The following is a 114,033-nucleotide window of genomic DNA, read 5'->3' as shown; positions in this document are numbered from 1 at the left end:
GCGTGGACGGCAAAGCCGATCCGACTGGCGGCATCATGATCAACGGTGTGGAAATCGTGCCGCTGGTGATCCGCGACAATCCCGACACCGAAGGGCTGGACAGTAACTATCTGCAGTACACAGGTGAAGACCATGTCGTCCTGGGCGGCACTGCCGGCAATGACATCATCATCTCCGGCGAAGGCGATGACACCCTTTACGGCGACGGCGGCAACGATCGACTCGAAGGCGGTGCCGGCAACGACGCGGTACTCGGCGGCGCGGGCGATGACATCATCACCGATTCGTTCGGCGACAACCGCCTGGAAGGCAACGCCGGTAACGACGTGATCATCGCCGGTAGCATGCTGGCTGGAGGCAACCTGATCCTGGGGGGCGATGGCCAGGACTTCATCGTCACCACCGAAGACATCACCACCACCTTCGGTGGCCAGGGTGACGATTTCATCCTCGGTGCCAAGACCAACCTGCCACCTACCGGCAACGAAGGTGACGACTGGATCGAGATGGGCACCCAGGATGGTGCGCCTGGCGATAATTTCTCGCCGCTGCTCAATGACGATGTGATCGGCAACGACATCTTTGTCGGCGGTGGTGGCTTCGACGAAATGATCGGCGAGGGTGGCGATGACATCTTTGTCGGCAGCGATGCCCAGGACAATATGGACGGCATGTCCGGTTTCGACTGGGTGACCTACAAGGATGACAAGGTGGGCGTGACCGTTGACCTGACCATGGCCGAGCTGGCACAGCCACACGGCAATGCGCCAAACCAGAACAATGGCGTGTTCAATCCGGTCGGCGCCTCGCCGGCCTCGATTCTCGACCGTTTTGCCGAGGTCGAGGGCTTGTCCGGTTCGAAGTTCGCCGATGTGCTCAAGGGCGATGATGTGGATGCGGACACCATCATCAACCACGGTGGAACCACGGGCAGTGCGCTGACCAATGTGGCGTTGATCCGCGGACTGGAGCAGTTTCTGGCCGATGCCGGTTTGCCAACCACCGGTTTTGCCACGGGCAACATCATCCTCGGTGGCAATGGCAGTGACCTGATCGAGGGCCGCGGGGGCGACGACCTGATCGATGGCGACAAATGGATAAACGTCAGGATTGCCGTCTACAGCGCTGACGACGTCAATCATACCGGGCCCGAGATCGCCAGCTTCGACAGCATGGTCGATATGATCCCGTTCATGCTCGACCGCACCTATAACCCGGGGCAGCTCAAGGCCGTGCGGGAAATCCTGCCCGGTACCTCGACGGGCGGGTCGGCCTTCGACACCGCCATATTTTCCGGGGTCCAGTCTGAATATGTGGTCACCCAGGACACCCGCGGCACGGCCAGTCTGGCGGACGATGTCTGGACGGTGGCAGATACCGTAGCCGGACGTGACGGCACCGATACGCTGCTGCATATCGAGCGCCTGCAGTTTGCCGATACCCAGCGAGTGCTGGTGCAAGGGCTCAATGCTCAACCGGTTGGCAGACCGACGCTCAGCGATGGCAACGGCGGCGCGATAACGGTGGGTGACACGCTGAGTGTCAGCATGGCCGGGGTGCGCGATGCCAACAACGTCTCGGTGGGCAATCTCCAGGGGTTTATCAACAACGCCTCGGTGTCCTACTTCTGGCAGTTCGAGGCGGATCCGGGGAGCGGTGTGTTCGAGGACATCATCCTGTTGCCGGCCGGCGACGTGGCGTTCCAGAGTGCCGATGGCACCGCCTTCAAGGTTTCGCCTGACCTCGCCGGGTTGTCGTTGCGTGTCAAGGCGATCTACCAGGATGGTCATGGCACGACTGAAGTGGTGTTCTCGCAGCCGACTGCCGCGGTGGTTGCCGGGGCGCCGGTTGTGCCGACTGCGCAGGCACCTGTTGTCGATGCCACGGCCGGTGGCGAAGGCCTTCACATGGTCCGCTCCGACCTCAATTTCATCCTTGATCAGATCAAGATTGCCGAGGCTGACGCGTCCGGGCAGGACATCCTCTCGCTGATCCCGAACATCCGCGCGCCGTTGGGCCTGCGTGCGGTCGACGGGTCGAACAACAACCTGATGAACCTCAACGGCATCAACAACACCGAGTTTGGTGCCGCCGATAACACCTTCCCGCGCGTGAGCGATCCGGTCTTCAATCCGGCGCAATCGGGAACGTCTTATGCGCAGAACAGCGGCTTGGTGATTGACTCGCAGCCGCGCACCATCAGCAACCTGATCGTCGACCAGACGTCGAACAACCCGGCGGCCTATGCCACGGCTTACGACCCGGGTGCCGATGGCGTGCTCAACTTCGGCGCGGATGGCAACGACGACGTACTCAAGGATGGCGTACGGATTGTCGCCAGCCCCGGCATGGACGGCCAGTTCGGTACTGGCGACGACCACGATGTGTACCTGTTCGAGAACACCGCGCCGGATGCGGGGTTGTCCGCACCGTTCAATGCCTGGATGACCTTCTTCGGGCAATTCTTCGATCATGGGCTGGACCTGGTCACCAAGGGGGGCTCGGGCACCGTCTTCATCCCGCTGCAACCGGATGATCCGCTGTACGTGCCAGGCGGCAACACCAATTTCATGGTGATGACCCGCGCGACCAACCAGCCAGGGGCGGATGGCGTTCTCGGTACGGCCGACGACATCCATGAGCACACCAACACCACCACGCCGTTCGTGGACCAGAACCAGACCTACAGCTCGCATCCATCGCACCAGGTGTTCCTGCGCGGGTATGTGCTGACCGAGGACGGCCCCATCGCGACCGGCCGGCTGATCACCAACCGTGACCTGGGGGCGGATGGCAAGTACGGTACCGCTGACGACACCGAAATCGGTGGCATGGCGACCTGGAAAGTGGTCAAGGCGCAGGCCAACGATGTCCTGGGTATCCGCCTGACCGATGCCGACGTCGAGAACGGCCCGCTGTTGGCGACCGACGCCTATGGCAATTTCATCAAGGGGCCGAACGGCTTCCCGATGGTCGTGATGAAAGGGGCAGACGGGCTTGGTGGCACCGCTGATGACGTCCTCGTCGAAGGCAATCCGCTAGCCCCTATCAGCCTGGTCAATGCAGTGCGCACCGGTCACCAGTTCCTCGCCGACATTGCCCACAATGCAGCGCCGGTGTTCAGTGCTGGTGTGCTCGTTCCCGATGCCGATGACGACATTGGCAACGCGGTGCCGTCGAATCCGCAGACCGGGGCCAACCTGGCTTACGACAACGAGTTGCTGGATGCGCACTACATCGCCGGCGACGGCCGGGTCAACGAGAACATCGGCCTGACCGCGGTGCATGCGATCTTCCACGCCGAGCACAATCGGCTGGTGGCGCAGACCAAGGACACCGTACTCGATTCGGCTGACGTGGCCTTCCTCAACGAGTGGTTGCTCACTCCGGTGGATGCGTTGCCAGCCAGCCAGGCCGAGATCGATGCACTGGTGTGGAATGGCGAGCGGCTGTTCCAGGCTGCCAAGTTCGGCACCGAGATGCAGTATCAGCACCTGGTGTTCGAGGAGTTTGCGCGGACCATCCAACCCAGGGTCGACCTGTTCTTCGCGCCGACCCAGGTCTATGACGTCGACCTCGATGCCTCGATCGTCGCCGAGTTCGCCCACACCGTTTACCGGTTCGGCCACTCGATGCTGACCGAGACGGTCGATCGATACGACGTCGACTTCAATGTAATTGGCGATCCGAACAGCGCTGATCCCGATCAGCAACTGGGCTTGATCGCGGCGTTCCTCAACCCATTGGCGTATGCCGCCAGCGGGGTGACGCCAGAGGATGCGACCAGTGCGATCGTGCGTGGGGTGACGCGCCAGGCCGGTAACGAAATCGATGAGTTCGTCACCGAGGCGCTGCGCAATAACTTGCTCGGCCTGCCGCTCGACCTGCCGGCGATCAACATCGCCCGTGGCCGCGACGTGGGGATTCCCTCGCTCAACGCGATTCGCCGCGACATCTACAGCCAGACCGGTGATACCCAGCTCAAGCCGTACAGCAGTTGGGTCGACCTGGTGCAGCACCTCAAGCATCCGGAGTCGCTGATCAACTTCATCGCGGCCTATGGCACCCATGGCACCGTCCTGGCGGCGACCACGCTGGAAGGCAAACGCGCTGCAGCCTTGGCGCTGGTATTGGGGGGTGATGATGCGCCGTCCGACCGCCTGGACTTCCTCAACAGCAGCGGTACCTGGGCCAACGTGACGCGCGCCGGCAAGGATGGGGTGCTGGGTACCGCTGACGATCTGAAGGGGGTGACGATCACGGGCGTCGATGCGATCGACCTGTGGATCGGCGGCCTGGCCGAAGCGAGGACCCCGTTCGGCGGCATGCTCGGCTCGACCTTCAACTTCGTGTTCGAGAACCAGATGGAAAAACTCCAGGACGGCGACCGCTTCTACTACCTGGAACGTACCTCTGGCCTGTCGATGAACGCGGAACTGGAAAGCAACTCGTTCGCCAAGTTGATCATGGCCAACACCTCGGCAACGCACTTGCCGGGCCTGGTGTTCTCGGACCCCGGGTTCTATCTGGAAGTGGACAAGACCAAGCAGTACAACGATGGCCTGGGCAATGCCGATCCGCTTGGCGAAAACGGCGAGCAGGTGGTGTTCCGCGACAACCCGCTGACCGACGGGCCGGACACTCACTACATCAAGTACACCGGTGCAGAGCACATCGTGCTGGGCGGCACCAACAGCGCAGACATCCTCGTCTCGAGTGAAGGGGACGACACGGTCTGGGGTGACGGCGGCAACGACCGCATCGAAGGTGGTGACGGCAACGACCAACTGCGCGGTGGCGCCGGCGACGACATCATCACTGACGCCGGTGGCGACGATAACATCCAGGGTGGTGACGGCAACGACGTGTTGCACGGCGGCAACGGCGTCAACCTGATCATTGGCGGGTTCGGCAATGACTTCATCGTGACCGGCGAGGACGCTTCCGAAGCCATTGGTGGCCAAGGCAACGACTTCATCCTGGGCAGCAAAGCCAACGAACAGGACATGGGTAACGAAGGCGACGACTGGATCGAAAAGGGCACGTCGGACGGTGCACCTGGCGACAACTTCGACCCGGCTGGCAATGATCCGGTGATCGGTCACGATGTGTTCATCGGCGGTAACGAGAACGATAAGTTCAACGGTGAAGGCGGTGACGACATCATGGTCGGCAGTCTCGGCATGGGTGACCGCTATATCGGCGGCTCCGGCTATGACTGGGCGACCTTCAAGGGGCTCGCCCAAGGCGTGACCATCGACTACACCGAACGCTTCTTCGATGTTCCATCGATGCCGGGTTCGGGTGCTTCAGCGCTGGTGCGTTTCGACATCATGGAAGGTTTGTCGGGTTCCTCGCACGGTGACTTCCTGCGCGGTGATAACGAAGATGCCACATCGCTGCCCACTGCGGGTGCAACCGGCAGTGTGCTGACCAACATCAACCTGATCAACGGGCTGGCTGACTTGCTGGTAGACGGGGCGACGTACTTCGACGGCGGCAACATCATCCTCGGCGGCGGCGGCAGCGACCTGATCGAAGGTCGCGGTGGTGACGACATCATCGATGGTGACAAGTGGCTGAACGTGCGCATCAGCGTACGGGAAAATGCCGATGGCACCGGCGAGGAGATCGCCACGTTCGACAGTATGGAGCCCTTGGTGCCGTTTATGCTGAACGGTACTTACAACCCGGGCCAGTTGGTCATCGTGCGGGAGATCCTGAGCGGTGATGACAGCTTCGACACCGCGTTTTTCTCCGGTAACCTGGGGGAATACGGAATCGAGATCGATGGCGACACGGTCATTGTGACCGACTCGGTAGCGGGGCGTGATGGTGTCGATCGCTTGACGGGTATCGAGCGTCTGCAGTTCGCTGACGGGGCGCAGTCGTCCGGCGTGGGCACCGCGCAAAACAGCGACCCGTCGGGTCATCTGGCAATCCTCGATGCTGGCACCGGCCTGCGTGACGAAACGCCGGTTGCCGGCCAGTTGCTGCGCGTCAGCGGTCAGGCGGTACGGGACGCGGACAGCCAGAGTGTGGCCAACCCGACCGGTGCGATTACCGGGGCGGTGGCTTACTACTGGCAGGTCGAGAACATCGCGGGTTCAGGCATCTATGAAGACATCACCGTCATCGCCGCTGGCGAGGCATCGCGTGCCACCGGCAGCACCTACCGGGTGACGGACGATGTGGCGGGCCTGAACATCCGTGTCCGTGCGGTGTATCAGGATGCCAAGGGCACGCTGGAGATCGTCGATTCGTCCGGGAACAGTACGCCGACCGAAGGGCCGACCGTAACCGGGCTTGCAGTACAGAACCAACTGTTGACCGCTGACCCGGCGAGCATCATCGACGCCGATGGCGTGAGCACGACGCAGTTCACCTACCAGTGGCAGGCGAATGACGGGCTCGGCTTCGTCAACATCGCCGGTGCTACCGCCAGCACGTTCGCGCTTGGCCAGGCCCAGGTCGGCCAGGAAGTTCGCGTGGTCATCGGTTACGTGGATAACTTCGGAGTGGCCGAAAGCGTTGCGTCGAACATCCTGGGGCCGGTGGACAACGTCAACGATGCACCGACCCAAGGGCCGACCGTTACCGGGCTTGCAGTGCAGAACCAGGTGTTGACCGCCAATCCGGCGAGCATCATCGACGTCGATGGCCTGAGCAATCCGCAGTTCACCTACCAATGGCAGGCGAACAGCGGGACCGGCTTCGTCAACATTGTCGGCGCAACTGCCAGTACGTTCGCGCTTGGCCAGGCTCAGGTCGGCCAGGCAGTGCGCGTGTTGATCGGTTATGTGGATGACTTCGGTGCGGCCGAAAGCGTTGCGTCCAACATCCTGGGGCCGGTGGCCAACGTCAACGATGCACCGACAGGCGCGTTGCTGATCAGCGATACGACTCCGGATCAAGGGCAGGTGCTGACCGCGCTGACGGGTGGAATTGCCGATCCGGACGGGCTGGGCACCTTCAGCTTCCAGTGGCAGCAAGGGGTCGGCACGTCCTTCACCGACATCAACGGCGCGACTGCTGCGACCTTCACCCCCGGTGCGGCGCAGGCCAATCTGCAACTGCGGGTGATCGTGCGCTACACCGATGCCTTCGGCACGCTGGAGTCGGTGACTTCTGCGGCGACGGCGGCGGTGGTTGTGGCACAAGGCGTGGTACTGCAGGGCGATGCCTTGGCAAACATCCTCACCGGCACCGCGGCTAACGATGTGCTGCTTGGCCTGGGCGGGAACGATACGCTCAATGGCCTCGCCGGTATCGACCAGTTGTTGGGCGGCACTGGCAACGACATCCTCAACGGCGGCGACGACAATGACGTCCTCAATGGCGAGGACGGCAACGACACCCTCAACGGCGGGCTCGGCGCGGATGCCATGAGCGGCGGCCTCGGCAACGACACCTTTGTGGTCGACAACGTCGGTGACCTTGTCACCGAGGCGCTGGGTGCTGGTACCGATCTGGTGCAAACCAGCCTGACCACCTACCTGCTTGGCGCCAACGTCGAGAACCTGACCTATACGGGAGCCGGTAACTTCACCGGTACCGGTAACGCGTTGGCCAACACCATCACCGGCGGGGTGGGCAACGACGTCCTCAACGGCGGTGCAGGTGCCGACCGGTTGGTGGGGGGCGCCGGCAACGATAACTACGTTGTCGATACAGCCGCAGACGTCGTGGTCGAGGTCGCCGGTGGCGGTACGGACACCGTGCAGACGTCGCTGGCCAGCTACACGCTGGGCGCTGAGGTCGAGAATCTGACCTACACCGGAGTCGGCAACTTCGTCGGCAACGGTAACGGGCTGGATAACGTCATCAACGGCGGGGTGGGTAATGACACCCTCAATGGTAATGGCGGCAACGACACCCTCAACGGCGGAAGCGGGGTGGATGTCTTGAACGGTGGAGCAGGCAACGACACGCTGTTCGGTGGTGACGCTAACGACACCTTGTTGGGAGGGATCGGTGATGACTTTATCGATGGCGGTACTGGCAATAACAGGGTCACAGGTGGTGCCGGCAACGACACCCTGGTTGCCAGCAGCGGCAACGATATCTTCGTGTTCGCAGCGGGCTTCGGGGCCGATCAGATCATCGGCTTCGATGCCGACGCGGCAGGAGGCCAGGATCGGCTCGATATTTCCTCGTTCGGCGTCAATGCTGTGACCTTTGTCGGCAACGTCATCATCACCGATGTCGGTGCGGATACCTTGATCAGCTCCGCAGGCGCTGAATCCATCCGCCTGGTCGGAGTGGCCGATGCGACAACCATAACGGCCGCAGACTTCATTCTCGCCACTTGAGGTCCTGATCAGTACGTTCGCAGACGCGTGTAAAGCGCAGGGGAGGGCATGGAAGCCCTCCCTTTTCTTTTGAAAAAACGGGTCGTTGGTCAAGCGAGGAAAAAAGGGCACCCGGCCTCGAAGAGTTCAGCTTCCCGGGTCATGGGCGGTCAAGGTGATGAAGGATTTTCCCTGATTCCTAACTGCAGAACAGGAAGATGTGACTCCAGGCGACCCCTGTCGAAAAAATGAAAACCATGAGTGCTAGCGTGAGGATTATGGAATCGTTCCGCATGGTAGTGACCCCTCGCAGGCTGGCGGCTGATCTGCGGCGCAGGTGTGTTATCCAGGCATCGATTGCACGTCTGCGAGTGCCCCTGGAGCCGTTAGTTTACCCAGAGCATTCTCTATGCCAAAGCTCCGGCAACCCGCTGTACCCCGGCGCGAAAGCGGCCTGATTGCGTGGACAATTTCTCCAGCTGAAAAGTTGATGGCGGGTGTGGGTAATACTGCCCATTTATGTGGAATTGCTCCGAATGTGGGTACTGTAAATCGCCGCTGGAGTGAGGTTGTAAAGGTACCCCCTGAATTGGGTGTGAACTTTCCCCGAGAATGGGTGTCAATCCCCAGTCATTTTTTCGATAATCGCATGTTAGTGTTTGTAAGTTATTGTTTTATAGTGTGTTAATGTTTTTATAAGGCCGTTGCGTTTGGCCGGCTCCTTGCACTGTCCCCACTACCCCCTTCACACATTCGAGGCGGCTGGTGATGGACACAAAAGCGCGTTATCCCTTCAAATGGTCTGGCCTGTTGACGCCATTAAGCATCGCTTTGTCGATGACACTCAGCACAGGGAACTTGCGCGCCAGCCCCATCGACGATGAGCGACAGCCGCAGCCAACGGACCCCTCTGCCTATCACGATGAAGCAGCTGACAAAGCGGCGGCGTTGAACGCCATTTTGACCATGCCTGATGCCAACATGGATTCCTTCGATCTGCCCGGTGGCGTCAAAGGCAGCAAAGACACCACGCGGGTGGAAAACATCCTGCCGCCAACGCTGCAGACCAGTTTCAACTACCCCACCAACGGCAAGCCCAGCCCACTGTACGGTGCGCTGCCGTTCACTCAGCCACTGGTACTGTTCGAAGAATTCGGCCTGGAAAAACTCGACCCTACTACCCCGGCTGCACTGTTGCCTTTTCCACCCGCCGCCATCGGCCCGCTGCCGCAACAGGATCCCACCAGCGTGGCACGCAGTGCTCCGCCGAGTGCAGCGCTCGATGCGTTCTTGCGTCAACCGGGCTTGACTCCGTACCCCAGCCAGTATTCGAACGTGGTCGACCGCAACCCTTGGCAGAAGCAGATTGAGTTTTTCCTCAACCGCCGTATTGGCTCGTCGGCTGAAGGCCGTCCGCCAGGAAAAGGCTGGTCGCACCAGCGCTGGAACGAGTTCTACCCGCAGGTTGCCTACAAGACCGTGCAAACCGGTGCACGGTTGAATACCGGTTTGCGTGATAGTCGGCAGATGCACCGCTATGCCATGGGCGAGTTTGGCCCCGGTGGCCTCTATTACAATGTGGCTGGCGTGCCGGCGACCGCGGGTACCTCCAAAGGCGCTGAACCGCGGTTTCACCCGAAAATGCCAGTGCAGAAACACAACTCGCTGTGGACCTTCGACGGCACCTTGCCGCCCAAATTGCTGATGGTGCGCTACGGGCAGCCCGTGTTGATGCGCCATTACAACGGCTTGCCGATCGACCCGTCGGCGAACATGGGCTTTGGCCTGCACACCATCAGTACCCACGAACACAACGGCCACGTGCCAGCGGAAAGCGACGGTTATGCCAACGCGTTTTTCTTCCCGGGGCAGTTTTACGACTATCGCTGGCCGATCCAGTTGGCCGGCTACGACAGCATCAACACCAAGGCCGAGGATCCGCGTGCAGCGTTTCCGTGCTCGCCGGGTGAGACCCTGTGGACCAATGACATGAGCCCGGGCCGCAAGACCTGCGAGAACGGCACGATCAAGATCCGCGGCGACTGGCGCGAAACCATGAGCACCCACTGGTTCCACGACCACATGCTCGATTTCACCGCGCAGAACGTCTACAAGGGCAACGCGGCGATGATGAACTACTACAGCGCCCTGGACCGCGGCAATGAATCGGTGAACGACGGCGTCAACCTGCGTTTGCCCAGTGGCAGCGCCTTGCCCTGGGGTAACCGCGACTACGACGTGAACCTGCTGTTTGCCGACAAGGCGTGGGACAAGAACGGTCAACTGTGGTTCAACCCCTTCAACACTGCCGGCTTCCTCGGTGACCAGGTGCTGGTCAACTGGAAGTGGAAACCGACCCTGGATGTGCGCGCCCGCAGCTATCGCTTGCGCATGCTCAATGGCTCGGTGTCGCGTTACTTCAAGCTGGCGCTGGTGCGTGAAATCAAGGGCACCACGGGTGAGTTCCCAGGGCCCGTCGGGTCAGGAGTGTCCTATGCCCGTGTGCCGTTCCACATGATTGCCAACGACGGCAATATCATGGAACACAGCGTGCCGTTCGACGGCACCATGGACCTCGACGCCGACGGCGACAAACAGAACCACAACGCGATCCTGCCCACCCTGGGCATCGCCGAGCGTTTCGACATCATCGTCAACTTCGCGAAAAACGGGATCAAACCGGGCGACAAGCTGTTCTTCGTCAACCTGCAGGTGCATGAAGACGGCAAGGGCCCGGAAGAACCCGCCTCCCTGGCTGACGTGTTGTCCGAGAAATACCGGGCGATCCTCAAGCAAACCAGCAAGGGACCGAAGTGGGAGGAGGGTGATCCGGCGGTGGGCAAGGTGTTGCAACTTAACGTCAAGGCCTACACCGGGCAGGACCTGGCCATGGACCCGGCCGCCTATGAGCCGGCCAAACCGGGCAAGGCTGAAGGCCTGGTGATGATCCCGCTGAAGATTCACCGCGACAATCTTGCCGACCAGGCGTTGCTGGCCAAGGCCCGTCACCGCACCTTCACCTTCGGCCGTTCCGACGGCACCGATGAAGCACCCTGGACGGTCAAGACCGATGGCGGCTTCGGCTTCCAGATGGATCCACGGCGCTTGAGCGCCTCGGCTCAGTTGGCCAGTGGCCCCACCGATGCCGGTGCGACCGGTTTCGGCACCCTGGAAGTCTGGAACATCAAGCTCGGCGGCGAAGGCTGGAGCCACCCGGTGCATGTGCACTTCGAGGAGGGGATCATCCTCAATCGAGGCGGCAAGGCGCCACCGGAATGGGAAAAATGGGCACGCAAGGACGTGTACCGTATCGGCCCGGAAAAGGACGGCCTGGACAACGTAGAAATAGCGATCAGCTTTCGCGAGTTCGCCGGGACCTACATGGAGCACTGTCACAACACCCAGCACGAGGACAACTCCATGCTGTTGCGCTGGGACGTTGAGAAACCCGGGCAATTCCAGCTGATGCCGACACCGCTGCCAAGTTGGGACGGTGTGCGCTACGTGAACTCCGCCGCGCTGCCAACCTTCCGCACTGGCGACGGCAACGGCCCGCAAGCGGTGGCCAAGCCATGAACCGCGAGGCAGCCCGGCCTTACAATGTATGCGCCGTGCTCCCGCGCCCTGGGCATCCACCTGATTTTGCTGCTGGTCACCTGCCTGCTGGCCCATGAGGGAGCATTGTCGCCGAAAGAGTCGGCGACGCCCTGGGGATTGCGTTAGCGTAATCGTCAGTTCGGTGGTCATGGCTAACGGTGGCACACTGTCGTTCTCAGTCTTTCCTTCGTACCCATGAGTACAGGATGAAAAAATGAGTAGCGAAAGTCCGCGCACCGGCAATGATCGTTCTGGCATTCCCCGCACGATCTGGGCGTTAGGCTTTGTCAGCCTGTTCATGGATCTTTCGTCCGAGATGGTACACAGTCTGCTGCCCGTGTTCATGGTCACTACATTGGGGGCCAGTGCATTGACCGTCGGTGTAATCGAGGGGGTTGCCGAGTCGACCGCGATGCTCATCAAGGTGTTCTCTGGGGCTATCAGCGACTTCATTGGGCGGCGCAAAGGATTGTTACTGCTTGGGTATGGCGTAGCGGCTCTGAGCAAGCCCCTGTTTCCCCTGGCACACTCGGTGGAAGTGGTCTTCACCGCACGCTTTCTGGATCGAATCGGCAAAGGCATCCGGGGTGCACCGCGAGATGCCCTGGTCGCAGATATGTCGCCGCCGCCAATCCGTGGTGCCTGTTTTGGGCTGCGCCAGTCGATGGACACCGTAGGCGCTGTTCTTGGCCCTGCCATGGCCATCGTGCTGATGTTATGGCTTGCCGATATCCAGCTTGTGCTGTGGTTTGCAGTGATCCCGGCAATAGTGGCGGTGGCGCTCATCTTCGTGGGGGTCAAGGAGCCCACGCCTGTCTCCAGGGAGCGAACGTTCCGATCTCCCATTCATTGGCGAGTCCTTCCCGGCTTCTCCCGTGGCTATTGGTGGGTCGTCGTTATTGGCGGCGTCTTTACACTCGCCCGTTTCAGCGAGGCGTTCCTGGTTTTACGGGCGCAGCAGACAGGCCTATCGGTCGCCTGGGTTCCGCTGGTGATGGTAGTCATGGCCATTTTTTATGCGTTGTCCGCTTATCCCGCCGGCTGGCTGTCTGATCGCATCAGCCGTACGAAGCTGCTGTGCATGGGCATGGGATTACTCATCCTGGCGGATCTGGTGCTCGCTGGATCCGGTTCGATCATCACGATGATGCTGGGTGTCGCGTTGTGGGGGCTTCATATGGGATTCAGCCAGGGCATTCTTGCCTCGCTGGTAGCGGATACCGCGCCCTTGGACCTGAAGGGAACCGCCTTCGGTATTTTCAATCTGGTCAGTGGTGTATGCATGCTGATCGCCAGCGTTCTGGCGGGTGCGATATGGCAAGGCATGGGCTCAGTCAATACGTTCCTCGCGGGGGCATTGTTGGCCGCGACAGCCCTGTTCTTGCTGATTGCTGTTGAACGCAGCAGGGGCCGAGCAAGCTAGGGCGTAACGCCCTGGCGGATAGCGGATGTCACTGTTTCTTTTTCGCCGGCTTGTCTGCCTTGTCTTTCTTGTCGGATGACTTCGAAAGAGCCGAGGCCGCAGCGGGTTTCCTTTGTTTCGAAATCGACGACCCTCTCCAATTGGGGGGGGAGAAACCAGGGAGTAGGGAACACAGTGTTTGCTCATCGACAGCGGGTAAAGGCACCCGTGATGCAACAGACCGACCCGGCTTGCGTTTCGTTGAGCGGTTGTAATCGAGTGAGGTCGGTGCATTGCGCAGCCTGATTCGCAACAAGACGATCGATGATCGCTTGGATAATCGAAGGAGAGAGAGATGTCAGGAACCTCCAGGGCACTGGGACAGATGCTGCCGATCGCAATGGCTGCGCTGCTCGGCACCGCCGCACCCGTTGTGCTCGCCCAGGCAGAAGCCGTGCCCTCGCAAGCGCTGGTACTGCCTTCAGGACCAGCCGAAAATACCCGTATTACCGAAGCATACGCTCGCCTGGTGGCGCGTGATGCCTGGTTCTGGGCCTGGCCGATGGTCAACATGTACAATCGGCGCCTGGCTTACGCCAAAGCCCCCGAGCAAGGGCTCATTGGCGGCACGCTGCCAATCGCACCTCACAATCGCCTGACCATGCTCAGCGATTACATCAAGCCGGATCAGCGCTCCATCGCCTGTCCCAACCAGGACGTCGTTTACGGCGCTGGTTACCTGGCGCTCAATGACAGCCCGGTGGTCATCCAGATACCTGACTTCGGCAAACGATTCTGGGTCATTCAACTCTCCGATCTACGCACTGAAAGCATCAATGGCCTGGGCGTAATGTACGGAACCAAACCCGGTTTTTATCTGGTCGTGGGGCCGAATTGGCAGGGTACGGTGCCCAAGGGCATTACCCGAGTGATCCGGACTCAATCCAATGCCGCCTTCGTCGGCCCACGCGTTTTTCAAGATGACACGCCGCAGGACAGGCAAGCGGTGCAAGAGGTCATCCAAGGCATCAACGTCTATCCAGTCGCCGAATACGACGGCACTATGAAACGCCAGGACTGGCGAAAGCTGCCGGTCTTCCCGAAGCGCGATGACGCCAGGGGCGAAACCCGCTGGGTGCGTCCCGACGTCTTTTTCGATCAGTTGCCGGCCGTATTGGACCTGGCACCGGCGGTGGCTGGAGAGGCGGCGCGTTATGCGCAAGTATTGGCCGTGATCGCCGCTGCGCAGAAAAATCCGGAATTGAAGCAGGCGATGATCGACGAGGCGGAAAAAGCCGATCGGGAACTGATCGACCCATTGCTACAGTTCCGCAACTGGGGCATTGAGCTACCCCATCACTGGTCCACCATCACCAATGGGGCACACTTTGGCACCGACTATTTCACACGCACCGCCGTGGCGAAGTCGAACATCCTGGTGAATGCACCCAACGAGACACGGTACTTCTATCAAGACCTCGATGCAGCCGGCATGCGTCTCAACGGTGCGAGTGCTTACACGGTCACCTTCGCGAAAGGACAACTGCCGCCAGTGAAGGGCTTCTGGTCGCTCACTGCGTATGACTCTGCGCACTTTTTTGTGCCCAACCCGCTCAACCGTTACTCGCTCGGCACGAAAAACCAGGATCTGAAGACCAATGCTGACGGCTCGCTGACATTCTATGTACAGGCCGAGTCGCCAGGCGCGGACAAGGAAAGTAATTGGCTACCGGCACCGAAAGGGGCGGACTTCTCCCTCTTCCTGCGAGCTTATTGGCCGGATGATGCAATTACGAAGGGCCTCTGGACACCCCCGGCAATCGAAAAGCGTGCAGTCGATACCTCCAGCTGACAGATCGCCAGCGAGCGGGAGAAATCCCGTTCGCAGAGGCTTTTTTTTCATCGCAAGGGGCTGCCATCATGGTTTTCGATGTCGTCGACTTGCGGGCTGGTCGTTAGTGGCTGACAGCGTATGGTTGGTGCTGTCTGGATGTCTGCTCCTGGCCGATTCTGTTGAAAAAGTCGGTCATGGTTTGCGCATCAGAATAGTACGCGTTCGAGATTGAAATCTTTACTTTTGGCAGAGGCTTTTGGACTCGGATTTCACATAGCCGCGTGCAAAAAAGGCGCTTTCACCAGTCAATGATCAGGCAGTTTGGGCAGACCGACTTTTTCAACAGAATCGGCCGATTGCTGCCTGTCGCCATGGGCAGAAACGACCCATTGCTTACCCTCTCTTTTGAAGGTGGGAAAGCTTGGCAGCCGGGGGATTCTGTGTGGGGTGTATCGAGCTATTCGATGTTTATAAGCAGTAATTATTATTTTTTTTCGATAGGTTATCGAGGCAATAATCCATCCACGATTGAACTGAAAAGGCTAGCGGGATGGCAAAAGTAGAGAGTTACACCAGTACTGCAAAGTGGCTGCATTGGGGGATGGCGTTGCTCTGGATCGGTGCCTGGTTCATTGGCATTCTGGCCACTCACTGGCGTGATGAGTTCAATGCGCATCATGAGCTGACATTCCTGCACAAAGCGATGGCGAGTACGCTGCTGTTTTTGATTGTCGTGCGTATCGCATGGAGGCTTACTCACCCCGCGCCGGCATTGCCCGCGGCGATGAGCCCGTTAATGAAGCGGGGGGCTTTCTTTGGTCACTTGATGCTTTACGCAATTGCGCTAATCGGCCTACCACTCTCTGGCTGGTATTGGAGCTCTGTGGCAGATAAACCCATCCTCGTGGCCGGGCTTTTTCAGTTACCGCCTATGGTGGGTCCTGACCAATCGCTTTATGACTTGGCAAAATCGATTCATACCTATGTTGCTTGGCTATGCGGAGCCTTGGTGGGAGGACACGCCCTCGTGGCGCTCACGCATCACTTCGTTGAAAAAGATGAGGTGTTGAAAAGCATGCTGCCTGGTCCTAACTCGTAAGCGAGTCCAGGGAATAGAGTCACAGCGAATAGAGGCCAGATTTTTATCTCCTCTCAAGCGACTGGTTCTGGCCGTTTTTTGCCCGTCGCGACCGGCTGAAAACGACCCAAAGCTGACGGTCGAATTCATCATTCTGGAGCTTGCAGGCATTGATCAGGCGCTATTGATAACTGTTGTTGACGCTCATTCGGACAATTGACGCGTGCATGGACATGCACATATAGTCATCCGCATGACAAACCGAACCTCTACACGTTCCCGTGCAATTGATGCTGCCATCGACTCTCTCGATGGAGCCTTCTTCAAGGCTCTGTGCGAGCCGTCGCGGGTAGCTGTGCTCAAGCGAGTCATGCAACTGGGACGAGCAGATATCGGTGAGATTGCCGAAGGGCTGCCTCAAGAGCGTTCAGTGGTCTCCCGTCATCTGCAAGTGCTATTAGAGGCTGGCATTGTCCGCGCTACCAAAGTCAGCAGGCAGATGTTTTACGAGGTGGATGGACCGGCAGTGGTGACACGGCTCGAAGCCATTCTCCAGCACATGAAGAGCCTGGCCCCGTTTTGCTGCCCTGGTGCGCCAGAGTAGTTTTTTTATTATCTCGATATATGCATGAGTGCGCACGCATGAACATAACTAATGAGCCCAAGGATGTCATCGTTATTGGTGCGGGCCAAGCTGGGCTCGCGTGCGGTTGGCATCTGCGGCAGCAGAATCTCAGCTTTCTCATTCTGGAAGCCGGGAGCCAGCCTGGTGGAAACTGGCGCAATTACTACGACAACCTGAGATTATTTTCTCCTGCTGCTTACTCGTCTTTACCTGGAATGCCTTTTCCAGCTGAAGCTAAGCACTATCCGCTACGCGATGAAGTCGTACGCTATTTGGAGCAGTACGCGGACGCTTTCCAGCTACCCATCCGGCAGAACATACGAGTCCAGAGCGTGAGTAGGGAAGATGGCCTCTTTTTGCTTCAGGCATCTGATGGTCAGCGTTTCTACTCAAAAGCATTGATCGTTTGCACTGGCGGATTCAATCAGCCGTTCATTCCTGACATTCAGGGGCTGGAGAGTTTTCGCGGGCAACGTTTACACAGTGCTGATTATCGAAATGTCGACGGCTTCAGTGATCAACGAGTAGTGGTCATAGGTGCTGCCAACTCAGCTGTACAAATTGCCCATGAGTTGGCTCAAGTCAGCAGCGTCGTATTGGCGACAAGGAAATCGATTCGGTTTTTTCCGCAGAAGATCCTCGGTGTGGATTTTCATGCTTGGCTCAAGTGGACAGGGATGGAGAAGACTCGTTGGCTGAATGACCAAAGTACCCCCGTGCTGGATGATGGCACCTATCGTCGAGCCATCAAGCAGGGACTTTTTGAGCGCAAGCCGATGTTCACGGAGGTAACGTCAACGGGCGTGATCTGGGCTGATGGGCAGTACACTGACGTGGACAGTTTGGTTTTCGCGACCGGGTTTCGACCGAACCTTGGTTTTTTGGCAGGTCTGCACGTGGCAGGCAATAAAAGCCTGACCCAACGCAACGGGAAGGCGGAGCACGTACCGGGTTTGTATTTTGTGGGGTTACCGAAGCAGCGTAACTTTGCTTCGGCAACCCTTAGAGGTGTTGGGCCAGATGCTTCTCACATCATCCCTGGCTTGATGCGCTTCATTCACAATGCATCGTACCCAGTGTTGGCTTGATGCCAGGTATCGACTTTCTTCTGTTCAACACTGCATTACTGGAACATCGTAATTACCTGCCTTTTTGCGTAATTGGCAAACGCCAAGTGGCGATGAAGCACAGCAACAGAAACCCGCACATCACGCTAAGCAGTACCGATGCTCCGAAACTGTCCAGAACGTAAGCGGCGGCGATGGGGCCGCAGGCTTGAGCGACAAGGACAGGCCTTGCGAGCAGTCCCATGCGTGCGCCATATCCTTGAGGTCCAAACAGCGCCAATGGAAGCGTGCCGCGAGCGATCGTGAGGATGCCATTACCTGCACCGTAAAGTGCAATTGCCACGAAGGCCAGCCAGGGCAGGCCTGAGATCAGCAGTCCAAGTCCGACCAAACAAAGCAACACACCGGCTCGTGCGGACCACGTTGGATGGAGGTTCCTGCCTATGGAAAACTCAGCCACCCGTGCCAGGACTTGCGAAGGACCAATCACCATGCCGATGGCCAAGGCCACGGCAGTCGCGATTCCCAACTGCTTGAGGACATTGAGCAGGTGTACTGAGATACCTGATACGACCAACGCCAGAACCGTCAGCATGGCGGCAATCAACAGGAACAGCTGGTTGGTGGCCCTAGGGCGAAGCTCGGAAGCATTGGGTGATTCTACTATTACGGGATGGGGCGGTTGCTTTGTGCTTCCAGGAATCAACAGCGCATGAATGGGCAATCCGATCAGCAGATGAGCTGCGGCGATGGTAAAGCAGGCGTTTCTCCAGCCTATCCAGCTCTCCAGTCCCGCTATCACCGGCCAACCTACGGTGCTGGCGAAGCCACCCAACAAGGTCAGCCCGGTAATTGACGTTCGAGCCTCCTCTCCGAAAAGTCGTCCCAGGGTTGAGAAGGCTGCGTCGTATAAGCCTGCCGCCATGGCAACGCCGATCAGGGTCCAGGCGGCATAGTAGGTGGCAATGTTGCCCGCGAGTCCCATCAGTAGCATGCCGAGAGCCAGCAGCAGCGAACTGGCGGCTAGGATGGAGCGTCCACCATGGCGATCAATCTGACGACCAACGGCCGGCGAGGAAGCTCCCGCTATCAGCAACCCCCAAGACAGGCCGCCCACCACACTGGTAATGGACCACCCCGTCTCTTTGGCTATCGGAGACGCAAGCACTGCGGGCAAGTAGTAGGTCGAACCCCAGGCGAGAATCTGAGTGAGCCCCAGGGCCCATACGAGCCTGGAGCGATTGATCGGGAGATGGATCTGCTCTGGAAGTGTCACGACGGGCGTGCTCATCTTTTTGTTGTCAGTGACAACAAGCTAGCGCCTTCCTTTAGCTATCGTCAACCGAGAGATCGGTGTTGACGCTTTCGGGATATCAGGATTACTGTTGCGACTACCAACTATTTTGTGACGGTCATGACGAAGCGTAAAAACGATCAACTGACTCAGGACTCCGAGGACTTGTATGAGGCGTTGAACCAGCTTGTTCGCGTCCATCAGTTCCGTGATCGTGATCGGATTTGCTGTTACGACGTATCTGTAACCCAATGCTATGCGGTCGAGACGCTGGTCAAGAAGGGCGCGTTGCGCCTTCAGGTCTTGGCTGAAGAAATGTTCTTGGACAAGAGCACAGCGAGTCGCGTGATCGATGCCCTGGAACGTAAAGGGTATGTGTCCCGCGTTGAGGATGATGAAGATCGGCGTGCAGTACGAATCCAGGCAACGGAAGCTGGGCGTGAGCTATACGAAAAAATCAAAGCTGACCTGATTGCTGAGGAGCGAGCAATGATCGAGCACCTGTCGGCTGAAGCCAGGCAGGGAGCGCTCAATTTGCTCAGACAGATTACGCGGGCTACGGAGATCCGTTGCGGACTCGTGAGTGAGTGCTGCCCAGCCGTGAAGAGCAATGATTGAAAGGGGCTAACTTCCCTTTTTTTGCCAGTAATGTTGTTACTAACAACGTAATGGGGCTCCAACAATGCGAGTTCGTTTAGCTGAACCCAAAGACACTGTTTCAATAGCGGCCATCTACAACCAGGGGATCGAGGACCGTAGTTCTACGTTTGAAACGACTCCTCGAAGCTCGGCAGACATGCTTGATCGCATCAACTCAATGGAGCGCTATCCAGTGTTGGTCATGGTCGACGAGGCAGATCAGGTTGTTGGCTGGGCAGGACTCAGTCGTTATCGCGCTCGTACCTGTTACGACGGCATTGCGGATTTTTCCATTTACCTGGATCGCAGTGTTCGCGGCCAAGGGCTCGGCAAGCAGTTACTACAGTCACTGTTGGAAGAAGCCAAAGCCCGCGGATTCTGGAAAGTCCTTTCACGCATTTTTACTTTCAATCACGCCAGTCTCGCATTGTGCAAAGCCTGCGGTTTCCGCCAAGTGGGGGTGTATGAAAAACACGCCTGCCTGGAAGGGCGCTGGCTCGACTGCGCGATTGTCGAGCGCCTGTTTCCGGTCAATCAGCCAGTCTGAAGAAGGAATCGATCATGGACAACAATCACCTTCCCGTCGGCATCATTGGAGCAGGTCCAGTGGGCCTCGCCGCAGCCGCTCACCTCCTGGCCAGAGGTATCACTCCACTGATTCTGGAAGCTGGTCCGGAAGCTGGGTCCAGCATCGAAGAATGGGCGCATGTGAAGATGTTTTCGCCCTGGCAGTTCAATGTGGACAAGGAGGCGGCCAAACTTCTGCTGGCCGATGGTTGGACTCCACCACCGCAGAACGAGTATCCAACGGGGCGCGAACTGCTGGACCGGTTTGTTCGACCTCTCGCGGGCCTCGAGCAGATCAAGCGTCATTTGCAGCTCAATACCCGTGTTCTGGCAGCCACTCGCGCCGGTCAGGATGTGATGACGACCCAGGGCAGATCGGCAGCTCCTTTTTTACTGCGTGTCGCAGGGCCAACGGGTGAACAGGATGTGCTGACCAGTGCTGTCATTGATGCCTCGGGCACCTACCTGACACCAAACTGGATGGGCGCCCATGGCATCCCTGCCTTGGGCGAGATCGAGCATGCAGCGCACATTGCGTACGGCATTCCGGAGGTGCTGGGTCGTGCGCGGAATCGCTATGCCAACAAAAGTGTGCTGGTGGTGGGTGGTGGTCACTCCGCGTTTAACGCCCTACAGGATCTGGTGCGTCTGATTCAGGAGGCACCGCAAACCAGAGTGCTCTGGGCGATCCGGGGTAATTCTCTTGAGCGCATTCTGGGTGGTGGTGCGAATGATCAATTGGAAGAGCGCGGAAAGCTCGGCCTGAAGATTCGCCAATTGCTGAATGACGGCGTGATCGAGCTGTTCAAGAACGTCGCTATCGATCAGGTTGTAGGCAATGGTCAAGGGTTGGTTGTGAGGGCCGGAGACCAGATACTTCCACCTGTGGACCAAATCATTGTGGCGACTGGATTCCGACCTGACATGAGCCTGCTCGCCGAGTTGCGTATCGCACTTGATCCCGCAACTCAAAGCGCAGTGTTGCTCGCTCCAATGATCGATCCCAACGCGCACAGCTGCGGTACGGTCAGGCCTCATGGCGCGATAGAACTTGCCCATCCTGAGGAAGGTTTGTTCATCGTTGGGATGAAGAGCTATGGTCGGGCACCTACGTTCTTGTTGATGACCGGGTATGAGCAAGTTCGCTCTGTCGTCGCGGCGCTGGCGGGTGATTGGGATGCGGCCAAAAGGGTTGAGCTGATCCTTCCGGAAACGGGCATTTGCAACTCGGATTTCGATGAAGTCGATGATCGCTTGAAGGCCTCGGCAAATCAGACGTCTTGTTGTGGCACCGGAGAGACAATCCTTGAGGCCGCGCCTCGTACCTCGCCGGGGTGTTGCAAAGCCTAGTGCGCAGCAACAGAACCCGCCCTCGATGACCGGGGCGGGTTAAGGGCGACCTTCTTATTTTCTTTTGCACGTCCGGGTAGTCCTTGAACCAAGGAGCGACCTGTTTCTGCGTGAGTGACTGATTCATTACAGAAACCGTATATACACTACCGCAGATATTTGAAGAGGCACGGAAGGCGGGCTAGCGCCGTAATACGCAGCTTTCATTGAAGGTGCTTAGCGGAGTCTAATCGTTTTGATGGATTAATGGGGCATTGGCTCTTTACCTTGCATGCGGAAAAACATATATTCGTTAAGCCGCATATGAGCTGAGACTTCACAATGACCCGTAAAGCCCGTGTCCTGTTCGTCTGTACTGCCAACGCTGCACGCTCCCAGTTGGCCCAAGCGTTGCTGAGGCATACCGATTCGGAGCATTTCGAGGCGTTCAGCGCCGGCACAACTCCAACTCAGGTAGATCCGCGCACCTTCGAGGCGCTTTCACACATCGGTGTGAGCACCGAAGGATTACGTAGCAAGTCGATAGACGAGTTCGGTGGTGAGCGTTTCGATTACGTCATCACCTTGTGTGATAAAGCCGCAGCGCAATGCCTGTCTTTACCTGGAGCGGGGGAGTCATTGGCCTGGAGTTTTGAAGACCCGGTCACCAGCACCAAGCCCGATGCCTTCCGTCACACCCTTCACGAAATTCATGAGCGCATCAAGATGTTCGTCTTGGTCAAAAACAAACACTGAGAAACGATATGGCTGACCATCTGACACCGACCACTGTTTTCAAATGCCTGGCCGACGACACTCGGGTCCGCACGATGATGCTCATCACCCGTGAAGGAGAGCTATGTGTTTGCGAGCTGACCTGCGCGTTGAACGAGAGTCAGCCAAAAATCTCCAGGCACCTGGCGCAACTGCGTACTTGCGGCCTGTTGTCGGACCGTCGGCAAGGCCAATGGGTGTATTACCGACTGCACCCGAATCTCCCTGATTGGGTTCATCAAGTACTGACCACCGTGCTGGAAAGCAACAAGCACTGGTTGAGCCCTGATGCCAAACGCCTTGATGAAATGGGTGACCGTCCTGAACGGGCAGCCGTGTGCTGTGAAAGCAAAATCGCCTGATTCCGCCTTCGACCACGAGATCACTCGATGAAAATCCAGCTCCTCTGCACTGCCAATAGCCTAAAACCCGTATTGAAGCCTTCCTGGCATTACCGCTTTCCCAACTGAGTGCCGAACAGCTCAAGGCAGAGCTGGCCCTGATTGGCACGTTGTAACCACAGGAGCAATGATCATGAGTAAAAGCCGCCTTTCCTTCCTGGACCGATACCTGACCCTGTGGATTTTTCTCGCCATGGCCTTGGGCATCGGTTTGGGGAGCCTGTTCGAAGGCTGGCCGCAGTGGCTTAACAGTCTTTCTGTGGGCTCAACCAATATCCCCATCGCTATCGGCTTGATGGTGATGATGTATCCGCCTCTGGCAAAGGTTCGTTATGAGGAACTGCCGGAAGTCTTCAAGGACAAGCGCATCCTCGTTTTGTCTTTGGTCCAGAACTGGGTCATCGGCCCGGTGTTGATGTTCGCGCTGGCGATCATCTTCCTTCGAGACCAACCGGAATATATGACGGGCCTGATCCTGATCGGGTTGGCTCGTTGCATCGCGATGGTGCTGGTCTGGAATCAGATCGCGGGAGGCAACAACCAGTACGTCGCCGGGCTGGTAGCGTTCAACAGCATCTTCCAGATCCTGTTTTTCAGTGTGTATGCCTGGGTCTTCCTTGGTCTGCTGCCGCCGCTTTTTGGGTTGGAAGGCAGTGTGATTGAGACCAGCTTTGTCAGCATTGCCGAGTCGGTCCTGATCTACCTGGGTGTGCCGTTCCTGGCAGGCTTCCTGACCCGCAGGATCCTCATTGCCCGTAAAGGTGAAGCTTGGTTTCAGGAGCGCTTCATTCCAAAGATCAGCCCACTGACACTGGTGGCACTGTTGTTGACCATCGTGGCCATGTTCAGCCTCAAGGGTGATGTGGTGCTGCAATTGCCGCTGGATGTATTGCGTATCGCGATCCCTCTGACGATTTACTTCGTGGTGATGTTTTTCATCAGCTTCTGGATGGGCAGGCTGCTCAAGGCTGATTACCCACGTACCACCGCACTGGCGTTTACAGCCGCGAGCAACAACTTCGAACTGGCGATTGCCGTGGCTATTGCCACCTTCGGCTTGGCTTCCCCGGTCGCCTTCGCCACGGTGATTGGCCCGTTGGTGGAAGTGCCAGTGCTGATTTCCCTGGTCGGTGTGGCCCTCTGGTTGAAACGCCGCTGGTTCGATGACTCCAAGAGCACCATTGCGCAGGACAAAGACTATGTTTGATGACCCTATCCCCCAACTCGAAACCGAACTGGTTGATCTCCCCTCGACAGACAAGCTCGGCATCGAAAAGACCTCCATCCATAAGCCGCGCATTTTGCTGCTGTACGGGTCGACCTGTGAGCGCTCCTTCAGCCGTCTGTTGGTGGAGGAAGCCGCTCGACTGCTGGAGCACTTCGGCGCGGAGACGCGAATCTTCAATCCGTCAGGTTTGCCGCTGCCAGATGACGCCCCTGACGATCACCCCCGTGTGAAAGAACTGCGCGAGCTGATGCTGTGGTCCGAGGGACAGGTCTGGTGCTCTCCTGAACGTCACGGCTCCATGAGCGCAGTGTTCAAGGCACAGATCGACTGGGTGCCACTGGCCATGGGCGCGGTACGCCCGACCCAGGGCAAAACCCTCGCGGTCATGCAGGTATGCGGTGGCTCGCAGTCGTTCAACGTGGTCAATCAGCTGAGAGTGCTGGGACGTTGGATGCGCATGTTCACCATCCCCAACCAATCCTCTGTGCCGAAGGCCTATATGGAGTTCGATGATCACGGCCGGATGAAACCTTCTCCGTTCTACGACCGTGTCGTCGATGTGATGGAAGAGTTGGTGAAATTCACGCTGCTGCTTCGTGACCGCCAGGACTATCTGGTTGATCGTTATTCCGAGCGCAAAGAGTCAGCGGAAGCACTCATGAAACGTGTTAATCAGCGCTCCATCTGAGGATTTTTCACCTTGTCAAAACACCCTTATTCCGTACTGCCTCTGGCACAGTTCAATGGCCAATTGATCTTCACCCCGTGCCCCGGCACAAAGGGCACCAAGCCTTTCGAGGCGTTGCAAACCCTCAAGGACGCAGGCACATCGGCGTTGCTGACGCTGATGCCGACCGAGGAGTTGCTTCAGAACGAGATCGACCTGCTGCCCGAAGAGTGCCAAATGCTCGGCATCGAGTGGTTTCACCTGCCAATAGAAGACGATCAAGCGCCTGGCGAAGCATTCAAAGCCGCATGGGAACAGCATCATCCGCGACTCCAGCAGCTGCTGACCGAAGGGAACACGATTGCTATCCATTGCAAGGGCGGCTCGGGTCGTACGGGCTTGGTCGCCGCTCAGTTATTGATCGAGAGCGGTGTGCCATTTAGTGATGCCATCCGCGATGTCCAGTCGTTGCGTCCACGTGCCATTCAGCATCCTGCCCACATTGAATACATCGGTCAGTTCGACACCCAGTCGAACTCCCTCTGACAACAGATACAGAGCACATCAACATGACTATCAAAGTTGGCATCAATGGTTTTGGTCGGATCGGTCGCCTCGCGCTGCGAGCCGCCTGGAGCTGGCCGGAGTTTGAATTCGTGCAGATCAACGATCCGGCAGGCGATGCAGTAACCCATGCGCACCTGATCAACTTCGACTCTGTGCACGGTCGTTGGCACAGCGAAGCCAGCGCAGAGGGCGATCATGTAGTGATCGGCGGCAAGCGCATCAAGGTGACTGCGAACAAAGCGATTGGCGACACCGACTGGTCGGGTTGCGATCTGGTGATCGAGGCCAGCGGCAAGATGAAAACTGTGGAGGTGTTGCAGGCCTACCTGGATCAGGGCGTTAAACGTGTGGTGGTCTGCGCTCCGGTGAAGGAAAAAGGCGCATTGAACATCGTCATGGGCGTCAACCATCAGCTGTTCAACCCGGCTGAACATCGCATCGTCACCGCCGCTTCGTGCACCACCAACTGTCTGGCGCCAGTGGTGAAAGTGATCCACGAGAAGCTGGGCATTCGCCACGGTTCGATCACCACCATCCACGACCTGACCAACACCCAGAGCATTCTCGATCAGCCGCACAAGGATCTGCGCCGTGCGCGTGCTTCCGGCATGAGCCTGATCCCAACCAGTACCGGCTCGGCCACTGCCATCGCCGAAATCTTCCCGGAGCTGCGCGGACGCCTGAATGGTCACGCTGTACGCGTGCCGCTGGCCAACGCTTCGTTGACTGATTGTGTCTTCGAGGTCGAGCGAGCCACCACTGTGGAGGAGGTGAATCAGCTCCTCAAGGACGCTTCCGAGAAAGAGCTGAAAGGCATCCTCGGTTTCGAGGAGCGTCCATTGGTGTCCATTGACTACCGTACCGACCCGCGTTCATCGATCATTGATGCGCTCTCGACCATGGTCATCAACGGCACCCAGGTCAAACTTTACGCCTGGTACGACAACGAATGGGGCTATGCCAACCGTACCGTCGAACTGGCCAAAATGGTCGGCCTGGCAGTCTGAGGAGCGATCATGAAAGCGTTGTCAGCCCTCGCTCCGCAAGTGCGGCAGTATCTGCTCGTGACGGGCAACTACTGGGCCTTCACCCTCACCGACGGCGCTTTGCGCATGTTGGTGGTGCTGCACTTTCACGCTTTGGGCTACAGCCCACTGCAAATCGCGGCGTTGTTCCTGTTCTACGAACTCTTTGGCGTAATCACCAATCTTGTGGGCGGCTATCTCGGTGCTCGGCTGGGTCTGAACCGAACCATGAACATCGGGCTGGGCATACAGGTCGCGGCGCTGCTGATGCTGACAGTGCCCTCGGCCTGGCTGACCATCCCCTGGGTGATGGGCGCTCAGGCGTTGTCGGGGATCGCCAAAGACCTGAATAAGATGAGTGCCAAAAGCTCCATCAAGCTTCTGGTTCCTGATGGGCAGCAGGGCAAGCTCTACAAGTGGGTGGCGATTCTCACCGGCTCGAAGAACGCACTCAAGGGTGTGGGTTTCTTTCTGGGCGGAGCCTTGTTGGCACTCATCGGCTTCAAAGGTGCCTTGCTGGCCATGGCGGGTGTCTTGGCGCTGATCTGGATCAGCAGCTTGATCCTGTTGAAGAAGGACCTGGGCAAAGCGAAAGCCAAGCCTAAGTTTCGCGACATCCTGTCCAAGAGCCGGGCGATCAATATTCTTTCGGCAGCACGGATGTTTCTGTTCGGCGCCCGCGACGTTTGGTTCGTGGTGGCCTTGCCGGTTTACCTGAGCAGCGTTTTCGGCTGGGACTTCTGGGAGGTTGGCGGATTCCTCGCAGCCTGGGTGATTGGCTACGGCATTGTGCAATCCTTCGCGCCCAACATCACCGGCAAGAAACGAGGGCACGTACCGGATGGTCGTGCGGCGTTTCTGTGGGCACTTGCACTGGCAGGCTTGCCTGCGGCAATCGCTCTCGGGCTGAACACTGGTTTGTCGCAGCAGATGGTGCTGCTCGGCGGATTAATGGTCTTTGGCGCGCTGTTCGCGGTGAATTCGTCGCTGCACAGCTACCTGATTGTCTCTTACGCCAAGGAAGACGGCGTGTCGCTGGACGTGGGGTTTTATTACATGTCCAACGCCATGGGGCGGCTGATAGGCACGGTGCTGTCCGGCTGGGTTTATCAGGTGTATGGGCTGGAAGCATGCTTGTGGATATCGAGCGCATTCGTTCTGCTCGCTGCATTGATTTCTATCGGGCTGCCGAAGCATGCCGAGGCGATATGAAACCGTCAAACAGGATGCGGTGGGGACATGGTTTATAGGAGAGTGGCGCAGTAACCAGGGAGATGCTTGAGCGCTACCGTCACTTCGACTTTCCGCCGACAGGCTGCAATGGGGGGATTGCACGGTGGAGTTTGGCAGCCTGATTAGCCGCGATGAGAAGCGAGCATCCTTGGCGGTGAAAGAGGGCAGCAACTGTACAGCCAACAACCAAGGACTGCTGAAGGATATCCTGCTTCAGCGCATAAACGACTGCATGGTCAGTGTCCAACTTTACGCTTCTGCGGAAGATGTCAGGCAAGGCTCTCCGCAACAGTCAGCGGTATACACCAAGGCCGATTGCAGTCCGCCTCAGGCGTACTGACCGGCGAGAAAGGCTACGATCTCATTGACAGTGCTTCGTGCTGTTCGTGTCACACCGATCAGTGTGGCGGACGCCGAACCTGTCCACTCACCGTAACCAACCAACCACAACCTTGGCTCTTCGGTCGAGTGGGTGCCTTCGACCTCAACGCGGCCCTCGGCGTTGACCAGCCCCAGTGATTCAAGATGCTGTAGGGCTGACCTGAAACCGGTGCACCAAATTACCGCGTCCACCTCAGATTCGGAACCATCGCTCCAAATAACCCCGTTGCGAGTGAAACTGTCGAAAGGTCGTACAGACTTGAGAACATTGCGCTCTCGGGCTTCGACAACTGGCGGCACCATGACGATATCGCCCAGCCCACCAACTGGCTGCTCGATGGTGCGCCCCTCCAGTTGGGCTTTCCAGCGCTCAGTTGCACGCTCGAACAGTACCCGCCCATCCACATCGTCAGGCAAGAACATCGGTTCAACGGGGGTTACCCACGTGGTCTCAGCGACCTTTGATACTTCGGCCAGAATCTGTGCCCCTGAATTACCGCCACCTACCACCAACACCTTCTTGCCCGCGAATGCTTGTGCTTCGACATAGTTAGCGGAATGTAACTGCCGACCGGCGAATAGCTCGGCATTGGGGTAGTGAGGGTTGTAGGGATTGCTCCAGGTGCCTGTAGCGCTGACAACAACCTTGGCATCCCAATGCTTGTTTTCAGAACGTACACGCAGGCCAGTTTCCGTTCGCTCAACAGAAGTGACCCGAACCGGGCGCTCGACCGGGAAATGGTAGCGCTGTTCGTATTGGTTGAGGTATTCGATCACATGATTTCGTGAAGGATAGCCATCTTGCGTGGGTGGCATCATCCAGCCAGGTATCGAACTCCAGGTGGCGGGCGAGAATAGACGCAGCGAGTTCCAGCCATGTCGCCAGGCACCACCGGGTTCTTCCTCTGAGTCGAGGATGACGAACGAAAGAGGTGTGCGGCGCAGGAAATACGCTACAGCCAAGGCTGATTGCCCCCCGCCGATAATGACCACGTCTAGTTGAGCGCTGAGCGAATCAGTCATCGGACGAACCTTAGGTCGATGCAAGACGGTCCAGTATAGCGATTCAATTTTGACGCCAACTGATCTAGCTCATATGGAGTGGATGCTTCGAATTTTCTGTTTATTGACGTTATCTGCCGATGCGAAAAAAAAGGGGAGGAAGTAGGCGCTCAGCCGTTCATCTAATGTTGGGAAGACAGTTGGGGATGCCGCTTGCCCAATGAAGGCAATTAGCCATACGCTGCGAAGCGTGAGATACCTCACGGATAAAAAAACATGAGCATGGAGCAAGCCCTGATGAAACTGTCCGCCATTTTGATCGCCGCTTTACTTTCGATTACGTCCGTTGCTGTCTTGGCGCACAGTGGCGGTACTGATTCAAAAGGTTGCCATCGCAACCATAAAACGAACGACTACCACTGCCACTAAACAGCTAGAGCACACCTTGCGGCTGGGCCGCAAGGTGGCTTTCTCACATTTGTGGAGGCCAGTTAAAGAAAGGCTTCTTTCATGCGCTTCAGACTTTAAAGTGAAGGGCTGCTCTTGGCCGATTTTGTTGAAAAAGTCGGTCCTTCCAGACTGCGCTCGCACTGATAGCTGAAAATGCCTTTTATTCGCGCAGCTACGCGAAATCTGAGCCCGGAATCCTCTCCTCTAAATGAAGATTTCAATCTCAAGCGCGTACTTTACTGCCGTGGAAACCATGGCCGACTTTTTCAACAGGATCGGCCGATTGTTGCCTGTCCCGAAGGGTTGAATGGACGGGGCGGGTCATACATGTCTCCGGTTTATCCGGTCACTGGCGTTTCCTCTGCGAATCCCGCTACAGCGGCGCGCGACTTGATATCCGGGAGACGGTGATCCCCACTAGGTGCGTTTGGTATGGCGCGCTGGAGGGAGAGTTTATTCGCGTTTCTGCTGAAGAACGCCAACAGCAACCTGAAGTACTTCAACATGCCGCTGAGCAAAGTGATTGAACTGGGAACTCAGGTAGAAATGTAACGGATCTACGGCCTTTTCATCCAAAGGCTCCTGGTCAGATCACTTTAACGGCCCGGCCAATGAACTGCACCGGTCCTGTGGGTTTGCCGGTCTGCGATCCATTGGGATTCTCGAGAGTCAGTTCAAAGAGCTGGTTGGGTTCCAGCGGTGGTAATTTATCCAGCGGGACTGAAAGCGTCTGCCCGGGTTTGACCAATCCAAGGGACACCGGTCCTTGCCAGCCGTCCGCCTTGGTCCAGAACTCAAGTGCCTTGTCGGTTGGGACTTGCGCTACCCCCAAAGGTATCAGTTGGATTTCCTTCGGGTTGCTCGCTTGAATCACCCAGCCGGGTGCCTGGTTTTGCGGAGCCACTAGAACGACCAGGTAGGTGGTCGGATTCTCCGGCGCGGTTCGTGTCAGCATGACTGTTGCTAGCACAAGCGTTGCGACAAGACCCGCTCCCGCGAGCCCGCGCCATAGTGCAAGCAGGTTCCACCAGGAGATTGGCTGCGCGGCAGCCGTCACGCGTGGTGCTGGCTGTTCATTGCTACTCAGGCTGCGCTCGATTCGCCCCCAGAGCTGCGGAGTAGGGGATTGCGGTTCAGCCAGTTCAGTCAACGCAAACAATCGTTGTTCCCACGCATCTACAGCAGCTCGCAAATCGGCGTCTTCAGCGAGACGCTTTTGTATCTCGATGCGTTGCTCGGCCGGCAACGTGCCTAACACATACTCACTCGCCAGCTCGTCAATAGTGTCGGGGGTGTCTCCTTCCGGGCTTGAGGTCATCCCATGCACTCCCGCAATGCCACCAGGCTGCGTTTGATCCAGGCTTTGACGGTTCCCAGCGGGGCGCCCAGTTTCTGTGATATTTCTGAATGCGAGTAGCCGTCTACGTACGCATGAAGTATGCAGTTGCGACGTGCCGGTTCCAATTGCTCAAGGCACAGATAAATCCGTCCTGAACGGGCTCGACTATCGAAGGGGTCTGCACTCTCTACCGATGTCTCGATGGACGCTAAAGCTTGCAGTGCCATTTCGCTGTGCTCGCTAACTTGAACCTCCCGGGCGTTATCTCGCATGAAATTGAGCGCCAAATGCCGCGTGACGCTGAAAATCCAGCCACGCGCACTGCCTCGTGTCGGATCGAAACTGGCGGCACGGGTCCAGATCCTGATAAAGACATCGTGCACGATGTCTTCAGCCAAGGCGTTATCGCGAGCGATTCGCTTGGCGACTCCTAGTAGACGAGCACTTTCCTGCTGATACAAGTCCCGCAACGCTTGCCGCTCGCCTCGGGCGCAAGCAATCAGGCAGGCTTCATAGTCAAAATAGGGCTCTGGTAAGGACAAGGTTTTCAGCCGCCAGCAGGTGGTCAATACCCCAGCCATGGGCTGGGGTTCCATCGGAGCAGAGTAGACGAGTTTGTGCGCTGACAGCCTGTTTTGATCGTTGGCTTAATTGGCGGCCCAAAAAATATAGTCGGCCTGATATTTGACTAACTCGCGATTACCTTTGTTTGCGGCGGTGCATTCGATCTTGGGCGCTACGCCACCTTTAACGGCCACCCGCTGGATGTAGCTGACGCCGTTCATCGCGCCATTGCCTTCAGCAGGGTTGGCCTTGACCAGCTGATAAGGGAGGTCACCGGTACTTGAGGGTGCAACAGCCAGTTGTGTCCCGGTGATTTTAGAGCCGTCTTTGGCTTGCCAGGTGGCAGGTGGTCCGAAGTAGGTACCCACCTGTTTGCCACTGCGATCATTCAGCACCGCTTTAGGCCCGACAAAAAACCATTCAGTCTGGCCGGCGGAGTTTGCCTTGTCGCGACACTCATACGTGATTTCGCCCACGCCCACGGTCTCCAGCGCGACCTTATGACCGTCCGGGACCTTGATGCTGTCGGGCAGATCTGTTTGCGCATAGGCAGCCGGCACTGTGACCAACAAGCAGGTGGCAGTAAGCGTAGTACTGACAATCCCCAAGAATCGTTTAGCGTTCATGTAAATCTCTCCAGAAAGGTAATCAGTTCAGCAGCTGTGGCTACTACCTGTACTACCCGCTGGAGGACGAACTGGATGCAGCTGATTGAAAAAATATCAGTACAGGAAGGGTTGAAGCGTTATCGCTAGATCATTTGACTGTGCTTAATGTCAGCTCATGGCCGATTTCTGCCCGTGGTGAGGGGCTGAGTGCGACCCGAAGCTGCCATTCAGGTCTAACTGACCTACTTGAGGGTGATCCATTCAATCCCCTCAAACTTGTCACCGTGCGGCCGATAGCCTGATACCCCTTCTGCCTCAATGCCTAGCGATGTACCTCATGCCTGAACACCCACCTTCTGTCCTTGGCCTAGCGCACCGTCGCTCAAGTGTGAGCATCATTCGTGTTTCACTGTTCAAATTCGTTGGCTTGCTGACGGGGGTGTTTTTCCTCGCCGGTTATTTGATTCTGTACCTGGCGCACGACCTGGATCGCAACGAGGAAACCGAAAGCGCGTTCTATACCAGGAAAGCCGTGCGAGCCCTGGAGAAGTCCATAAGCGCCACGGTCAAGGATTACGCGTTCTGGGGCGATGCCTATAAGCATCTGCACGCGAGGGTCGACACCGATTGGGCCTACGTACGGCAGAATATCGGGCCCACGCTTTATACCGACTTTGGATTCCAAGGCATATTTGTCGTCAACGCCACCGATCAGACGGCGTATTCCGTAGTCGATGGACAACTGACGTCGAACGATGCATCCGGTTGGCTCAAGCAAGCGCTCCCCGACATATTGCTTAAAGCCCGGGCGGGTGCCGAAGCGGAAACGCCGACGACCCTTTTCATCAATATCGGTGGTCGACCCGCGCTGGTGGGCGCGGCCGCGATTACCCCCGGCACAGATCCGACGGTGACGCCCGATGACAAGCCGCCTTCGGTTTTGATCTTCGTTGACATCCTCGAAGACGACAGGCTGGAAACACTGGGCAAAGACTACGGGGTGGATGAACTACGCATCGCTACGGCCGCCGAACTTCAGGGGCGTTCAGTCTTGGCGCTCGGCGAAAACGGCGTTGCCGGGAGCTTGCACTGGGAGCCGCCAGAACCGAGTGAACGCCTGCTAGGCCTCGGCTTGCCCTTGATCGGCATTGCTGCGCTGCTGGTGTGCCTGATGGCCTGGGCGATATTGCGCCGCACGACTGCCAGTGCTCAGGCGCTCGATGCCAGTTACGACTCGTTGCAGCGCAGTCAGTCTGCGTTGGCCATCAGCGAGGCGCGCTTTCGAGACGTAGCAGAGGCCAGTACCGATTGGATCTGGGAGATTGACAGGCAGGGGCGATTTACCTATTTGTCCGAGCGATTTGAATGTGTCTCGGGTCTGTCCAGGCATGACTGGCTGGGCGCACCCATGGATCAACTGCTGTGCACTGAACTTGGCACGGTGACCCAGTGGCTTTGTATCCCGAATCGTCGCCCGGATATAAGCGTCCAGTGCCGCTATGTCGACACCAAGGGCCAGCACCGCATTACCCGCCTGTCCGCCAGAGCGATGGCTGACAAGGGATTTCGGGGCACGGCGACAGATGTCACTGAAGAAGTCGAGTCGCGTCGACGCATTGAATTTCTCTCCCAACATGATTCGCTTACGGGGCTGCCGAACAGGACTCGGCTCAGAGAGTTTCTCGATGGCAAACTCAAGACGCAGCCCACAGCCGAGCGGCCGTTGGTCATGCTCAGCCTCGACCTTGATCGATTCAAGCCGGTCAATGACCTGCTGGGCCACGCGGCGGGCGATGCGGTGTTGAGCGAAATCTCTCGCCGTCTTGCCAACCGCGTTCGCCATGGGGATCTGGTAGCGCGTATCGGCGGCGATGAGTTCGTGCTGATTTTGACGGATCTCAAAGGACAGGACGAAGTAGAAGCGTTGTGCCAGCGCCTGATCGAATCGATCGAAAGACCGATTCAGGTCGGCGACCAGGAGGTGTTCGTGAGCGCGAGCATCGGTATCGCGATGGCACCCACTGATGCCACCGAAGCCACCGAGTTGCTTCGCTACGCGGATATCGCGCTGTATGAGGCTAAGTCGGGTGGTCGCAATACCTGGCGATTCTATGCTGGCGACATGAACTCGAAGATCGTCGAACGCCGCCGCCTGGAGAGCGACCTGCGTTTCGCCATCAAGCACGGCGAGCTGCGCTTGCACTTCCAGCCGCGCTTTCGTATTGCGGATGGCAAAATGGTGGGCGCTGAAGCGCTGGTGCGCTGGCAGCACCCGGAACGTGGCTTGATTCCCCCTGATACTTTCATTCCGATTGCTGAAGAAACAGGGTTGATTCTGGCCTTGAGCAACTGGGTCTTGGAGACGGCTTTGCGGTACGCCTCCAGCTGGCCTGATCAGCTGTTTGTTTCTGTCAACCTTTCTCCCACCGAGTTCAAGCGCGGCAGTCTGGTTGAGCGCGTGCAGCGGGCATTACACCAGTCGGGAGTTGAGCCTGGGCGGGTGGAGCTTGAGATCACTGAAAGCGTTATGTTGGAAGATCCGCAGGGTGCTCTGGAGATCATGCGAACGCTGAAACGCCTGGGCATCCGCATCGCCATGGATGACTTTGGCACAGGGTATTCATCACTAAGCTACCTGCGCACGTTCCCGTTCGACGGACTGAAGATTGACCGAAGCTTTTTGTCTCGATTGGGAGCTACCGACGACGACAGGTCCGTTATCGAAGCGATCGTAGGCCTGGGTCACGCTCTTTCGCTCACCGTGACCGCCGAGGGGATCGAGACCCAGGAACATCTGTCATTGTTGAGGTCTGTGCTATGCGATGAGGGCCAAGGCTACTTTCTTAGCCGCCCTTTGGATACGGATGGCTTCAGCGCTCTGGTTCGGGTGACCGAGGGCGCTGCGGTGACCGTTAAATCATGAGCGGAACATCGGCGGTTGATTGGACCACTTTTGCGAAGAAGCGCCTTCCGATGCTGACAGTTCAGTTGGAAGAGTTGTTCAACTGCTGAAGCTCAAGTTGCTTGGCGGCACTGGCTTCGAGGTTTGCACGCTCTTCATCCAGATACCGATAAATGCTTTGGAGGTTGGCGATTTTCTGTTTGATTTCCGCCATCTTCTTTTCAATTAGCTTAGCGCCGTCAGCACAATCGATCAGCTTGTTGCGCTGCGCATCCAGAATCTCGCCTATTTCCCCCAGGGAAAACCCCATGCTTTGCGCGCGCTGGATAAAGTCCAGATCCTGCAGAGTTTGCGCTGTGTAAACACGATATTTGTTGGCTTGCCGCAGCGGTGAGATCAGGCCGATTTGCTCGTAGTAACGCAGCGTATGACGGCTGGCGCCGCTGCGGGCTTCGAGTTCGCCGATTTTCATGAAAACACCGCTTGACTATAGAGTTGGGTCGATAGTTTACGCTTGATTTTTCACCTTGAACAAGGAGCAGGGAAATGAGCGTGGAGTGCTTTGTCACGGGGGGTACCGGCTTCATCGGTCAACACTTGGTGGCGAACCTGAGTGCAAAAGGTCACACCATTCGGGTGTTGATGCGTCGCCCAGAGCGACTAGCTGCACTGCGGGAGCAAGTCGACAATTTGGGCGGGTGCGCAACCCGGGTATTTGCCGTAGCTGGCGATCTGGAACGGGACGACCTCGGGCTGAGTCTTGCTGACCGAGAAGTGCTAAGGCACGCCAGTGTCATATTCCACCTGGGCGCCCACTTCGCATGGGGGCTTTCAGTGGCGCATTCTCGTGCTGTGAATGTGGAAGGGGCAAAGCGCGTGGCGCTGTTGGCGGCTGAACAAAAAAGCCGGTTAGTGATGATCGGCGGCTACATGCTGAAAAATCATCAACATCTGCAACGCATCGGAATTGATCCTCGTTATCCGCAGCTGACGAATTGGCCTGCCGTCTACCGACGTGTCGGTGGTTACGAGGGGAGCAAGCTGGAGGCGCATTTTGCGACCCTGGAGGTCATGTCCGCCAAGGGCGGGGAGATGACCGTTGTCCACCCCGCGACGGTTTGTGGCCACAGCCGCACGGGGCATATTCTTGACGGTCAGCCGCTGGTAGAGCTGATACGCAACCTTGTGCAGGGAAAGCTGACTGCAGTACCCGGTACCGCCGAGCACTGGCTGCCACTGGTCACCGTGGATTACCTGGTTGAGCTGGTGGCGGTTTGTGCTTTTGATCCTGCCATGGTGGGCCAGGAACTACTGGCGCTTGATGACCGAACTCCCAACTTGCGAGAACTCCTGGTACAGGTGGCAAAACCTTTGGGCTTAAAGTCTCCCAGGCATTACATTTCACTCCGATTGCTGAAGTGGCTACTGAGTATTCCTCCCGTCGCGCGGTTTTTGAATACAAAACCCGAAGCCTTGGACTTTATCCAGACCACTCGTTTTGATACAGCGGCGGTCGAGCAATTTGCCAACAGGCATGGAATAGCCAAGCCGGATATACGTCAGTCGTTGCAGCACACTGCAACGTTCATCAACTCGTATTGCATAACCAAGGGCCAGGCCCTCTGACTTCTACCTTGGGGGTGACAAAGTCGTTAGCCCCGCCATTCCATCGAACGACAATTCAGCGACAGGGATCGTCATCAATGCAATCTACTTTCAGCAAAGGCGTCATATTTGCACTCTCCGCTGCGGCACTGAACGCAACGATCGGTGTACTCAGCAAAGTACTCATGAGTAATGGTTTCACCGCTAGCAGTGTCGCTGTCATCAAGACCGTACTGGGTTGCGTGCTTCTCTCGATCTTACTGTTTTTCCTCAAGCGCCCGGCGGCGTCGACCAAATGGACTCAGGCGGCTATCTGCGCATTCCTTGGCATCTTCGTGCTGTTCCATTTCGAAACGGCCGCCTATCGACACTACGCTGCGGCAGGTGTGGTGGTGGTGCTGATGGCCAGTGCCTCTATTTCCTCGATCATCCTTGGGCGCATTGTCCTCAAGGATGCCATCACCGCGAACGCTACCGTTGGCGCCGCACTGGCCATCGCCGGGATCTCGGTGATCTTCGGCGGCGACCTGCAGCAGGGCTTTACCCTGCAAGGTGCTGCGCTCGCCTCCATGGCCGGCTCCGGCTATGGAGCCTTTTCGGTTGCCATGAAGCGTATGGGAGTGTCGGGTGGGCTGCATTTCACCCGGCAATTGTTGTTCTTTGGCAGCCTGTACCTGCTGATGCCGGCTGCGGCCGATGGTTTCGCGATCGGCGAGTTGTCGTCGTTGGCGATCGCCGCGCTGCTGGCGCTGGCCACGCTGCCGACAATCCTGGGCTTCTTCTGCACCACCAAGGCCATCGAGTATCTCAAGCCATCCCAAGTGCAAGCGCTGGAGCTCACCGAGCCACTTTTCGCCGCGCTGCTGGCGTTTGTGGCGCTCAATGAAGTACCGCGCGAAAGCCTGTACGCGGGAGCGGCACTGATCATCGTCGGCCTGTGTTTCTCCAATGAACTAATCCGCTTGGGCAGAAGAGCATCCGTCCCTTCGACCGAGTGAGCTATTTTCGGATTCTGTTTACTTTGGCAATCAGTGGTTTTTAAGTGGCTTGAGCGATTGACCGGTTCTGGCCGATTTCTGCCCTTTGCGACAGGCAGAAATCGGCCAATATCTGCCAGCGAGCCAGGGGTTTGTCAGTATTCTCACGAACTACCGTCCGGCGCTGTGGCCGCTGCGATTACTCCGTGCGCGGAGAGGATGAGATCTGCTGCTCGTTCGCCGATGACGACGCACGGCGCCATCGTATTGCCAATGGTAATTCGCGGCATGATCGAGGCATCCGCAATGCGCAGCTTATCGATCCCATACACACGCAGTTGATGGTCGACCACTGACATTGCATCTCGGCCCATTTTAGCGGTGCAGCACTGGTGCCAGTAAGTCACGGCAGAGTCGCGGATGAACTGCTCCATAGCGCGATGTTCTTTCGGCCCGGGCACAACTTCGCGTTTGACCAGCCCATTGAAGGCTTCGCTGTTACCGAGTGCCCTGCACAGCTCGATCGACGCATACGCCGCTTTCATATCCTCGGGCGCACTCAGGGAGTTCGGCTCAATGAGTGGGGCATTCAGCGGCCCGGCGCCCGACAGGCGCAAGCGTCCTCGACTGGCAGGCCTGGCCAGCCCTGCGAACATTGTCCAGCCATGTTGTGGCGGCTCAATTGCGACCTCAGGCGGAGACGGCACCGCAAACGCCAGCTGACACTGCAACAGGTCCGGGACTTCCAGGCGACTGTCGCTTTTCCAGTACAAAGTGGTTTCGCACCCGCCGCTACCGACTGCCTGGGGTTGCATGTACTCCCACGTACAGCCAAAGGCCAGATGGTCCTGTAGATTCTCGCCCACGCCGGGGAGGTGATGGATCGGTGCAATGCCGTGGTTTCGCAGTTCGTCTTCCGGGCCGATTCCCGATTGCATGAGCACTTTGGGTGTTTGCACCGCGCCCATGGACAGGATGACCTCGGCTGCGGCATGGAAGCACTGCCGTTCGCCTGCGATCACCACCTCCACACCGATTGCCCGTGTACCGACAAACAATACGCGGGTCACCAGTGCTCCTGTCAGAACCGTCAAGTTTGGATAGTGCAACCGTGGCCTGATGTAGGAGTCGTAAACGGATTCGCGCTTGCCCTGCTTAATGCGCAGGTCGGTAATGGCGACCCCGCCCGGGCCTTCCATCATTTCCCCATTGGGACTGTCGAATCTGGGGATGCCCAGACGGCTGGCCGCCTCCAGCGTTGCCCACGCGAGGGGCTGAGGTGTGGCCGGCTGTTCGACATGCACCGGTCCACCTGAACCACGCCGAGTGGCATCAGGGCTGCCTTGCCAGTTCTCGATCCGGCGGTAGTAATTGAGTACCGAGTCGTAGCCCCAGGCCGGGTCGCCGGACTCGGCAGCGAAATGGTCCCAATCGGAGCGGTGCCCTCGCGACCAGACCATCACATTGATGCTGGAGCCACCGCCGAGTCCCTTACCCATGCTCAGGGGTAGCCGTCGACCATTGAGGTGTGGATTGGGTTGCCCCTCGAATGCCCAGTCGCGCTTTGAACCGAGATTCATCGGCCATAGCGCCGGTTCGGCAACCTCGGGGCCCGTGTACTCTTCGCCAGCCTCAATCAGCAAGACGCGTGCGCTTTTCTGATCGGCAAGACGGGCAGCGACCACGCAGCCCGCCGTACCTGCACCACATACAATGAAGTCATAGTGTTGATCATGTAGATTTTTCATGCGCCCGCTCCGTATCGATGCAGCGATCACTGCTCGCCAACGCTGTGCACTGCCTTGAGAATCACTGCGGCGACCTCAGCGGGCTGCGACTGCTGGGGAACATGGCTGGTGTGCACCTCTGAAAGGGTGGCACCGATACGCTTGGCGGCAGAGCGCTGGACGTCGGGGTGAATCATCCGGTCTTCTGTGGCGAGCAGATACCAGGACGGTTTGGCCTTCCAGGACGACACGGTCGTTTTATCTTCGAAGGCAGATGCCTTGATGGGACCTTGGGTGGCGGTCATGACGGCTGTTTGCCCTGCCGGGAGATCCTGGGCGAAATCCTTGGCCATGCCTTCAGGCGTCAGGTAGAGGAAGCCGTTGCCGTCTGCCTTGATCTGACTGATGCCAGGGGGCGTGGGCGCGCCTTTACCTTGTTCGCCGCTGGTTTGCCCCGCCTCTGGCGCGAAGGCGGCGACATATACCAGCGCGCTGACCTTCTGGTCGCTACCGGCCTCGGTAATCACAGTACCGCCCCAAGAATGCCCGACAAGAACTACCTTGCCCTGCTGGTTGCTCAACGCGCGGCGCGTAGCGGCAACATCGTCGGCAAGCGAGGTGAGCGGGTTTTGCACGACCGTAACGGCCACTCCTTTGGCCTGAAGCAGTGGCACCACTTTGGCCCAGTCGGAGCCGTCGGCGAACGCGCCGTGTACGATCACCACGGAAGGCGTTGTATCCTGCGCGTGGCTGGCGCTTGCGATGAAGGTACCAGCGAGTGCGAAGGCGACTGTAGCGACTTTCGATTTGAATGTTTTCATTGGATGAGCTCCTGTTCGGGAGTTCAAATTCTGCTGACTGGCCTGCGTTGAGGGCATCGGTCAATTATCCGACCCCGGGACATTTTTCATGGATAGTGCGTTGCAACTGGACATCTCCCTGGACGGGGCACTGGCGACGATCGCCCAGATCGGTGATCTCAGCATGGGCCAACCACTCGGTCATTCCCGGCGCGTTGCCGCACTGGCGCGGATGCTGGCGCAGGCCCGGCACGGCGACGGTGAGCACTTGAAGGTAGCGGAACAGGTTGCCTTGCTGCGCTGGTCCGGTTGCACCGCCAATGCCGAAGGCTTTGCGGACCTTCTGGGCGATGACGTCGATGGCCGCCGCGCGATGCTCGACTTGACGCTGGGCAATGAGCAAATGAACGCGGTGCATCAGGCGACCCCGCTTGCCGTCGTGCACTGTGAGGTATCAGGAACAATCGCTAAAACGCTCCAGCTCGGTGCCGCCGTCGAGGCGGGTTTGTGTCGCGTGTTCGAAACCTACGACGGCACCGGACGGCCGCTGGGTCTGACCCATGAGCACATTCCAGACGTCGCCTATCAGGTAGTGCTGGCAGGCGATCTGGATATTCTCAGTCGCGCACACGGCCCGGACGCGGCGCTACGCTGGATCAGAGAGCAGTCGGATCGGCGCTATCCAGCGTCGCTGGTATCGTTGCTTCTGGAGAACGCAAAGGACTGGCTGGCGAGTTTGGAAACGCTTTCGAAAACGGTTGACCACGCACCTGAGCAACGTTGCGTCTCACTGTCGCTGGTGGGAGACATAATCGACTTGAAGCTCCCTTGGTTGGCAGGGCATTCGCGACAGGTAGCGCATGTCGCCGTGGAAGCTGCACGCCTGTGGGGGCTGCGTGAACCCATTTTGACAGAAATTGGTAAATCCGCGTTCATCTACGGTCTCGGCCGGGCAGCCGTTTCGAACCACCTTTGGAATACCGCAGGGACGCTGCCATACGGCGCTTCGGAGCGGGTGCGCCTTGTCCCTTACTGGACGCAACAGGCCCTCAGACCTATCACTGAACTGGCCGTGCCCGCAGAGATTGCAACCCATGCTTATGAGCGGCTCAACGGCAGTGGCTATTTTCGAGGCGTGGCGGGTGATGCGCTGTGTGCCGAATATCGCCTGTTCGCCACGTCGGTCGCCTGGGTCGCGTTAAGGGAAGCCAGGCCTTGGCGGCCTGCCCACGGCGAAGCGGATGCAGCCAGGTTACTCAAACACGATGCGGACAGTGGTTTGTTCGACAACGATATTTGCGAAGCAGTCATTGCCGCCGCAGGTGGCGAGCGTCGGATGCGTCAACCGAAGGCTTCGATACTGACGACTCGCGAATGCCGCATCCTGCTGGAGATCAGCCGGGGCGCCAGCAACAAGCGGGTGGCGCAGCTGCTGGACATCAGTCCGAGCACGGTTCGTACGCACATGGAAAGCATCTTTCGCAAACTGGAATGCTCCACCCGGGCAGCCGCCACCTTGAAGGGGCTGACACTGGGATTGATTGCCTGAGCTACGTCCGGGTTACGCCTTAATCATGCGAGCCCGTCCTGATCGGCTTGATGGGCGCGTGCCAGTTCGATGAATGCCTTGGCTGCCGCAGAGGGGTTGCGGCGGTTCGGGTAGTACAGGCACAGCTTGTCTCTGGGCGGTGTCCATTCTTCGAGAACCCGCACGAACTGTCCGGCGCGGATTTCGTGGTGAACGTCCTGTTCCATGAAAAAGCCGAGCCCCATGCCTTCCTGCACCGCCACCTTGACCAGACTAGGTTCATCCAGCGTAAGCGGCCCGCTCACATCGAGACGCGTCACTTCTGCGTCTCGCTCGAAATACCACGGGAAAATCCCCCCATTCGGTAGTCGGACGCGAATGCACCGATGCTGGAGCAGCTCGGATGGAGTTCGCGGTTTGCCGTGTTTTTCAAAGTACGCCTGCGAACCGACCACGGCGTACCTTTGTGGCGGGCCGAGGGGGATCATAATCATGTCGTTCGGAACGAGACTTTCCGAGCGCACGCCGAAATCGAAGCAGTCAGCAACGATGTCCACCAGACGACCTTCGGTGACGACATCGATGTGTATTTTCAAATGATGCTGCAAGAACTCCATCACCAGGGGCATGAGCGCTGATCGGGCAGCGCTGGCAAACGCATTGAAGCGCAGCGTGCCCGAGGGCCCGGCATTATGCGATCGCACGGCATCGAGTGCGGCACGCAAATCCTGCAAGGCGGGCCCCACCTGTTCGAGAAATATCCTGCCCGCTTCTGTGATGGCCACGCTACGGGTAGTGCGATTGAACAACCGCGATTCGAGGCGGGCTTCCAGTTGCGCAATGGTGTTGCTCAACGCGGTGGTGGAGATGTGGAGATCGATCGCGGCTTGCCGAAACGACCCCCTGCGGGCGACCGCTATAACTGCGTCCAGCTCGCTAAGGCCAAAACGGTCGTGTGACATGGATTATCCTGAATTTCGGGATTGGTCATAAAGGTTTGTCCCAGTTGAACAAACTATCCGTCAGGCAGCAAGATCGCTGCAGGGAATCCATCCAGGAGATCAGCGAATGAGCCTTCAGCCTGTCAGCAGCGTCGAGACGTACTTTGACATCGTCAGCGGAAGCGATCTGGTTGCTGCTGAATTCTCGCCACCTCAAGCATGTAATGCGTCGCTGAGGCTGGCTGCGCAGGGCGAGCAGCAGATTCAGCAGCCGGGTGGGCTTTTACTCACTGGGCGCGAGCGTCGCATTCTCAGGGAGATCAGCGATGGCGCCAACAACAAGAAAGTGGCGAGGTTACTGGAAATAAGCCCGAGCACCGTTCGCACGCACGTGGAAAGTATCTTCCGAAAACTAGAATGCTCGACCCGAGCGGCGGCCACCTTCAAGGCAGCGAAACTGGGATTGATCTCCTGATGCTCGACCGAGATTGAGGCCTCATTGCATCAGGCTCGTTTAAAAAAACGCCCAAGATCGCTTCATACAACCAGATTCAGGAGAACGAAAACATGACCCTCCAGCTTCCCGACGTCGTGCAGATGTACTTTGCGGTCAGCAATGGTGGCGATGCAGCACAACTTTCTAGCTGCTTCTGCTCTGACGCCACGGTATGCGATGAGAGAAAAACATACGAAGGAATCGCTGATATCAAAGCCTGGCAACAGGATGCCCGCAAGGCCTTCAATTATCAGGTCAAACCAATCCAAGCCCTGCAAGGACAGAGCAGACTGATGGTCATTGCGAACCTTGTCGGGAATTTCCCCGGTAGCCCGGTTCAACTGAGTCACGCCTTCACGCTGGAAGGCGGTCGAATCCGTTCCCTGGAGATCACGCCATGCTGAATCCAGGTTTGACTGGCAAGCGGGTCCTGGTCACCGGTGGCACCAAAGGCATCGGCAAGGCTGTCGTCGAGTTGCTACTGGCCGAGGGCGCGAAGGTAATTACTTCGGCCAGGCAGGTAGACGTTGAACTGTCGGGCGCTCTTCTGATTGCGGCGGATCTTTCGACCCGGGAAGGTTGTGATGTGCTGATCGCCGCGATCCAGGAGCGGTTAGGCGGCGTAGACATAATGATCCACGTCCTCGGTGGTTCGTCGGCACCTGGCGGCGGTTTTGCCGCGCTGGACGAGGAGCACTGGCAACGAGAGCTCAGCCTGAACCTATTGCCGGCGGTGCGCCTTGATCGCGCTCTGCTCCCGGGAATGCTCGAGCGCAAGGAAGGGGTTGTCATCCACGTCACCTCCATCCAGAGTCGGCTGCCACTGCCGGAATCTACAACAGCCTACGCGGCGGCCAAGGCAGCGCTTTCGGCATACAGCAAAAGTTTATCGAAAGAGGTTTCGCCCAAAGGCGTTCGCGTAGTGCGGGTTTCGCCGGGCTGGGTTGAAACCGAAGCGTCGGTCGCATTAGCCGAGCGACTCGCACAGGAGGCAGGTACTGACTATCAAGGAGGTAAGGACATAATCATGAAAGCACTTGGAGGTATCCCGCTCGGACGCCCATCGACGCCCTCCGAAGTTGCTGACCTGATCTGTTTCTTGGCTTCACAGCGTGCGGCATCTATCACGGGAAGTGAGTTCGTTATCGATGGCGGAACAGTACCAACGGTTTAGCCAACTGTTTGCAGGGAAGGCGACAACTAGTGACCCTATCGGCCATCGTGTCGACGCTTCTGGCCATTTTCTGCCTGTCGCGGTGCCGCTCACCGATTCTGCATGAACACCGCCTGCACCAGGACAACATCCAGCCACAGCCAGTAAACTGCGGGTCGTAGCTGGATCAGGGAGGAGCGTCACATGTACATAGGTGAACTGGCCAGGTTGTCGGGGTGCACTGCCAAAGCCATCCGCCGCGCACGTGTTGCCCCCGGGCGAGCAGTGCCCTGACCAGGGTGTTGCCCAGATGCCCATTGGCACCAGTGACCAGCGATAGTGTATTCATTCGATTGCCTTATCCGCTGACGGCGGAACCTGAAATGGACAAGGCAGGGTAGGGGTTGCCCCAAGGGACAGAGTCAAGCGTTGGCGCCAGGACCAGGCACTTAAAAGTTCATCGGTTTTGTGAAATCACACCGCCCATGTATTGATTCAAATCGCGCAGATCCTTAACGCTCCATGAGTGCGGCGATAGCTTTACACCATTCTCGCGCAAGGTTCTTGGAATCAAGTCGCCATTTGGGCGAAGTATTATCGAAGAGACAATCACCCCCGGATAATCATCCAATCGTTTTTTGAAAGCGGACGTTGTCAGATCGGGTGTAGGCGGTTTGCTTTTATTGGCCTTTCATTGTTTTTATCTTCCTTGATGGGATCGGCGTCAATTGGACGCGATTTGGAGCGCGGGGAAGGTATCAGCCATCGCGTCGACACACACAGTTATTTCTGATGCCCATTAACCAACACGTTTTCCCGACGCATCAATCGTATGCGTCCGGCGAACACACCTTCCTGACCCCGACGCCAAAGGGCGATGGTGTGCACTTAAATTTAAGTGGACACCATTTCTAGCCTTTTAAGCGGGTCTTTCATGCAGCCACAACGCCGTTCCTACTCCAAATCATTCAAAGCTGGAGTCATTCAAGAGTGCTCCGAACCTGGCGCATCGATTGCCAGCGTCGCGCTGGGCCGCAACCTCAACGCAAACCTCGTCCATAAGTGGATTCGGCTGCAATCGCAAAAAACTATTGCCCTGCAACCTGCCTTTATTCCGCTGACATTACCGTCGCCGACGTCACGATCAGATATCAACTCTGCGACTATTTGCCTCGAAATCCCACACCCTCGCGGCACCGTCAAAGTAAACTGGCCGACTGAAAACGCGGCGGCCTGTGCGACCTTTCTGCGAGACCTGTTGCGATGATCCGCATCGACTCCATCTGGCTCGCCACCGAGCCCATGGACATGCGCGCCGGCACCGAAACCACGCTTGCGCGGGTAGTCGCGGTGTTCGGTGCGGCGCAGCCGCACTGTGCTTATCTGTTTGCCAACCGCCGCGCCAATCGCATGAAAGTGCTGGTGCATGATGGGCTGGGCATCTGGCTAGCGGCCCGTCGCCTGCATCAGGGCAGGTTTCTCTGGCCCGGTTCTCGGCACGGCTCGCAGATAGAGTTGGCCGCTGAGCAACTGCATGCTCTGGTGCTGGGTTTGCCTTGGCAAAGAGTCGGGCCAGGCTACGCGATTTCCATCCTGTAATCTCTGCCACCTCCAGCCTTGCCGTGCAATTGTCCAATCAGCCTGTCGTCGGTTTTCGTCCGCTCTGGCAAAATCGGCGGGATGACTTCTCTGCCCAATCTCGACCACTTAACTCCTGAACAAATGCGCACTCTGGCAGCGCAGCTGATGCAGCGTGTGGAATGTCTCGATCAGACAGTCGAGACAATGGGCAAAAAGATTCACCGCGACCAAACGGTTATCGAGAAACTGACCACTGAGATTGCGCAGCTCAAGCGCTTGAAGTTTGCCAAGCGTAGCGAACAGATGAATCCGCAACAGGCCAGCTTGCTGGACGATTTGATTGATACCGATATCGCGGAGGTTGAAGCAGAGCTTCAGGCCTTGCAAACACCTTCGCCTGCAATCGAGAAAAAGCAAAAGCCCAAGCGCTCGGCGTTGCCGCCGGAGTTCCCACGCACGCTGATCCACCATGAACCGGAAAACACTCATTGTCCTTGCGGCTGCGCACTCAAGCGTATCGGTGAAGATGTCAGCGAAAAACTGGACTACACGCCGGGCGTGTTTACCGTCGAACGCCATGTCCGTGGCAAGTGGGTCTGTGATGACTGCGAAACGCTGATTCAAGCGCCGGTGCCGGCACAGGTCATCGATAAGGGTATCCCGACAGCCGGGTTGCTGGCCCACGTCATGATCGCGAAGTATGCCGACCATTTGCCCCTTTACCGTCAGGAATCGATTTTTGGTCGCGCCGGTTTGGCCATCCCACGTTCAACCCTAGCGCAATGGATTGGCGTGAGCGGTGTGCAGTTGCAGCCTCTGGTCGACGCACTTCGCGAGGTGGTGCTTGGGCAGAACATAATCCATGCCGACGAAACGCCGGTACAGATGCTCACCCCAGGCGCGAAGAAGACCCATCGCGCCTATGTCTGGGCCTACGCCACCAGCCAGTTCACGGGGCCGTACCCATTGACAATAATTGGGCCGAGAACCAAATTCGGCCGTGGGCGTTGGGTCGCAAAAACTGGCTCTTCGCAGGGTCACTACGCAGCGGCAAACGGGCGGCGGTGATCATGAGCCTGATCCAGTCGGCGCGACTCAACGGGCATGATCCGTATGATTATTTGAAGGACGTCCTCACTCGCCTGCCTACGCAGCGAGCCAGTGAGATTATGGAGCTGCTACCTTATCGATGGGTGCTTGCTCAATGAGTCCGTTTTTTAACGGAATTTTCGAAAACTTTTCCAGGAGGGATCAATGGTAGATAAAGCGCACGAGTACGAAGTTCAGGTAACTTGGGCCGGCAACAACGGGACAGGAACGTCATCTTATCGGGGATACAGCCGGGCGCACGTAATTGCAGCTAACGGCAAAACACCAATAGAGGGGTCGTCCGATCCCAGTTTTCGAGGAGACCCCACGCGCTGGAATCCCGAGGAATTGCTCTTGGCATCCTTATCTGCGTGTCACAAGCTTTGGTACCTTGGCCTTTGCGCTGAGGCAGGGATCGTTGTGGTGGCCTACGAGGACAACGCTCAAGGAACAATGGTCGAGGAGAGCAACGGCGCTGGTCAGTTCACCTCAGTTATTTTGAGGCCAAAAGTGATCCTGGCATCGGGTTCTGAAATCGCTAAAGCTCAGACGCTGCACAAAATAGCTCATGAAAAATGCTTCATTGCTCGTTCGGTAAACTTTCCAGTCAGCCACGCACCCGAAATATCGATAAGCCCAGGCGCCTAGTTAGCCAGAGATGGTGTCCGCATAGTCGGGCACCCTCTCAAAGTCTACGTAACTGCCTAGACGACATTGCCGGACGCTTACCATCAATCAGGCTCCTTGTCCGTTGTAGCGCTCAAATGGGTAGCTCCCAGGATGTAAAACATTCCCCCTGCAACAATGAAGAGCGCAAGCATGTAGAAGATGTAGTGGGGAGGTTGAGTCGCCAATACGACTCCGCAAAGCACCGGTCCCAGTGCCGCGCCGAGATTGGACAGGTTTTGTGCTCCGTAATACATGCCGCGCAGGTTGTCCGGAGCGATTCTGTCGATGAACATGTACTCGACGGGGAATACGATGATCTCGCCGACCGTGAAAATGGCCATGGAGATGACCCAGAGCAGAATAGAGGTCGACTGGGCAAAACCCGCCAGGCCCATCATGAACATACTCAGCCCTGCGGCCAGCCACAGATTCAGGTGTCTGTGAGAGATCCTTCTGCCTATGGCGTATTGCAAGCTGATCACCATCAGCGCATTGGTCGCCACAACGGTACTGATGATCTGGTAGGTGGATTCTGGGGTAGCAATGACCACCAGATACTGCGAGAGATAGGCGGTGAACTGGCCAAAGACCACTGCACTGAGTAGCCCTCCAAGGGTGAAACACACCAACCGATAATCCTGCAGTAACAGTTTTCCCACGGCCAGAAACGGTACTGGTTGCTGAACTTCATCGGTAGCGTTCAGGTATCTGTTGCCCCAAACGAAATAGATGAAGAAGAATCCCGCTCCAAGCCCGGCAGACAACAGGAATGGCAAGCTGATATCCAGCTTGGCCATGGCAGCGCCAAGAAACGGGCCGACGGCATACCCGATATTGGTCAGGGTATATTTGATCGAGAAAACTTCGCTGCGATCAGTGACGGGAAGCAGGCTGCCAAATCCTGATTTGACCGCGATATCAATGACCGCATAAGCCAGGTTGATCAGTACCAGGCAGCTGTAGAACAGCCAAAGATCGCGAGCCAGGAACGTCCCGAGAAACCCCAGCGTGAACACCCCACTAAAGCCCAGGATCAGCCGGTAACTGGACATCTTGTCGACAAGAAAGCCACCGTAAAGACTCAATAACGAGCCGATGATCAGTGTGCTGCCCACAACCAGGCCGATATCGGCGACGCTCAAGCTGAAACTGCCGGAAAGGTAAATGACCAGATAGGGCAGGGTGATTGCTCGCGCCAGGGTCAATATCAGGGATGCTGACAGCAGCAAATTTATTGTCGTCGGATAATTTTTTAGCGTGGTCAGCATCCTTGCCTCATCGTTCAGCAGGTTGTTTTTAGGGTGTTCGTCAGTCGCACAGTGTTGATTGATGCGCGAATCTAGCTTACTGGGGAATTGTGTTCTGATTTATGATGTTTTTTATCCTGTCGACAGAACTCAATTCATGAATGCGGGCGTCCATGTTTTCCTCCGAACGATTAAAGGGCATTGATGTATTTGTCTGCGTCGCCGACTCCGGCAGTTTCAAAGGCGCTGCCGAGCGGATGAACCTGACGGCTTCGGCCATCAGCAAAGGGATCGCTCGATTGGAGAGCAGGCTTGGGACTCGGTTGTTCCATCGCACAACTCGAAGCTTGTCGCTGACAGATGCGGGGATTGCGTTCTATCGCACATGTACAGGTGTGCTGGCTGACCTCGAAGAGGCTGAACTGTCCCTACTTGCCGAAAACACTGAGCCTCGCGGCAGGATTCGCATTGACCTTCCAGGTGCATTCGGCCGCCTCCAGGCACTTCCGGTTATTCTGCAATTCGCCCAGGAACATGCGCTGCTGCTCCCGCATATTTCGTTTTCCGACCGTTTCATCGACCCTATCGAGGAAGGTGTCGACATCGTCGTACGCATCGGCGGTTCGGACGTTTGGCCCGCCGCATTGGAGCACCGCTACCTGGGCAGTGAGTGGCATATCTTCTGTGCGTCTCCCGAATATTTGAGTAAGCACGGCACACCTGTGACCGATCGCGATCTGGAACGGCATCAATGCATCGCTTACGGCTGGGCGGATGGAACGGTTAGCCCTTGGAGTTTTTCGGGAAAGCACCCGGGCGAAATTGAACGCAGGGCGATAGCTGCAAAGTTCGTTGTGGGAGATGGCGAAGGACTGGTGATCGCGGTATCGGCGGGATGCGGGATCGCGCAGTTACCCACATGGTTGATCAAACGTCAGCTTGAAGAGGGGACATTGGTTGAAGTGCTTCCCCACTTGGCCACCGATGGCCTGGCGATCAATCTGATTTGGCCAAAGAGCCGTCAGGCGCTTCCCAAGGTCAGTGCATTATTGGAGGCACTCGCCGCTGGTTTGGTGCCGTCTGCCAGCAAAATCCAATGACCTCTTTTGGCCCAGAGTGTGTAAAAACGGGGCTCTTACCGGACTGCTGTATGTCCGCCAGTCAGTCGACTGCAGATGGACGCAGGCAACCGATGGCCATGGCGACCAGGCTGTCGAGCAAGGCCGGATGCTCAAGCTGCGCCGGCATGTCTTCCAGTATCGAGCGGATCACACTGCGCAACCCCTGCCCGAGCAGATAAGCCGCCAGGGCAGGGTGCTCCGTGCTGATCTCGTGCTCATACAGATGCAGGAGCGGCAGCCAGGTCGCTTCGATGAATTCACCCGTCGTGCGGTAAGGGCCACGCCACATTCCCAGATGAAGGGCACAGTGGTAGCGCAAGTGAAAGGCCTTGTTCAATTTGAACAGGCGCGTTTCGACACGAATGATGTTGGCCAGAATATCGCGCAGTGCCGACTTCAATGGCATGCCAACCAGCCGTTCGCGCACCCTCAGTAGCTCCTCCGATTCCTCGTCGAGAACACGCTCGTACAGCAAGGCGACAATCGCGTCCTTGTTGGGGAAATATTGGTAGATCGAGCCAACGGCGACCCCTGATATTTCCGCGATGCGGGCGACAGTCAGCGCTTGCTCCCCGGCCTCATCCAGAATCCGCAGGCACGCCTGCTCCACGGCTTCGACCAGTGCGCGAGAGCGTGACTGGGTCGGACGCTTGCGTAACGCGGGAAGCTGCTCCGGCGAAGCGTGTGGGGCCATCCTGGTATCAGGGCCTTTCTTGTTCATGGAAATCCGAGTGTTGTATTTCGCGCGGTACTAAAAATTCAATATTTATCAATTTAATCAATAAGTTAATTTGGTTTTTAGGCGCTTCCGGAATGCGAATATTCCAGCAGTCGCGACCTGAGTATGATCGTTTTCGTCGATCAGACATCGTTCAAACGCGTAGTGATGCGCCCATGAGATCGGATGTTCCAACCTACCGGGAGATTGCCCATGTCTTCATTTTTCACCGTCCGGCCCCTTGGCCCAAGCCTGGGTGCCGAAGTGCTTGACCTGGATCCGGCTTCAGTCGTTTTGCCAGAAACGCTGGCGGCGCTCGAGGCCGTACTCATCAAGCATGAAGCCGTCGTGTTGCACGTCCCAGGGCTTAAGCCGGAGCAACATCTGGCGATTGCACGGTATTTCGGTGAGCCGGAAGTACACACCTTCTACCCGAACCTGGGTGAGGGCTTTGAACAAATCACCGTGATCGACTCCAAACTGGGCGATCGAGCTGATATGTGGCACCACGACGAGAGCTTCCTGCCCAGCCCGCCGATTGTCACCATGACTCACGCCCAGATCCTGCCGCCGTGTGGTGGCGACACCTGCTGGATCAGCATGACCACGGCCTACGACGCGCTGTCCGAACGCATGAAGCACTACCTCGAAGGCCTCAGCGCCTGGCATGACATGAACGGACCCATGACGACGGCGCTGCGCCAAAACGTGGTCACGCACGAGCGCTATGTCGAGGTCATCAAGGCAAACCGACGACACCTGCATCCGCTGGTCACTCGGCACCCGGTGACAGGACGCAAGGCGCTGTACCTGAGCCCCACCTACACCACCCACATCGACGGCCTGGCGGTCCCCGAGGGCGACGCCATCCTTGCCTACCTGCATGCGCACTGCCAACACGTTCAATTCGGTTTCCGCCATCGCTGGCGCGTCGGTGACATGGTGCTCTGGGACAACCGCAGCGTGCTCCACAACGCCATCCTGGACTATCAACCGCACCAACGGCGCATGCAGCGCACCTCGGTATTCGCTCGCGGACCTTTCCACGGGTAATCCATTGTTGGGTCAATCACAGCTTTTGACAGTCGCAGAAGAGGAAACAGCTATGTTGAAGGACACGCTGAACAAGGAATTGCTGGCCCGCTACGCGCCCAAGCCGGGTCGCCATGCGCTGCTGCCCGAATTGACACCGCACCAGGCCGTGGCATTGCTGTGCCGGGTGTTGTATCGCGAGGGTTATAACGACCACATCGCCGGCCACATCACCGTTCGCCAGGACGACGGCACTTACCTGGCCAACCCATGGGAGCTGACCTGGGGTGAAGTGACCGCCTCGGATATCGTGCGCCTCGATCCACAAGGCACGGTGATCGAAGGGCAGTGGAACATCACCCCGGCCATCAACCTGCACATTGATGTACATAACGCCCGGCATGATGTCGGCGTAGTGATCCACAACCACCCACAGTGGGGATCGGTGTGGTCGGCGGCCGGGCGTGTTCCACCGATCTATGACCAGACGTCCGCCTTGGTCGACACGGACCCAGTGCTCTACGACGAGTATCAGGGCACCGTTGAAGACACAGAGCGAGGCCGTGCCGTCGTGGACGCTCTTGGAACGCAAAAATGGGCGTTGCTCGCCAACCATGGCGTACTGGTGGTGGCCAACGGCATTCGCCAGGCACATTTGCGCGCCATCACCCTGGAGTGGCGCAGCCGCTTGGCCTGGCATGTCGAAATGCTCGGCGGCGGCTCACCGTTGCCCGCCAGCGTCGCGGTTGCAACGGGAGGGCGCACCGATGCCAATGGGTTTCCATTCCTGTGGGAAGCCATGGCTCGCGAGGAAATCCGGCGCGATCCAGGCGTTCTTGAGTAAGCCTTCCTCTCCAGTCGCGGCGGCATGGCGGACGCCCATGCCGCTGGTGCCTTGAACCTTGTCGAGAGTGACCACGCGATGAAACCCACCTTGCTACTGCTGTCGCGCTTGCCCGATAGATTGATCATCCGCCTGCGCGAGCATTTTGACTGCCACTCGTATTCGCTGCTCGACGAAAAGGATTGGCAGAGCAGTGGCTTTGCGAGCCCAGGCGTTCGGTATGAGCATTGCGTATACGGGGCGCACGCGAAAGGCTGATGTGCCCTATCGCTGGTGTAACGATGTACAAGCACTGGCGGCGAGTGTCGATTATCTGGTGGTGTGCGCGAGCGGTGGCTCCGACACTCGCGGCCTGATCAACGCGGCTGTGCTGGCAGAGCTTGGCAGATACTCGATCTTCACTGACATGATCATGTCTCCAAAGCGTGATCCAAGGGTTAAAAGTGGATTTCAGCGGTCTTGAGGCCCAGGTCTCGAAGCTCGGCGATCAAGTCATCCAGATGCCCAAAAGACTCGACCTCCTCGTTGTCATCAACCAAGAAATAACTCCTGCCAGCGTCCTTCTTGAAGAACACTATCCACTCCTTGGGGTTGGTCGGGTTTGCGATCACATGGGTGTCGAAGGTCACGCCTTCGGCATGTTTGGTTTGCACAGTTTTACGATTCATGTCGGTCACCACGCTACGCGCGCTCTCAAAATTCTCTATTTGCAGTGCATGCCCGCCCAGCTCCATCTGAGCTTTCACTATAAACATCTCCAGCCGCTCGAAGCAGTGGATCTAGGGCATTTGAATTATCACTGTATGTTAATATTATGCACATGCATCCACTGAGGGGCTAGCCATGATTGCGATAGGTGAGGCATGGAAGGCGGGGTTGTTGGGGCGAGAACACTGGCTTCGAAATATGGTGTCTGGCGTGATCGTCGGGGTCGTGGCGCTCCCTCTGGCAATGGCGTTTGCCATTGCATCTGGCGTCAAACCTGAGCAAGGCATTTACACCGCAATCATCGGTGGTCTGCTGGTTTCACTCTTTGGGGGAAGCCGCTTGCAGATCGCCGGACCGACAGGTGCGTTCATCGTGATTCTGGCGGGGGTCACGGCCAAGCATGGCGTTGACGGTCTGCAAATCGCCACGATGATGGCGGGGGCCATCTTGTTATTGCTGGGGATGGCACGGCTCGGTGCGATCATCAAGTTTATCCCCGACCCGGTGATTGTCGGATTCACCGCGGGCATCGGTGTGATCATCTGGATCGGGCAGTGGAAAGACTTTTTCGGTTTACCGACGATCAGTGGAGAGCATTTCCATGAAAAGCTCTGGCATCTGCTACAGGCCCTGCCGGATCTTCACATGGTCACCACCCTGCTGGCGCTACTTAGCCTTTTCCTGGTCATCACCGCGTCCAGAATTCCCGGTCTCAAACGGGTGCCTGGGCCGCTGGTCGCAATGGCGGTCGCTACAGCAATACAGTCAACCTTTCATTTCGAGGGGGTAGCCACGATTGGCAGTGCATTCGGTGGTATACCTCAAGGCTTGCCAGCGTTGAGCCTGCCTGAAATCACGCCGTCCCGCGTCATCGATTTGATTGGTCCGGCGTTCACTATCGCCATGCTTGGAGCAATCGAATCACTGCTGTCCGCGATGGTGGCCGATGGCATGGCGGGCACCAAGCACGATTCCAATCAGGAGCTGATCGGTCAGGGGGTCGCCAACCTGGTCACACCATTGTTTGGCGGCTTTGCAGCTACCGGGGCCATTGCCCGTACTGCAACCAATATCCGTAACGGCGGTACGAGCCCGCTGGCCGGCATTACGCATGCAGTCACCTTGGTGCTTATTGTTCTGTTCCTGGCACCTCTAGCCTCAAACATCCCACTGTGCGCCCTGGCTGCCATTCTATTCGTGGTCGCATACAACATGAGCGAGTTGAAGCACTTCAAACGCATGGTCCAACGAGCCCCACGCGCAGACGTATCGATCCTGCTCATCACTTTCAGCCTCACGGTGTTCAGTGACTTGGTGATCGCCGTGAATATCGGCGTCATTCTTGCGATGCTGCACTTCATGCGCCGCATGGCCTCATCGGTGGAAGTGCAACAGGTCGTGGAGCACGAGCTTGAAGAAGAGCTGAGGACCAATGGCCATACTCGCCTACCGCCAGGGCTTTTGATTTATACGATTGAAGGGCCATTGTTTTTTGCTGCGGCCGAGACCTTCGAGCGTGTGATAGCTCAGACCCACACTGACCCAAACCTGCTGATTATCCGTCTGAAGCGCGTACCGTTTATGGATATCACGGGCTTGCAAGTGTTGGAGGAGGTTATTCAGCAGCTGCACAAGCGGCATATCGTGGTGAAGCTCTGCGAAGCGAACACGAAGGTGCTCAACAAGCTCGATAGGGTGGGTATCCTGCAAGAAATTGGTCCGGAGCATTACCACGCCGACTTCAACACTGCGTTGGCTAAAGCTGTCAGTCATGTAGAGGGTACGTCGACTCTCTAGAGACTACTGTCCGTCGTAGTTATGACTTGGTGCTGGTGGCATGCTTGCTCTTGGTCGAATAGCTGGCGCCGTGAGTGTCCAGGTAGTCACGAATCAGTTGGCGGACCACCTGCGAAGACGTCAGGTCTTGTGCTGCACAGAGGTCCTCGAAAGCTTTTTTCTTGACGGGATCAATGAGCACAGTGAGGCGCGCAGTCTTGCTTTCCATGGGGTATTCAATCGCTCAAGTCGCTGGATGTTAATCAAATTGTAATTGCCTTGTCCGGTGCTGTCACTGTTGCGGCGGTGGGTTGTTCGGTACCTCCACTTAACACACTGGAAAGCCCGCTCAAAAGGCGCTCTGGTATGAGCGTCTCCCGCGGGCTGTGGATTCAACCGGCTGCCCGCTACACAAAAGGTGGAACAGGGTCACCGGCCAACTCGCGAAGTAACCATGTTCCTATTTAAGCGCAGCGCCAATGCGGCTTACGCGGCCTTGAAGCAGTAAGCCGCCAACTTGTTACCGTCCAGGTCCCTCGCGTAAGCCGCATAAGCGTTAGGCGCCCAGCCTCGCGGACCCGGTGCACCTTCGTCGGCGCCGCCACTGCCAGCGGCGCGCAGCGACAGTACGAGCGGCGCCATGCGCAAGCGGTCGAGCACTTTGAAACGGAGTGGGGCGGGGGTGCTGCCGGCGCGCTACCTGGCGGCCTATGGCGCTCAATTGTCCAGCAACACCGCGCACGCACCTGGCGGCTATGGCTCAGTGGCAACAGCAATGCGGCTTCGATGACCCGACCAAAGCGTCGCGGGTACGTGATGTCTTGCGTGGCATTCAGGCGCTGCGTCCGCAACCGATCAAGCAGGCGCAAGCGCTGCAGTTACAGCGGCAGAGGCGTACATCGAGGGTCTGGGCGGGTAACTGACTGCCGATCAGTTGGCTATGCGGTTGCGCGTGCGCGGGACCAGACGTTGCTCCTGCACAGTTGTCGCGTAGATCGCTGTTGCACGTAAATGGAAATTTCGCCGGGTCATCGAGGGATTCGAGGTCGTCGGGGGCGCACCGGCTTCGGCGAAACGCTTTCGATAAAGCGCAAGTTTTCGAAGGCATGACGGAGGCTCCAGCGCAAACGACTTAGTTGGTGTTGACGTGGCCGTTTTCATGTAATCAAGCGAAATTAGCGAATTTATAAGAAGCCTGATTGATTATTTATATAAGGGGCTGTCTCCGATTTCCTGGGCACTATTGCTGTGCAAGCACAGATTGCAACGTCAGTTCGAACCCTGCACGCCGTCGAACTTGATTGTATAACGGCCATCAAGGTAGGTCGCGGGCTGCTTCTTCATTTGCCCCAGAATGCCTAGGGTAACAGTGTCAAGCCTTGCGGCGCCTGGAGGGTTAGCGTGCCCTCGAGGGCTCTGCAAGTTGGATTTTTCGCGACAAGCTTGCTGGCAATAGCCGAGACTCGCTACGTTTGGTCGCCAAAGGAGAGAATATTTTTAACAGGATACAGCGAGCGCGCCAATTGGAGCTACCCTCTGAGGAGGCATGTGGGTGTCCTGCGAGAATAATTATCAAATGAAAAACTCCGCCAAAATTATCGATTACTCATCTAAAATTCTAAAAGCAGAATGGCCAAATTTAGTACTGTGGTCATATCTGCTTTCACCGTTGATTGTTAGAACGCTAACAAACTATCAATACTCTAAAATTGATTTGTTGGTCTTTTACACCCTTGGCATGTCGGTGTTGTGGCTTTTGGCGATTAGATTTATTTCATCCAATCAATTCAAAGTTCACATCATTCTGCTGCCATTTTATTTGCTGGCAGCTGTTGATCTCTTTTTGGTTTTAAATTTCAACTCGAAATTAACAGCGGCCTATATGTTTATTGGCTTGACAAACCATAAGGAGGCCAGCGAATTTTTACCGACCTATTGGCAGTCCATCAGTATCGTTTTGGTGATCTTTGTTATTTGCTATGGGGCTGGATTAATAGGCCTGCATAAGCGCGAATTATATAAAAACAAAGGTATTTTTGTTCTGGTTGTTAGCGCCTTGCTAGTGGGGTATGGGGCGTATTTTTATAAAACCGTCAAACTTAATTCTCTCGGGAAATCTGCAGTCATGGATCTCCTTGCAAAAGATCAAAGCACGCCAGTAGGTTATTTATCGCAAATGGCCCTTACTGCAAACTTGTATTTGGGGACGGAGAAACTTATCAAGCGCCGTCGAGAATCTGATGTAAAAATAACCAGCATGTCGAATCAATCAAATATAGAAACCATTGTTTTTGTGATCGGTGAGTCATCACGGCCGCACAACTGGTCCCTCTACGGTTATAACAAGGAAACAACCCCAAATCTCGGTAAGCAGGCGGGGATTTTCAAGTTTAACAATATTTGCACGACAGCCCCATATACCTCGTTCGCGGTTCCTTCAATGCTGAGTCTTGAGCCTATATGGGATTGGGAATCCATTGTATCAACAAAATCATTGGTGAGTATATATCGCGCAGCCGGGTACATGACCTATTGGTTGTCTGTACAGGAAGTTGATAGTTTTGGAGGAATAATTCCACAAATAGCTGCAGAGGCACAGTACCGTCAATATTTCGAGAGAAGCTATGATGGAGCATTAATTTCAGAATATGAAAAAATACTAAAAAAAAGCGATACAGAAAAGAAAGCCATATTTATTCATGTCAAGGGTAGTCATTTTGAGTATTCACGCCGATATCCAGAACATTTTGATAAATTCCAGCCGTCAACAAACAGCTTCAAGGACAAAATTACCGCAGAATATGATAACAGTATTTTATATACGGACTGGCTATTAAGCGCAATTATTGATCAATTGAAGTTAAGCAAAAAACCATCTGTCTTGTTTTATTCATCGGATCATGGTGAAAACATGATGGATGACAGTCGAGGGCTCTTGGGTCATGGAATTGGCAATAAATATGACCTCCCGGTTTCGGCATTTATCTGGGCGTCCGATAATGTTTCAAGCCAGCAATCGCTCAAGCTTTTAAAGCTGAGGGAAAGAGAGAGTCAGAAAATCAGCATATCATCCTTGCCACATACTCTTTTAAATATCACTGGGGTTTTCACGAGTCGGTATAAAAGTCCGGATGATTTATTAAGTGATGATTTTGTGTCGTCGAAGTGTCCACATCTGCTCGGCGCAGGCTATGTTCCATCGTTTGATTTTGACACCCATTAAATAGCCCTCGCTGAACAACGCCGCAAGGCGTTGATCCATCAGGTGAAAAAGACGAGGTGTGGAAAGGCATGCTGCCTTGTCGTAATTCGCCTGCCACGAAGGGCCGAAGCCGACCCGGGGCGGACATCGAATACGAGCGCCCAATAATTGATAGCAATCCGATGTCAAGTGCAGCAATCGGTTCAAGGTTCAGTGTGCCGTCAGCAAAACAGCTTCTGGTAGAACATTCGGGTATGTCCCGGCGGATAATCCGTCAGGCGCCCAAATTCGCAGTAGCCCAGCTTTTGATAAAATCCCGGTGCCTGAAAACTGAATGTCTCCAGCCAGATACCTATGCAGTGCTTTTTCTGCGCGATGTCTTCGGCCATGTGCATAAGCCGTTGTCCAATGCCCTGGCCCCGCATCGACTCGGGCACACTGACAAGATCGATGAGCAGCCATCGATAGGAAACCTTTCCGTATAGCCCGCCAATGATTTCATTGCTGTCAGGATCTCGCAGCAATAGGGCAAAAGTTTCATGGGCGTCGTCTCCACCCTTGGCCAGATTGTGGGCCAGCAACGGAGCCAGAATGGCTGACCGCTGTTCTTCCGTTGGATGTTCCGACAGCAGGATGTCTAAAGGCATGGCGCTCTCCCTGAGCAATGAATCAGTGGGTCGACAAGGCAGTTCTGGAACTCATGAAATCAGCGTCCGGGTTCGGGTCGCCCGCCAGGTGAATCACGGTGTGGATGCCTGCGCAGGCTTGAAGACAGCTGGCTTGATCCCTGATGTCGAGAGCAAAACGTTGTGCGGAATCTGGAAGTCTTGATTCGTCCATATCGGCCAGGCGTAAATCCATGTTGGAAACCGATAGGGTTGTCGCCAGCGAATGCAGATGTATTCAGGCAAAAAAGGAGCAGGGCGCCAAGCACTGTTTTCATCTTCCTTGATGGGATCGGCGTCAATTGGACGTGATCGTGTGCGCGGCAAACATATCAGCGATCGTGTCGGCCTATACAGTCATTTCCGAGGGGCATTGAATTGCCCAGCGTTCGCGCAGATGGCTGATGCCGATTAGCTAGACTCAGCTCTGCAGGGGAATTTTACGTAAATTTTACGGCTAGCCCTGTTGACTCAATTGATACTGTGCGGCGCTCATCAGCCAGGCGTTTTTTATGTCCATTGCAGTACTGCGGCTTATCGGATTTATCCTGGGTATTTTTTTGATCACGTTGGCCGTGAGCATGGTTATTCCCATGTTTACACTGGTGGTTTATGACCGCAGTGATGATCTGTCGGCGTTTCTCTGGTCGGGCCTGATCACCTTCGTCTGTGGGCTGGCGCTGATTATTCGCGGGCGTCCAGAGGTTGCCCAACTTCGTCCACGAGATATGTACCTGTTGACCACGGCCAGTTGGGTTGTCGTCTGCGCCTTTGCGGCTTTGCCGATGGTGCTCATCCATCACATCAGCTATACCGATGCATTTTTTGAAACGATGTCCGGCATCACCACCACCGGCTCGACGATTTTGACGGGGCTGGATACCGCGTCACCAGGATTGTTGATTTGGCGCTCGATGCTGCACTGGCTCGGGGGAATTGGTTTTATCGGCATGGCCGTGGCGATTCTGCCTTTGTTGCGAGTCGGCGGCATGCGTTTGTTCCAGACAGAATCTTCAGACTGGTCAGAGAAAGTCACACCACGCTCTCACGTCGCGGCGAAATATATCCTGGTGCTCTACCTCGGGCTGACCGGGGTGTCCGCTCTGGCGCTATGGGTCGCGGGAATGACACCTTTCGAAGCGATAAATCATGCAATGTCATTTATTTCAACGGGCGGCTTTTCAACCTCGGATGCCTCCCTGGCGCACTGGCCTCAACAGGCTATTCATTGGGTATCCGTGGTCGTCATGATAGTGGGCAGCCTGCCTTTCACCTTGTATGTCGCCACACTGCGGGGCAACAAAAGTGCATTATTAAAAGACCATCAGGTGCGAGGGTTCATTGGATTTCTAGTGATTACCTGGCTGCTATTTGGTACGTGGTTGTGCATTAACAGCGACTACAGCTGGTGGGAAGCGTTTCGTATCGTGGCCGTCAATGTAACCTCGGTGGTCACGACCACGGGGTTAGCCCTCGGGGACTACACCTTATGGGGCAGCTTTTCTGTTCTGCTGTTTTTCTATTTGACCTTCGTCGGCGGCTGCTCTGGGTCTACGGCGGGAGGGCTTAAAATATTCCGCTTTCAGGTCGCCTCCTCCTTGCTGATGGGCAGCTTGAAACAACTGATTCATCCTCGTGCGGTGATTCGGAAAAAATACAACGGCCATCCCATTGACGAAGACATCGCACGTTCGCTGCTGACCTTTTCATTCTTTTTCACCATCACCATCGGTGGCATTGCCCTGGGGTTGGCGCTGATCGGTCTTGACTGGACGACAGCCTTAAGCGGTGCTGCCACCGCAGTGTGCAACGTGGGTCCCGGCCTGGGGACGATCATTGGTCCAGCAGGCAACTTCTCGACCTTGCCGGATGCGGCAAAATGGCTGCTGACGGTCGGCATGCTCTTGGGAAGGCTGGAGATTCTGACGGTGCTGGTGCTGCTCACACCTGTCTTTTGGAGGTACTGATCGAGTCGATAGCGACGACCGGATCGGGGGCTTGACTCGGCTCAAGGTTTTTTTTGCGTGAACTCGGGCTCGATTCACGAACGACAAGCGTGGCCATCGGCGCATCAATGCGGTGACGCTGGCCGGTTCACTAACGGATTAGCGAACGGGTGGCCGGGAATAACTAGCGATTGTTACGATAGCGTTCGGTCAAGGACTGCACGAGGGTGACGTAGGATTGCGTCTCGGCGTAGGGAGGCACCCCATTGTGCTCGACCACAGACGCTTCGCCAGCGTTGTAACCGGCCAACGCCAGCACCTGGTTGCCGTTGAAGCGCTTGAGCAGCCAGGCCAGGTAGCGCACGCCGCCACGAATGTTCTGCCGGGCGTCGAACGGATCGTCCACGGCGAAGCGCTCGGCGGTGGCGGGCATCAATTGCATCAGTCCCTGGGCGCCGGCTTCGGAAATGGCGTTGGGGCGAAACGCCGATTCGGCATGTATCACCGCGCGGACCAGCGCTCTGTCGACGCCATATTGACCCGAAGCGGCTTCGATCTCCCGCCGATAGGAACGGGTGTCCAGGCGCAGTGAGGCGACCTTGAAATCCTTCGGCGCCCTGCACAGATAGCAACCCTTGATGTAATAGACTTCAAGGACATCGACCCGCGCGGAAATTCCTTCCGGGCGCCGGCTCACATATTGACGAACACCCTTGTGGATGAAAGTGAACACCCGAATCCGCATCGCGCCGGAGTCGTCGTCTTGCACAAGCCGTGGCAAGGCCTTGGGCTTGGCGCCGACACCGGCGCCAGCCATGCCATCCACGCGAGTGCAGCGGGCGCTGGCGATGGCTTGACTGGTGTAGCTGATGGCTCCGTCCCTGGCTTGGCACTTGAACATGGCGCTGGCGTACAGTGGCGTGACCAGCAAGGCCAGCTCGATGCCGCCAATAAGGCTCTTGCGAGCCCATCGCCATGCCCTGGAATTCATCACATCGCTCCGCGCCGCAGGCGTCGATCAGGTGGGGGCGCCTGACCCGGACGTTGCCTTTGGAGGGCCTGGGGGGACCCGCCTGCTGTTTCTGACAGTTATACCCCTTGTAGCCGGCGCTGGGACTTGCGTTGACGTACGGACTGGAACCAGCCCCTCAGCAACCCCACCAACGTAATCCCAAACACACCATCAACTTTATATTGCTACTAAAAAGTTATTAGCTAATAACAAGAGGCTTATAGCTTTTATCTGGATTTAATAACGGGACAGGTATATCGGGCTTAATCTATCTTTAGAATAATTTGTGATTAGTCATCGCTGCTTTTATGACTTTATGATCTGTCCCACAACAACTCGTGAGACAGGAGGTAGCTCGATGACTATTCAAATCAAACCGGTCGCCGGTCGAATTGGGGCACAACTGGAAGGCGTAAAGTTGGGGGGCGGCATCAGCGCCGAGGCATTCGATTTCATTAATCAGGCACTGTTGAAATATAAAGTGCTGTTCTTTCGCGACCAACATCTGGATGACGCCGAGCACGAGGCTTTTTCCCGCCGCTTCGGCGATCAGGTCCCGCACCCGACCGTGCGTTCCGCTGAACAAGGCGCTGCGATCCTGCATTTGGACGCCAAGGAAACCCGCGCCAATTCCTGGCACACCGATGTGACCTTCGTGGCCAACTACCCGAAGATTTCCATCTTGCGTGGTGTTGTAATTCCGCCCTTTGGCGGTGATACGGTATGGGCCAATACTGCAGCAGCCTATGCTGATTTACCCGACCCGTTAAAACAATTGGCGGATAATCTTCGCGCATTGCACACCAACGTATATGACTACGCGGCGCCGTGTAATACCGACGAGTCGGGACTCAAGCGTTATCGTGAACAGTTCACTGCTGAAGTCTACGAAACCGAACATCCATTAGTGCGAGTCCATCCGGAGTCGGGTGAAAGAAGTTTGTTGTTGGGGCACTTTGTTAAACAAATTCAAGGTGTCAGTAGCAACGATTCCAAACAACTGATTCGCCTTTTTCACGACCGTATCACCCATGTCGACAACACCGTTCGCTGGCGCTGGCAGGAGGGCGATGTGGTGATCTGGGACAACCGCGCCACCCAGCACATCGCGATCAACGATTACGGCGACGCCCCGCGCATCGTGCGCCGCACCACCATCGACGGTGATGTGCCGGTCGGGGTGGATGGTCGCTTGAGCCAGGCGCTCAAGCCGAGCCCCGAGGCGCGTTCGCCGAAAACCGAAGCCGACAAAAAACACCTCGCCGCCTGACGAGCGACTCTCATTGGTACAAGGAAGGCTGACATGAAGCTCAATGGCATTCGCCTGTTTAAAAAAGGCAGCATCGCTGCAGCGCTGGCTGCGGTTCTTGCGGTATCCGGGGCCGAGGCCGATGTCTTGCGCATCGGTGTCGCCACGGCCGGTGGCGGTGACCCGGTGACCTTCAGCGGCTCGCCTCTGGGCATCGTGCGCAATCAGCAATTGCTGGAAAAAGCCTTCGCCGGAACCGGGACCGAAGTGCAGTGGTTCTTCTTCAAGGGGGCAGGACCTGCGGTCAACGAAGCGTTCTCCAACCAGCAACTGGACTTCGCCTACCAGGGCGATCTGCCTGCAGTTGTCGGGCGCTCCAACGGACTGGACACCAAGTTGTTGGCGGCGTTGGGTGTGCGCGCCAACCTCTACCTGGCGGTGCCCAAGGGCTCCCCCCTCAAGACCATCGAGGACCTCAAAGGCAAAAAGGTCGCGATCTTCCGCGGTACCAACGGCCATCTGGTGATGATCAATCTGCTGGCGGAGCACGGGCTGACCGAGCGCGATATCAAGGCCATCAACCTCGATACCGGCAGCTCTCAGGCCGCATTGATTTCCAATGGCGTGGATGCCGCATTCGGTGGGCGTGAGTTGTTCAAGCTGCGTGACAAGGGCCTGATCGACATCGTTTACGACAATCCCGAGCAGGACGTGCGCTACACCCGGCAGACGGCGCTGGTGGTTCGCGGTGAATATGAAAAAGAGCATCCGGACAAGGTGCAAAAGGTCGTCGACACGCTGGTGGACGCGGCGAAGTGGACATCGGACGAGAGCCATCGCGATGACGTCTTCGCTGAATGGGCCAAGAGCAATGACCCCGCCGATTCACTGCGTGCCGACTTCACCGGGGTTCCTCTAAGGGACCGGGCCTCGCCTCTGGTCGACAACTTTCTGATCAGCCGCTATCAGGCCGTGGCGGATCAGGCCAAGGAAGAAAAACTCATCCGTCGCCCGGTCAGTATCGATGGCTGGTTCGAAAGCAGTTATCTGCAGAAATCTCTCAAGGCCAAGGGACTGGAAAACTACTGGACGCCCTACGGCCCGGATGGCAAGCAACCGGCGGGTAACGCGGTAGCGGCCACGACGACCAGCAAGCAAGGGAGCTAGGAAAATGGCCAGGGCACAGACCGCAAGACTCGAGAAGTATGGGGCGCCAGCATTGCCGAGCGACAACGTCAAACGTCTTCCACCGTCGCCCGCTCGCCCGGTCCGCAAGGTCGAGGTACCGCGCACTTCAGCCTGGTCCGTGAACCTGGGTGACAAGGCCTTGCCCTGGCTGTTGCCGTTGCTGTTGCTGGGTTTGTGGTACCTGGGGGTGGAACGCGGCTGGCTTTCGGAGCAGGTGCTGCCACCGCCAGCCTACGTTTACCAGGCGCTGTCGGACCTGGTTGTCAGCGGGGATCTGGGGCTCAACGCAGCGGCCAGCCTGCAGCGGGTTGTCGTCGGGTTCAGCCTCGGCGCATTGCTCGGTGTAGCGCTGGGCCTGGCCATGGGACTGTCCCGGACGCTGGAGGATTACCTGCTGCCGACTTTCAACGCACTGGTGCAAATTCCGGTATTGGGCTGGCTGCCGTTCGCCTTGTTGCTGTTCGGCATCGGCGAGACGCTCAAGTATGTGCTGATTGCCAAGGCCGCCCTGGTGCCAATCACCCTGTGTACCTTGCAGGCGTTCCGCCAGGCGCCCAAGGGCTTGTTGGAAGTCGGCCGGACCTACGGCTTCAGCCGTCGGCAAAGCGTCACCTCCATTGTCCTGCCGGCGGCAATCCCGACACTGTTTACCGGGTTCCGCCTGGGCTTCACCAAGGCCTGGCTATCGCTGGTGGTGGTCGAATTGGTGGCCTCGAGTGAAGGGCTGGGCTACCTGATCGTCTATGGACGCCAGCTGTTTCAACTGGACCTGGTGATGGCGGCCGTCGTGATAGTGGGTGCGCTCGGCCTGCTGATCGACCGCAGTTTCGATTACGCGCAGAAACGCCTCGATCGCGGTCGGCCAACGGTTGGAGGGCCTCAGTCATGAGTGCGGCTTTGTCATCAGGTAGCAGTAGCCACCGGTATCGCGGTTGGGTCTTGCCAATCTCGGTGATTGCCCTGTGGTGGTTGGCTTCGAACCAGGGCTGGAGTGAATCGGGGCTGTTCGTTTCGCCGGAAAAAGTCGCGGCGACAGCCTGGGATCAAATCACCTCGGACAAATTCTGGCGGGCGATTTCGGCGAGCCTTGCGCGCAATCTCAGTGGCTTTTTCATCGGCACCGCGCTGGGCTTGGTACTGGGTTGCCTGCTGGGTCTTTCGCGGCATTTCGAGCGTTTGGTGGGGCCAAGCTTCAACACCTTCAAGCAAATCTCCCTGTTCGCCTGGATCCCGCTGATCTCGGTGTGGTTCGGCCTGGGCGATGTGGCCAAGGTGGTGTTCCTGTCACTGGCCGCACTGGTGCCGGTGGTGGTCAACACTTGCGATGGGCTGCGCAACGTCCCACCCAACTTGTTGGAAGTGGCGCGGGTGTACGGCTTCACCCGTTGGCAAACCATTATCGGGGTGATGCTGCCTGCTGCCTTGCCGTCGATTTTCACCGGGCTCTACCTGGCGCTGGTCTACAGCTGGCTGGCAACCATCGGCGCCGAATACCTGCTGGTATCGGGGGAGGGGATCGGCAACACGCTGATCGATGGCAGCGAGCATTTCATGATGGACCTGGTGCTGTTTGGAATGGTGGTTATCGGCCTGGTGGGATGGGGCCTCAACGCCCTGGCCCGGACACTTGAGCGGCGGATGCAGCGCCTGTATGGCATCACGACTAACTGATTGCCACATTGAAAAGGATCGCAACATGAGCAACGGCCTGACCCTGGAACACATCAGCAAGCGGTTCATCTCCAAACCTGGCAGTTCGACGCAATTGCAGGTGCTCGACAACATCCACCTCGACATCGCCCCTGGCGAATTCATCAGCATCGTCGGCGCCAGCGGTTGCGGCAAATCCACGCTGCTGCGGCTGATCCTCGGCCTGGACGAGGAGTTCGACGGACGCATCCTGCTCGATGGCACACCCATCAAGGGCACGGGCCTGGAACGCGGCATCGTGTTTCAGGACCACCGATTGTTCCCCTGGCTCAACGTCGAGCAGAACGTCGCCGTGGGCCTCAAGAATTCACCCCTGAGCGCCGGGCAGAAGCGCGACACCGTGCGCGAGCACATCGAACTGGTCGGCCTGCAAGACTTCATCGAGTCCTACCCGCATCAGATTTCCGGCGGTATGGCCCAGCGCGTGGCCATCGCCCGCGGCTTGGTCAATCGTCCGAGCGTGCTGCTGCTGGATGAACCACTGGGCGCCCTCGACGCCTTGACCCGCGCGCGGTTGCAGGGCGAGCTGCAGAACATCTGGGCCAAGGAAAAAATCACCATGATCCTGGTCACCCACGATGTGGACGAGGCGGTATTCCTCGGCGACCGGGTGGTAGTGATGCAACCCAACCCGGGGCGCATCCGGCGCATCGTCGACGTCGATCTGCCGCGTCCACGCAATCGCAGTGACAGCCGTTTCATCGCCCTGCGCGATGACGTGTTGAGCGACTTTGCAGAGCTGCATTGAGTCGCGTGCTGTCCCGCCTGTTCAGGTTTTTTCAGGCTCTCTATTTCAGGCTCTCTAATTTCAGGCTCTCTATTTTCAGGAGAAGGGAAATGTCCGAACGTCAGCTCAGCCTCAACCTCTTCATCTACCCCAATGGTCATCACGAAGCCGCCTGGCGTCACCCGCAGTCGGTGCCGGAAGCGTCCATGGACATCGCTCACTACCAACAGCTTGCACTGAGAGCGGAACGGGAAAAGCTCGATGCGATCTTCTTTGCCGATTCGCCATCCCTGGCCGAAAGCGATCGCGAAGGTGTGCGCATACGTTTCGAACCAGTGACCTGGCTGGCGGCCATCGCGGCGGTGACCCAACGCATCGGCCTGATCGCCACGGCCAGCACCACCTACAGCGAGCCTTACAACCTGGCGCGTTCGTTCAGTGCGCTGGACCACCTGAGCAAGGGCCGCGCCGGCTGGAACATTGTCACCACGTCCCTGGCGGCCGCCGCCGCCAACTTCGGCCTGGACCAGCATCCGTCGGCCCATGACCGCTATGCCAAGGCCGAAGAGTTCGTGCAGGTGGTGGGTGACCTGTGGGACAGCTGGGAGGACGATGCGCTGGTGCTGGACAAGGCCACCGGGGTGTTCGCCAACGGTGCGAAAGTGCACTCGATCAACCACGTGGGTACGCACTACCAGGTCAAGGGCCCATTTAACTCACCACGCTCTCCGCAAGGACGGCCCGTGCAAGTGCAGGCCGGCTCGTCCGAGGACGGCCGTGATTTCGCATCAAGGCATGCAGAAGCGATCTTCACCGCGCACCAGACCCTGCAAAGCGCGACCGAATTCGCCAACGATATCCGCGCGCGGGCGAGGGCAGTGGGGCGCGACCCGCGCCAGCTGAAAATTCTCCCGGGTATCAGCCCCTACATCGGCAGCACCGAAGCGGAAGCCCAGCGCAAGTTCGATGAACTCAACGACCTGGTACTGCCGCACGTTGCCCTGGGCCAGCTGCGCCGACTGCTGGGTGTCGACCTGTCCGGTCAGGATCTGGATGCGCCTTTCCCTCGTCATTTGGTCAACTTTGAAGGCAGTGAGAGCCAGGCGAGTCGCTTCAAGCTGGTCATCGATATAGTCGACCGCGAGCAACCGACCTTGCGCCAACTGATCAACCGCCTGGCCGGTGCTCGCGGGCATTGGGTGCCGGTAGGCACGCCGGTGCAAATCGCCGACCTGATCGAACAGTGGTTCCGCAGCGGCGCCGCCGATGGTTTCAACGTGATGCCGCCGGCATTTCCCGAGGGCTTTGAAGTGTTTCTCGATGAAGTGTTGCCGATCCTGCGCAAGCGCAGGCTGTTTCGCGAGGACTATACGGGTACCACGCTACGCGAGCATTACGGTCTGAGTCGCCCGGTTTCGCGGTTTGCGTTGAAGTCTGCCTGAGGGCGCGCAGCGATCGGGGGATTGTCTGAATGTACGCGTTCAAAAGCCAAAACGAGGCGGCCTTAGAGCCGACCTGATCGCAGATCTGTCCGCGTTGCGATCGTTCCCACGCAGAGCATGGGAACGATAACAACGCGGACAGGCCGCCACGCTCTGCTTTTGATCGCGAGCGCCCGTTAACCACGATTGCCGAACGCAGGCATTGTGCAGTGGTCTGATAAAACCGCACACGCATTAGCCGAGTTGCTCCGCAAGCCCGACGATGATGCCCTCAGGCCCACGAACATAGGCGAGCCGGTACGATGTTTCGTACTGCATCTGGCCAATCAATTCGGCGCCATGGGCTTGCATCTGTGTCACGAGCGCATCGATGTCATCGACGGCAAACATGATGCGACGAAGACCCAGGGCGTTCATTGGTGTGTCCACGGGGCCAAACCGAACGGCCTCCGGGGTGTGGAACTTGTCCAGTTCAATGCCCTGTCCGTCGGCGGTGCGCAGCATCGCGAGGGTGGCTCGCACGTTGCCCAGCCCAATGAGGCTGCCGACAGCAGCCCCTTCAACGGTGGTTTGGCCTTCGAGCGTGAGACCCAACGCGATAAAGAATGCCTTCACCGCTTCGAGATCGTCGACAACGATCAGGACGTTGTCCATGCGCTTGATGGTCATGTCCTTCGCTCCCTGTTTTTAAACGAAGTCGCGTAGCCTGGCGCTAGCGACGATAGTAGCGGCGATCGTCGTCGTAGCGGTAGCGCGTGTCCCGGTCGCGGTGGCGCTCCCAATAGCGGTGGCGTTCGGCTTCCCGGCGGGCTTGCTCTCTGCGCCACTGGGCCCTGCGCCATTCGTCTCGACGCCATTCGTCCCGGCGATCGTGCCAACGACCGTCGTGCCAGTATCGATCGTCATGGGCAAGCAACGCTCCTGGCTGCTTGTCGGCCGTGCTGGCCAAGGTCGGCCAGGGGGTGTCGGCGGCCCGCACGGGCGCCTGGACGGCTGTGACTGGGGGGGCGGAAACAGGGGTTGAAGTCTTCATCTGTGTTGCTGATGCCGAGCCCATTGCCGCGAACGCGAACAGGCCGAGGAGCACCATCCGTGGGACATGGAATTTCATGAGCGAAGACAACCTCTGATTGGCAATTGGACGTGTGGCCATCTGGCTGCGCGAAGCCTGCGGGTTCGCGCCTACCGAGCGGATGAGCCTATCCAAATAGACCGACAATCAAGGAAAAGTTCTAGGCAGGCGTTGCAATTAGTGCAACGCCCGCCAGAGCGCCATGGCGTCGCTCAATCAGAATTGTTCAGCGCGCAGGCCATACAACGAGTCGCTACCTGCCCGAATGGATTGCTCAAGGCTCAAGGTGCGTGGAAGCAAGCGCTGGAAGTAAAAGTCGGCGGTGGCGATTTTCGCGTCGTAGAAATCTTCGTCTTCGCTGCGTTTTTGCCGCGCAACCTGAGCCATGCGCGACCAGAGCCAGGCGTAGGCGACGTAACCGAACAGGTGCAAATACTCCACCGACGCCGCGCCGACTTCGTTGCGGTTGCTTGCCGCTCTGTCGTGGAGCCAGTCGCTGATGTCCTCCAGCCGCTGCACGACATCCAGCAGTTGCGTGGCATAGGGGGCGTCAGGCTGTGCCGCGAAGCGGCGGATCTCGCCGGTGAACTGGCACAGTGCGAGGCCTTTGTCGGCGAGCACTTTGCGCCCGAGCAAATCCAGTGCCTGGATGCCATTGGTGCCTTCGTAGATTTGCGCGATGCGCACATCACGGACCAATTGTTCCTGGCCCCATTCGCGAATGTAGCCGTGGCCGCCGAAAACCTGCTGGCCATTGATGCAGCTTTCCAGGCCGCTGTCGGTAAAAAATGCCTTGGCCACGGGCGTCAGCAGCGCGACCAGGACCTGCGCACTGTCGCGCTCGCCGGCATCAGCGGAAAACTTCGCCAGGTCCAGTTGTTGCCCGACATAGCTGGCGAACGCGCGGCCGCCTTCGGTCATGGCTTTCATGCCCAGCAGCATGCGCCGCACATCCGGGTGAACGATGATCGGGTCGGCCGGTTTGTCCGCCGCCACGGCGCCCGTGGGGGCCCGACTCTGAAGGCGTTCACGCGCGTAGGCGACGGCACTCTGGTAGGACGCCTCGGCGCAGCCGATGCCCTGAATGCCGATGGACAGGCGTTCGTAATTCATCATGGTGAACATCGCCGCCAGGCCTTTGTTCTCTTCACCGATCAACCAGCCACTGGCACCGTCGAAGTTCATCACGCAGGTGGCTGAGGCCTTGATGCCCATCTTGTGTTCGATCGAACCGCAACTCACGGCGTTGGCAGCGCCAAGCGAGCCGTCGGCATTGACCAGCACTTTAGGCACGACGAACAGCGAAATGCCTTTCGGACCCGCCGGTGCATTCGGCAGTTTGGCCAGTACCAGATGAACGATGTTTTCGGTCAGGTCCTGGTCGCCCCCGGTGATGAAGATCTTGCTGCCGGTGATCTTGTAGCTGCCGTCAGCCTCAGGTTCGGCGCGGGTGCGGATCAGCCCAAGGTCGGTGCCTGCATGGGCTTCGGTCAGGCACATGGAGCCGGCCCAGCGGCCTTCATACATCGGTGGCAGATAGAGATTTTTCAGGGTGTCGCTGGCGTGGGCATCCAATGCCAGGCAGGCGCCAGCGCTCAAGGCCGAATACAGCGCAAAACTTGAGTTGGCGCCATAGAGCATCTCTTCGAATTGCACGGCCAGCATTTTTGGCATGCCCATGCCACCGAATTCGGCGTTGCCGGACAGTCCTACCCAGCCGCCTTTGATGTAGGTTGCGTAAGCCTGTTTGAAACCGCTGGGGGTGCTGACTCGCCCCTCATGCCACTGTGCGCCTTCTTCGTCGCCGCTACGATTGAGGGGCGCAATCAGGTGCTCGGTGACTTTTGCCGCCTCCTCAAGAATGGCATCCGCGGTGTCCGCGTCGATGCTGTCGGCCAAGGCGGGCAGGCGCGCCCACAGGGCCGGGGCCTCGAACACTTCGTGCAGCACAAAGCGCAAGTCACGCAGGGGGGCTTTGAATTCTGGCATAACGTAAACCTCGTTGGGACGGTTGTGTCACGGGCACAGCCGAATGTGGCCTGCACGACCCCCAAGCAGCAGGTGCAGACCTGCTGCTTGATGCAAGCATGGTAGAAGGGATTAGAGCGCCTTGGCCCGGTCGCGCAGCACGAACTTCTGGATCTTGCCAGTGGACGTCTTGGGCAAGAGCGTGAAGATCACGGTGCGCGGGACCTTGAACCCGGCCAGATGCTCACGGCAGAAAGCGATGATGTCAGCCTCTCGAACGTCCTGGTGATCCGCCTTCAAGGTGATGAAGGCGCAGGGCGTTTCGCCCCATTTCTCATCGGGACGGGCGACCACGGCGGCTTCCATCACAGCCGGATGGCGATAGAGCACGCCTTCGAGCTCAATGGTGGAGATGTTCTCGCCACCGGAGATGATGATGTCCTTGAGTCGGTCCTTGATTTCGACGTACCCGTCGGGATGCCAGACCGCCAGGTCACCGGTGTGGAACCAGCCGCCTTCGAACGCTTCGGCAGTGGCGGTCGGGTTCTTCAGGTAGCCCTTCATCACCGTGTTGCCGCGCAGGAAAATCTCACCGATCGTCTGGCCATCGCGCGGGGTTGGTTCCAGCGTTGTGCAGTCGCCGACCATCACGCCTTCCAGTGTCGGGAAGCGCACACCCTGTCGCGACTTGATTTGCGCCCGCTGCTCCAGGGGTAACTCATCCCATTCGGCGTGCCAGGCGCAGACCGTCACTGGGCCATAGGTTTCGGTCAGGCCGAACACGTGCGTGACCTTGATGCCCATCTCTTCGACGGCACCGATCACTTTGGCCGGTGGCGCAGCGCCCGCGACCAAGGCATTGACCGGGTGATCGATGGCCGCTTTCGCCGACTCCGGCATGTTGACCAATGCATTGAGCACGATCGGCGCACCGCACAGGTGAGTGACCTGATGCTCGCGGATCAACGTGAGGATTCTCTGCGGGTCGACCCGGCGCAGGAACACGTGCACGCCTGCCAGGGCCGTGATGGTCCACGGGTAGCACCAGCCGTTGCAATGGAACATCGGCAACGTCCAGAGGTACACCGGATGATTGCCGATGGCCCAGGTCATCTGGTTGCCAAGCGCGCTCAGGTAAGCGCCGCGATGGTGGTAGACCACCCCCTTGGGATTGCCGGTGGTGCCTGACGTGTAGTTCAGCGAAATGGCCTGCCACTCGTCGAGCGGCCATTTCCAGTCAAACGCCGGGTCGCCTTCGGCCAACAGCGCTTCGTAATCCAGGTCGCTCGCGGCCTGGCCTTCGCCGTATTCCGGGTCATTGACGTCGATCACCAGGGGTGGGTGATCGAGCATGCCAAGCGCCGCCTTGATCACGTCATGGAACTCGCGGTCGGTGATCAGCACTTTGGCTTCGCCATGCTGGAGCATGAATGCGATCGCTTCGGCATCCAGCCGGACGTTGAGCGGGTTGAGCACGGCACCGATCATCGGCACGCCGAAATGCACTTCCAGCATCTCGGGAATATTGGGCAGCATCACCGCCACCGTGTCGTCCTTGCCGATGCCGCGACCGGCCAGCGCCGAGGCCAGGCGGCGGCAACGGGTGTAGGTCTGGGCCCAGGTACGGCGAATCGAACCGTGGATAACGGCGGGGTGGTTCGGGTAGGTACTGGCGGTGCGCTCGATGAAACTGAGCGGCGAGAGGGCAATGTGATTGACAGCCGAAGGGCCCAGGCCCTGGTCATAGATAGACATGTACGGATACTCGTTGGCTGATTGTTAGCTCTATGGCTGACCTGGCGGCGTAGTCGCCGAGGTCACCTTCTAAGTCCGGATGACGTTATATAATATTTTGTCTGTTATATGGAAGTACAACCTAAGCACTATAGTATATGTACTATATGTGATTCTTCTGATTCTGAGTCGACGCCACCGACCTTCCAAGTTGGTATAGGCTTGGTTTCCCTGACAAAGTGGGCGCGTAATGACCGTTACTCCCGTTCGATTGCACAGTTGGTTGCGCCTGCAGCGCGAGAGTGTGTCCCTGGCCGCCCGGGCTGATGCGTTGTGTCTGGCGCTGCAGGACTGTCCCGAAGTGCAGCGGGCGGTGTACCTGAGTTGGCAGCCCCCTTCGCGAATCTACCGCCATGAGGGCACGGCCCAGCAGTTTCCACCGGGACTTGGCGACCCTGCGCTGGCCAGCGACCAATTGCTCTTCGATCTTCTGGCAGACACAGGGCGCCTGGCCCTGGCTGAAGTGCGTCAACTCGATTGCTGGTTGTCCGGCCGGTTGCGCCGGGCCGCGATCAGCCATGGCCAGGTGTTCGACCTGGCCTTGACGCCCGGGCAGCCGGGCTTGTTGCTGGTGCAAGTGCGCGAGGGTGTGAGTCTCGATTGGCTGGGCTGGGTCCGGGATTTGCTGACGACGCTGCTGAGCAGTGTCAACGGCATGCTGCGCGGTTCGCCTCTGCTGGGCCTCGACCCGCAACCGAGCCTGTTGCTCGACGCGCAAGGTCGACCGCTGGAGTTCAACGCGGCACTGATGGCGCTGCTCGCGGAAAAATCGCTGGGCGATGTGCTGGGTTTTTTACCGGTCAATCACCGAGAGCTGGTGCGTGCCTGCCTGACCCAGCAACGTGCTGTCGAAGGCGTCGAGGCTCAGTTTGAGAAACAGGTCCTGATCTGGACCTTCATCCCCGACCCACAGGAAAACCGGGTGCTCGCCCGTTGCCGCGACGCCACGGCGCAGGTGCTGGCAGAGCGTGAGGCGGCCACTGCACGACGGCTTTACCGGCTGATCATCGAAAACACCACCGACCTGATTTCCCGCCACACACCGGATGGGCGTGTGATCGATGCGTCACCGGCCTCCTGGACCTTGCTCGGCTATTGGCCCGAAGCACTGCGCGGGCAAATGGCCCAGGGCCTGTTCCATGGCCAGGACTTGGCCGGCCTCGTGCAGCGTGCACGCGATGCGCTGGAGCAGGATGGTTATCACACCATGACGTACCGCATCCGCCATCGCGACGGCCATTACCTGTGGTTCGAAACGGCCAGCCGGGCAATCCGGGAAACCTACACCGGCGCGGTGGTTGAAATCGTCTGCGTGTCCCGGGACGTTACGGCCCGCGTGCAGGCCGAGGAGAACAAGCGACGCCTGGCCGAAGTGGTCGAGGCCAACATCGATCCGGTGTTGTTCATCGCTCCCGGGGGCCTGGTCACTTACCTCAATCCAGCCGCACGCCGCATCCTCGGGATTGATGAGCAACAACCCATGCCGGCCCTGGCTACGTTGTTCGCCAGCGCAGACCTTGCGCGCCTGCAGCGCGACGGTTGGCACAGCGCCGAGCGCGACGGTGTATGGAGCACCGATGCGCGCCTGCAACCACCGGACGGCGGCACATCGGTGCCGGTGTCGCTGGTGTTGCTGGCGCACCGTTCCGCCAGCGGCGAGCGCTATTACTCATTGGTCGCGCGTGACATGACCGAGCGCGAACTGCGCGAAGCGCAACAGCGGCGTCATCAGGATGAACTGGCGCACACCGCACGCCTGGTCACCCTGGGTGAACTGGCTTCGGGAATCGCCCACGAAATCAACCAGCCGCTGGCGGCCGTGGTCAATTATGCGAACGCGAGCCTGCGCTACCTGCAGACACTGGACTCCAATCCTCAAGCGGCAGCAAGAGTGACCCAGGGCCTGGAGCGCATTACCCATCACGCCACCCACGCCTCCGAAGTGATTCGGCGGCTACGCGCCTTTTTACGCAAGGGACAACGTCGCATGCAGGCGCTGAACCTGACTGACGTGGCCCGCGAAGCTGTGCGTTTATGTGCCTGGGAGGCGAGCAATTGCCAAGTGACAATCGAGGATCGACTGCCGGATAATCTGCCGCCCGTTTATGCCGACCGCGTGTTGCTGGAACAGGTGCTGCTCAACCTGTTGCGTAACGCCATCGATGCCAACCGTGAGCAACATCCCGGGCAGCCTTCGGTGATCGTGATGACCGTGGGGCAGGGCAGTGGCACGTGCGTGGAGATCCATGTGCAAGATCAGGGGCCGGGCGTCAGCGAACCGCAACTTCAGCAGATCTTTACCCCCTTCTACACCAGCAAGGCCGATGGCCTGGGGCTCGGTCTGTCCATGAGCCGCAGCATCATCGAAGGTTTCGGTGGCGAATTGAATGCCCGGCGCCAGCCTGTCGGGCTGCTGATGTGTTGCCGCTTGCCGCTGGCCGGCCTAACAAAACAACAATAGGAATCAGGTAATGGCAGGTGTAACGGAGCAGGTGGTGTACGTGGTCGATGATGACCAGGGCATGCTCGAGTCGACGGTCTGGCTCCTGGAGTCGGTCGGGCTCAAGGCCCTGCCGTTCACCAGTGGTGTCGCATTCCTCGACGCCTGCGATGCGAGCCTCGACGCCTGCGTGCTGCTGGATGTGCGCATGCCCGGTATGGGCGGCTTGAACGTGCAGGAAGAAATGCGCGTGCGCCAACTGAACCTGCCGATCATCTTTGTCAGCGGGCACGCGGATGTGCCGATCGTGGTGCGCGCGTTCAAGGCCGGCGCCCATGACTTTATCGAGAAGCCTTACAACGAACAGCTGTTGCTGGACAGCGTGCAACAGGCACTCAGCAACTGTGCCACCCACCGTTCGGGTAACCAGGGCCACGAAGCCTTGCAGGCGCGCTTGCTGACCTTGACCCCGCGCGAGCGCGATATCCTGTTGCCGCTGGTGCAGGGTTACACCACCCGCGAAATCGCCGAGCAACTGGGCGTGAGTGCAAAAACCGTCGACCTGTATCGCGCGCGCGTCATGAAACGCATGCAGGCCAATACGTTGCCGGACTTGGTGGGCATGGCCATCGCGGCGCAGATGGTCGATCCGCTGAAGTTGCGTTGAGCCCTCGCCCTGGCCGGCATCTGCTTGATGTTGCACTCATTGACCCGCCGCTGAGCCTGCCAGTGTTCTTCCTGCAATGTAGCCGAACGTCATGCCCGGCCCGAGGGTAATGCCGCCGCTGGGGTAACGGCCGTTCATGATGCTGTTCATGTCATTGCCCACGGCGAACAGTCCTGGAATCGGCGCTTGATTGTCGTCCAGCACCCGGGCACAGGCGTCGGTGTGCAGCCCGGCGAAGGTGCCGAGGCTGCCAGGCACCAGCTTCACGGCGTAGAAGGGGGCTTGGCGCAGGCTGCCAAGGGACGGGTTGGGACCGTGGAGGATTTCCCCCTGGTGTTTGTTGTACAGCGACTCACCGCGACGAAATTGTGGATCGCAGCCTTTCTCGGCAAACTGATTGAACGTATCGACCGTGGCCTGCAGTTGCTGCGCATCGATCCCACACTGGCGTGCCAGTCCTGCCAGGGTCGAGTCCTTGAACAGATAGCCCATGCGCACATAGGACGCTGTCGGGAAGGGAAAGGGCCTGGACCAGCCCAGGCCATAGCGCCGCTGGGCGCGATGGTCGCAAATCAACCAGGACACCGGGGGTTCTCCCGATCCGCAGGCATCGAACAGTGCGCACATGTAGTCATGGTAGGAGTCTGCTTCGTTGACGAAGCGTCGACCATCACGGCGCACGGCGAGAAAACCCGGTTTCGCCCGATCCATCAAATGGGGAAAGCCACTGAAGCCGCCGTCTTCGCGCGGCACGCGAGACACCGGTGCCCACGCAGCGGCCTGCGCCAGGTCGCAGGCGACGCGAGCGCCGACGCTTTCAGCCAGGCGCAAGCCATCGCCGGTATTGCCCTTGGGCGCAGCGCTCAAGTGTGCGCTGCCATCAGGGGCGTGGGCGAACTGCTGGGCAATACGTTGCCGGTCGTGGGGGAAGCCGCCGCAGGCCATCACCACACCCCGTCGTGCACGGATCTCGAGCAGGCCTGCGCCGCGGTCGATACGCGCGCCGACCACACGTTGGTCCTCGCGCAGTAGCTCACATACCCGTGTATCGGTCAGCAGGCGGACGTTGCGATCCAGGGCGCTTTTCAACAGCCGGGCGACCAGGGCATTGCCGTTCACCAGGTGCATGCCCCGGCCGTGGCACATCAGGTCCCGGGCATGGCGCAACAGGCGTTTGCCGACATACAGCAGTGAGCTTGCCGAGCGGGTCGCATTGAGGAAGTGGTTGAGATCGGCGCCGCCGGCAATGCCCATTCCGGCAAGGCTGATGAGGTCCAGCGGACGCCGAAGCTTGTCGATCCACGGACCCAGTCGACGACCATCGAATGGCAGGGCGCAGAGCGAGCGGCCGCCTCGGGCATGACCTTCGCTGGCATGAAAGTCAGGCATCTTGCTGCCGGAGAAAAACTGCACTTCGGTATGGCGCTGAAAAAACTCGACCATCTTCGGGCCCTGCTCAAGGAACATCTCCATGCGCGGGTCGAGCACATCGCTGTGCAGCTCGTTGCGCAAATAGACTCGCGCCTGTTCGAGCTCTTCCACGACGCCTTCGGCGACTGCCAACGGGTTGCGTGGGACCCACAGCCAGCCGCCCGACCAGGCACTCGTGCCGCCGAGCACCGGCTCTTTTTCCACCACGATGACGTCGAGGCCGAGCTCGGCACAGGTGACGGCAGTCGCCAGGCCCGAGGCGCCGGAACCGATGACCAGGACATCACAGATAAGGTCGTCGACATTCATCGACGGCAAGACGCTCATGGCGACCTCCATATTTGGGCTTTTCACTGTAGGAGCATGCTCGCTCCTACAGGGGACGGTTATTGCAACGGTGAAAAGTCGGTCGGGCGCAGCAAGCGCGACTCCAGCGTCACCACGGCGTCGAGCGCCTTGTTCTGCCTGGCGAAGTCCTGCCAGCGCGGATCGGCGGCCATGGCGTTGCGGCGGTTCATGCGATCGTCGAGGCTGGTATAGGCCCAGATGTGCACCACCTGGTTGACCTCGCCGATTTCGGTGGTGAAGAAACCGACCAGGTTGCCCAGGTGCTCTTGTTGCACGGCCAGTGCCGCGGTTTTGTACAGGGCCAGCCAGTCGCCAAGGCGGGTCGGTTTAATCGTGTAGGTGCGCAGTTCGTAGTACATGCGGAGCTCCAGTTTGGGCGTGTGGGTGTGTGTTGTGCTCAAGACGGGCGGCGATATCACTGGCGGCGAGGTAGCCGAAGGTGATGCCCGGGCCGAGGGTGATGCCGGGGCCTGGGTAGGTGCCGTCCATGATCGAATTCATTTCATTGCCGGCGGCGTACAGGCCGGGGATCGGTGCACCGCTGCAGTCGAGCACGTTGGCCTGGCCGTTGGTGACCAATCCGCGTGCAGAGCCGAGGTCGCCGGTAAACAGACGAATGGCGTAGAACGGCGCCTTGTGCAACGGCTTCAGGCACGGGTTGGGTCCATGGAGCGGGTCACCCATGTAGCGGTTATAGGCGCTGCTGCCTTTGCCGAACTGCCGGTCGACGCCAAGCACTGCATCGGCGTTGAACTGCGTCAGGGTCTGCTCCAGGGCCGTGGCATCGATGCCCGCGATGAGGGCCAGTTCGGCGAGGCTGTCTGCGCGCAGCAGGTAACCGGCTTCGATCAATGCGCTGTTGTCGACCGGCCGCGGACGGGCCAGGCCCATGCCGTATCGGTTCAAGGCTTCGCTGTCACAGATCAGCCAGCAGGGCGCATTCGCGCCGCCGTTGGCGAACATGCCTTGGACGAAGCAGTGATAGGAGTCCGACTCGTTGACGAAACGTCGTCCGGCGCGGTTGACCGCGATCACACCGGGTTTGGCCCGATCGGTCACCAGGTGCGGAAAACGCTCGAGGCTGCCGTCGGCCTTGCGCAGTACCGAAACCGGCGCCCAGAAGAAGTTTGCCGACAGGTTGTCGCCAATGGCCGCGTTGACCGCAGCGGCCAGTCGTTGTCCGTCCCCCACATTGGCCGCCGGGGACATGCTCCAGTGTTCCGAGTCGGTCGCTGGCCGCTGCGCCGCGGCTTGGGCGCCGGCGGCAAATCCGCCCATGGCCAATACCACACCGCCCTTGGCCAATACCTTGCGGGTTTGTCCGCGCCAGGTGATCTGCACGCCCTCTACGCGTCCCTGTTCGATCAGCAGCGCGTCGGGCGTCGCCTCGAGCCACAAGTCGACGCCGTTGGCGAAGGCGGTGGTCGCCAGCCGGGCGATCAAGGCATTGCCTACGGTCAGGCGCGTACCGCGTGGATGGCTGAGGCGATCAATAGCATATCGGCCCATCAGTTTCAGGCAGTGCCAGAGCGATTGCGGCGAGCGCTTGAAGCTGAGGAAGTGCTGGATGTCGACACGATTGACCATCATGCCGCCGAACAGCAGCATGCCGTCCGGTGGCCGCTTCAGGTCGTTGAAGTGCTCACCGAGCTTGCGCCCGTCGTACTCGTCGATTTCCAGGGCGCGACCGGTTTGCGTGCCACCGGGCAAGTCCGGGTAATAGTCGGGCGACAGTGGCCGCAGGCTGTATTTGAGTTCGCTGTGGGCCTGCAGAAAACTCAAGGCTTCGCGGCCATTGTCGATGAAGGCGTCGATCAGCGCCGGGTTGTAGCCAGCCCCGATCACCTCCTTGAGGTAGCGGCGCATTTCGTCGGCGCCCAGGTGATACCCGGCGGCCCGGGCCTGATCAGTGTCGTGCAGCCAGATCGCGCCACCGGAGATCGCCGAGGTACCGCCGAAGGTTTCGGTCTTTTCCACCAGCAAGACCTGGAGGCCGCGGCAACTGGCGGTCACCGCCGCGGCGAAACCGGCGGCGCCGCTGCCCAGGACAATCACGTCGTAGACCCGGTCGGCACCGGCAGGGAGCTGGGTAGTCGTCATGTTCATCGTCTATCGCCTGTTAAGGACACGGCCGCAGATCAGATCTGCAGCGGTGTTACGCCCATGAAGTGGCCGAGGTTGCTCAGTTGCGCCAGGGCCATTTGCGGGCCGGTCTGGATCGCACAGCCACGCCCTTGGGCGAAGACGAGAAACGGCGTCAGCGCTGGCGAAGTCACGACATCGGCAACCAGCGTCGACGCTTGCAAGCTTTGCATCAGGCCTTGCGGCAATGGCAGCGGACCTTCCTCGCTGGTGGCGCCCATGCCGACCGGCGAGGCGTTGACCACCAGATCGAACTGCTCAAGCGAGGTGGGATTGGCGCTGATCACTGTCTCGGGAAACGTGTCGCGCAACAGTTCGCCGAGCATCTCGACGCGCTCCGCGCTCAAGTCGCTGATGACCAGATGACGGATCCCGGCCTGGCACAGTGAATAAGCAATCGCACTGCCGACACCGCCGGTGCCGATCACCAGCGCCTGTTTGTCTTGCGGATTGAAACCCTGCTGGCGCGCCGCACTGAGAAAACCTTCGCCGTCGACGATATCGCCCACCAGCCGGCCGTCGGCCTCGCGCCGGATCACGTTGACCGAACCCAGCGCCGCCGAGCGCGCACTGACGCTGTCCAGGCGGCCGGCCAGTAGCTGTTTGTAGGGGACGGTGACCACGCAGCCGCGCAGGTTCTGCCAGCCACGCAAGGTCTCGACGAAGTTCTGCAGGGCGCTCGGCGCAAGGTCGATGGCCAGCATGGCAACGTTTTGCCGGTGCCCAGCGAACCATTGGTTGAAGTTTTCCGGTGATTTGACCTGTGTCACAGGCGAGCCGACGATGGCGACCAGTTCAGTCGAACCCTGAATCATTTGATGTACCCGCTTATTGGCTGTGTTGTGGGGCCGATAGTGCGAGCGGGGAGGGGAGCGGACAATCAGGCCGGCGGGCGTTTAAGTTGATAATCGCAGCATCAATGCGATAATCGCATTACTTGCCTGAATTAGAGTCGTCGCGATGAAGCAGCCCACCATCCATCAACGGGACCTGATCGTCGGCCTGCAAAAGGGCCTGGCGTTGTTGCAACTGTTTTCCCAGGAACATCCACGCCTGAGTGTGCCGGAGGTGGCACGCATGGCCGACATGACCCAGAGCGCCGCCCGACGTTTCCTGCTGACGCTGGTGCATGACAACTTCGCGCAGACCGATGGTCGTTTCTACTGGCTGACCGCCAAGACCCTGCGCATTGGCCAGGCCTATGTCGATTCGGCGGTGCTGCCGCGCATGCTGCGGCCGATCGTCGAACAGGTGGCGCGAACCACCCAGGAGCATGTGTCGGTGGGCATTCGCGACGGGGATGACATCGTGCATGTGGTGCGCAGCCGCTACAGCCACATCACCTCGATGTCGATTCGGCCTGGCTCACGGGTGCCCATGTATTGCACCGGCAGTGGCCGGCTCTGGCTGGCGAGTTTGTCTGGCGAAGCGCTGGACGGGTATTTCGCACGCAACCCGCCCCAAGCGATTACCCCCTACACGCTCACCGATGAAAAACAGATCCGCGCCGAAATCGCTTTGGCGGCGCAGCGTGGCTACGTCCTGGTGGATCAGGAATACGAAGTGGGCATGCGGGTGCTGAGCGTGCCATTGATTGATCGCGAAGGGCAGTTGCAGGCCACCTTGACGCTCACCACCCATGCATCGCGAATGACCGTGGAGCAAATGCGCGAACGTTATTTGTCTGCATTGTATGAGGGTCAGGCGTTGCTGCGGCCGATCATGACGTTGTAGGGCGATGGTGTTGCCTGTGGGGAGGGTTGCGATTGATCCGGCTTGGACGGTTGATAAGGGCAACAAGCGGCCAGAAGCGGAAGCTCGTTGCCAGCGTTAAACCCCAATAGACAGCGGGCCGCAATACATCAGGGTGTTGCACACCACCATCTGGGCGACCGTGAATCCCAATGCAGTTCCCAGAAAGCCAACGCCCGCGACGATCCAAGGCAAACTTGCTTTCACGCGGTACCTTAACAGCCAGGCCGACGCTGCTGCGCCAACCAACATGCCGGGCATGGAGAACACGTGCCCGAGCCCAAACAACCCTTCGGGGTGGTCGAGGCTGGCCATGATGTTCATGTAGATCAACAGCGTGGCCACCGCCGCGGCTGTCGTACCCGTCAGAAACAGGGCGGGCGTTCGGATAATCAAGCCCAGTACAAACACCGCCGCAGGTACTGCGACAAGGTACCCACTGCCTGTATACAGCGGGTTAGCACCTATGCTGGCGTAAAGGAGAACAGGAGTGATTAACAGGATGGAATAGGCAATATCATCTCTGCGACCAACTGTCATTCCTAGCCTCGCTTTCAGCATCGTGCTTGGTGGAATAGCGTAGCCGACGGGAACGTTCTTGCTCGGCGGGTCCACTTTGGGGCGACCGCGGTCCTTGCAATAGGCAGAAATCGGCCGATTCTGTTGAAAAAGTAGCTCCCCTGTCTGGCCTGCGGCAAAATCTCTACATTGGCCAGCAGGGAAGCACGCAGCATGATGGGACAGTTATCGAGTGGGCAGGAACGGCTGTTTGCCAGCGCTCGTGCCTTTGCCATTGACTGCCAGCGCTGGCAGCGCACTGATCTGTTAACGCATACCGCGCATCACTGCTGTTCTGTAAAGGGCGCTCGTTTGGCTAGCGGGCGCACTTTGTTTTTGGAAGCCCCCCGCTAGACCACCGCGCCAAACAAGTGCCCCACCAGGGCCGTAATGCCCATGGCCAGCGCCCCCCAGAAGGTCACCCGCCAGGCCCCGGTGATGACCTTGGCTCCGCCAGCCTTGGCGGCGATGGCGCCCAATGTCCCGAGAAACACCAATGACATGCCCGATATCCAGGGCACCACACTGTGCTCCGGCGCGACAAATGTCACCGCCAGCGGCAACGCGGCACCCACCACGAAACTGGCGGCGGAGGCGAGGGCGGCCTGCAACGGTTTGGCGGTGAGAGTGGCGCTGATGCCCAACTCGTCCCGGGCGTGAGAGCCCAGTGCGTCATGGGCCATCAACTGATCGGCCACTTGATGGGCCAGTTCGGGTGATACGCCGCGATGCATGTAGATGTTGGCGAGTTCAATGTGCTCGGCATTCGGGTCGCTGGCCAGTTCTGCCCGTTCGCGGGACAGGTCGGCCCGCTCGGTATCGGCTTGGGAGTGCACGGAAATGTACTCGCCAGCGGCCATGGACATGGCCCCGGCCATCAGCCCCGCCATTCCGGTGACCAGCAATGTGGCATGGCTGGCGTTGGCGGCCGCGACGCCGATCAGCAGGCTGGCGGTAGAGACAATCCCGTCGTTGGCCCCAAGGACGGCGGCGCGCAGCCAGCCGATACGATCGCTTCGGTGTGCCTCGGTGTGCCTGTGCATGAATTTCATTGTTTAACAGGACTCCCTGTCATTAGGCGGTTCACGTCGAACGGGTTCCGAGCGGGCCGGCAATCGGCGTCAGCGGGTTTCAATTTGCGCCTGCAACTGGCCGCCGACAATGGATATTTCTTTGAATTGTTCACCCTCGCGCAGCACGAACAACGCGTCCATCCCGCGTTCCTGAGCCAGACGTGGGCCCTCGGTTTCGCCCAGGACCATCAGCGCCGTGGCCCAGGCATCGGCGAGCATGCACGAGGCTGCCACCACGGTGACGGCGGCGAGCGGGTTGCACAGCGGCGCGCCAGTGGCCGGGTTCATGGTGTGAGTATAGGACTGACCCGCCACGTCGACCCAGTGTCGATAGTCCCCGGAGGTCGCGATTGCGGCATCGCTGAGTTCCATCACGCCCATGACTTCACGCACGCCCCGGTTGGGCTTCTCCAGGGCCACGGTCCAGCACTGGCCGTCAGGTTTGACGCCCCGGGCGCGCATCTCGCCATCGATGCCGACCAGGTAACGGGTGATGCCCAAACCCTCAAGGCAACGGGCCAGTTCATCCACGCCAAAACCTTTGGCGATGCCACTCAAGTCAAGGTTCAGCGGCACGCGTTTGCGCACCTGATTGCGTTGTGGCTCAACCACCAATGCGGCGCTGGCTAACAGCCGGGCCCGCGGCGCAATCGTGCCGATCGCCTGCTCTATGACCGTCTGCTCCCCGGGGCCGAAGCCCCAGGCGTTCACCAGGTCACCGACAGCGATGTCGAAGGCGCCGCCGGATTGCTGACTGACGCGCAGTGCAGTAGACAGCACCGTGGCCAGTTCCTTGGGCACCGACACCCATTCCTGCTCGGGGGCGGCATTGAGGCGGTTGAGGTCCGAGTCGGGTTTCCAGGTGGACATTTGCTGGTCCACCCGGGCCACGGCGTGGGCCAGGCGCTGGCGAGCTTCGTCGGTATCGATCCCGGTCCCGGCATAAAACAGGGCGGTGTAGCGGGTGCCCATGGTTTCGCCGTTCAGGCTATAGCGCTGCAACTCAGTAGACATCTTCACGGTAGCGTCCTTGTGCCTTTAGGGTCAGCACACTCAGGTTGAGAGGCGCCAACACTTCATCAAGGGCCTGCATCACGCCTTTGGCCATCTCGCGACTGCCACACACCAGCACTTGGGCACCTTTTTCAATCAGCCGGCGCAAGGCCAGGGCATCGCTGATCAGCCGGTCTTGCACATAGCTGCGGTCCTGAGCCTGAGAGAAGGCGGCGCGCAATGCCGTGAGGCGGCGGTCCGACAAGTATTGGTTGAGCTCCGGCTCGTAGAGAAAATCCGAGGCCGGGTTGCGCCCGCCCCAATACAAGTGCATCGGGTGTCGGGCCTTGTTGTTGCGGATAAACCCGGCCAGAGGACCGATGCCGGTGCCGGCACCGATCAGGATCACTGGGTGCGTGCCCGACGCCGGGCGAAATTGTGGGTTGGGTTGGATAAACGCTTCGATCGATGCGCCGATGTCCAGGTCATGAAGGAATTGCGAGCATATGCCACCGTTGTGTTTACGCACACAGATCTCCAGCACGCCGTCCTGGGAACCGCTGGCCAGCGAATAGAAACGCGGGATCGGGCTGCCCGGCGGCACAATCCCGACCAGGTCGCCGGCCAGAAAGGCCGGCAGCTCGCCGCAGGCTTTGAAGCGCAATATGTGGGTTGGCGCATTTACCTGTTCACCATAGGCAATCCGCTCTGTCAGCTCCAATGGATGGGTGCGCGGATGCTGCGGGGTGTGAACCAGCGCCAGCTCCTGTCCCAACACGTCGCCCAATGCGTGGCCCCAGCGCGCAAACTCCTGAGGGGACTGACGGTTGACGGTTTCTAGCCCCAGCAGTGGCGAACCACCGGCCCGCAACATGGCGTCCTGCACTTGAAGGGCGTACTGACAGAACTGCGCAAACTGGCGGTCGCCCATGCCCAGCACCGCAAAGGGCAGGCCGGGCTTGAGGCCGGTTTTGGCCAGTCGCGCCAGGAACTGCGAAGCCGAGGACGGCGCATCGCCGTCACCGTGGGTCGCGGTGAGGATGAACACCCGTTGGGCATTGCGGTAATCGCCCACCCATTCATTCATCGCCGCGCTGTGCACCTGATGGCCACTCTGGTGCAAGGCGTCGTGCAAGGTTTTGGCAAAGCCCCAAGTGCTGTTATTTTCACTGCCCACCAGAATCACGCTGTCGGCGCAGTGGGCAGGGCTGTTGTGGCGAATGTTCGGGCCAGCCTTTCGGCGGCGCCACCACAACAGAATGCCGGTCACGCTCATCAACGGTATGCAGAGGGCGCAGAGCCCGAGCGGTAGGCCCAGCCACCAGAGGCCTTCGCCGGTGTGCAACTGATAGATCAATTCGTAGAGGTTGTGCATCGAGTCGTGGGCTTGATAGGACAGCAAGGCACCGCTGGCCTGATCCACGTAGCCGTCGCCCTGGGCCGTGCGCAGGGAAAACACATCGCGCGGGTTGCCGGGGCTCGGGTAGACCAGCTCGCGCAGGTCGTTGAGGTCGGTGGCCTGCAAGGCTTGCAGTGTAGCCACCGGCAAGGCCGGGCCGGCGCTGACGTGGGCGGGGAAGGCGGGTTCACTTTGACTGCCGTCGGCGATAAACCCAAAAGTGGTGGCGGACATGTAGAGCCCGCTCAATGCCGACAGCAGCAGCCCGGGCAAGGCCAGTCGCCCAACTTCAGCATGCCAGCGCTGGCTGACAGTGCCCCGTAGCGGCCGCAGCAGGTTGCGCCAGCCACCCAGGCGCCGGGCGAGCAATAGCGCGCCAGACACCGACAACATCAACATGAACAGCGCGCCGACACCCGATACTCCATGGCCTGGTGAGCCGAGGAACATCGAGCGGTGCAGCTCTTTCACCCAACGCGTGAACGCGGAGGGTGCATAGGGTGCCAGGCCTTCGCCGGTCAGTGGATCGACCGTTTCAACCCCGGCCTGACCGTTCTGGTTGTAGTAGACGATGACTGTCCCGGACGCTGTGCGCTGGATCTGCTCCACGCCCGGGAAGTGATTGGCCACACGTCCGGCCAATTGGCCGACGTTGAGTTGCCCGGTGGCGGTGCTGTGCAAGTGTTCCAGCGCCGGGTCGACCGACAGGATCGCACCACTGATGGCCAACAGCATGACCAACAGGGCCGCGATCAGGCCGGGCAGGGAATGGGACTGGCGAAGCATGTTCAGCCTCCAGAAATGGCAGGTGCTACAGATCGTAAGTAAAGGACTCGACATAGGTGCTACCGGTCACCGGCTGGCCTGCGCCCTTGGACGTGAGCGGCACGCTGACATCGGCGCGTGCGTCACGTTTGTCCTCAACGGCGCTGTCGATGCGGATCTGATACCCGGCATCAATCAGGGTGTCTGCCAGTTCGACGCTGACTTTGAGCGTGCGCCCACTGCCGACACTGGCGCCGCTGACCCCGTCAAACTCACTCGGGTTCATCCCGCTGCCACGGGCCCAGTCGCCCAGGTGTTTGTAATATTTGGCCTTCTTGCCGGCTACCCAGAGGGTTTTCTGGTATTGGCCATTGGTGTCGGTGACGTAGATCGCCAGGTAGGCATCATTGCCGCTGTAGTCCTTGAGCTGCGTGGTCAAGGTCACTTCACGGGCCTGGGCCAGCCCCGGCAGGGCAATGGCGCCGGCAAGGCAGGTGGCTGCGATGATCTTTTTCATGAGGGTGTCCCTTTGATCGTTAGGTCGAGAGCCTGGACCTGCTTGCTGACAGCAACCTGAAGCGCAGGAAAAACTCATCGACAGGTGAGGCGTCATTCGGTGAGCGGGCTGCCGAGGTAGTCCCTGGCATCGCCGTCGTCGCGGAAATGGATCTCGAGTGTGCGCAAACGCAGCGAGGCCGGTGAGTAGCTGGCTTCGATGGCGTTGCCTTTTCGATCCAGCCCCTTGAGCTCATAACAACCGTCGTCGACCTTGATGCGTTGCACGCTCCAGCCGTATTGCCGCTCGACCTGCTGACGCAAGGTTTCGCGCGGTTGCCAGTCGCTCACCGGGTCGCTGCAATCGTCATCGGCCAGGGCGTAACCACTGAGCAGCAAGCTCAACAGCGTGGCATTGGCAATAAAACCTGTTTTCATGATCTGTCTCCTGCCGAGGTCGGCGCCTGTGGCATACCCTAAGGAGCATTCCTGACAACCAGCTGAATCTTCAGATTCACGTCAGGTAAGGCGATTAAGGTGCTGCACGACAACCATCACAGGAGGCGCCAGATGCGGGTCTTATTGGTCGAGGACGCTCAAGGCTTGGGGGAAGCGGTGCGCGAGCAGATTGCCGATGACGGCCACGCCGTCGATTGGGTGCAGCGTCTGGACCACGCGCGCAACAGCGTACGCACCACGCCTTACGACCTGATCCTGCTGGACCTGATGCTCCCGGACGGTCGCGGGCTGGATTTTTTGCGTCAGCAACGTTCGGCAGGGGACGTGACCCCGGTGATTATCCTGACTGCCCAGGATCAGATTTCCGATCGTATCGCTGGCCTCAACGCGGGCGCCGACGACTACCTGGTCAAACCGTTCGACCTGTTCGAGCTCTCGGCCCGTGTGGCGGCGGTGGCCCGGCGCTACAGCGGCAACCCCAATCCACAGATCAGACTCGGCGACTTGCAGGTCGACATGAGTGCCCGCACGGTGTTGCGGGCCGGTGCGACGGTGGACCTGACCGCGCGGGAGTGGGCGCTGTTCGAGGCGTTTGTGCAACGCCCCAGCGCGCTGCTTTCCAAGTCGCAGCTTGAAGAACGGCTGTATGCCTTCGGTGCCGAAATCGAGAGCAATACCATTGAGGTCTACATCAGCCGTCTGCGTAAAAAACTCGGGCGCGACCTGATTGAAACCGTGCGGGGCATGGGCTACCGGTTGATGTCCGCATGAAGCCGTCTTCGAGCCTGCAAAAACGCCTCGGCCTGGGGCTGACGTTGGGCACGACCTTACTATGGCTGGCGGCGACCGTTGGCGCCTGGCTGGTGGTGCAGCATGAATTGAACGAGGCGTTCGACAGTGCGCTGGAAGAGACTGCGCAGCGCATCCTGCCTCTGGCCGTGCTGGAAATCAGCAACCGTGAAAGTCCTCGTGACGCCCAACACGTCGCCACCCTGAAAATGCACAAGGAATACCTGACGTACCTGGTGCGCGATGCCAAGGGCGAGATCCTGATGCAGTCCCACGACGCCAACCCGAAGATCTTCAACCAACAACCGGCCGAAGGCTTTTCAACCACAAAAAAATACCGTCTGTACGGCGCCAGTGCGCTACGTGAAACAGTGTTTATCGAGATTGCCGAACCTCTGGAACACCGCCGTGAAGCGGCACGTGAAGCGTTGCTTGCCTTGTTGTTGCCATTATTGGCGCTGATTCCCATCATTCTGTTGGGAACGTGGTTGTTTGTGCGCATCAGCTTGCGCAGTGTATTGGCCTATCGTCGTGCCGTGGAGACTCGTGGGGTGGGTGATCTGTCGCCGATCAGCGGGGCGCGATTGCCGGCGGAAATCGCACCACTGGCGGAGGCGGTCAATCATCTGCTGGAGCGCTTGCGCAAGGCCTTGGAGAGTGAACGCAGCTTTACTGCCAACAGCGCCCATGAACTGCGTACGCCACTGGCGGCGACCCTGGCGCAAATCCAGCGACTCCACCATGAGGCGCCCGAGGGCCCGTTGCGAGTACGTGCGGCGAAAATCGAAAACGCGTTGCGCGACCTGGCGCGGCTCTCGGAAAAACTCATGCAACTGGCCAAGGCCGAAGGCGGTGGCCTGTTGTCCGAAACGCCTCAGGACCTCATTCCGTTGCTTGCCCATGTGGTTGATGAGTGGAACAACCGCAGTGGGCACCGGATCAAGTTGCAGCTGCCAAACCAGTCCTGCTTGTACTCGACCATTGATCCGGACGCCTTTGGCATCCTGTTGCGGAACCTGATCGAAAATGCGCTGAAGTACGGGGCAGCGGATCAACCGATCGAAGTCAGCCTCACCGAACAGGCACAGCTACGGGTGGTCAATAGCGGCCCGGCGGTGCCGCAGTCGGTATTGCAGCACCTGACTGAGCGTTTTGTGCGCGGTCACAGTGAGATCAGTGGTTCAGGACTGGGCTTGGCGATTGCCAAAACCATAGTGCAGGGGGTAAACGCCAGAATGAAATTGTTCTCCCCGGCAACAGGTCGACAAGATGGGTTCGAAGTCTGCGTCTGGTTACCGCTTGCCCCATCATAAAAGACTGAGGGGCTCGCCAACGTTCTTTTATCGATGTGAATCTTGCAGCCATTACCTGGGCAGAATGGTGTTCAATGCACAGAATGCCGATGGTTTTGTTCTAAAGCATTGAGGGCGATAGAAAAATACGCTGTCTCATGCATTTGATGACAATCTGCCTTAGTTGTGAATTTGATTGAATAGATTCAATGCAGTGACTGCTTTTGGCCGATTCTGTTGAAAGAGTAGGCTCTGATTTCCACGGTAGAAAAGTACGCGCTTGAGATTGAAATCTTTACATTGAGCAGAGGATTTCGGGGGCAGATTTCGTGTAGCGGCGCGCAAAAAAACGCATTTTCAGCGGTCAGTATGTGGGCGGTCTGTAAGAACCGACTTTTTCAACAGAATCGGCCGATTGCTGCCTGTCGCGATGGGCTGCAAGCAACCCCGAAGTCGACAGTCGGTAGTGCCACGACTTAGAGCCGGAGAGATGAAAAACCTATGTCATGGCATAAATGAGTGTGGGGCATATCCGGCTTTGCAACCTAACGCTAAAAGTGCACGAGTTCGATCGTCAGACGAGACCGTTTAGTTTTTTTTCTTGATTAGTTTATTGATGTAGTATTTTAGGCTCAAACGATCTTTAGGCCTTGGTTTGTAGTGGGTTTTGTTTCTTTGTGTGGGATCGATCGACATGGTTGCGGCGGTGTAATAGTAAAGCGCTATAGACCTGCGGCTGATGTGCTCTGGAGTAGTCAAAGGTTCTGGGTGCCCATGATTGCTGTCTTTGTCTGTGTTGAAAATGACGCAGCGATTGTAAACGGGTAGGACTTTCTTAAGGCAGATCCTCATGCCGGCATCCCAAAGTTCTAAGTTGCCGCCGTATTCTTCTCGCCAATCTTCATTCAGATAAATAATGACATTCAGTCTGCGCTCGACGTTCAGATTTTTGTTGAGCCTGAAGTCCGAGTGCACGCCCAGAAAACCACCGCTTTTCGTTTCATGCAGGCCGCCACCGGTAAAGTAGGGGTCGGGTATCAAACCGTGAATGCCTGTGAGATTTTGAAGAAACTGCAACATGGGCGCCGAGTTAAAGGCGTTGAAAACAGTCTTCAAAAAGGGGGCACATTCGTTGGGGCTTATTTGACGTTTTAGTTGACCTTTATAGCCGCGCTCGTAGAGCATTTCATTGTTGGTCGGCTCGATTGGGAAGTGCGAGCAGATACTCGAAATCAGCTCTTCATGCAAGAAGTTGTCGATGACTATGTGCGGGAATGGCGCAGCCTGGACATAGTGACTGGTCAAAGAGTCGCCAAAGGTGCTGGCAGCGTTTTGGTCGAAATCAAGCTCCGGGGACAGGGTGAAAGGTAGTGCTTGAGTGATGGGTGCCATTACCGCTCCAATAACTTAATATAAGACTTGTGGGGGGCTTGAAGCAGCCTTGAGCAGGCTGCGTCTGCTCGTCGCTTAGCTTTTTCTGTCATCCTTGTTCAGGCGCTTAAGGATGTTGTTGTACATTTTGGTTCGTCTATGAGTCTTGTCATAGCCGCCAGCCGCTGCGACAGTGCCGGCTTGAATGTGATCCAGATAGCTGAAGATTTTACGCGGTGATAACATTTCTACGACATAGCCGAGCTCTGTCATGCGGTCTTGAAGAGTATATCCTGGTACGCGTTCATCCATGGAGAAATGCATGTTATTTTGCTTGATAAGTTTGCAGTTCCATAATGTGCAGAAACTTTTTAAGTAGACTTCTCTGTAAGGTTTTGGCTCTCTAGAGCGTAATCCCATAGAGATTTTCAGGTGTCTGTAATGATGTTTGAATAGTCGTGAGCTAAAGCGCCAAAGCGTTCTTGCGGTGCCACGGTTGATTTGCTCAACACAACCCACTGCCACGGCTTTCGGGTTATTCAAGCACTTATTCAACATCATTGGAAAAACATTTTTGTCGAAAACAAATGTATCTGTGTGCATCAGGAATAAATAATCAGTTTCAACTTGCTGCAAAACTAGATCCAGTGCCTTGCCATGTGCGATGTGGCCAGGTTCTGGTTCAGGGGCAGAGCGCTCGATCAAATTGATCCAATCGAGAGTTCGTAAGTAGTCAGTGCTTTCATCGGCAGAATTGTTGTCAACTACCCATATTGGGACGTTGTCGCTGCCTAGGTGTTGGTGTAATAAATCCAGGCATATCTTGGTGATTTCGGGTGTTTTGTAATTCACTATGACTATGCTGAAGGGTTTAAAACTTTCAGCTGGAAAACCCGGATTGATCATTGTTCATGTGCTCATGGTGTTGTATTTATTTTTATAAGTAACTTAACCTGCTTCCGGCTTGTGCTTGTTCTTTCGCGAAAAATCTTGCGCGGCTATAGAGCACAGTTTGTCAGGTCGTTTTGTCATGCATAATAGTCGTGGTTCACCCAAACCTGAAGGAGACTGAATCGGACTGCATCCTATAAGGATCTGCTCTACAGGTAAATATCCATGACTTGAATCGTTATATCAGTAGGCGGTAGGCGGTAGGCCGCATCAGTGAATGCAGCCTCAGTTGTAGACACTGGCAGGGTCAGCTCCTGGCCGTTTTCTGCCTGTCGCGTCCGGCTGAAAACGTCCCAAAGCTGACGTTGGTGACAGGCATAAATCGGCCAGTAGCGGCCGCATCCGGCCGTTTGTACTGAATGAGCTTTAGAGCACCAAGAACTATTCATTTACCAACTGGATTACCGTCTTGCCCTTGCCGCGACCTTCCGCGACCTGGCGAAACGCTTCGTTGACGTCTGGCAGCTCAAAGTGCCGTTGATCCACGCGGATAGTCAGTTGACCAGCGTTGGCCAGCGCGGCGGCCTCGCGAAGGATAGCGCCGTGGTGTTCGCGCCCCTTGCCGGTGAGCAATGGCGCTAGGGTGAATACGCCGGAATAGGTTGCACTTTTAAACGACAGCGGTGCCAGGCTGTGCTGCCCCCAACCCAGGCAGCTCAGCACGTGCCCGGTATAAGGCTTCACGGCCTTGAATGACGCATCCAACGTGCTGCCGCCTACGGTGTCGTAGACGATGTCGAAACCTTCACCAGCCGTATAATGCTCGACATAGTCCTCTACGCTCTGTGCCTGATAGTCGATGGCCGTAGCCCCCAGCGAGCGAATGAAGTCGAGACTCGCCGCCGAACCGGTGGCGTAGACATCGGCACCGCGAGCCTTGGCCAGTTGCACAGCCACTTGGCCGACCCCACCCGCGCCGCCATGAATCAGCACACGCTGACCGGCACGGACATTGGCACGATCTACCAAACCTTCCCATGCGGTAATGAATACCAAAGGCAATGCAGCTGCCTCACGCATGTCGAGAGTGTGCGGCTTTGGCGCGATGAGCCGGACATCCACGGCAATGTATTCGGCCATAGTACCCTGAGCACCGCCGATCCCGCCGGGCATACCGAAGACTTCCTGGCCTTGGGTGAAACTCTCAACCGCCTCGCCCAGTTCGATGACCGTGCCGGCGAGATCAAGGCCGAGCACTGCCGGCAGCGCCTGGCGGGCGTGAGCCCCTGCGCCGGCGGCGATCTTGGTATCGAGAGGGTTTACCCCTGCGGCGTGAACCCTGACCAGCACCTGTCCCTTGCCGGGAACGGGGCGATCGATTTGGCGGACAGCCAGAGGGGCCTGGGCGGACTCGGCGATAGCGGCGAGCATGAAGTGATTCATGGCGGGGAACCTTTGATTGAGTGGACGCTTACAGATTGCCGCGCTTTCATCATTCCGATAAGAAACTAAATTTGCATATAACTTATTCCACAAAGAGGTCTAATCGCAGATGGACTTGTTCGACAGCATGCACATCTTTGTACGCGTCGTGGAGCGCGGGTCGTTTTCTGCGGTTGCTCGCGAGCTGAACATGGGGCAGCCGGCAGTGAGCAAGCAGGTTCGCGCTTTGGAGCAGTATCTGGGCGGGCCATTGTTCGCCCGCAGCACCCGGTACCTGGCCCTGACCGACCAAGGGCAACGCTTCTACAGCCACTGCCAGGAAATTCTCGGCCACCTCGAAGCCGCCACGCGCAGCTTTACCAGCGGTCAGGAGCAGATCGCCGGCCCTCTGCGAGTCGCCGCACCGGTCAGCTATGGGAGGTTGTGCATAGCACCGCTGATAGGGCCTTTCTTGCAACGCCATCCAGAGGTCCGGATTGATCTGCGCCTGAGCGATCACAACGAAGACCTGCTCAAGGAAAATATAGACCTGGCTATCCGGATTGGCGTGGTGAAGAGCGAGGGATTGGTGGCAGTGCCACTGGGTACCAGCACGCGGCGGGTCTATGCCGCGCCCACCTATCTGGATCGACACGGCCTGCCATGCGAGCCCCATGAACTGACAGGCCACAACTGCATCGGTTTCACATTGCTGGAGCATTACGACAGTTGGCACTTCACTAACGGTGCGAAAGAGCTCGATGTGGCCATCAAAGGCAACGTCACCAGCAACAGCAGCGAGGCCATTCGCGAAATGGTCCTCTGCGGCGTGGGTATTTCCCTTTCTCCAGAATGGCTCTTCGCAGCTGACGTCGAACAGGGCAGCGTTCGTATCGTGCTCGACGATTATCAGACCACCGCGCTTCCTGTCAGCGCTGTGCTCAGTCGGGAGCGGCGACGTTCAGCGCGGACGATGGCCTTCATCGATTTTATCCGCGAGCGCTTAATGTAAAACCGCCTCGTCATCCACCGTCCGCTCTTGGTGGTCGCAGTTCGACCCAAAGCGGCCGGAGACAGGCCGCAAGATTCAGTCCGTAGAGGGCAGCATCAAACGCAGGCTGATAGTCACGAATGTTGAAAGAATCGTTCGGGTCGGCATGGGCCAAGGGAAGGAGAAAGGTTGTCGTCGATGATTTTCTCGCGGGTGATGAGCGTGAGAGCCGGGTCGTTCGCAGGGTGATGCAGCGGAAAACGCAGCGGCCAGTGCAGTTCGAGATTACTGAACGAACACGGTCATCAATGATCACGACTGGCCAGCCGTGCAACCCATGGATTGGCACTCAGACCATGTAATAGCACACTGAGTAAAACGGTACAGACAGCAGTAGCCACCAAGGTACGACTTGCTTGCAGGGGGTAGGCCAATATCATGACGGCGAAGACAATACTGGCCAGGCCTCGCGGGCCGAACCAACCGATGAAGAGGCGAGTTTCGAAATCGAAGCGGGTTCCGACCAGGCTGATCAGCACGGGCAGTATGCGAATCATGGTCAGGCTGAGCACCGAGTAAAGCCAGATGTTGAGGGTGAGGCTGCTCCAGGCCCAAGGGATCACCAGTGCGCCAAATACGACCCAGGTAATGACCGATAACAGACTGGCGAACTCTTCGCTGGCCTTGAGCATCTGGTGCTTTTGCTCGGTAAACAGAAAACTTGCAAGCAACCCACCGACGAACGCGGCGATAAACCCGCTACCGCCTAGTGTTTGCGCTGTGGCAAAGCACAGGATGGCGAGCCCGGGCAGGGTCAACTGTGACCACACTGGCGTTTGCCACTGGTGTTTTACGGAGTAGCGCTGCAACCGCCAGGCGATGAGCGTCAGGGTAATACCGATGAGTGCACCGATGCCCAGTTCCTCGATCACTAACTCTAATGCCAGTGAGATAGGGGACCGTGTCTGTTCTTCGACCAGCAATGCCAAAAACATAAGCAACACTGGAACGCAGATTCCATCATTCAGCCCGCTCTCAACGTTTAACCCTTCACGCACGGACGCGGGAACCTGAGGGTTGCTCACAACCGCCTTACCGAGCGCAGCATCGGTGGGCGCCAGAAGGGTTGCCAGTATTGCCAGTTCCAACGGTGGGACCTGTGGGAACAGCCAGACGCCGACTAGCCAACCACCCGCTATGGTCAGCGGTAGCCCTATCATCAACAAGCGCAGTGGAAGCCCTTCATTGGCCCGAAGGACCTTCAGATCAGCGTTGGCCGCATCGCTGAACAGAACAATCGCCAGCGTCAGCTCAGCCAAGAACTTTAGGCCCTCCCTGTCAATCCGGAGTTGCAGAACGCCCAGGAATGCCGGGCCGAGAAGCAGGCCGGCAAGCATGAACATAAGCGGGCCATTAAGCAGGCGTGACTCGAAGCGCCCCGCAAATAGGCTGTAGGTAAGAAGGAAGGCGGCAAGCAGCGCCAAGTTCTGATACATCGACGACCTGCCTGTTAAGGGTGGGCAGATGTAGCACGCGACCTTGAAGTAAACACCTTCAGGGTAGCCCCATTTGCAGTTTCGTGGAGAACACCGGAACAATCGCAATGGTTCAGGTACCGACCCCGGACGGGGCTATCGGCTATTCGGGCCAGGCACCGATTGAAGGAATGCCTGGCAGCGGTGCGCCAAAGGGAGCGCCTACCGGGACGCTCTACAAAGAAACTGACTTAAAGTCGATGTTTTCAGACGTTCAAATCGGCACGGCTAAAACCGTTGCGCTGATAAAAGCGCTCCAGCTCACGGGCTTCCGGCTCCCTGCCGGTGAAAATCTTCAGGTACTCGGGGATGTAGCGCATCCGCTGGGCCAGGGGCTCCCGGGTTTTCATGCTGATGTAGCCGATTTGCGTGAGGTAGATCGAACGGGCGCGGGTTATCGCCGCATCGTGTTCAAAGCCGAAACGGTCGAACATCTGCCGCAATGCCTCGACGCGCTGCTCGTCAGCCTCGCCGATTTCCTGCGCCACTTCCGGTGATTGCAACGCCCAACTGCGCATGGCGAACTCGAACTGCGAGTCGAACAAATCGCTGTTCAGCCAGCAGTCGAAGACGTTGAGAATCGCCTCGGTGATGGACTCGGCATAGGCTTGGGATTTGGTCACCAGGTTGAAGGTGTTCTTGTTTTTCCATTGCTCGATCAAGGCGACGAGCAGGGCATCGCGGTCTTCGAAAAACCAGTAGAAGCTGGTGCGCGACAAATTCAGTTTTTTCGCCAGCGGCATCACTCGCACGGCATCGACGCCTGACTCGGTCAGACTTTCGTAGGCCGCATTGAGCCAGGCTTCCAGGGAGCCTCGGCCTGCCGGTTCCGCCGTTGAGGTGGTTGCTTTCATGGGCATTTCTTCCCTGCTGAAATTTGCTTTTCGTGGTCAACTGTACACCAGTGTCAAGCCTATTGACACCTGTGTACACAGGGGCATATTGTCGGCGTGCCTGATGACCTGTTTGCGAGACCGATATGAAAAACGATCCGCTACTTCAGCCTTATCGCCTCAAGCATTTGACCCTGCGCAACCGCATCATGACCACCTCCCATGAACCGGCATACCCGGAAGACGGGATGCCGAAAAAGCTCTACCGGGCCTACCACGTTGAACGTGCCAAAGCCGGTGTAGCCATGACCATGACCGCGGGCTCCGCCGCGATCTCCCGTGACAGCCCGCCCGTGTTCAACAACATTCTGGCCTACAAGGACGAAGTGGTCGGCTGGATGAAAGACCTGACCGACGAGTGCCATGAACATGGTGCGGCGGTGATGATCCAGCTCACTCACCTGGGCCGGCGTACCCGCTGGGACAAAGGCGACTGGCTACCGGTGGTGTCGCCCTCCCATAATCAGGAACCCGCACACCGCGCCTTCCCCAAGCAGCTCGAACAGTGGGACATCGACCGCATCATTCGCGACTACGCCGATGCCGCCGAACGCATGAAAGCCGCCGGCCTGGACGGCATCGAGCTGCAAGCCTACGGTCACTTGATGGATCAGTTCTGGTCGCCGCTGACCAACGAACTGGAAGGGCCGTACGGCGGCTCGCTGCAAAACCGCCTGCGCTTTACCTTCGATGTGCTCACGGCCATTCGTAAACGCGTGGGCGCGGAATTTATCGTAGGCATTCGCTATACCGGGGACGAAGTCCTTGCCGGCGGCCTGCAAAAAGAGGAGGGGTTGCAGATCTCCCAACTGTTGAAAGACAGTGGCATGATCGACTTCCTCAATGTGATTCGCGGCAACATCGCCACCGACGCCGGGCTGACCGACATCATCCCGATCCAGGGCATGCGCAATGCGCCGCACCTGGATTTTGCCGGCGAAATCAAGGCGCTGACCGGCTTCCCGACCTTCCATGCAGCGAAAATTCCCGACGTGGCCACGGCGCGTCATGCCATTGCCTCGGGGCTGGTGGACATGGTCGGCATGACCCGCGCGCACATGACCGACCCGCACATCGTGCGCAAGATCATCGAAGGCCGTGAAGACGATATCCGCCCTTGCGTGGGCGCCAACTATTGCCTGGACCGCATTTACAACGCTGGCGCTGCCTACTGCATCCACAACGCCGCGACCGGGCGTGAAACCACCATGCCCCATGAAATACCCAAGGCTGCGCACAAGCGCAAAGTGGTGATTGTCGGCGCCGGCCCTGGTGGCCTGGAAGCGGCACGGGTGGCAGGAGAGCGCGGCCACGAGGTGGTGGTGTATGAGCTGGCGGACAAACCCGGCGGACAGATTCGCCTGACCGCGCAGTCCGAGCGGCGCAAGGAAATGATCAGCATCATCGATTGGCGCATGGCGCAATGCGAGCGCCTTGGCGTGACGTTTCACTTCAACACCTGGGCAGACACCGCGATTGTTCTCGATGAAAATGCCGACGTGGTGATCGTGGCGACCGGGGGCCTGCCGCACACCGAAGTGCTGGAACGCGGCAATCAATTCCTGGTTTCAAGCTGGGACATTATTTCCGGCGACGTGAAGCCTGGGCGCAATGTGCTGGTGTACGACGATGCGGGTGACCACGCCGGCCTGCAAGCCGCCGAATTCATCGCCCGCAGTGGCGCCAAGACTGAAATCATGACCCCCGACCGCTCGTTCGCGCCGGAAGTCATGGGCATGAACCTGGTTCCCTACATGCGCTCGTTGCAGCAACTGGACACCACCTTTACCGTCACCTACCGGCTCAAGGCTGTGGAGAAACAAGGCGACCAATTGCTGGCTACGATCGGCACCGATTACAGCGACCTGACCAAAACACGCCGGGTGGATCAGGTGGTGGTCAACCACGGCACCCGGCCGCTGGATGAGCTGTATTTCGAACTCAAGCCCTTGGCCAGCAACGAAGGCGCCGTGGAGTACATGGACCTGATTGTCGGCAAGCCGCAAACCGTTTCGAGCAACCCCGAAGGGCGCTTCCAGTTGTTCCGCATTGGCGATGCCGTGGCGTCGCGCAATACCCATGCGGCCATCTACGATGCCCTGCGGCTGGTCAAGGACCTCTAGCTGCCGTGTGTCGCCCACAACAATAAAGACAGCCGTCACCTGATTTAGAAGCCTTTAGTTACTGCCCCAACAGTTGGACTGATTGAATTTGATGAACATCAAACTCTTCCCAGCGGAGGTTGTTGCATGCATACGGGTTCTGATTCCATTGAGCTGCTCACGGCGTTAACCGAACGCGACCTGCGCTTTCGCAGCGATGCCAAGGTCACTGAACATGCCCTGGCGCCGGTCGACACGGCGTTACTCGATGCGTATTGCGCCATCGACCGCAAAGCCCTGCGTCATTACCGCCTGGAACGCATTCGCGAGCAACTGCGTGCCCAGGATTACGCCGGCATTCTGTTGGCCGATCCGATCAATATTCGCTATGCCACCGACACCAATAACCTCGGTTTGTGGGTGATGCACTCGCCCAGCCGCTATGTGTTCGTGGCCACCGACGGCCCGGTGGTGCTGTTCGAGTTCACCAGCAGCCGGCACAACAGCGAGCACGTGGAAACCATCGATGAAATTCGCCCGGCGATTCCCTGGCTGTATTTTCTTGCCGGCCCCCGCGTGCAGGAAAAAGCCGAGCGCTGGGCCCAGGAAGTGGCGGACCTGATGGCCCGCCACGGTGGCGGCAATCGCCGCTTGGCGGTGGACCGTTGTGACCCTTGGGGCGCGCAACGCCTGACGCATAAGGGCATTGAGCTGTTCGATGCGCAGCCGTTGATGGAGCAGGCACGCTTGATCAAATCGGCGGAAGAGGTGGCCAGCCACCGGGTCTCCATGGGCGTGTGCGACCTGGCCATTGCCCGGATGCGCACAAGCCTGGTGCCGGGGGTTACTGAAAACCAGCTGTGGAGCATCATGCACGGGACTAATGTCGCGCACGGCGGAGAATGGGCCGAAAGCCGCTTGCTCAGCTCCGGGCAGCGCACCAACCCGTGGTTCCAGGACGCCACCGACAAGGTCATCAAGGCAGGCGAGATGGTCTGTTTTGACACCGACATGGTCGGGCCCGGTGGTTACCTTTCGGACATCTCTCGCAGCTTCGTCTGCCCCGGCAAGGCGCCGACAACGGCCCAGCGCGACTTGCTGGAAATCGCCTCGCAGCAGATCAATCACAACGTCGAACTGCTGCGCCCTGGCCTGTCCTTTCGCGAGTTTGCCGAACACTGTTGGCCTGTGCCCAAGCGCTTTGAGCACAACCGCTACATGATGATGCTGCACGGCGTCGGCCTGGTGGACGAGTACCCCAGCGTCGCCTACGCCGTGGATTTCGCCGAGTGGGGTTACGACGGCCTGTTCGAGGAAAACATGGTGGTGTCGGTGGAAAGTTACATCGGAGAACAAGGCGGTGGGGAAGGGGTGAAGCTCGAAGAACAGGTGCTGATCAGCGCCAACGGGCCGATAAAACTTTCGCGCACGCCCTTAGTCGACGGCGATCGATAGCTGGAGCAAAAACATGAGCAGTATGACCGTGATCGAATCCGCGCCCTCCTTGGCACCGCGCCCAGTGGCCAGCGCCGAACCGTTCTTGCGCCTGGAGGGAATTCATAAGCAGTTTGGCCCCTATCCCGTCCTGCACGACGTGTGTTTTGAAATGAGCAAGGGCGAGGTGGTGGCCATTATCGGGCCCAGTGGTTCGGGCAAGAGTACCTTGCTGCGCTGTATCAATCAGTTGGAGCCGCCAACCCAGGGCCGGGTCAGTATGGATGGCGTGCACATCGAAGCTGGCAAGGCGTTACCCCGTACAGAGCTGCTCAAGCTACGCCGGCGCATTGGCATGGTGTTCCAGTCGTTTAATCTTTTTCCGCACCTGACGGTACTGCGCAATGTCAGCCTGGCGCAAATCCGTACCTTGGGCCGCAGCGCCAAAGAGGCCGACGCCCGCTCCATGCAACTGCTCGAACGCGTGGGGTTGGCCGACAAGGCCCAGCACTATCCGGCGCGCTGCTCCGGTGGCCAGCAACAACGGATCGCCATCGCCCGTGCCCTGGCACTGGACCCTGAATTGATGCTGTTCGATGAGCCGACCTCGGCGCTGGACCCCGAGCTGGGCCTGGAGGTGCTGGCGGTGATGAAAGAGCTCGCCTGCGAAGGCATGTCGATGATCGTCGTGACCCACGAAATGCACTTCGCCGAAACCGTGTCCGACCGCGTGGTGGTGATGGCCGAGGGGCGAATCATCGAGCAGGGGCCGAGCCAGCAAGTGATGCGTCAGCCCGAGCATGAACGGGTGATCCAGTTCCTCCAGGCCGTGAGGAATCGCTGATGCAAGACATCCTGATGATGCTGTTGAACGGTGTGCCGTGGACCATTGCTGTCACCGTGCTCGCCTTCTGCGTCGGCGTGGTGCTGGGGTTTCCGATCTGTGCCCTGCGCCTGTCCAGGGTCAAGCCCCTGCGTTTTCTGGCGGCCATGCTGGTGCTGACCCTGCGCTCCATTCCGCCGATTGTCTGGCTGTTTTTCATCTTCTTTGGCATCGGTGGCGGCTATATCAGCCTGTCGCCGTTTACAGCGGCAGTGGTCGGCCTGGGGCTGATCACGGCGGCGCACATGTCCGAGGTATACCGCGGTGCTTTCGCGGCGATTCCCACCGGGCAATTCGAAGCCGCCTATGTGCTTAACCTGTCGGCATCGCAACGGTTTTTCGATGTGGTGTTACCGCAGTTGGTGCGCATCGCCATTCCCACCTCGGCCACCTACGCCATTGGCCTGCTCAAGGATTCGGCCGTGGCCTCGACCATTGGCGTCGGCGATATCAGCTTCCAGGCCTATCAAGTTTCACAACAAACCTTTCAGGGCCTGAGCGTCTACAGCGCGGCGGCGGTGGTTTACCTGGTGCTCAGCGTGCCGGTGGCCTTGTTCTCCCGTTGGCTCTCGGCGACGTTGAAACAGAGGATTGCCCGATGAGCGAACTGCTGACGATGTGGGCCCAATGGCTGCCGGAGTTGTGGAAGGGCTTTGTGTTGTCGATGCAGGTCACGGCGGTGAGCCTGGGCCTGGGCATTGTACTGGGGCTGGTGCTGGCACTCGGTGTCTCGGCCCCGAGCCGCTGGTTGCGTTACCCGTCTCTGGTCATCGTGGAGTTGGGGCGCGGTGCGCCGGCGTTGATCCTGCTGCAGTATTTTTACTTTGGCCTGCCCAGCGTCAACCTGACCTTGACCTCGTTCTGGGCTGCCGCGCTGGCCATGGCGTACTGCACGGCGGCCTACACCAGTGAAATCATTCGCGGTGGCATCGAGGCCGTGGCCCCAGGGCAAACCGAGGCCGCTGAGGTGATCGGCCTCAACCGGTTCGACGCCCTGCGCTTTGTGATCCTGCCTCAGGCCTTGCGGGTAGCGCTGCCGTCGCTGCTGGGGTTCTCGATCATGATGTTCCAGGCCTCGTCGCTGTGTTTCACCATCGCCCTGCCAGAAATTGTCAGCCGGGCGTCCTCCATAGGTTCCTCCACGTTTGAGTACATGCCGGTGCTGATCCTGGCCGGTTTGATGTATGCCGCTGTCTGTGCTCCGGCAACCCTGGGCGTGGCGGCGCTGGAAAAAAGACTGGCACCCAGCCAGCCATAACAACAAATGCCACTCACGCCGTTTTCGGCTGCTGCTCTCTTATTGCAAAGGTGACGTCATGACTCGCTCATTCAAACATTTTACCCGTTGGATGTTCTTGTGTTCGACCCTGGCTGGCGCGCCATACGCCCTGGCCGAATGCACCCCGGCGAACCAGTTTGAAACCATTACGCCGGGTGTGCTGACCGTGGCGGCGTACGTCTTCCCGCCTTACTCGATACCGGGACCGAACAACCAGTTGAGCGGCGTGGATGGCGAGATCATCAAGCGCATCGCCGAGCGCGAATGCCTGAAGGTCAAGACCATGGTGGTGGACACCGCAGCGGTGGTGCAGGCGGTGGTGGCAAAGCGCGCCGATGTCGGCATCGGTGACTGGTACCGCACGGCAGAGCGCAGCAAGGCGTTGGGGTTGTCGGCACCGTTGTACCTGGACGTGATGGGCATTATTTCGGATGAGGGCTACACGAAGATTTCCGAACTGGACGGCAAGCGCATCGGCACCGTGCAGGGCTACCTGTGGGTGGACGATTTGAAGAAGACCTTTGGCGACAATCTGGTGCTCTACCCGAACCCGGTGGCCATGGCGCAGGACCTGGCGTCCAAGCGCATCCAGGTCGGTGCGGACAGCTTCGCGGTGGGGGTCTCTTCGCAGCAGAAGGGCGCGTACCCCGGCAAGAGCATCAAGGTGTCCGAGCCCGATCAACGGGTCAAGGCCACGCTTGAGCCTGGGCAGAGCGCCTTCCCGTACACCAAGTCCAACGCAGCCTTGGGCGAGGCGCTGGGCAAGAACATCCAGGCCTTGCATGCCTCGGGCGAAATCGCTGAAATCCTCGCCTCGTTTGGCCTGGACCGCGAGGCTGCGAAGGTGGGTGAACCGAGGATGATCCAGTAAAGATAATCAACTGGACGAGCAGGAGCGGCCAGCGCCGCTCCTGCAGGTTCTCAAGCTGCGGCACACCTACAATCCGAGAATATTGAAGCCACCATGGACGACGACAAACCCCACAAGCGCCTGTCTCTGGCCGAGGCCACCACCTTCGCACAACAGCTCTGCCTGGCCCACGGCACCAGCCACGCCGTGGCCTCGGCGCTTGCCAACGCCACGGTATCAGCCCAGGCCCATGGCCAACACGAGGTCGGTTTCGGTCATTTGCCTGACTACCTCAGCGGCTTTGCCACCGGCCGAATCGCCAGGGCTGCCGAGCCCTTCGTGTCCCAGGTCGCGCCGGCCATGATCCGCTGCGATGCGGCCCAAGGCATCGCGCAACTGGGCTTCGATCACGCTTTCCCAGTGCTGTGTAGCAATGCGCATCAACTGGGTATTGCCCTGTTCGCGCAGTTCAACGCTTTCACCTGTGGCGAATTGGGCTATTACACCCGTCGCCTGGCGCGCGAGGGGCTGGTCGCGTTGGCGTTCACCAATGGCTCACCGCTGCTCACCGTGGCGGGCCAGAGCCGGCCGCTGTACTCCACCAACCCCATCGCATTTGCCGCCGCCAGTGCTGCAGGTCGTTTACTGGCGATCGACCAAGCCAGCAGCGCCACGGCCTACGTAAACCTGCTTCGGGCCGCTGAAGCGGGGGAGGCGATACCGCCAGGCTGGGCGGTTGATGCACAAGGCAATGAAACGCGCAGCGCGCGGGAGGCACTGCGCGGGACGTTGCTGGCGTTCGGGGGCGGGCGCGGCGCCAACATCGCGTTGATGGTCGAGGTGCTCGCGGCGGGTTTGACGGGGGCCAATTGGTCGTTGGATGCAGCAGATTTCCGTTCCGGCAGCGAATCCCCAGGGGCAGGCATGCTGGTGATTGGCATTGCTCCCAGGTTGCTGGACGAGTGCTTTGCCTCACGTCTGGGCGAGCAGATGACGCGGCTTGAAACCTTGGGCGTTTACCTGCCGGGCAAGGCCAAAGAGCAAGCCTATGCCCGTGCGGTCCGCGAGGGCATCAGCCTGCCGTTATCGGCGTACGACGCGTTCAAGGCGCAGGTGGAATAGTCAAACCCTTCGCCACCGCCGGCCGCGGCAGAAAACTTTCAAGCGCAGCGGTCACGCTGGGCCGTGCTTGCCCAGCTGCTGTCACTGCGCTACCGGCCAGGCATTGCCACGGCCGATCATGAGGCTTTAAGCCCGGGAGCCTGCAACGCCCCCTGCAGGGCGCCCATGACCATGTCATGCAGCAGCTTGCGCCGTGTTCCCTTGCCGGCCGGCGACTCTGCAATCCAGGCCGGCAGTTGGTTGAGCAGGGACACGATGCCGCTCAAGGTAGAGCGCAGGGGGACGCTCGCCGGTTCACCGGTGAGCTGTTCAATCGTGGTCACCAGGTGTTCCTCGTAGCGCCTGCGCAACGCCAGGATCGAGCCAAGCTGTTCGCTGTCCAGGCAATGGAGGTCATGCTCGGCCAGGCGAAAATGCGCCGCCATGCGCTCGTGCAGCAGCAGGTGCGCCTCAAGCAAAGCCTGCAGTCGTGCCGCGGGGCTGGATTTGCGCCGGTTCACCAGGTTGGCGCCGTGCAGCAACTGTTCGTAGAGTTCCTCGATCAACTCGAACAGCAGTGCCTCCTTGCTGTCGATGTGGTTGTAGATGGAGCCGGCCTTGATCCCCAGATAAGCCGCCAGGTCGCGCATGCTGACCCGGCTGAAACCACATCGGGCAAACAGCTCGAGGGCTTTTTGCCGGGTTTCCAGGTAGCGGGAGTGGTGCACCTGGTCGATGGCCCCCGCAAACGAAGAGCCGGGGCGGGAGGCAATGGGTTGCGAGGCTGTCATCTAGGCGATACCTCCATCGTTGCTGATCCATTTCAAAGGCGAAACTGCCCCAATAGCCGATTGAGCTGGCCCGCCAACTGCCCCAGGTTCTGGCTGGCCTCGTTGGACTGGTCCGCCGCCAGGGCATTCTCGTGGGCCAGCGAGGCGGCGTGGGTGACATTCTGGTTGATGTCCTCGACCACGTGGGATTGCTCCAGGGTGGCACTGGCAATCGAGGCGTTCAGTTCCGTGAGATTGCGCAGCGCGGTGATGACCAGGTGCAGGCTTTCACCGGTTTCGCGGGCCTGTACCACGGTTTGGCGAGCGGCCTGGCTGCTGGCATTGATGACATCGACCGCCGCTTCGGAGTTGCCCTGCAGGCGTTCGATCATGCCCTGGATCTGCGCGGTGGACTGCTGGGTGCGCTGCGCCAGCAGGCGCACTTCGTCTGCCACCACGGCGAAGCCACGACCCTGTTCACCCGCGCGCGCGGCCTCGATGGCGGCGTTCAGCGCGAGCAGGTTGGTCTGTTCGGCGATGGCGCGGATCACCTCCAGCACGCTGCCGATCTGCGTGCTTTCCTGCGCCAGGCTCTGGATCACTTCGACAGCCTGGCCGATGGTCTCGGACAACTGGTCGATCTGGCGCAGGCTGCTGTCGATGTTGTGCTGGCCCTGGCGTGCCTGCTCATCGGCCTGGCGTACTTCATTGGCAGCGTGTTCGGCGTTCTTCGCCACGTCCTGCACGGCATAGGACACTTCGTGGATGGCGGCGGCCACCAGTTCCATTTGCTGGGATTGCTGTTGGCTGTGGCGCTGGCTGTTGCTGGCAATCTCGCCCAGCGATTGCGAGGCCTGGTCCAGGTTGCCAGCGGTCTGCATGGACTGGCCGATCACAGCGCGCAGCTTGTGGGTGAACGCGTTGAAGTGGCTGCTCAGAGCGGTCAGTTCATCGCGCCAGCGACTGTCCAGGTTGTGGGTCAGGTCGGCTTCGCCGCTGGCGATGTTCTCCATGGCATTGACCACCTGCGCCAGGGGCAAGGCGATGCTGCGGGCAATCAGCAGGATCAGCGCGCTGAGCAGCAGGGCGATGGTCAGTACGATGACGAAAGCCTGTATCAGCTGGCGGCGGAACTCCACTTGTACGTCGTCGATGTAGATGCCCGAGCCGACGATCCAGCCCCAGGGCTTGAACAGTTCGACGTAGGAAACCTTCTCCACCGGCGCGTCGGAGCCCGGCTTTGGCCATCGGTAGTGCACCAGGCCGGAGCCGTTGCGGTTTGCCACGGCGACCATCTCGTCGAACAGTGCCTTGCCGTCAGGGTCGCGGGTGCCCGCCATGCGCTTGCCCTCGAGCTTGGCATTGGGGTGCATGACCATGCGAGTGTCGAGGTCTTCGATCCAGAAGTAGTCGTCGTGGCCGTAGCGCAGGTTGCGTATGACCGCGCTGGCCTGTTGTTGCGCTTGCCCACGCTCGAGACCCTGGCCTTCCAGGGCCTGGAAATGACGCAGGATGCCGCTGACGGTCTCGACCACGTGACGGGTTTTCAGGGCCTTGGCCGCATAGAGATCGTCATGGTTCTGCTTGAGCATCAGGCCGGCGAGAATCAGCAGCATCAGGATGGACGTCAGCAAGATCAACCACAGGCGGCTGATGGAAAAATTACGCAGGCCGAGCATGGGCAACTCCAGAAGGGGCAGGCAAGGGGGCAGCCGGCGCGCAGGGTGCGGCCGGCCAAGGGCTCAGAGCGCGTAGTGGGCCAGCTCGCGTGCGATCAGCAGGCGCTGCACCTCGCTGGTGCCTTCGTAGATCTGGGTGATGCGCGCATCGCGGTAGTAGCGCTCCACGGGGTAATCCTCCAGGTAGCCATAACCACCATGGATCTGCAGGGCGCTGGAGCACACGCGCTCAGCCATTTCCGAGGCGAACAGCTTGGCCTGGGACGCTTCTGACAAGCACGGTTGCCCGGCGCTTTTCAGGCGCGCGGCATGCAGCACCAGCAGGCGGGCAGCATTGAGCCGGGTGTGCATATCGGCGAGCAGGTTGGACACGCTCTGGTGTTCGATGATCGGCTTGGCGAACTGGATGCGTTCGCGGGCATACCCCAGCGCAGCCTCGAAGGCGGCGCGGGCGATGCCCAGGGACTGGGCGGCGATGCCGATGCGACCGCCTTCAAGGTTCGACAGGGCAATGGCCAGGCCCTTGCCGCGCTCGCCGAGCAAATGGTCCTGGGGGATCGTACAGTTATCCAACGTCACCGCGCAGGTATCGGAGGCCTTGATCCCCATCTTGTGTTCGCTGCGATCGACCACGAAGCCGGGATTGTCGGTGGGCACCAGGAACGCCGACAGGCCCTTCTTGCCCAGTTCCGGATCGGTGACGGCAAAGACAATGGCCAGCTTGGCACGCTTGCCGTTGCTGACGAATTGCTTGGCACCATTGAGTACCCACTGACCGTCGCGCAGTTCGGCGCGCGTGCGCAAGTTGTGGGCTTCGGTGCCCGCCTGTGGCTCGGTCAGGCAGAAGCAGCCAATGGCCTGGCCGCTGGCCAGGAGTGGCAGCCAGGTGTCTTGCTGGGAAGGGCTGCCATATTTGAGCAGCGGGCCGCAGCCCACTGAGTTGTGGATGCTCATCAAGGCGCCGAGGGCGCCGTCGCCGGCCGAGATTTCCTCCACGGCCAGTGCGTAGGCCACATAGTCGGTGTAACTGCCACCCCAGGTGTCCGGCACCACCATGCCCAGCAGCCCCAGTTCACCCATCTGCGCCACCACGGCATCATCGATCCAGCCGGCCTTTTCCCAGGCCTGGGCCTGCGGGCCGACTTCGCTGCGGGCGAAGTCGCGTGCCATGTCGCGGATCATGCGTTGTTCTTCGGTCAATTCGATATCGTGCATTGCGAGTCTCCTGCCGTTCAGGCGGTACGAAGGGGTTTGCCAGAGGCCGGGCGAAAGTCGCTGAAGAAAGCCTGCACCCGCGCTGGCACCAGTTCCGTCAGGGTTGGCGGGTTCCAGCGTGGGGTCTTGTCCTTGTCGATGATCAGTGCGCGCACACCCTCCATCAGGTCGCCTTTGTCGAACCACTGGTAGTCCAGGTGCAGCTCCAGGGCAAAGCAGTCGGCCAGGCTCAAGTATCGACCGCGGCGCAACAGTTCCAGGGTCGTAGCCATTGCCAGTGGCGAGCGGCTGTCGAGCAGCGCAACCGTCTGTTCGGCCCAGTCGCGCAGCTCGGGACGTTGCTCGCGCTGCAGCGCATTGCGAATCGCCGACACATCAGGCAGGGAGAAATAGTCATCGATCACCTGGCGGTAAGCCTTGAGTTCCGATCCGGCAATACGCTCGGCGGCCAGCCCCGCCAGCAGGTCTTGCAAGTCTTCTGCGGGCGCACGGGTCCAGTTCAAGTGATCCAGGGCGGCATCCAGTTCGACCAGGCGCTCGCTGGGCAGGTAGTAGTCGGCGAGGTCGGCATAGAGCGCATCGGCGGCCCGTACCTGGCAGCCGGTGACGCCCAGGTAGATACCCAGCTCACCGGGAAGCCGCGGCAGGAAATAGCTGCCACCGACATCGGGGAAAAAGCCGATGCCGACTTCCGGCATGCCCATGCGCGTGCGCTCGGTGATCACCCGCAGCGAGGCCGCCTGCGCCAGGCCCATGCCACCGCCCAGGACGAACCCGTCGAGCAGCGCCAGCACCGGTTTGGAGTAGCCATGCAGGTACTCGTCCAGGGCGTATTCCTCTTCGAGAAACAGCTCGTGCAGGTTGTCTCCGGCCTTGTGACTGTCGTACAGCATGCGGATGTCGCCACCGGCGCAGAAGGCTTTTTCCCCGGCACCACGCAGGGTGACGGCGACGATGTCCGGGTCTTGTTCCCAGATCCACAGGTACTGGCAAAGCAGCTTCACCGTCGGCAGGTCGAGGGTGTTCAGCGCGCTGGGCCGGTTCAGTGTCAGGTGGCCGATGCGGTTGCGCACACAGGCCAGCACCGGGGCTTGCTGCTCGCTCATGCCTGGGCTTCCCCTTGGAACAGTTTGATGATGGCAGAGAAGTCCAGGCCGCCATGACCTTGCAGGCTGAAGGTCTGGTACAGCTGCTGGGCGGCAGCACCGAGCACCACCGGCTGACGCGCGTGTTTGGCTGCTTCGGTAGCGAGGCTGAGATCCTTGAGCATCAGGTCGGTGCCGAAGCCGCCACTGTAGCCACGGGAGGCCGGAGCATTTTCCAGCACGCCCGGGAACGGATTGTTGATCTCCGAACTCCAGCAGCGACCGGTGGAGGTGCCGATGACACCGGCCAGCACCTTGGCGTCCATGCCCAGGGCCACACCCAGGGCCATGGCCTCGGCGACGCCGACCATGGAGATGCCGAGCAGCATGTTGTTGGCGATCTTGGCCACTTGGCCGTTACCGGCTTCGCCGCAGCGCACGATGTTCCTGCCCATGGCCGAGAGGATCGGCAAGGCCTGGTCGAATACGCTGACGGGGCCGCCGACCATGAACGTCAGGGTGCCTGCCGTCGCACCGCCGGTGCCGCCGGAGACCGGCGCGTCGAGCATCGAGTTGCCTTGGGCGAGGGCGAGTCTGGAAACTTCGCGCGCACTCAGCGGGTCGATGGTCGAACTGTCTATCAACAGCACACCTGGGCCGATGTTGGCCAACAGGCCGTCCTTGGCGCAATAGACCTGTTTCACGTGGTGTGCGGTTGGCAGCATGGTGATGATCACTTCCACCCCGGCCTTGGCCACGCCTGCGGGTGAGTCGGCGGCGCTGGCGCCGGCCTCCACCAACGCGGCGACTGCCTGCGCGAAGGGATCGAAGACGGTCAGGCTGTGGCCCGCCTTGAGCAGGTTGCGGGCCATTGGGCCGCCCATGTTGCCGAGGCCGAGAAATCCGATATGCATGATGGCTACCTTTTGCGTGTGTGGTGGCGAGGGGATCTACCGAAACGTTGCACCGCCCCGTTGGGTCGCGAAGCGGCCCCAATCCAGACAACTCGGTCTTTTTGAACGGTCGCTGGGGCTGCTTCGCAGCCCCAGCGGGGATGAATCCCCTCGCCACAGATCATTTGAGGGTGATAGTGGTGTTCACCGCGCCAACGTCGTCGTCCTCGTCGAACCAGCGTTGGGTGATCGTCTTGGTCTGGGTGTAGAAGGTCACCACTTGCTTGCCGTAAGGGCCCAGGTCGCCGAGCTTGGAGGCGCGCGAACCGGAGAAGGAGAACAGCGGGACCGGTACCGGGATCGGCACGTTGATGCCCACCTGGCCAACGTCGATTTCCTCCTGGAAGTGACGGGCCGCCGCGCCGGAGCGGGTGAACAGGGCGGTACCGTTGCCATTCGGGTTGGCGTTGATGATCTCGATCGCCTCGCTCAGGCTGGCGGCCTGCATGACGCACAGCACCGGGCCGAAGATTTCTTCGCGGTACACGGACATTTGCGCAGTGACGTTGGAGAAGATGGTCGGGCCGACGAAGTTGCCGTCCTGGTAGCCAGGCACGCTCGGGTTGCGGCCATCCAGTTCGAGTTTGGCGCCTTCTTCGATGCCACTGGCGATCAGGCTGTTGACGCGATCCAGGGCAGCGCAGGAAATGACCGGGCCGATGTCGGTGCCAGGTTCGGTGCCGCCATTGATCTTGAGGGTTTTGGTCCGCTCGATCAGGTCCGGCAACCAGGTCTGCGCTTCACCTACCAGAATCACTACCGGCAGGGCCATGCAGCGCTGGCCAGCGGCGCCGAAGGAGGCGCCCAGCAGGTTGTTCAAGGTCTGCTGCTTGTTGGCATCGGGCAGGACGATGGCATGGTTCTTCGCGCCCATCATGCACTGTGCGCGTTTGCCGTTTTGCGTGGCGCGGTTGTAGACGTGAGTGCCGACCTTGGTCGAACCCACGAAGGACACGGCCTTGATGTCCGGATGATCACAAATCAGGTTCACCGCATCGACGCCGCCGTGGATGACGTTGAGTACGCCCTTGGGTACACCGGCCTCCAGCGCCAGTTCGACGAGGCGCATGGTCACCAGTGGGTCTTGCTCGGACGGCTTGAGGACGAAGGTGTTGCCGGTGGCGATGGCCATCGGGAACATCCACAATGGGATCATCGCCGGGAAGTTGAACGGGGTGATGCCGGCGCACACGCCCAGCGGCTGCATCAAGGTGTAGGTGTCGACGCCGTTGGCGACGTTGTTGGCCAACTCGCCCATCTGCAGGTTACCTATGGAGGTGGCGTGCTCGACCACTTCCAGGCCGCGGAACACATCACCTTCGGCATCCGGCAGGGTCTTGCCCTGTTCGGCGGTGAGCAGGGCGGCCAGTTCCTTGATGTTCTCGCGGATCAGTTGCTGGTATTTGAAGAAGATCCGCGAGCGGGCGCCGATCGGGGTCTTGCGCCAGGTCTTGAAGGCTTCCTTGGCGCTGGCCACGGCGGCATCCATTTCCTCGGCGGTGGCGAATGGCACACGAGCGAGGACTTCCTGGGTGGCCGGGTTGACCACGTTACGCCACTCGGTACTGCGCGATTCGACGAACTCGCCGTTGATGAGGAGCTTGACGCTTGGAACGCTGGATGAGGTCATTTTCGGGTCCTGTCTGCTTTCTTTGAGTCGAGAGTGGCCCCTCGGCCTGGTTGGCCGAGTGGTCGGAGGTGAGTTCAGGAGGGCCGGCGCACCGGCCCGGATTCAGCCCTTGAGCTGAGGGAAGTCTTCTTCGAAGTACTCTTGTGCGCCGCGCGCGTCACTCTGCCGACGCTGCACTTCCATCTGGCGCAGCTCCACCCGACGGATTTTCCCGGAGATGGTCTTGGGCAGCTCGGTGACGAACTCGATGCGTCGCACTCGCTTGTACGGCGCCAGGTGCTCGCGGGCAAAGGCGAGGATATTGCCGGCGAGCTCGGCGCTGCCGGGTTCGTCATGGGCCAGGATCAGGAACGCCTTGGGCACGGCCAGGCGCAGCGGGTCGGGGCTGGGGACCACGGCGCATTCCATCACCGCCGGGTGCTCGATCAGAGCGCTCTCCAGTTCAAAGGGGCTGATGCGGTAGTCGGAGGCCTTGAACACGTCGTCGGCGCGACCGACAAAGGTGACGTAGCCATCATCGTCAATCTGCGCGGTGTCGCCGGTGCGGTAGTAACCGTCGCGCATCACCTCGGCGGTTTTTTCCGGACTGTCCTCATAGCACAGCATCAGGCCAAGTGGGCGCACGTCCAGCGGCAAGGCGACTTCGCCCTCATTGCCAGGTGCCCCGTCGGGGTCGAGCATGGTCACTCGGTAGCCCGGCAGCGGACGACCCATGGAACCGGGCTTGAGCAATTGGCCGGGCGTATTGCCGACCAGGGCGGTGGTTTCCGACTGGCCGAAACCGTCGCGCAATGGCAAGTCCCAGGCATGCAGGATCTGCTCGATGATTTCCGGGTTGAGCGGCTCACCGGCGCCCACCAGTTCGCGCAGGCACAGGCGCTCCTTGTAACTGGCCAGGTCCTCCTGGATCAGCATGCGCCAGACCGTGGGCGGGGCGCACAGGCTGGTGACGCCATAGCGCTCCAGGGCACCCAGCAGGGCAGGGGCGCTGAAGCGCGCGACGTTATGGATGAAGATGCAGGCGCCGGCGTTCCAGGGGGCAAAGAGGCAACTCCAGGCATGCTTGGCCCAGCCCGGTGACGAGATGTTCAAGTGCAGGTCGCCCGGCTGCAGGCCGATCCAGTACATGGTCGACAGATGGCCGACCGGATAGCTCTGGTGGCTGTGCAACACCATCTTCGGCTTGGAGGTGGTGCCGGAGGTGAAGTACAGCAGCATCGGGTCGGTGGCCAGGGTGCGACCCTCGCTGTCGAACTGTTCGGAGTATTCGCTGGCGGCGCTGTGGGGTGTCCAGCCGGCGGGGGCCGGGCCGACGCAGACGCGGCTGCAGCCTTCACCCAGGCCGTCGAACTTGTCGACATGGGCGGCACCGACCACCAGATGGCGAACCTGGCCACGTTCGATACGATCGGCCAGGTCATCGCAAGTCAGCAGTGCGGTGGCAGGGATGACCACGGCGCCAAGCTTGAAGGCGGCCAACATGGTTTCCCACAGGGCTACGTCGTTGCCGAGCATCAGCAGGATGCGCTCGCCACGGCGCACGCCAAGGGCACGCAGGTGGTTGGCCACCTGGTTGGAGCGCGCGGCCAGTTGCTGGAAGCTGTAGCGCTGCTCGCTGCCGTCTTCTTCGACGATCCACAGGGCGTTGGCCTGGTTACCTTCGGCCATGGCATCGAAGTAATCCAGCGCCCAGTTGAATTCACTCAGTTGCGGCCACTGGAAGTCCCGTGTGGCAGTGGCGTAGTCGGTACGGTGGGCCAGCAGGAAATCACGAGCTTTGATGAAGGGTTGGCAGTTGCTGTTCATTGGAGTCTCCATCGATCGCGGGGGCGATCGGCGCGGTAACGGGTACGGGATGGTCAGGCGGCGAGGGGCGCTTCGCTGCGGGCGGCGATGCGTACGTGACGCGTGCGGGTACCTGAGAGCGGGGAGACGATGGCAAGCATGGATGTCTTCACGGTGTATGCCCTTGTTTGTTTTTGTTGGGTCTGGCCCGGATCATGGCCGGTGCTTGAGTCCAGTATATGCATGCAAAAATGAATTAAAAATGCTCATAAAAGCCGGTGCGTTGTGCAGAAAAGTCATAGCTGTGGTGCGTTGGATGGCAGGCCAATCGCACTGTCAGGTAATGCGGGTCGCCCTTACTGTAGGAGTCAGGCTTGCCGGCGAAGGCGTCCTGGCAGACGATAGTTGTCTTTCAGGTGTACATATCCGTTGCTGCGGTAACGGCCACTTATGGTTTCGCTTTTACAGCGAGTCACTTTGAGAAGCGGAACGCCGCCCGGCGCAAAGTAACCAAACGCTCTTGCCCCTGGCGTTCGGTGCCTTGCTAATGCTCGGCATGCCCTCGCTCCGGCCCTGCTCCGTGGGTCGCCGCGATGGGCCGTCCCTGGCCCAGCGCGGCTAAACCGGCATCCTTGCCGGTTTACCCACTGCGCAGAACCTCCACTCGGCCTCTCGAGGGGGCAAGAACATCAAAAGCCAGATCACAATCA

The 114,033-nt window shown here is 58.8% G+C and carries 95 protein-coding genes and 7 pseudogenes (1 of these 102 only partly in view); 58 read left to right on the top strand and 44 right to left on the bottom strand.

Going from position 1 to position 114,033, the window contains the following annotated elements; all coding sequences use genetic code 11:
* From AC1Q8Q_RS15950 to AC1Q8Q_RS15915, 8 genes and pseudogenes are all read left to right on the top strand, one after another.
* On the top strand, positions 1-8,312 hold the 3' portion of the coding sequence (locus AC1Q8Q_RS15950) for a peroxidase family protein (RefSeq protein WP_492615240.1). Its footprint begins 2,584 nt before the window's first position; only the last 8,312 of its 10,896 coding nucleotides appear in the window; its start codon lies beyond the left edge, outside the window; the stop codon is at positions 8,310-8,312.
* A 747-nt stretch (positions 8,313-9,059) separates the two neighbouring features.
* Positions 9,060-11,867, top strand: a complete 2,808-nt coding sequence (locus AC1Q8Q_RS15945; protein WP_168757606.1) for a multicopper oxidase domain-containing protein — start codon at positions 9,060-9,062, stop codon at positions 11,865-11,867.
* Between the two features lie 24 nt (positions 11,868-11,891).
* Positions 11,892-12,005: pseudogene (locus tag AC1Q8Q_RS15940) on the top strand (SCO family protein); the annotation flags it as partial.
* A 97-nt stretch (positions 12,006-12,102) separates the two neighbouring features.
* Complete coding sequence (locus tag AC1Q8Q_RS15935; RefSeq protein ID WP_492615239.1) at positions 12,103-13,311, top strand: MFS transporter; 1,209 nt, start codon at positions 12,103-12,105, stop codon at positions 13,309-13,311.
* A 334-nt stretch (positions 13,312-13,645) separates the two neighbouring features.
* Positions 13,646-15,142, top strand: coding sequence for a DUF1254 domain-containing protein (locus AC1Q8Q_RS15930; protein ID WP_492615238.1), 1,497 nt, complete (start codon positions 13,646-13,648; stop codon positions 15,140-15,142).
* A 532-nt stretch (positions 15,143-15,674) separates the two neighbouring features.
* Positions 15,675-16,223: a cytochrome b gene (locus AC1Q8Q_RS15925; protein ID WP_168757609.1), complete on the top strand. Its 549-nt coding sequence runs from the start codon at positions 15,675-15,677 to the stop codon at positions 16,221-16,223.
* Between the two features lie 232 nt (positions 16,224-16,455).
* Complete coding sequence (locus AC1Q8Q_RS15920; RefSeq protein WP_168757610.1) at positions 16,456-16,806, top strand: ArsR/SmtB family transcription factor; 351 nt, start codon at positions 16,456-16,458, stop codon at positions 16,804-16,806.
* A 38-nt stretch (positions 16,807-16,844) separates the two neighbouring features.
* Positions 16,845-17,915: a flavin-containing monooxygenase gene (locus AC1Q8Q_RS15915; protein WP_492615237.1), complete on the top strand. Its 1,071-nt coding sequence runs from the start codon at positions 16,845-16,847 to the stop codon at positions 17,913-17,915.
* Between the two features lie 52 nt (positions 17,916-17,967).
* Here the strand turns inward: AC1Q8Q_RS15915 and AC1Q8Q_RS15910 are convergent, their stop codons facing one another.
* The gene (locus AC1Q8Q_RS15910; RefSeq protein ID WP_492615236.1) at positions 17,968-19,185 is read right to left on the bottom strand and encodes an MFS transporter; all 1,218 of its coding nucleotides are present in this window, start codon (positions 19,183-19,185) and stop codon (positions 17,968-17,970) included.
* 123 nt (positions 19,186-19,308) lie between these two features.
* Here AC1Q8Q_RS15910 and AC1Q8Q_RS15905 point away from each other — a divergent pair, with 123 nt between their 5' ends.
* The 10 genes from AC1Q8Q_RS15905 to arsJ all read left to right on the top strand — a co-directional run bounded on the left by AC1Q8Q_RS15905 (position 19,309) and on the right by arsJ (position 27,597).
* Entirely contained in the window at positions 19,309-19,806 is a 498-nt protein-coding gene (locus AC1Q8Q_RS15905; RefSeq protein WP_492615235.1) for a MarR family winged helix-turn-helix transcriptional regulator, read from the top strand.
* A gap of 64 nt (positions 19,807-19,870) precedes the next feature.
* Positions 19,871-20,374 carry an arsinothricin resistance N-acetyltransferase ArsN1 family A gene (locus AC1Q8Q_RS15900; protein ID WP_492615234.1) on the top strand — a complete coding sequence of 168 codons (504 nt, stop codon included), beginning with the start codon at positions 19,871-19,873 and terminating at the stop codon, positions 20,372-20,374.
* A gap of 14 nt (positions 20,375-20,388) precedes the next feature.
* The gene (locus AC1Q8Q_RS15895) at positions 20,389-21,744 is read left to right on the top strand and encodes an NAD(P)-binding domain-containing protein (RefSeq protein WP_492615233.1); all 1,356 of its coding nucleotides are present in this window, start codon (positions 20,389-20,391) and stop codon (positions 21,742-21,744) included.
* 321 nt (positions 21,745-22,065) lie between these two features.
* Positions 22,066-22,479 carry an arsenate reductase ArsC gene (locus tag AC1Q8Q_RS15890; RefSeq protein ID WP_168757616.1) on the top strand — a complete coding sequence of 138 codons (414 nt, stop codon included), beginning with the start codon at positions 22,066-22,068 and terminating at the stop codon, positions 22,477-22,479.
* 8 nt (positions 22,480-22,487) lie between these two features.
* Positions 22,488-22,859: a metalloregulator ArsR/SmtB family transcription factor gene (locus tag AC1Q8Q_RS15885; protein WP_010455862.1), complete on the top strand. Its 372-nt coding sequence runs from the start codon at positions 22,488-22,490 to the stop codon at positions 22,857-22,859.
* 172 nt (positions 22,860-23,031) lie between these two features.
* Complete coding sequence (gene arsB, locus AC1Q8Q_RS15880; RefSeq protein WP_492615232.1) at positions 23,032-24,105, top strand: ACR3 family arsenite efflux transporter; 1,074 nt, start codon at positions 23,032-23,034, stop codon at positions 24,103-24,105.
* A complete protein-coding gene (arsH, locus tag AC1Q8Q_RS15875; protein ID WP_492615231.1) occupies positions 24,098-24,814 on the top strand; it encodes an arsenical resistance protein ArsH in 717 nt (238 codons plus the stop codon). Before arsB ends, arsH begins: the two co-directional genes overlap by 8 nt.
* A gap of 12 nt (positions 24,815-24,826) precedes the next feature.
* Positions 24,827-25,339, top strand: a complete 513-nt coding sequence (locus AC1Q8Q_RS15870) for a phosphatase domain-containing putative toxin (RefSeq protein WP_492615230.1) — start codon at positions 24,827-24,829, stop codon at positions 25,337-25,339.
* Positions 25,340-25,362: 23 nt separating this feature from the next.
* The gene (locus AC1Q8Q_RS15865; protein ID WP_168757619.1) at positions 25,363-26,367 is read left to right on the top strand and encodes an ArsJ-associated glyceraldehyde-3-phosphate dehydrogenase; all 1,005 of its coding nucleotides are present in this window, start codon (positions 25,363-25,365) and stop codon (positions 26,365-26,367) included.
* A gap of 9 nt (positions 26,368-26,376) precedes the next feature.
* Positions 26,377-27,597, top strand: a complete 1,221-nt coding sequence (gene arsJ / locus AC1Q8Q_RS15860; RefSeq protein WP_033040690.1) for an organoarsenical effux MFS transporter ArsJ — start codon at positions 26,377-26,379, stop codon at positions 27,595-27,597.
* Between the two features lie 348 nt (positions 27,598-27,945).
* Here the strand turns inward: arsJ and AC1Q8Q_RS15855 are convergent, their stop codons facing one another.
* Positions 27,946-29,022 carry an ArsO family NAD(P)H-dependent flavin-containing monooxygenase gene (locus AC1Q8Q_RS15855; RefSeq protein ID WP_492615229.1) on the bottom strand — a complete coding sequence of 359 codons (1,077 nt, stop codon included), beginning with the start codon at positions 29,020-29,022 and terminating at the stop codon, positions 27,946-27,948.
* A 255-nt stretch (positions 29,023-29,277) separates the two neighbouring features.
* Between AC1Q8Q_RS15855 and AC1Q8Q_RS15850 the strand changes: the two genes are divergently transcribed.
* Together AC1Q8Q_RS15850 and AC1Q8Q_RS15845 are read left to right on the top strand one after the other, a co-directional pair.
* Entirely contained in the window at positions 29,278-29,430 is a 153-nt protein-coding gene (locus AC1Q8Q_RS15850; protein WP_240963530.1) for a YHYH domain-containing protein, read from the top strand.
* Between the two features lie 419 nt (positions 29,431-29,849).
* Positions 29,850-30,003 (top strand): annotated as a pseudogene (locus AC1Q8Q_RS15845) (KUP/HAK/KT family potassium transporter); the annotation flags it as partial.
* 34 nt (positions 30,004-30,037) lie between these two features.
* Here the strand turns inward: AC1Q8Q_RS15845 and AC1Q8Q_RS15840 are convergent.
* The 3 genes from AC1Q8Q_RS15840 to AC1Q8Q_RS15830 form a co-directional block, all read right to left on the bottom strand.
* Positions 30,038-30,769, bottom strand: coding sequence for an anti-sigma factor (locus tag AC1Q8Q_RS15840; protein WP_168757622.1), 732 nt, complete (start codon positions 30,767-30,769; stop codon positions 30,038-30,040).
* The gene (locus AC1Q8Q_RS15835; RefSeq protein WP_168757623.1) at positions 30,766-31,371 is read right to left on the bottom strand and encodes a sigma-70 family RNA polymerase sigma factor; all 606 of its coding nucleotides are present in this window, start codon (positions 31,369-31,371) and stop codon (positions 30,766-30,768) included. Before AC1Q8Q_RS15835 ends, AC1Q8Q_RS15840 begins: the two co-directional genes overlap by 4 nt.
* A gap of 66 nt (positions 31,372-31,437) precedes the next feature.
* Complete coding sequence (locus tag AC1Q8Q_RS15830; RefSeq protein WP_168757624.1) at positions 31,438-31,980, bottom strand: DUF3455 domain-containing protein; 543 nt, start codon at positions 31,978-31,980, stop codon at positions 31,438-31,440.
* A 319-nt stretch (positions 31,981-32,299) separates the two neighbouring features.
* Between AC1Q8Q_RS15830 and AC1Q8Q_RS15825 the strand changes: the two genes are divergently transcribed.
* Positions 32,300-34,885, top strand: a complete 2,586-nt coding sequence (locus tag AC1Q8Q_RS15825; RefSeq protein WP_492615228.1) for a bifunctional diguanylate cyclase/phosphodiesterase — start codon at positions 32,300-32,302, stop codon at positions 34,883-34,885.
* Between the two features lie 61 nt (positions 34,886-34,946).
* Here the strand turns inward: AC1Q8Q_RS15825 and AC1Q8Q_RS15820 are convergent, their stop codons facing one another.
* Positions 34,947-35,336, bottom strand: a complete 390-nt coding sequence (locus AC1Q8Q_RS15820) for a MerR family transcriptional regulator (protein WP_168757626.1) — start codon at positions 35,334-35,336, stop codon at positions 34,947-34,949.
* A gap of 74 nt (positions 35,337-35,410) precedes the next feature.
* On the opposite strand from AC1Q8Q_RS15820, the gene AC1Q8Q_RS15815 reads away from it, so the two are divergent.
* Both AC1Q8Q_RS15815 and AC1Q8Q_RS15810 read left to right on the top strand, forming a co-directional pair.
* Positions 35,411-36,490 (top strand): SDR family oxidoreductase, encoded by a 1,080-nt coding sequence (locus AC1Q8Q_RS15815; RefSeq protein WP_492615227.1) that lies wholly within the window; start codon positions 35,411-35,413, stop codon positions 36,488-36,490.
* 77 nt (positions 36,491-36,567) lie between these two features.
* Positions 36,568-37,467, top strand: a complete 900-nt coding sequence (locus AC1Q8Q_RS15810; protein WP_492615226.1) for a DMT family transporter — start codon at positions 36,568-36,570, stop codon at positions 37,465-37,467.
* 143 nt (positions 37,468-37,610) lie between these two features.
* Here the strand turns inward: AC1Q8Q_RS15810 and AC1Q8Q_RS15805 are convergent, their stop codons facing one another.
* Together AC1Q8Q_RS15805 and AC1Q8Q_RS15800 are read right to left on the bottom strand one after the other, a co-directional pair.
* The gene (locus AC1Q8Q_RS15805; protein WP_489327943.1) at positions 37,611-39,194 is read right to left on the bottom strand and encodes a GMC family oxidoreductase; all 1,584 of its coding nucleotides are present in this window, start codon (positions 39,192-39,194) and stop codon (positions 37,611-37,613) included.
* 26 nt (positions 39,195-39,220) lie between these two features.
* Positions 39,221-39,994: an alpha/beta fold hydrolase gene (locus AC1Q8Q_RS15800; protein ID WP_033038968.1), complete on the bottom strand. Its 774-nt coding sequence runs from the start codon at positions 39,992-39,994 to the stop codon at positions 39,221-39,223.
* A gap of 88 nt (positions 39,995-40,082) precedes the next feature.
* Here AC1Q8Q_RS15800 and AC1Q8Q_RS15795 point away from each other — a divergent pair, with 88 nt between their 5' ends.
* Positions 40,083-41,522 carry an HD domain-containing phosphohydrolase gene (locus AC1Q8Q_RS15795; protein WP_492615225.1) on the top strand — a complete coding sequence of 480 codons (1,440 nt, stop codon included), beginning with the start codon at positions 40,083-40,085 and terminating at the stop codon, positions 41,520-41,522.
* Positions 41,523-41,545: 23 nt separating this feature from the next.
* Here AC1Q8Q_RS15795 and AC1Q8Q_RS15790 read toward each other — a convergent pair whose 3' ends face one another.
* On the bottom strand, positions 41,546-42,463 hold the full coding sequence (locus AC1Q8Q_RS15790) for a LysR family transcriptional regulator (protein ID WP_033038972.1): 918 nt from the start codon (positions 42,461-42,463) through the stop codon (positions 41,546-41,548).
* A gap of 193 nt (positions 42,464-42,656) precedes the next feature.
* Between AC1Q8Q_RS15790 and AC1Q8Q_RS15785 the strand changes: the two are divergent.
* The 3 genes and pseudogenes from AC1Q8Q_RS15785 to AC1Q8Q_RS15775 form a co-directional block, all read left to right on the top strand.
* Positions 42,657-42,917: pseudogene (locus AC1Q8Q_RS15785) on the top strand (response regulator transcription factor); the annotation flags it as partial.
* Positions 42,918-43,009: 92 nt separating this feature from the next.
* Positions 43,010-43,342, top strand: coding sequence for a nuclear transport factor 2-like protein (locus tag AC1Q8Q_RS15780; RefSeq protein WP_151141387.1), 333 nt, complete (start codon positions 43,010-43,012; stop codon positions 43,340-43,342).
* Positions 43,336-44,112, top strand: a complete 777-nt coding sequence (locus tag AC1Q8Q_RS15775; RefSeq protein ID WP_083348636.1) for an SDR family oxidoreductase — start codon at positions 43,336-43,338, stop codon at positions 44,110-44,112. The genes AC1Q8Q_RS15780 and AC1Q8Q_RS15775 overlap by 7 nt, the downstream gene beginning before the upstream one ends.
* Positions 44,113-44,548: 436 nt before the next feature.
* Here AC1Q8Q_RS15775 and AC1Q8Q_RS15770 read toward each other — a convergent pair.
* A pseudogene (locus AC1Q8Q_RS15770) lies at positions 44,549-44,779 on the bottom strand (cytochrome c); the annotation flags it as partial.
* Between the two features lie 246 nt (positions 44,780-45,025).
* Here AC1Q8Q_RS15770 and tnpA point away from each other — a divergent pair.
* The 4 genes and pseudogenes from tnpA to AC1Q8Q_RS15750 all read left to right on the top strand — a co-directional run bounded on the left by tnpA (position 45,026) and on the right by AC1Q8Q_RS15750 (position 47,409).
* Complete coding sequence (tnpA, locus tag AC1Q8Q_RS15765) at positions 45,026-45,358, top strand: IS66-like element accessory protein TnpA (RefSeq protein ID WP_093935838.1); 333 nt, start codon at positions 45,026-45,028, stop codon at positions 45,356-45,358.
* The gene (gene tnpB / locus AC1Q8Q_RS15760; protein ID WP_033038983.1) at positions 45,355-45,690 is read left to right on the top strand and encodes an IS66 family insertion sequence element accessory protein TnpB; all 336 of its coding nucleotides are present in this window, start codon (positions 45,355-45,357) and stop codon (positions 45,688-45,690) included. Before tnpA ends, tnpB begins: the two co-directional genes overlap by 4 nt.
* An 81-nt stretch (positions 45,691-45,771) precedes the next feature.
* A pseudogene (tnpC, locus tag AC1Q8Q_RS15755) lies at positions 45,772-46,880 on the top strand (IS66 family transposase).
* Between the two features lie 46 nt (positions 46,881-46,926).
* A complete protein-coding gene (locus AC1Q8Q_RS15750) occupies positions 46,927-47,409 on the top strand; it encodes an OsmC family protein (RefSeq protein ID WP_168757632.1) in 483 nt (160 codons plus the stop codon).
* Positions 47,410-47,492: 83 nt separating this feature from the next.
* Here the strand turns inward: AC1Q8Q_RS15750 and AC1Q8Q_RS15745 are convergent, their stop codons facing one another.
* A complete protein-coding gene (locus AC1Q8Q_RS15745; RefSeq protein WP_492615224.1) occupies positions 47,493-48,698 on the bottom strand; it encodes an MFS transporter in 1,206 nt (401 codons plus the stop codon).
* A 152-nt stretch (positions 48,699-48,850) separates the two neighbouring features.
* Here AC1Q8Q_RS15745 and AC1Q8Q_RS15740 point away from each other — a divergent pair, with 152 nt between their 5' ends.
* Positions 48,851-49,777: a LysR family transcriptional regulator gene (locus tag AC1Q8Q_RS15740; protein ID WP_168757634.1), complete on the top strand. Its 927-nt coding sequence runs from the start codon at positions 48,851-48,853 to the stop codon at positions 49,775-49,777.
* 61 nt (positions 49,778-49,838) lie between these two features.
* On the opposite strand, the gene AC1Q8Q_RS15735 is transcribed toward AC1Q8Q_RS15740, so the two are convergent.
* Positions 49,839-50,519 carry a TetR/AcrR family transcriptional regulator gene (locus AC1Q8Q_RS15735; RefSeq protein ID WP_168757635.1) on the bottom strand — a complete coding sequence of 227 codons (681 nt, stop codon included), beginning with the start codon at positions 50,517-50,519 and terminating at the stop codon, positions 49,839-49,841.
* 210 nt (positions 50,520-50,729) lie between these two features.
* Here AC1Q8Q_RS15735 and AC1Q8Q_RS15730 point away from each other — a divergent pair, with 210 nt between their 5' ends.
* From AC1Q8Q_RS15730 to AC1Q8Q_RS15720, 3 genes are all read left to right on the top strand, one after another.
* Positions 50,730-51,569: a TauD/TfdA dioxygenase family protein gene (locus AC1Q8Q_RS15730; RefSeq protein WP_492615223.1), complete on the top strand. Its 840-nt coding sequence runs from the start codon at positions 50,730-50,732 to the stop codon at positions 51,567-51,569.
* Positions 51,570-51,621: 52 nt separating this feature from the next.
* The gene (locus AC1Q8Q_RS15725) at positions 51,622-52,392 is read left to right on the top strand and encodes a class II aldolase/adducin family protein (protein WP_168757637.1); all 771 of its coding nucleotides are present in this window, start codon (positions 51,622-51,624) and stop codon (positions 52,390-52,392) included.
* A gap of 145 nt (positions 52,393-52,537) precedes the next feature.
* Complete coding sequence (locus tag AC1Q8Q_RS15720) at positions 52,538-52,855, top strand: NAD(P)-dependent oxidoreductase (protein WP_492615222.1); 318 nt, start codon at positions 52,538-52,540, stop codon at positions 52,853-52,855.
* On the opposite strand, the gene AC1Q8Q_RS15715 is transcribed toward AC1Q8Q_RS15720, so the two are convergent.
* Positions 52,830-53,060 (bottom strand): hypothetical protein, encoded by a 231-nt coding sequence (locus AC1Q8Q_RS15715; protein ID WP_033039294.1) that lies wholly within the window; start codon positions 53,058-53,060, stop codon positions 52,830-52,832. The two genes, AC1Q8Q_RS15720 and AC1Q8Q_RS15715, sit on opposite strands and share 26 nt — an antisense overlap.
* Before the next feature lie 175 nt (positions 53,061-53,235).
* On the opposite strand from AC1Q8Q_RS15715, the gene AC1Q8Q_RS15710 reads away from it, so the two are divergent.
* Positions 53,236-54,897, top strand: a complete 1,662-nt coding sequence (locus AC1Q8Q_RS15710; RefSeq protein WP_168757639.1) for a SulP family inorganic anion transporter — start codon at positions 53,236-53,238, stop codon at positions 54,895-54,897.
* 19 nt (positions 54,898-54,916) lie between these two features.
* Here AC1Q8Q_RS15710 and AC1Q8Q_RS15705 read toward each other — a convergent pair whose 3' ends face one another.
* The gene (locus AC1Q8Q_RS15705; RefSeq protein WP_020800162.1) at positions 54,917-55,105 is read right to left on the bottom strand and encodes a ribbon-helix-helix protein, CopG family; all 189 of its coding nucleotides are present in this window, start codon (positions 55,103-55,105) and stop codon (positions 54,917-54,919) included.
* A gap of 257 nt (positions 55,106-55,362) precedes the next feature.
* A pseudogene (locus AC1Q8Q_RS15700) lies at positions 55,363-55,479 on the bottom strand (VOC family protein); the annotation flags it as partial.
* Positions 55,480-55,586: 107 nt separating this feature from the next.
* Between AC1Q8Q_RS15700 and AC1Q8Q_RS15695 the strand changes: the two are divergent.
* The gene (locus AC1Q8Q_RS15695) at positions 55,587-55,799 is read left to right on the top strand and encodes a phage integrase family protein (RefSeq protein WP_020800164.1); all 213 of its coding nucleotides are present in this window, start codon (positions 55,587-55,589) and stop codon (positions 55,797-55,799) included.
* 59 nt (positions 55,800-55,858) lie between these two features.
* On the opposite strand, the pseudogene AC1Q8Q_RS15690 reads toward AC1Q8Q_RS15695, so the two are convergent.
* A pseudogene (locus AC1Q8Q_RS15690) lies at positions 55,859-56,024 on the bottom strand (phenylacetate--CoA ligase); the annotation flags it as partial.
* 428 nt (positions 56,025-56,452) lie between these two features.
* Here AC1Q8Q_RS15690 and AC1Q8Q_RS15685 point away from each other — a divergent pair.
* On the top strand, positions 56,453-58,099 hold the full coding sequence (locus tag AC1Q8Q_RS15685; RefSeq protein WP_168757640.1) for a phosphoethanolamine transferase: 1,647 nt from the start codon (positions 56,453-56,455) through the stop codon (positions 58,097-58,099).
* Between the two features lie 200 nt (positions 58,100-58,299).
* Here AC1Q8Q_RS15685 and AC1Q8Q_RS15680 read toward each other — a convergent pair whose 3' ends face one another.
* Positions 58,300-58,725 (bottom strand): GNAT family N-acetyltransferase, encoded by a 426-nt coding sequence (locus AC1Q8Q_RS15680; protein ID WP_168757641.1) that lies wholly within the window; start codon positions 58,723-58,725, stop codon positions 58,300-58,302.
* Positions 58,726-59,255: 530 nt separating this feature from the next.
* Between AC1Q8Q_RS15680 and AC1Q8Q_RS15675 the strand changes: the two genes are divergently transcribed.
* Positions 59,256-60,710, top strand: a complete 1,455-nt coding sequence (locus AC1Q8Q_RS15675) for a TrkH family potassium uptake protein (RefSeq protein ID WP_492615221.1) — start codon at positions 59,256-59,258, stop codon at positions 60,708-60,710.
* Positions 60,711-60,873: 163 nt separating this feature from the next.
* Here AC1Q8Q_RS15675 and AC1Q8Q_RS15670 read toward each other — a convergent pair whose 3' ends face one another.
* The gene (locus AC1Q8Q_RS15670) at positions 60,874-61,680 is read right to left on the bottom strand and encodes a lytic transglycosylase domain-containing protein (protein ID WP_168757643.1); all 807 of its coding nucleotides are present in this window, start codon (positions 61,678-61,680) and stop codon (positions 60,874-60,876) included.
* A 379-nt stretch (positions 61,681-62,059) separates the two neighbouring features.
* Here AC1Q8Q_RS15670 and AC1Q8Q_RS15665 point away from each other — a divergent pair, with 379 nt between their 5' ends.
* The 6 genes from AC1Q8Q_RS15665 (at position 62,060) to AC1Q8Q_RS15640 (ending at position 68,017) form a co-directional block, all read left to right on the top strand.
* On the top strand, positions 62,060-62,971 hold the full coding sequence (locus AC1Q8Q_RS15665; protein WP_492615220.1) for a TauD/TfdA dioxygenase family protein: 912 nt from the start codon (positions 62,060-62,062) through the stop codon (positions 62,969-62,971).
* 33 nt (positions 62,972-63,004) lie between these two features.
* Positions 63,005-64,117, top strand: a complete 1,113-nt coding sequence (locus AC1Q8Q_RS15660; protein WP_083348661.1) for an ABC transporter substrate-binding protein — start codon at positions 63,005-63,007, stop codon at positions 64,115-64,117.
* A gap of 4 nt (positions 64,118-64,121) precedes the next feature.
* Positions 64,122-65,027 carry an ABC transporter permease gene (locus AC1Q8Q_RS15655; protein WP_492615219.1) on the top strand — a complete coding sequence of 302 codons (906 nt, stop codon included), beginning with the start codon at positions 64,122-64,124 and terminating at the stop codon, positions 65,025-65,027.
* Positions 65,024-65,809, top strand: a complete 786-nt coding sequence (locus AC1Q8Q_RS15650; protein ID WP_020799240.1) for an ABC transporter permease — start codon at positions 65,024-65,026, stop codon at positions 65,807-65,809. Before AC1Q8Q_RS15655 ends, AC1Q8Q_RS15650 begins: the two co-directional genes overlap by 4 nt.
* Positions 65,810-65,834: 25 nt before the next feature.
* Positions 65,835-66,596: an ABC transporter ATP-binding protein gene (locus AC1Q8Q_RS15645; protein WP_020799239.1), complete on the top strand. Its 762-nt coding sequence runs from the start codon at positions 65,835-65,837 to the stop codon at positions 66,594-66,596.
* 89 nt (positions 66,597-66,685) lie between these two features.
* Positions 66,686-68,017: an LLM class flavin-dependent oxidoreductase gene (locus AC1Q8Q_RS15640; RefSeq protein WP_489327960.1), complete on the top strand. Its 1,332-nt coding sequence runs from the start codon at positions 66,686-66,688 to the stop codon at positions 68,015-68,017.
* A gap of 234 nt (positions 68,018-68,251) precedes the next feature.
* On the opposite strand, the gene AC1Q8Q_RS15635 is transcribed toward AC1Q8Q_RS15640, so the two are convergent.
* From AC1Q8Q_RS15635 to AC1Q8Q_RS15620, 4 genes are all read right to left on the bottom strand, one after another.
* Complete coding sequence (locus AC1Q8Q_RS15635) at positions 68,252-68,686, bottom strand: VOC family protein (protein ID WP_033044878.1); 435 nt, start codon at positions 68,684-68,686, stop codon at positions 68,252-68,254.
* A gap of 43 nt (positions 68,687-68,729) precedes the next feature.
* The gene (locus AC1Q8Q_RS15630) at positions 68,730-69,128 is read right to left on the bottom strand and encodes a hypothetical protein (RefSeq protein WP_080725400.1); all 399 of its coding nucleotides are present in this window, start codon (positions 69,126-69,128) and stop codon (positions 68,730-68,732) included.
* A gap of 177 nt (positions 69,129-69,305) precedes the next feature.
* Positions 69,306-71,078: an acyl-CoA dehydrogenase C-terminal domain-containing protein gene (locus tag AC1Q8Q_RS15625; protein WP_492615218.1), complete on the bottom strand. Its 1,773-nt coding sequence runs from the start codon at positions 71,076-71,078 to the stop codon at positions 69,306-69,308.
* Between the two features lie 111 nt (positions 71,079-71,189).
* The gene (locus AC1Q8Q_RS15620) at positions 71,190-72,812 is read right to left on the bottom strand and encodes an acyl-CoA synthetase (RefSeq protein ID WP_020800473.1); all 1,623 of its coding nucleotides are present in this window, start codon (positions 72,810-72,812) and stop codon (positions 71,190-71,192) included.
* A 229-nt stretch (positions 72,813-73,041) separates the two neighbouring features.
* Between AC1Q8Q_RS15620 and AC1Q8Q_RS15615 the strand changes: the two genes are divergently transcribed.
* Both AC1Q8Q_RS15615 and AC1Q8Q_RS15610 read left to right on the top strand, forming a co-directional pair.
* A complete protein-coding gene (locus tag AC1Q8Q_RS15615) occupies positions 73,042-75,312 on the top strand; it encodes a PAS domain-containing sensor histidine kinase (protein ID WP_168757649.1) in 2,271 nt (756 codons plus the stop codon).
* 10 nt (positions 75,313-75,322) lie between these two features.
* Positions 75,323-75,958 carry a response regulator transcription factor gene (locus AC1Q8Q_RS15610; protein ID WP_020800475.1) on the top strand — a complete coding sequence of 212 codons (636 nt, stop codon included), beginning with the start codon at positions 75,323-75,325 and terminating at the stop codon, positions 75,956-75,958.
* Between the two features lie 36 nt (positions 75,959-75,994).
* Here AC1Q8Q_RS15610 and AC1Q8Q_RS15605 read toward each other — a convergent pair whose 3' ends face one another.
* The 4 genes from AC1Q8Q_RS15605 to AC1Q8Q_RS15590 are packed head-to-tail and all read right to left on the bottom strand — an operon-like array spanning position 75,995 to position 80,694.
* Positions 75,995-77,716, bottom strand: coding sequence for an FAD-dependent oxidoreductase (locus AC1Q8Q_RS15605; RefSeq protein ID WP_492615217.1), 1,722 nt, complete (start codon positions 77,714-77,716; stop codon positions 75,995-75,997).
* A gap of 59 nt (positions 77,717-77,775) precedes the next feature.
* Complete coding sequence (locus tag AC1Q8Q_RS15600) at positions 77,776-78,096, bottom strand: NIPSNAP family protein (protein ID WP_020800477.1); 321 nt, start codon at positions 78,094-78,096, stop codon at positions 77,776-77,778.
* Positions 78,065-79,843 (bottom strand): FAD-dependent oxidoreductase, encoded by a 1,779-nt coding sequence (locus AC1Q8Q_RS15595; protein WP_492615216.1) that lies wholly within the window; start codon positions 79,841-79,843, stop codon positions 78,065-78,067. The genes AC1Q8Q_RS15600 and AC1Q8Q_RS15595 overlap by 32 nt, the downstream gene beginning before the upstream one ends.
* 32 nt (positions 79,844-79,875) lie before the next feature.
* Positions 79,876-80,694, bottom strand: coding sequence for a shikimate dehydrogenase family protein (locus tag AC1Q8Q_RS15590; RefSeq protein ID WP_168757651.1), 819 nt, complete (start codon positions 80,692-80,694; stop codon positions 79,876-79,878).
* A gap of 145 nt (positions 80,695-80,839) precedes the next feature.
* On the opposite strand from AC1Q8Q_RS15590, the gene AC1Q8Q_RS15585 reads away from it, so the two are divergent.
* The gene (locus AC1Q8Q_RS15585; RefSeq protein WP_168757652.1) at positions 80,840-81,613 is read left to right on the top strand and encodes an IclR family transcriptional regulator domain-containing protein; all 774 of its coding nucleotides are present in this window, start codon (positions 80,840-80,842) and stop codon (positions 81,611-81,613) included.
* Between the two features lie 96 nt (positions 81,614-81,709).
* On the opposite strand, the gene AC1Q8Q_RS15580 is transcribed toward AC1Q8Q_RS15585, so the two are convergent.
* From AC1Q8Q_RS15580 to AC1Q8Q_RS15555, 6 genes are all read right to left on the bottom strand, one after another.
* Positions 81,710-82,171, bottom strand: a complete 462-nt coding sequence (locus AC1Q8Q_RS15580) for a hypothetical protein (RefSeq protein ID WP_141195525.1) — start codon at positions 82,169-82,171, stop codon at positions 81,710-81,712.
* A gap of 368 nt (positions 82,172-82,539) precedes the next feature.
* The gene (locus tag AC1Q8Q_RS15575; protein WP_083348669.1) at positions 82,540-83,241 is read right to left on the bottom strand and encodes a VIT1/CCC1 transporter family protein; all 702 of its coding nucleotides are present in this window, start codon (positions 83,239-83,241) and stop codon (positions 82,540-82,542) included.
* Between the two features lie 69 nt (positions 83,242-83,310).
* Positions 83,311-84,276, bottom strand: a complete 966-nt coding sequence (locus AC1Q8Q_RS15570; protein WP_492615252.1) for an FAD:protein FMN transferase — start codon at positions 84,274-84,276, stop codon at positions 83,311-83,313.
* Positions 84,266-86,440 (bottom strand): PepSY domain-containing protein, encoded by a 2,175-nt coding sequence (locus tag AC1Q8Q_RS15565; RefSeq protein WP_083348671.1) that lies wholly within the window; start codon positions 86,438-86,440, stop codon positions 84,266-84,268. The genes AC1Q8Q_RS15570 and AC1Q8Q_RS15565 overlap by 11 nt, the downstream gene beginning before the upstream one ends.
* A gap of 25 nt (positions 86,441-86,465) precedes the next feature.
* Positions 86,466-86,936: a DUF2271 domain-containing protein gene (locus AC1Q8Q_RS15560; RefSeq protein ID WP_083348672.1), complete on the bottom strand. Its 471-nt coding sequence runs from the start codon at positions 86,934-86,936 to the stop codon at positions 86,466-86,468.
* Between the two features lie 92 nt (positions 86,937-87,028).
* Positions 87,029-87,352: a PepSY domain-containing protein gene (locus AC1Q8Q_RS15555; protein ID WP_084317895.1), complete on the bottom strand. Its 324-nt coding sequence runs from the start codon at positions 87,350-87,352 to the stop codon at positions 87,029-87,031.
* Between the two features lie 132 nt (positions 87,353-87,484).
* Between AC1Q8Q_RS15555 and AC1Q8Q_RS15550 the strand changes: the two genes are divergently transcribed.
* Both AC1Q8Q_RS15550 and AC1Q8Q_RS15545 read left to right on the top strand, forming a co-directional pair.
* Positions 87,485-88,144 (top strand): response regulator transcription factor, encoded by a 660-nt coding sequence (locus AC1Q8Q_RS15550; RefSeq protein WP_083348674.1) that lies wholly within the window; start codon positions 87,485-87,487, stop codon positions 88,142-88,144.
* Positions 88,141-89,475, top strand: a complete 1,335-nt coding sequence (locus AC1Q8Q_RS15545) for a HAMP domain-containing sensor histidine kinase (protein ID WP_168757654.1) — start codon at positions 88,141-88,143, stop codon at positions 89,473-89,475. The genes AC1Q8Q_RS15550 and AC1Q8Q_RS15545 overlap by 4 nt, the downstream gene beginning before the upstream one ends.
* Positions 89,476-90,042: 567 nt before the next feature.
* Here AC1Q8Q_RS15545 and AC1Q8Q_RS15540 read toward each other — a convergent pair.
* The 3 genes from AC1Q8Q_RS15540 to AC1Q8Q_RS15530 form a co-directional block, all read right to left on the bottom strand.
* On the bottom strand, positions 90,043-90,846 hold the full coding sequence (locus AC1Q8Q_RS15540) for a 2OG-Fe(II) oxygenase (protein WP_492615215.1): 804 nt from the start codon (positions 90,844-90,846) through the stop codon (positions 90,043-90,045).
* A 75-nt stretch (positions 90,847-90,921) separates the two neighbouring features.
* Positions 90,922-91,731: a glycosyltransferase gene (locus AC1Q8Q_RS15535; protein WP_083348677.1), complete on the bottom strand. Its 810-nt coding sequence runs from the start codon at positions 91,729-91,731 to the stop codon at positions 90,922-90,924.
* Positions 91,732-92,157: 426 nt separating this feature from the next.
* Complete coding sequence (locus tag AC1Q8Q_RS15530; RefSeq protein WP_033044893.1) at positions 92,158-93,159, bottom strand: zinc-dependent alcohol dehydrogenase family protein; 1,002 nt, start codon at positions 93,157-93,159, stop codon at positions 92,158-92,160.
* 109 nt (positions 93,160-93,268) lie between these two features.
* On the opposite strand from AC1Q8Q_RS15530, the gene AC1Q8Q_RS15525 reads away from it, so the two are divergent.
* Entirely contained in the window at positions 93,269-94,150 is an 882-nt protein-coding gene (locus AC1Q8Q_RS15525) for a LysR family transcriptional regulator (protein WP_083348678.1), read from the top strand.
* 284 nt (positions 94,151-94,434) lie between these two features.
* Here AC1Q8Q_RS15525 and AC1Q8Q_RS15520 read toward each other — a convergent pair whose 3' ends face one another.
* Together AC1Q8Q_RS15520 and AC1Q8Q_RS15515 are read right to left on the bottom strand one after the other, a co-directional pair.
* Positions 94,435-95,625, bottom strand: a complete 1,191-nt coding sequence (locus tag AC1Q8Q_RS15520) for a cation:proton antiporter (protein WP_042955806.1) — start codon at positions 95,623-95,625, stop codon at positions 94,435-94,437.
* A 245-nt stretch (positions 95,626-95,870) separates the two neighbouring features.
* Positions 95,871-96,518, bottom strand: a complete 648-nt coding sequence (locus AC1Q8Q_RS15515; protein WP_020800486.1) for a TetR/AcrR family transcriptional regulator — start codon at positions 96,516-96,518, stop codon at positions 95,871-95,873.
* Between the two features lie 125 nt (positions 96,519-96,643).
* Between AC1Q8Q_RS15515 and AC1Q8Q_RS15510 the strand changes: the two genes are divergently transcribed.
* The 7 genes from AC1Q8Q_RS15510 to AC1Q8Q_RS15480 all read left to right on the top strand — a co-directional run bounded on the left by AC1Q8Q_RS15510 (position 96,644) and on the right by AC1Q8Q_RS15480 (position 104,227).
* Positions 96,644-98,680: an NADH:flavin oxidoreductase gene (locus AC1Q8Q_RS15510; protein ID WP_168757656.1), complete on the top strand. Its 2,037-nt coding sequence runs from the start codon at positions 96,644-96,646 to the stop codon at positions 98,678-98,680.
* Between the two features lie 126 nt (positions 98,681-98,806).
* Positions 98,807-100,114 carry a M24 family metallopeptidase gene (locus AC1Q8Q_RS15505; protein WP_492615214.1) on the top strand — a complete coding sequence of 436 codons (1,308 nt, stop codon included), beginning with the start codon at positions 98,807-98,809 and terminating at the stop codon, positions 100,112-100,114.
* 13 nt (positions 100,115-100,127) lie between these two features.
* Complete coding sequence (locus AC1Q8Q_RS15500; protein ID WP_020800489.1) at positions 100,128-100,937, top strand: amino acid ABC transporter ATP-binding protein; 810 nt, start codon at positions 100,128-100,130, stop codon at positions 100,935-100,937.
* A complete protein-coding gene (locus AC1Q8Q_RS15495) occupies positions 100,937-101,578 on the top strand; it encodes an amino acid ABC transporter permease (protein ID WP_020800490.1) in 642 nt (213 codons plus the stop codon). Before AC1Q8Q_RS15500 ends, AC1Q8Q_RS15495 begins: the two co-directional genes overlap by 1 nt.
* A complete protein-coding gene (locus tag AC1Q8Q_RS15490; protein WP_008059832.1) occupies positions 101,575-102,234 on the top strand; it encodes an amino acid ABC transporter permease in 660 nt (219 codons plus the stop codon). The genes AC1Q8Q_RS15495 and AC1Q8Q_RS15490 overlap by 4 nt, the downstream gene beginning before the upstream one ends.
* A 58-nt stretch (positions 102,235-102,292) precedes the next feature.
* Entirely contained in the window at positions 102,293-103,126 is an 834-nt protein-coding gene (locus tag AC1Q8Q_RS15485) for a substrate-binding periplasmic protein (protein ID WP_020800492.1), read from the top strand.
* Between the two features lie 93 nt (positions 103,127-103,219).
* The gene (locus AC1Q8Q_RS15480) at positions 103,220-104,227 is read left to right on the top strand and encodes an Ldh family oxidoreductase (RefSeq protein WP_020800493.1); all 1,008 of its coding nucleotides are present in this window, start codon (positions 103,220-103,222) and stop codon (positions 104,225-104,227) included.
* Positions 104,228-104,343: 116 nt separating this feature from the next.
* On the opposite strand, the gene AC1Q8Q_RS15475 is transcribed toward AC1Q8Q_RS15480, so the two are convergent.
* The 7 genes from AC1Q8Q_RS15475 to AC1Q8Q_RS15445 all read right to left on the bottom strand — a co-directional run bounded on the left by AC1Q8Q_RS15475 (position 104,344) and on the right by AC1Q8Q_RS15445 (position 113,344).
* Positions 104,344-104,997, bottom strand: a complete 654-nt coding sequence (locus AC1Q8Q_RS15475; RefSeq protein WP_083348681.1) for a TetR/AcrR family transcriptional regulator — start codon at positions 104,995-104,997, stop codon at positions 104,344-104,346.
* Positions 104,998-105,029: 32 nt separating this feature from the next.
* Entirely contained in the window at positions 105,030-106,655 is a 1,626-nt protein-coding gene (locus AC1Q8Q_RS15470) for a methyl-accepting chemotaxis protein (RefSeq protein WP_492615213.1), read from the bottom strand.
* 63 nt (positions 106,656-106,718) lie between these two features.
* Positions 106,719-107,870, bottom strand: a complete 1,152-nt coding sequence (locus AC1Q8Q_RS15465; RefSeq protein ID WP_020800496.1) for an acyl-CoA dehydrogenase family protein — start codon at positions 107,868-107,870, stop codon at positions 106,719-106,721.
* A 17-nt stretch (positions 107,871-107,887) separates the two neighbouring features.
* A complete protein-coding gene (locus AC1Q8Q_RS15460; protein ID WP_168757660.1) occupies positions 107,888-108,976 on the bottom strand; it encodes an enoyl-CoA hydratase/isomerase family protein in 1,089 nt (362 codons plus the stop codon).
* Entirely contained in the window at positions 108,973-109,869 is an 897-nt protein-coding gene (mmsB, locus tag AC1Q8Q_RS15455; protein ID WP_020800498.1) for a 3-hydroxyisobutyrate dehydrogenase, read from the bottom strand. Before mmsB ends, AC1Q8Q_RS15460 begins: the two co-directional genes overlap by 4 nt.
* 160 nt (positions 109,870-110,029) lie before the next feature.
* Positions 110,030-111,538 carry a CoA-acylating methylmalonate-semialdehyde dehydrogenase gene (locus tag AC1Q8Q_RS15450; protein WP_033044906.1) on the bottom strand — a complete coding sequence of 503 codons (1,509 nt, stop codon included), beginning with the start codon at positions 111,536-111,538 and terminating at the stop codon, positions 110,030-110,032.
* A gap of 102 nt (positions 111,539-111,640) precedes the next feature.
* Complete coding sequence (locus AC1Q8Q_RS15445) at positions 111,641-113,344, bottom strand: AMP-binding protein (protein WP_432669334.1); 1,704 nt, start codon at positions 113,342-113,344, stop codon at positions 111,641-111,643.
* Positions 113,345-114,033 lie beyond the last annotated feature (689 nt).

This window comes from Pseudomonas sp. GW823-FHT06B06, from assembly GCF_058795195.1.
Note: the sequence above shows the minus strand (reverse complement) of the source record. Positions and strands in the feature narration are given on the sequence as shown.

Excerpts from the sequence above, each read along its gene's own strand:
- AC1Q8Q_RS15945 (WP_168757606.1), top strand. The coding sequence starts at position 9,060 with ATGGACACAAAAGCGCGTTATCCCTTCAAATGGTCTGGCCTGTTGACG.
- AC1Q8Q_RS15935 (WP_492615239.1), top strand. The coding sequence starts at position 12,103 with ATGAGTAGCGAAAGTCCGCGCACCGGCAATGATCGTTCTGGCATTCCC.
- AC1Q8Q_RS15930 (WP_492615238.1), top strand. The coding sequence starts at position 13,646 with ATGTCAGGAACCTCCAGGGCACTGGGACAGATGCTGCCGATCGCAATG.
- AC1Q8Q_RS15925 (WP_168757609.1), top strand. The coding sequence starts at position 15,675 with ATGGCAAAAGTAGAGAGTTACACCAGTACTGCAAAGTGGCTGCATTGG.
- AC1Q8Q_RS15920 (WP_168757610.1), top strand. The coding sequence starts at position 16,456 with ATGACAAACCGAACCTCTACACGTTCCCGTGCAATTGATGCTGCCATC.
- AC1Q8Q_RS15915 (WP_492615237.1), top strand. The coding sequence starts at position 16,845 with ATGAACATAACTAATGAGCCCAAGGATGTCATCGTTATTGGTGCGGGC.
- AC1Q8Q_RS15910 (WP_492615236.1), bottom strand. The coding sequence starts at position 19,185 with ATGAGCACGCCCGTCGTGACACTTCCAGAGCAGATCCATCTCCCGATC.
- AC1Q8Q_RS15905 (WP_492615235.1), top strand. The coding sequence starts at position 19,309 with ATGACGAAGCGTAAAAACGATCAACTGACTCAGGACTCCGAGGACTTG.
- AC1Q8Q_RS15900 (WP_492615234.1), top strand. The coding sequence starts at position 19,871 with ATGCGAGTTCGTTTAGCTGAACCCAAAGACACTGTTTCAATAGCGGCC.
- AC1Q8Q_RS15895 (WP_492615233.1), top strand. The coding sequence starts at position 20,389 with ATGGACAACAATCACCTTCCCGTCGGCATCATTGGAGCAGGTCCAGTG.
- AC1Q8Q_RS15890 (WP_168757616.1), top strand. The coding sequence starts at position 22,066 with ATGACCCGTAAAGCCCGTGTCCTGTTCGTCTGTACTGCCAACGCTGCA.
- AC1Q8Q_RS15885 (WP_010455862.1), top strand. The coding sequence starts at position 22,488 with ATGGCTGACCATCTGACACCGACCACTGTTTTCAAATGCCTGGCCGAC.
- arsB (WP_492615232.1), top strand. The coding sequence starts at position 23,032 with ATGAGTAAAAGCCGCCTTTCCTTCCTGGACCGATACCTGACCCTGTGG.
- arsH (WP_492615231.1), top strand. The coding sequence starts at position 24,098 with ATGTTTGATGACCCTATCCCCCAACTCGAAACCGAACTGGTTGATCTC.
- AC1Q8Q_RS15865 (WP_168757619.1), top strand. The coding sequence starts at position 25,363 with ATGACTATCAAAGTTGGCATCAATGGTTTTGGTCGGATCGGTCGCCTC.
- arsJ (WP_033040690.1), top strand. The coding sequence starts at position 26,377 with ATGAAAGCGTTGTCAGCCCTCGCTCCGCAAGTGCGGCAGTATCTGCTC.
- AC1Q8Q_RS15855 (WP_492615229.1), bottom strand. The coding sequence starts at position 29,022 with ATGACTGATTCGCTCAGCGCTCAACTAGACGTGGTCATTATCGGCGGG.
- AC1Q8Q_RS15850 (WP_240963530.1), top strand. The coding sequence starts at position 29,278 with ATGAGCATGGAGCAAGCCCTGATGAAACTGTCCGCCATTTTGATCGCC.
- AC1Q8Q_RS15840 (WP_168757622.1), bottom strand. The coding sequence starts at position 30,769 with ATGACCTCAAGCCCGGAAGGAGACACCCCCGACACTATTGACGAGCTG.
- AC1Q8Q_RS15835 (WP_168757623.1), bottom strand. The coding sequence starts at position 31,371 with ATGGCTGGGGTATTGACCACCTGCTGGCGGCTGAAAACCTTGTCCTTA.
- AC1Q8Q_RS15830 (WP_168757624.1), bottom strand. The coding sequence starts at position 31,980 with ATGAACGCTAAACGATTCTTGGGGATTGTCAGTACTACGCTTACTGCC.
- AC1Q8Q_RS15825 (WP_492615228.1), top strand. The coding sequence starts at position 32,300 with ATGCCTGAACACCCACCTTCTGTCCTTGGCCTAGCGCACCGTCGCTCA.
- AC1Q8Q_RS15820 (WP_168757626.1), bottom strand. The coding sequence starts at position 35,336 with ATGAAAATCGGCGAACTCGAAGCCCGCAGCGGCGCCAGCCGTCATACG.
- AC1Q8Q_RS15815 (WP_492615227.1), top strand. The coding sequence starts at position 35,411 with ATGAGCGTGGAGTGCTTTGTCACGGGGGGTACCGGCTTCATCGGTCAA.
- AC1Q8Q_RS15810 (WP_492615226.1), top strand. The coding sequence starts at position 36,568 with ATGCAATCTACTTTCAGCAAAGGCGTCATATTTGCACTCTCCGCTGCG.
- AC1Q8Q_RS15805 (WP_489327943.1), bottom strand. The coding sequence starts at position 39,194 with ATGAAAAATCTACATGATCAACACTATGACTTCATTGTATGTGGTGCA.
- AC1Q8Q_RS15800 (WP_033038968.1), bottom strand. The coding sequence starts at position 39,994 with ATGAAAACATTCAAATCGAAAGTCGCTACAGTCGCCTTCGCACTCGCT.
- AC1Q8Q_RS15795 (WP_492615225.1), top strand. The coding sequence starts at position 40,083 with ATGGATAGTGCGTTGCAACTGGACATCTCCCTGGACGGGGCACTGGCG.
- AC1Q8Q_RS15790 (WP_033038972.1), bottom strand. The coding sequence starts at position 42,463 with ATGTCACACGACCGTTTTGGCCTTAGCGAGCTGGACGCAGTTATAGCG.
- AC1Q8Q_RS15780 (WP_151141387.1), top strand. The coding sequence starts at position 43,010 with ATGACCCTCCAGCTTCCCGACGTCGTGCAGATGTACTTTGCGGTCAGC.
- AC1Q8Q_RS15775 (WP_083348636.1), top strand. The coding sequence starts at position 43,336 with ATGCTGAATCCAGGTTTGACTGGCAAGCGGGTCCTGGTCACCGGTGGC.
- tnpA (WP_093935838.1), top strand. The coding sequence starts at position 45,026 with ATGCAGCCACAACGCCGTTCCTACTCCAAATCATTCAAAGCTGGAGTC.
- tnpB (WP_033038983.1), top strand. The coding sequence starts at position 45,355 with ATGATCCGCATCGACTCCATCTGGCTCGCCACCGAGCCCATGGACATG.
- AC1Q8Q_RS15750 (WP_168757632.1), top strand. The coding sequence starts at position 46,927 with ATGGTAGATAAAGCGCACGAGTACGAAGTTCAGGTAACTTGGGCCGGC.
- AC1Q8Q_RS15745 (WP_492615224.1), bottom strand. The coding sequence starts at position 48,698 with ATGCTGACCACGCTAAAAAATTATCCGACGACAATAAATTTGCTGCTG.
- AC1Q8Q_RS15740 (WP_168757634.1), top strand. The coding sequence starts at position 48,851 with ATGTTTTCCTCCGAACGATTAAAGGGCATTGATGTATTTGTCTGCGTC.
- AC1Q8Q_RS15735 (WP_168757635.1), bottom strand. The coding sequence starts at position 50,519 with ATGAACAAGAAAGGCCCTGATACCAGGATGGCCCCACACGCTTCGCCG.
- AC1Q8Q_RS15730 (WP_492615223.1), top strand. The coding sequence starts at position 50,730 with ATGTCTTCATTTTTCACCGTCCGGCCCCTTGGCCCAAGCCTGGGTGCC.
- AC1Q8Q_RS15725 (WP_168757637.1), top strand. The coding sequence starts at position 51,622 with ATGTTGAAGGACACGCTGAACAAGGAATTGCTGGCCCGCTACGCGCCC.
- AC1Q8Q_RS15715 (WP_033039294.1), bottom strand. The coding sequence starts at position 53,060 with ATGAATCGTAAAACTGTGCAAACCAAACATGCCGAAGGCGTGACCTTC.
- AC1Q8Q_RS15710 (WP_168757639.1), top strand. The coding sequence starts at position 53,236 with ATGATTGCGATAGGTGAGGCATGGAAGGCGGGGTTGTTGGGGCGAGAA.
- AC1Q8Q_RS15705 (WP_020800162.1), bottom strand. The coding sequence starts at position 55,105 with ATGGAAAGCAAGACTGCGCGCCTCACTGTGCTCATTGATCCCGTCAAG.
- AC1Q8Q_RS15695 (WP_020800164.1), top strand. The coding sequence starts at position 55,587 with ATGGCGCTCAATTGTCCAGCAACACCGCGCACGCACCTGGCGGCTATG.
- AC1Q8Q_RS15685 (WP_168757640.1), top strand. The coding sequence starts at position 56,453 with ATGAAAAACTCCGCCAAAATTATCGATTACTCATCTAAAATTCTAAAA.
- AC1Q8Q_RS15680 (WP_168757641.1), bottom strand. The coding sequence starts at position 58,725 with ATGCCTTTAGACATCCTGCTGTCGGAACATCCAACGGAAGAACAGCGG.
- AC1Q8Q_RS15675 (WP_492615221.1), top strand. The coding sequence starts at position 59,256 with ATGTCCATTGCAGTACTGCGGCTTATCGGATTTATCCTGGGTATTTTT.
- AC1Q8Q_RS15670 (WP_168757643.1), bottom strand. The coding sequence starts at position 61,680 with ATGAATTCCAGGGCATGGCGATGGGCTCGCAAGAGCCTTATTGGCGGC.
- AC1Q8Q_RS15665 (WP_492615220.1), top strand. The coding sequence starts at position 62,060 with ATGACTATTCAAATCAAACCGGTCGCCGGTCGAATTGGGGCACAACTG.
- AC1Q8Q_RS15660 (WP_083348661.1), top strand. The coding sequence starts at position 63,005 with ATGAAGCTCAATGGCATTCGCCTGTTTAAAAAAGGCAGCATCGCTGCA.
- AC1Q8Q_RS15655 (WP_492615219.1), top strand. The coding sequence starts at position 64,122 with ATGGCCAGGGCACAGACCGCAAGACTCGAGAAGTATGGGGCGCCAGCA.
- AC1Q8Q_RS15650 (WP_020799240.1), top strand. The coding sequence starts at position 65,024 with ATGAGTGCGGCTTTGTCATCAGGTAGCAGTAGCCACCGGTATCGCGGT.
- AC1Q8Q_RS15645 (WP_020799239.1), top strand. The coding sequence starts at position 65,835 with ATGAGCAACGGCCTGACCCTGGAACACATCAGCAAGCGGTTCATCTCC.
- AC1Q8Q_RS15640 (WP_489327960.1), top strand. The coding sequence starts at position 66,686 with ATGTCCGAACGTCAGCTCAGCCTCAACCTCTTCATCTACCCCAATGGT.
- AC1Q8Q_RS15635 (WP_033044878.1), bottom strand. The coding sequence starts at position 68,686 with ATGACCATCAAGCGCATGGACAACGTCCTGATCGTTGTCGACGATCTC.
- AC1Q8Q_RS15630 (WP_080725400.1), bottom strand. The coding sequence starts at position 69,128 with ATGAAATTCCATGTCCCACGGATGGTGCTCCTCGGCCTGTTCGCGTTC.
- AC1Q8Q_RS15625 (WP_492615218.1), bottom strand. The coding sequence starts at position 71,078 with ATGCCAGAATTCAAAGCCCCCCTGCGTGACTTGCGCTTTGTGCTGCAC.
- AC1Q8Q_RS15620 (WP_020800473.1), bottom strand. The coding sequence starts at position 72,812 with ATGTCTATCTATGACCAGGGCCTGGGCCCTTCGGCTGTCAATCACATT.
- AC1Q8Q_RS15615 (WP_168757649.1), top strand. The coding sequence starts at position 73,042 with ATGACCGTTACTCCCGTTCGATTGCACAGTTGGTTGCGCCTGCAGCGC.
- AC1Q8Q_RS15610 (WP_020800475.1), top strand. The coding sequence starts at position 75,323 with ATGGCAGGTGTAACGGAGCAGGTGGTGTACGTGGTCGATGATGACCAG.
- AC1Q8Q_RS15605 (WP_492615217.1), bottom strand. The coding sequence starts at position 77,716 with ATGAGCGTCTTGCCGTCGATGAATGTCGACGACCTTATCTGTGATGTC.
- AC1Q8Q_RS15600 (WP_020800477.1), bottom strand. The coding sequence starts at position 78,096 with ATGTACTACGAACTGCGCACCTACACGATTAAACCGACCCGCCTTGGC.
- AC1Q8Q_RS15595 (WP_492615216.1), bottom strand. The coding sequence starts at position 79,843 with ATGAACATGACGACTACCCAGCTCCCTGCCGGTGCCGACCGGGTCTAC.
- AC1Q8Q_RS15590 (WP_168757651.1), bottom strand. The coding sequence starts at position 80,694 with ATGATTCAGGGTTCGACTGAACTGGTCGCCATCGTCGGCTCGCCTGTG.
- AC1Q8Q_RS15585 (WP_168757652.1), top strand. The coding sequence starts at position 80,840 with ATGAAGCAGCCCACCATCCATCAACGGGACCTGATCGTCGGCCTGCAA.
- AC1Q8Q_RS15580 (WP_141195525.1), bottom strand. The coding sequence starts at position 82,171 with ATGACAGTTGGTCGCAGAGATGATATTGCCTATTCCATCCTGTTAATC.
- AC1Q8Q_RS15575 (WP_083348669.1), bottom strand. The coding sequence starts at position 83,241 with ATGAAATTCATGCACAGGCACACCGAGGCACACCGAAGCGATCGTATC.
- AC1Q8Q_RS15570 (WP_492615252.1), bottom strand. The coding sequence starts at position 84,276 with ATGTCTACTGAGTTGCAGCGCTATAGCCTGAACGGCGAAACCATGGGC.
- AC1Q8Q_RS15565 (WP_083348671.1), bottom strand. The coding sequence starts at position 86,440 with ATGCTTCGCCAGTCCCATTCCCTGCCCGGCCTGATCGCGGCCCTGTTG.
- AC1Q8Q_RS15560 (WP_083348672.1), bottom strand. The coding sequence starts at position 86,936 with ATGAAAAAGATCATCGCAGCCACCTGCCTTGCCGGCGCCATTGCCCTG.
- AC1Q8Q_RS15555 (WP_084317895.1), bottom strand. The coding sequence starts at position 87,352 with ATGAAAACAGGTTTTATTGCCAATGCCACGCTGTTGAGCTTGCTGCTC.
- AC1Q8Q_RS15550 (WP_083348674.1), top strand. The coding sequence starts at position 87,485 with ATGCGGGTCTTATTGGTCGAGGACGCTCAAGGCTTGGGGGAAGCGGTG.
- AC1Q8Q_RS15545 (WP_168757654.1), top strand. The coding sequence starts at position 88,141 with ATGAAGCCGTCTTCGAGCCTGCAAAAACGCCTCGGCCTGGGGCTGACG.
- AC1Q8Q_RS15540 (WP_492615215.1), bottom strand. The coding sequence starts at position 90,846 with ATGGCACCCATCACTCAAGCACTACCTTTCACCCTGTCCCCGGAGCTT.
- AC1Q8Q_RS15535 (WP_083348677.1), bottom strand. The coding sequence starts at position 91,731 with ATGATCAATCCGGGTTTTCCAGCTGAAAGTTTTAAACCCTTCAGCATA.
- AC1Q8Q_RS15530 (WP_033044893.1), bottom strand. The coding sequence starts at position 93,159 with ATGAATCACTTCATGCTCGCCGCTATCGCCGAGTCCGCCCAGGCCCCT.
- AC1Q8Q_RS15525 (WP_083348678.1), top strand. The coding sequence starts at position 93,269 with ATGGACTTGTTCGACAGCATGCACATCTTTGTACGCGTCGTGGAGCGC.
- AC1Q8Q_RS15520 (WP_042955806.1), bottom strand. The coding sequence starts at position 95,625 with ATGTATCAGAACTTGGCGCTGCTTGCCGCCTTCCTTCTTACCTACAGC.
- AC1Q8Q_RS15515 (WP_020800486.1), bottom strand. The coding sequence starts at position 96,518 with ATGAAAGCAACCACCTCAACGGCGGAACCGGCAGGCCGAGGCTCCCTG.
- AC1Q8Q_RS15510 (WP_168757656.1), top strand. The coding sequence starts at position 96,644 with ATGAAAAACGATCCGCTACTTCAGCCTTATCGCCTCAAGCATTTGACC.
- AC1Q8Q_RS15505 (WP_492615214.1), top strand. The coding sequence starts at position 98,807 with ATGCATACGGGTTCTGATTCCATTGAGCTGCTCACGGCGTTAACCGAA.
- AC1Q8Q_RS15500 (WP_020800489.1), top strand. The coding sequence starts at position 100,128 with ATGAGCAGTATGACCGTGATCGAATCCGCGCCCTCCTTGGCACCGCGC.
- AC1Q8Q_RS15495 (WP_020800490.1), top strand. The coding sequence starts at position 100,937 with ATGCAAGACATCCTGATGATGCTGTTGAACGGTGTGCCGTGGACCATT.
- AC1Q8Q_RS15490 (WP_008059832.1), top strand. The coding sequence starts at position 101,575 with ATGAGCGAACTGCTGACGATGTGGGCCCAATGGCTGCCGGAGTTGTGG.
- AC1Q8Q_RS15485 (WP_020800492.1), top strand. The coding sequence starts at position 102,293 with ATGACTCGCTCATTCAAACATTTTACCCGTTGGATGTTCTTGTGTTCG.
- AC1Q8Q_RS15480 (WP_020800493.1), top strand. The coding sequence starts at position 103,220 with ATGGACGACGACAAACCCCACAAGCGCCTGTCTCTGGCCGAGGCCACC.
- AC1Q8Q_RS15475 (WP_083348681.1), bottom strand. The coding sequence starts at position 104,997 with ATGACAGCCTCGCAACCCATTGCCTCCCGCCCCGGCTCTTCGTTTGCG.
- AC1Q8Q_RS15470 (WP_492615213.1), bottom strand. The coding sequence starts at position 106,655 with ATGCTCGGCCTGCGTAATTTTTCCATCAGCCGCCTGTGGTTGATCTTG.
- AC1Q8Q_RS15465 (WP_020800496.1), bottom strand. The coding sequence starts at position 107,870 with ATGCACGATATCGAATTGACCGAAGAACAACGCATGATCCGCGACATG.
- AC1Q8Q_RS15460 (WP_168757660.1), bottom strand. The coding sequence starts at position 108,976 with ATGAGCGAGCAGCAAGCCCCGGTGCTGGCCTGTGTGCGCAACCGCATC.
- mmsB (WP_020800498.1), bottom strand. The coding sequence starts at position 109,869 with ATGCATATCGGATTTCTCGGCCTCGGCAACATGGGCGGCCCAATGGCC.
- AC1Q8Q_RS15450 (WP_033044906.1), bottom strand. The coding sequence starts at position 111,538 with ATGACCTCATCCAGCGTTCCAAGCGTCAAGCTCCTCATCAACGGCGAG.
- AC1Q8Q_RS15445 (WP_432669334.1), bottom strand. The coding sequence starts at position 113,344 with ATGAACAGCAACTGCCAACCCTTCATCAAAGCTCGTGATTTCCTGCTG.